The organism is Actinoplanes sp. CA-252034 (assembly GCF_050956125.1).
Classification (GTDB): domain Bacteria; phylum Actinomycetota; class Actinomycetes; order Mycobacteriales; family Micromonosporaceae; genus Actinoplanes.
The window spans coordinates 4,801,940-4,917,282 of the sequence record NZ_CP191846.1; the positions used below are offsets into that span (position 1 = coordinate 4,801,940).

General features: G+C 72.2%; 99 protein-coding genes and 2 pseudogenes (2 of these 101 running past the window's edge). 67 read left to right on the forward strand and 34 right to left on the reverse strand.

Annotated elements, in window-relative coordinates:
- From ACQPZW_RS21755 to ACQPZW_RS21785, 7 genes and pseudogenes are all read left to right on the forward strand, one after another.
- On the forward strand, positions 1-622 hold the 3' end of the coding sequence (locus tag ACQPZW_RS21755) for a beta-L-arabinofuranosidase domain-containing protein (RefSeq protein ID WP_433796757.1). 1,709 nt of this gene lie to the left of the window's left edge; the window shows 622 of its 2,331 coding nt (coding positions 1,710-2,331); its start codon lies beyond the left edge, outside the window; the stop codon is at positions 620-622.
- Positions 623-656: 34 nt separating this feature from the next.
- Positions 657-2,083 (forward strand): annotated as a pseudogene (locus ACQPZW_RS21760) (endo-1,4-beta-xylanase).
- A 37-nt stretch (positions 2,084-2,120) separates the two neighbouring features.
- A complete protein-coding gene (locus tag ACQPZW_RS21765) occupies positions 2,121-4,493 on the forward strand; it encodes a ricin-type beta-trefoil lectin domain protein (RefSeq protein ID WP_433796758.1) in 2,373 nt (790 codons plus the stop codon).
- A 633-nt stretch (positions 4,494-5,126) separates the two neighbouring features.
- Positions 5,127-6,014 carry an ABC transporter substrate-binding protein gene (locus ACQPZW_RS21770; protein ID WP_433796759.1) on the forward strand — a complete coding sequence of 296 codons (888 nt, stop codon included), beginning with the start codon at positions 5,127-5,129 and terminating at the stop codon, positions 6,012-6,014.
- A 5-nt stretch (positions 6,015-6,019) separates the two neighbouring features.
- The gene (locus tag ACQPZW_RS21775) at positions 6,020-6,901 is read left to right on the forward strand and encodes a carbohydrate ABC transporter permease (RefSeq protein WP_433796760.1); all 882 of its coding nucleotides are present in this window, start codon (positions 6,020-6,022) and stop codon (positions 6,899-6,901) included.
- 3 nt (positions 6,902-6,904) lie between these two features.
- On the forward strand, positions 6,905-7,786 hold the full coding sequence (locus ACQPZW_RS21780) for a carbohydrate ABC transporter permease (protein ID WP_433796761.1): 882 nt from the start codon (positions 6,905-6,907) through the stop codon (positions 7,784-7,786).
- A gap of 28 nt (positions 7,787-7,814) precedes the next feature.
- Positions 7,815-8,978, forward strand: coding sequence for a mandelate racemase/muconate lactonizing enzyme family protein (locus ACQPZW_RS21785; RefSeq protein WP_433796762.1), 1,164 nt, complete (start codon positions 7,815-7,817; stop codon positions 8,976-8,978).
- A 24-nt stretch (positions 8,979-9,002) separates the two neighbouring features.
- Here the strand turns inward: ACQPZW_RS21785 and ACQPZW_RS21790 are convergent, their stop codons facing one another.
- From ACQPZW_RS21790 to ACQPZW_RS21805, 4 genes are all read right to left on the reverse strand, one after another.
- Complete coding sequence (locus ACQPZW_RS21790) at positions 9,003-9,755, reverse strand: FadR/GntR family transcriptional regulator (RefSeq protein WP_433796763.1); 753 nt, start codon at positions 9,753-9,755, stop codon at positions 9,003-9,005.
- A 105-nt stretch (positions 9,756-9,860) separates the two neighbouring features.
- A complete protein-coding gene (locus ACQPZW_RS21795) occupies positions 9,861-10,661 on the reverse strand; it encodes a nitroreductase family protein (protein ID WP_433796764.1) in 801 nt (266 codons plus the stop codon).
- Entirely contained in the window at positions 10,661-11,014 is a 354-nt protein-coding gene (locus tag ACQPZW_RS21800) for a hypothetical protein (RefSeq protein WP_433796765.1), read from the reverse strand. The genes ACQPZW_RS21795 and ACQPZW_RS21800 overlap by 1 nt, the downstream gene beginning before the upstream one ends.
- On the reverse strand, positions 11,011-11,712 hold the full coding sequence (locus ACQPZW_RS21805) for a class I SAM-dependent methyltransferase (protein ID WP_433796766.1): 702 nt from the start codon (positions 11,710-11,712) through the stop codon (positions 11,011-11,013). The genes ACQPZW_RS21800 and ACQPZW_RS21805 overlap by 4 nt, the downstream gene beginning before the upstream one ends.
- A gap of 374 nt (positions 11,713-12,086) precedes the next feature.
- Here ACQPZW_RS21805 and ACQPZW_RS21810 point away from each other — a divergent pair, with 374 nt between their 5' ends.
- Entirely contained in the window at positions 12,087-12,272 is a 186-nt protein-coding gene (locus tag ACQPZW_RS21810) for a hypothetical protein (protein WP_433796767.1), read from the forward strand.
- A gap of 68 nt (positions 12,273-12,340) precedes the next feature.
- A complete protein-coding gene (locus tag ACQPZW_RS21815; protein ID WP_433796768.1) occupies positions 12,341-13,168 on the forward strand; it encodes a metallophosphoesterase family protein in 828 nt (275 codons plus the stop codon).
- Between the two features lie 171 nt (positions 13,169-13,339).
- On the opposite strand, the gene ACQPZW_RS21820 is transcribed toward ACQPZW_RS21815, so the two are convergent.
- Positions 13,340-13,690, reverse strand: a complete 351-nt coding sequence (locus ACQPZW_RS21820) for a hypothetical protein (RefSeq protein ID WP_433796769.1) — start codon at positions 13,688-13,690, stop codon at positions 13,340-13,342.
- Between the two features lie 49 nt (positions 13,691-13,739).
- Between ACQPZW_RS21820 and ACQPZW_RS21825 the strand changes: the two genes are divergently transcribed.
- The 3 genes from ACQPZW_RS21825 (at position 13,740) to ACQPZW_RS21835 (ending at position 15,707) form a co-directional block, all read left to right on the forward strand.
- Positions 13,740-14,309: a hypothetical protein gene (locus ACQPZW_RS21825; RefSeq protein WP_433796770.1), complete on the forward strand. Its 570-nt coding sequence runs from the start codon at positions 13,740-13,742 to the stop codon at positions 14,307-14,309.
- Positions 14,310-14,433: 124 nt separating this feature from the next.
- Complete coding sequence (locus tag ACQPZW_RS21830; protein WP_433796771.1) at positions 14,434-15,042, forward strand: response regulator transcription factor; 609 nt, start codon at positions 14,434-14,436, stop codon at positions 15,040-15,042.
- A 104-nt stretch (positions 15,043-15,146) separates the two neighbouring features.
- A complete protein-coding gene (locus ACQPZW_RS21835) occupies positions 15,147-15,707 on the forward strand; it encodes a hypothetical protein (protein WP_433796772.1) in 561 nt (186 codons plus the stop codon).
- 155 nt (positions 15,708-15,862) lie between these two features.
- On the opposite strand, the gene ACQPZW_RS21840 is transcribed toward ACQPZW_RS21835, so the two are convergent.
- Positions 15,863-16,276: an ester cyclase gene (locus tag ACQPZW_RS21840; RefSeq protein ID WP_433796773.1), complete on the reverse strand. Its 414-nt coding sequence runs from the start codon at positions 16,274-16,276 to the stop codon at positions 15,863-15,865.
- A 208-nt stretch (positions 16,277-16,484) separates the two neighbouring features.
- Between ACQPZW_RS21840 and ACQPZW_RS21845 the strand changes: the two genes are divergently transcribed.
- The 5 genes from ACQPZW_RS21845 (at position 16,485) to ACQPZW_RS21865 (ending at position 23,082) form a co-directional block, all read left to right on the forward strand.
- On the forward strand, positions 16,485-19,199 hold the full coding sequence (locus ACQPZW_RS21845) for a hypothetical protein (RefSeq protein ID WP_433796774.1): 2,715 nt from the start codon (positions 16,485-16,487) through the stop codon (positions 19,197-19,199).
- 517 nt (positions 19,200-19,716) lie between these two features.
- Entirely contained in the window at positions 19,717-21,054 is a 1,338-nt protein-coding gene (locus ACQPZW_RS21850; RefSeq protein WP_433796775.1) for a hypothetical protein, read from the forward strand.
- An 18-nt stretch (positions 21,055-21,072) separates the two neighbouring features.
- The gene (locus ACQPZW_RS21855) at positions 21,073-21,762 is read left to right on the forward strand and encodes a vWA domain-containing protein (RefSeq protein WP_433796776.1); all 690 of its coding nucleotides are present in this window, start codon (positions 21,073-21,075) and stop codon (positions 21,760-21,762) included.
- Entirely contained in the window at positions 21,762-22,535 is a 774-nt protein-coding gene (locus ACQPZW_RS21860) for a PP2C family serine/threonine-protein phosphatase (RefSeq protein ID WP_433796777.1), read from the forward strand. Before ACQPZW_RS21855 ends, ACQPZW_RS21860 begins: the two co-directional genes overlap by 1 nt.
- Positions 22,528-23,082 carry a DUF2510 domain-containing protein gene (locus tag ACQPZW_RS21865; RefSeq protein WP_433796778.1) on the forward strand — a complete coding sequence of 185 codons (555 nt, stop codon included), beginning with the start codon at positions 22,528-22,530 and terminating at the stop codon, positions 23,080-23,082. The genes ACQPZW_RS21860 and ACQPZW_RS21865 overlap by 8 nt, the downstream gene beginning before the upstream one ends.
- Positions 23,083-23,089: 7 nt before the next feature.
- On the opposite strand, the gene ACQPZW_RS21870 is transcribed toward ACQPZW_RS21865, so the two are convergent.
- From ACQPZW_RS21870 to ACQPZW_RS21880, 3 genes are read right to left on the reverse strand one after another with little or no spacing between them, the layout of a single operon-like run.
- Positions 23,090-23,536, reverse strand: coding sequence for a hypothetical protein (locus ACQPZW_RS21870; RefSeq protein WP_433796779.1), 447 nt, complete (start codon positions 23,534-23,536; stop codon positions 23,090-23,092).
- Positions 23,537-23,556: 20 nt separating this feature from the next.
- Positions 23,557-25,230, reverse strand: coding sequence for a CHAT domain-containing protein (locus ACQPZW_RS21875; RefSeq protein ID WP_433796780.1), 1,674 nt, complete (start codon positions 25,228-25,230; stop codon positions 23,557-23,559).
- Entirely contained in the window at positions 25,230-26,516 is a 1,287-nt protein-coding gene (locus ACQPZW_RS21880) for a hypothetical protein (RefSeq protein ID WP_433796781.1), read from the reverse strand. Before ACQPZW_RS21880 ends, ACQPZW_RS21875 begins: the two co-directional genes overlap by 1 nt.
- A gap of 289 nt (positions 26,517-26,805) precedes the next feature.
- Here ACQPZW_RS21880 and ACQPZW_RS21885 point away from each other — a divergent pair, with 289 nt between their 5' ends.
- Positions 26,806-27,783, forward strand: coding sequence for a glycoside hydrolase family 26 protein (locus ACQPZW_RS21885; RefSeq protein WP_433796782.1), 978 nt, complete (start codon positions 26,806-26,808; stop codon positions 27,781-27,783).
- Between the two features lie 37 nt (positions 27,784-27,820).
- Here ACQPZW_RS21885 and ACQPZW_RS21890 read toward each other — a convergent pair whose 3' ends face one another.
- Positions 27,821-28,765, reverse strand: a complete 945-nt coding sequence (locus tag ACQPZW_RS21890; RefSeq protein WP_433796783.1) for an NADP-dependent oxidoreductase — start codon at positions 28,763-28,765, stop codon at positions 27,821-27,823.
- A gap of 96 nt (positions 28,766-28,861) precedes the next feature.
- Between ACQPZW_RS21890 and ACQPZW_RS21895 the strand changes: the two genes are divergently transcribed.
- Positions 28,862-29,428, forward strand: a complete 567-nt coding sequence (locus ACQPZW_RS21895; protein WP_433796784.1) for a TetR/AcrR family transcriptional regulator — start codon at positions 28,862-28,864, stop codon at positions 29,426-29,428.
- Between the two features lie 31 nt (positions 29,429-29,459).
- Here ACQPZW_RS21895 and ACQPZW_RS21900 read toward each other — a convergent pair whose 3' ends face one another.
- On the reverse strand, positions 29,460-30,797 hold the full coding sequence (locus ACQPZW_RS21900) for a sensor histidine kinase (RefSeq protein ID WP_433796785.1): 1,338 nt from the start codon (positions 30,795-30,797) through the stop codon (positions 29,460-29,462).
- 62 nt (positions 30,798-30,859) lie between these two features.
- Here ACQPZW_RS21900 and ACQPZW_RS21905 point away from each other — a divergent pair, with 62 nt between their 5' ends.
- The 3 genes from ACQPZW_RS21905 to ACQPZW_RS21915 all read left to right on the forward strand — a co-directional run bounded on the left by ACQPZW_RS21905 (position 30,860) and on the right by ACQPZW_RS21915 (position 34,176).
- On the forward strand, positions 30,860-31,537 hold the full coding sequence (locus tag ACQPZW_RS21905; RefSeq protein ID WP_433796786.1) for a response regulator transcription factor: 678 nt from the start codon (positions 30,860-30,862) through the stop codon (positions 31,535-31,537).
- 125 nt (positions 31,538-31,662) lie between these two features.
- Positions 31,663-32,019, forward strand: coding sequence for a PepSY domain-containing protein (locus tag ACQPZW_RS21910; RefSeq protein WP_433796787.1), 357 nt, complete (start codon positions 31,663-31,665; stop codon positions 32,017-32,019).
- A gap of 201 nt (positions 32,020-32,220) precedes the next feature.
- The gene (locus ACQPZW_RS21915; protein ID WP_433796788.1) at positions 32,221-34,176 is read left to right on the forward strand and encodes a sensor histidine kinase; all 1,956 of its coding nucleotides are present in this window, start codon (positions 32,221-32,223) and stop codon (positions 34,174-34,176) included.
- A 15-nt stretch (positions 34,177-34,191) separates the two neighbouring features.
- On the opposite strand, the gene ACQPZW_RS21920 is transcribed toward ACQPZW_RS21915, so the two are convergent.
- Positions 34,192-35,016: a TIGR03619 family F420-dependent LLM class oxidoreductase gene (locus tag ACQPZW_RS21920; RefSeq protein WP_433796789.1), complete on the reverse strand. Its 825-nt coding sequence runs from the start codon at positions 35,014-35,016 to the stop codon at positions 34,192-34,194.
- Positions 35,017-35,199: 183 nt separating this feature from the next.
- On the opposite strand from ACQPZW_RS21920, the gene ACQPZW_RS21925 reads away from it, so the two are divergent.
- The 7 genes from ACQPZW_RS21925 to ACQPZW_RS21955 all read left to right on the forward strand — a co-directional run bounded on the left by ACQPZW_RS21925 (position 35,200) and on the right by ACQPZW_RS21955 (position 46,681).
- Complete coding sequence (locus ACQPZW_RS21925) at positions 35,200-38,298, forward strand: FtsX-like permease family protein (RefSeq protein ID WP_433796790.1); 3,099 nt, start codon at positions 35,200-35,202, stop codon at positions 38,296-38,298.
- On the forward strand, positions 38,295-41,348 hold the full coding sequence (locus tag ACQPZW_RS21930) for an FtsX-like permease family protein (protein WP_433796791.1): 3,054 nt from the start codon (positions 38,295-38,297) through the stop codon (positions 41,346-41,348). Before ACQPZW_RS21925 ends, ACQPZW_RS21930 begins: the two co-directional genes overlap by 4 nt.
- A 279-nt stretch (positions 41,349-41,627) precedes the next feature.
- The gene (locus tag ACQPZW_RS21935; protein ID WP_433796792.1) at positions 41,628-42,080 is read left to right on the forward strand and encodes a hypothetical protein; all 453 of its coding nucleotides are present in this window, start codon (positions 41,628-41,630) and stop codon (positions 42,078-42,080) included.
- Positions 42,077-42,253 carry a hypothetical protein gene (locus ACQPZW_RS21940; protein WP_433796793.1) on the forward strand — a complete coding sequence of 59 codons (177 nt, stop codon included), beginning with the start codon at positions 42,077-42,079 and terminating at the stop codon, positions 42,251-42,253. Before ACQPZW_RS21935 ends, ACQPZW_RS21940 begins: the two co-directional genes overlap by 4 nt.
- Entirely contained in the window at positions 42,247-45,813 is a 3,567-nt protein-coding gene (locus tag ACQPZW_RS21945) for a tetratricopeptide repeat protein (RefSeq protein ID WP_433796794.1), read from the forward strand. Before ACQPZW_RS21940 ends, ACQPZW_RS21945 begins: the two co-directional genes overlap by 7 nt.
- Before the next feature lie 48 nt (positions 45,814-45,861).
- Positions 45,862-46,353: an N-acetyltransferase family protein gene (locus ACQPZW_RS21950; RefSeq protein WP_433796795.1), complete on the forward strand. Its 492-nt coding sequence runs from the start codon at positions 45,862-45,864 to the stop codon at positions 46,351-46,353.
- 28 nt (positions 46,354-46,381) lie between these two features.
- Complete coding sequence (locus ACQPZW_RS21955; RefSeq protein WP_433796796.1) at positions 46,382-46,681, forward strand: hypothetical protein; 300 nt, start codon at positions 46,382-46,384, stop codon at positions 46,679-46,681.
- A gap of 70 nt (positions 46,682-46,751) precedes the next feature.
- Here the strand turns inward: ACQPZW_RS21955 and ACQPZW_RS21960 are convergent, their stop codons facing one another.
- Together ACQPZW_RS21960 and ACQPZW_RS21965 are read right to left on the reverse strand one after the other, a co-directional pair.
- Complete coding sequence (locus ACQPZW_RS21960; protein ID WP_433797908.1) at positions 46,752-47,294, reverse strand: FG-GAP repeat domain-containing protein; 543 nt, start codon at positions 47,292-47,294, stop codon at positions 46,752-46,754.
- 35 nt (positions 47,295-47,329) lie between these two features.
- Positions 47,330-47,725: pseudogene (locus ACQPZW_RS21965) on the reverse strand (3-keto-disaccharide hydrolase); the annotation flags it as partial.
- Between ACQPZW_RS21965 and ACQPZW_RS21970 the strand changes: the two are divergent.
- Positions 47,666-47,791 (forward strand): hypothetical protein, encoded by a 126-nt coding sequence (locus ACQPZW_RS21970; protein WP_433797909.1) that lies wholly within the window; start codon positions 47,666-47,668, stop codon positions 47,789-47,791. The pseudogene ACQPZW_RS21965 and the gene ACQPZW_RS21970 overlap by 60 nt on opposite strands.
- A gap of 131 nt (positions 47,792-47,922) precedes the next feature.
- Here the strand turns inward: ACQPZW_RS21970 and ACQPZW_RS21975 are convergent, their stop codons facing one another.
- The 3 genes from ACQPZW_RS21975 to ACQPZW_RS21985 form a co-directional block, all read right to left on the reverse strand.
- Positions 47,923-48,069, reverse strand: coding sequence for a hypothetical protein (locus ACQPZW_RS21975; RefSeq protein ID WP_433796797.1), 147 nt, complete (start codon positions 48,067-48,069; stop codon positions 47,923-47,925).
- 186 nt (positions 48,070-48,255) lie between these two features.
- A complete protein-coding gene (locus ACQPZW_RS21980; protein ID WP_433796798.1) occupies positions 48,256-48,468 on the reverse strand; it encodes a helix-turn-helix transcriptional regulator in 213 nt (70 codons plus the stop codon).
- Positions 48,469-48,666: 198 nt separating this feature from the next.
- Entirely contained in the window at positions 48,667-49,851 is a 1,185-nt protein-coding gene (locus ACQPZW_RS21985; RefSeq protein WP_433796799.1) for a hypothetical protein, read from the reverse strand.
- Between the two features lie 216 nt (positions 49,852-50,067).
- Between ACQPZW_RS21985 and ACQPZW_RS21990 the strand changes: the two genes are divergently transcribed.
- The 3 genes from ACQPZW_RS21990 (at position 50,068) to ACQPZW_RS22000 (ending at position 53,601) form a co-directional block, all read left to right on the forward strand.
- Complete coding sequence (locus ACQPZW_RS21990) at positions 50,068-52,062, forward strand: beta-1,3-glucanase family protein (RefSeq protein ID WP_433796800.1); 1,995 nt, start codon at positions 50,068-50,070, stop codon at positions 52,060-52,062.
- Between the two features lie 285 nt (positions 52,063-52,347).
- A complete protein-coding gene (locus ACQPZW_RS21995; protein ID WP_433796801.1) occupies positions 52,348-52,809 on the forward strand; it encodes a phage tail protein in 462 nt (153 codons plus the stop codon).
- Positions 52,810-53,040: 231 nt separating this feature from the next.
- Positions 53,041-53,601: an NADPH-dependent FMN reductase gene (locus tag ACQPZW_RS22000; RefSeq protein WP_433796802.1), complete on the forward strand. Its 561-nt coding sequence runs from the start codon at positions 53,041-53,043 to the stop codon at positions 53,599-53,601.
- Position 53,602: 1 nt separating this feature from the next.
- Here ACQPZW_RS22000 and ACQPZW_RS22005 read toward each other — a convergent pair whose 3' ends face one another.
- Positions 53,603-54,391, reverse strand: coding sequence for an SAM-dependent methyltransferase (locus ACQPZW_RS22005; protein WP_433796803.1), 789 nt, complete (start codon positions 54,389-54,391; stop codon positions 53,603-53,605).
- Positions 54,392-54,490: 99 nt separating this feature from the next.
- Between ACQPZW_RS22005 and ACQPZW_RS22010 the strand changes: the two genes are divergently transcribed.
- The 4 genes from ACQPZW_RS22010 to ACQPZW_RS22025 are packed head-to-tail and all read left to right on the forward strand — an operon-like array spanning position 54,491 to position 59,112.
- Positions 54,491-55,492, forward strand: a complete 1,002-nt coding sequence (locus ACQPZW_RS22010) for an AraC family transcriptional regulator (RefSeq protein WP_433796804.1) — start codon at positions 54,491-54,493, stop codon at positions 55,490-55,492.
- The gene (locus tag ACQPZW_RS22015; protein WP_433796805.1) at positions 55,476-57,230 is read left to right on the forward strand and encodes an FAD-dependent oxidoreductase; all 1,755 of its coding nucleotides are present in this window, start codon (positions 55,476-55,478) and stop codon (positions 57,228-57,230) included. Before ACQPZW_RS22010 ends, ACQPZW_RS22015 begins: the two co-directional genes overlap by 17 nt.
- Entirely contained in the window at positions 57,227-58,243 is a 1,017-nt protein-coding gene (locus ACQPZW_RS22020) for a maleylacetate reductase (protein WP_433796806.1), read from the forward strand. Before ACQPZW_RS22015 ends, ACQPZW_RS22020 begins: the two co-directional genes overlap by 4 nt.
- The gene (locus ACQPZW_RS22025; RefSeq protein WP_433796807.1) at positions 58,240-59,112 is read left to right on the forward strand and encodes a dioxygenase; all 873 of its coding nucleotides are present in this window, start codon (positions 58,240-58,242) and stop codon (positions 59,110-59,112) included. Before ACQPZW_RS22020 ends, ACQPZW_RS22025 begins: the two co-directional genes overlap by 4 nt.
- Before the next feature lie 70 nt (positions 59,113-59,182).
- Here the strand turns inward: ACQPZW_RS22025 and mmuM are convergent, their stop codons facing one another.
- From mmuM to ACQPZW_RS22040, 3 genes are read right to left on the reverse strand one after another with little or no spacing between them, the layout of a single operon-like run.
- Complete coding sequence (gene mmuM / locus ACQPZW_RS22030; protein WP_433796808.1) at positions 59,183-60,121, reverse strand: homocysteine S-methyltransferase; 939 nt, start codon at positions 60,119-60,121, stop codon at positions 59,183-59,185.
- 22 nt (positions 60,122-60,143) lie between these two features.
- Positions 60,144-60,536: a hypothetical protein gene (locus ACQPZW_RS22035; protein ID WP_433796809.1), complete on the reverse strand. Its 393-nt coding sequence runs from the start codon at positions 60,534-60,536 to the stop codon at positions 60,144-60,146.
- Between the two features lie 13 nt (positions 60,537-60,549).
- A complete protein-coding gene (locus ACQPZW_RS22040; RefSeq protein WP_433796810.1) occupies positions 60,550-62,457 on the reverse strand; it encodes a DUF6745 domain-containing protein in 1,908 nt (635 codons plus the stop codon).
- A 211-nt stretch (positions 62,458-62,668) separates the two neighbouring features.
- Between ACQPZW_RS22040 and ACQPZW_RS22045 the strand changes: the two genes are divergently transcribed.
- Positions 62,669-63,076: a hypothetical protein gene (locus ACQPZW_RS22045; RefSeq protein WP_433796811.1), complete on the forward strand. Its 408-nt coding sequence runs from the start codon at positions 62,669-62,671 to the stop codon at positions 63,074-63,076.
- 186 nt (positions 63,077-63,262) lie between these two features.
- On the opposite strand, the gene ACQPZW_RS22050 is transcribed toward ACQPZW_RS22045, so the two are convergent.
- Positions 63,263-63,919: a hypothetical protein gene (locus tag ACQPZW_RS22050; protein ID WP_433796812.1), complete on the reverse strand. Its 657-nt coding sequence runs from the start codon at positions 63,917-63,919 to the stop codon at positions 63,263-63,265.
- A 263-nt stretch (positions 63,920-64,182) separates the two neighbouring features.
- On the opposite strand from ACQPZW_RS22050, the gene ACQPZW_RS22055 reads away from it, so the two are divergent.
- Both ACQPZW_RS22055 and ACQPZW_RS22060 read left to right on the forward strand, forming a co-directional pair.
- Positions 64,183-65,634: a Y4yA family PLP-dependent enzyme gene (locus ACQPZW_RS22055; protein ID WP_433796813.1), complete on the forward strand. Its 1,452-nt coding sequence runs from the start codon at positions 64,183-64,185 to the stop codon at positions 65,632-65,634.
- Positions 65,631-66,950, forward strand: coding sequence for a pyridoxal-phosphate dependent enzyme (locus ACQPZW_RS22060; protein WP_433796814.1), 1,320 nt, complete (start codon positions 65,631-65,633; stop codon positions 66,948-66,950). Before ACQPZW_RS22055 ends, ACQPZW_RS22060 begins: the two co-directional genes overlap by 4 nt.
- A gap of 34 nt (positions 66,951-66,984) precedes the next feature.
- Here the strand turns inward: ACQPZW_RS22060 and ACQPZW_RS22065 are convergent, their stop codons facing one another.
- Positions 66,985-68,259 carry a CobW family GTP-binding protein gene (locus ACQPZW_RS22065; RefSeq protein WP_433796815.1) on the reverse strand — a complete coding sequence of 425 codons (1,275 nt, stop codon included), beginning with the start codon at positions 68,257-68,259 and terminating at the stop codon, positions 66,985-66,987.
- A 44-nt stretch (positions 68,260-68,303) separates the two neighbouring features.
- On the opposite strand from ACQPZW_RS22065, the gene rpmB reads away from it, so the two are divergent.
- Positions 68,304-68,537: a 50S ribosomal protein L28 gene (gene rpmB, locus ACQPZW_RS22070; protein WP_433796816.1), complete on the forward strand. Its 234-nt coding sequence runs from the start codon at positions 68,304-68,306 to the stop codon at positions 68,535-68,537.
- A gap of 81 nt (positions 68,538-68,618) precedes the next feature.
- On the forward strand, positions 68,619-69,506 hold the full coding sequence (locus ACQPZW_RS22075; protein WP_433796817.1) for a helix-turn-helix domain-containing protein: 888 nt from the start codon (positions 68,619-68,621) through the stop codon (positions 69,504-69,506).
- Here the strand turns inward: ACQPZW_RS22075 and ACQPZW_RS22080 are convergent.
- Positions 69,464-72,019, reverse strand: coding sequence for an NACHT domain-containing protein (locus tag ACQPZW_RS22080; RefSeq protein ID WP_433796818.1), 2,556 nt, complete (start codon positions 72,017-72,019; stop codon positions 69,464-69,466). The genes ACQPZW_RS22075 and ACQPZW_RS22080 overlap by 43 nt on opposite strands.
- Positions 72,020-72,153: 134 nt before the next feature.
- On the opposite strand from ACQPZW_RS22080, the gene ACQPZW_RS22085 reads away from it, so the two are divergent.
- The 8 genes from ACQPZW_RS22085 (at position 72,154) to ACQPZW_RS22120 (ending at position 79,819) form a co-directional block, all read left to right on the forward strand.
- Complete coding sequence (locus ACQPZW_RS22085) at positions 72,154-73,068, forward strand: ABC transporter ATP-binding protein (protein WP_433796819.1); 915 nt, start codon at positions 72,154-72,156, stop codon at positions 73,066-73,068.
- Positions 73,065-73,835: an ABC transporter permease subunit gene (locus ACQPZW_RS22090; protein ID WP_433796820.1), complete on the forward strand. Its 771-nt coding sequence runs from the start codon at positions 73,065-73,067 to the stop codon at positions 73,833-73,835. The genes ACQPZW_RS22085 and ACQPZW_RS22090 overlap by 4 nt, the downstream gene beginning before the upstream one ends.
- Positions 73,836-73,899: 64 nt before the next feature.
- Positions 73,900-75,180 carry a sensor histidine kinase gene (locus ACQPZW_RS22095; RefSeq protein ID WP_433796821.1) on the forward strand — a complete coding sequence of 427 codons (1,281 nt, stop codon included), beginning with the start codon at positions 73,900-73,902 and terminating at the stop codon, positions 75,178-75,180.
- A complete protein-coding gene (locus tag ACQPZW_RS22100; protein WP_433796822.1) occupies positions 75,177-75,833 on the forward strand; it encodes a response regulator in 657 nt (218 codons plus the stop codon). The genes ACQPZW_RS22095 and ACQPZW_RS22100 overlap by 4 nt, the downstream gene beginning before the upstream one ends.
- 45 nt (positions 75,834-75,878) lie before the next feature.
- Positions 75,879-76,775 carry a hypothetical protein gene (locus tag ACQPZW_RS22105; RefSeq protein ID WP_433796823.1) on the forward strand — a complete coding sequence of 299 codons (897 nt, stop codon included), beginning with the start codon at positions 75,879-75,881 and terminating at the stop codon, positions 76,773-76,775.
- Positions 76,776-76,923: 148 nt separating this feature from the next.
- Positions 76,924-77,070: a hypothetical protein gene (locus tag ACQPZW_RS22110; protein WP_433796824.1), complete on the forward strand. Its 147-nt coding sequence runs from the start codon at positions 76,924-76,926 to the stop codon at positions 77,068-77,070.
- 237 nt (positions 77,071-77,307) lie between these two features.
- Positions 77,308-78,582 (forward strand): DUF1800 domain-containing protein, encoded by a 1,275-nt coding sequence (locus ACQPZW_RS22115; protein WP_433796825.1) that lies wholly within the window; start codon positions 77,308-77,310, stop codon positions 78,580-78,582.
- Between the two features lie 13 nt (positions 78,583-78,595).
- On the forward strand, positions 78,596-79,819 hold the full coding sequence (locus tag ACQPZW_RS22120) for a DUF1501 domain-containing protein (RefSeq protein WP_433796826.1): 1,224 nt from the start codon (positions 78,596-78,598) through the stop codon (positions 79,817-79,819).
- Positions 79,820-79,876: 57 nt separating this feature from the next.
- On the opposite strand, the gene ACQPZW_RS22125 is transcribed toward ACQPZW_RS22120, so the two are convergent.
- The gene (locus ACQPZW_RS22125) at positions 79,877-80,470 is read right to left on the reverse strand and encodes a DM13 domain-containing protein (RefSeq protein ID WP_433796827.1); all 594 of its coding nucleotides are present in this window, start codon (positions 80,468-80,470) and stop codon (positions 79,877-79,879) included.
- Positions 80,471-80,732: 262 nt separating this feature from the next.
- On the opposite strand from ACQPZW_RS22125, the gene ACQPZW_RS22130 reads away from it, so the two are divergent.
- From ACQPZW_RS22130 to ACQPZW_RS22140, 3 genes are all read left to right on the forward strand, one after another.
- Positions 80,733-81,539: an MBL fold metallo-hydrolase gene (locus ACQPZW_RS22130; RefSeq protein WP_433796828.1), complete on the forward strand. Its 807-nt coding sequence runs from the start codon at positions 80,733-80,735 to the stop codon at positions 81,537-81,539.
- A gap of 2 nt (positions 81,540-81,541) precedes the next feature.
- Positions 81,542-81,949 (forward strand): nuclear transport factor 2 family protein, encoded by a 408-nt coding sequence (locus ACQPZW_RS22135; RefSeq protein WP_433796829.1) that lies wholly within the window; start codon positions 81,542-81,544, stop codon positions 81,947-81,949.
- Between the two features lie 149 nt (positions 81,950-82,098).
- Entirely contained in the window at positions 82,099-83,022 is a 924-nt protein-coding gene (locus ACQPZW_RS22140; protein ID WP_433796830.1) for a hypothetical protein, read from the forward strand.
- Here ACQPZW_RS22140 and ACQPZW_RS22145 read toward each other — a convergent pair.
- The 4 genes from ACQPZW_RS22145 to ACQPZW_RS22160 form a co-directional block, all read right to left on the reverse strand.
- Positions 83,015-83,425, reverse strand: a complete 411-nt coding sequence (locus tag ACQPZW_RS22145; protein WP_433796831.1) for a hypothetical protein — start codon at positions 83,423-83,425, stop codon at positions 83,015-83,017. The genes ACQPZW_RS22140 and ACQPZW_RS22145 overlap by 8 nt on opposite strands.
- A gap of 351 nt (positions 83,426-83,776) precedes the next feature.
- Positions 83,777-84,265, reverse strand: coding sequence for a DUF1062 domain-containing protein (locus tag ACQPZW_RS22150; protein ID WP_433796832.1), 489 nt, complete (start codon positions 84,263-84,265; stop codon positions 83,777-83,779).
- A gap of 41 nt (positions 84,266-84,306) precedes the next feature.
- Positions 84,307-84,801 carry a hypothetical protein gene (locus ACQPZW_RS22155; protein WP_433796833.1) on the reverse strand — a complete coding sequence of 165 codons (495 nt, stop codon included), beginning with the start codon at positions 84,799-84,801 and terminating at the stop codon, positions 84,307-84,309.
- 126 nt (positions 84,802-84,927) lie between these two features.
- The gene (locus ACQPZW_RS22160; RefSeq protein ID WP_433796834.1) at positions 84,928-85,611 is read right to left on the reverse strand and encodes a response regulator transcription factor; all 684 of its coding nucleotides are present in this window, start codon (positions 85,609-85,611) and stop codon (positions 84,928-84,930) included.
- Between the two features lie 109 nt (positions 85,612-85,720).
- Between ACQPZW_RS22160 and ACQPZW_RS22165 the strand changes: the two genes are divergently transcribed.
- Entirely contained in the window at positions 85,721-87,109 is a 1,389-nt protein-coding gene (locus ACQPZW_RS22165) for a sensor histidine kinase (protein WP_433796835.1), read from the forward strand.
- Between the two features lie 106 nt (positions 87,110-87,215).
- Complete coding sequence (locus ACQPZW_RS22170) at positions 87,216-90,797, forward strand: NB-ARC domain-containing protein (protein ID WP_433796836.1); 3,582 nt, start codon at positions 87,216-87,218, stop codon at positions 90,795-90,797.
- Between the two features lie 46 nt (positions 90,798-90,843).
- On the opposite strand, the gene ACQPZW_RS22175 is transcribed toward ACQPZW_RS22170, so the two are convergent.
- Entirely contained in the window at positions 90,844-92,355 is a 1,512-nt protein-coding gene (locus tag ACQPZW_RS22175; RefSeq protein ID WP_433796837.1) for a S8 family serine peptidase, read from the reverse strand.
- A gap of 1,117 nt (positions 92,356-93,472) precedes the next feature.
- Between ACQPZW_RS22175 and ACQPZW_RS22180 the strand changes: the two genes are divergently transcribed.
- The 6 genes from ACQPZW_RS22180 to ACQPZW_RS22205 all read left to right on the forward strand — a co-directional run bounded on the left by ACQPZW_RS22180 (position 93,473) and on the right by ACQPZW_RS22205 (position 101,318).
- Complete coding sequence (locus ACQPZW_RS22180) at positions 93,473-94,363, forward strand: 3,4-dioxygenase subunit beta (protein WP_433796838.1); 891 nt, start codon at positions 93,473-93,475, stop codon at positions 94,361-94,363.
- 131 nt (positions 94,364-94,494) lie between these two features.
- On the forward strand, positions 94,495-95,073 hold the full coding sequence (locus ACQPZW_RS22185) for a TetR-like C-terminal domain-containing protein (protein WP_433796839.1): 579 nt from the start codon (positions 94,495-94,497) through the stop codon (positions 95,071-95,073).
- Positions 95,073-96,221, forward strand: a complete 1,149-nt coding sequence (locus ACQPZW_RS22190) for a GDSL-type esterase/lipase family protein (RefSeq protein ID WP_433796840.1) — start codon at positions 95,073-95,075, stop codon at positions 96,219-96,221. Before ACQPZW_RS22185 ends, ACQPZW_RS22190 begins: the two co-directional genes overlap by 1 nt.
- 174 nt (positions 96,222-96,395) lie before the next feature.
- The gene (locus ACQPZW_RS22195; RefSeq protein WP_433796841.1) at positions 96,396-98,678 is read left to right on the forward strand and encodes an ATP-binding protein; all 2,283 of its coding nucleotides are present in this window, start codon (positions 96,396-96,398) and stop codon (positions 98,676-98,678) included.
- 67 nt (positions 98,679-98,745) lie between these two features.
- Positions 98,746-100,209 carry an aldehyde dehydrogenase family protein gene (locus ACQPZW_RS22200; protein ID WP_433796842.1) on the forward strand — a complete coding sequence of 488 codons (1,464 nt, stop codon included), beginning with the start codon at positions 98,746-98,748 and terminating at the stop codon, positions 100,207-100,209.
- Positions 100,206-101,318 carry an NAD(P)-dependent alcohol dehydrogenase gene (locus ACQPZW_RS22205; protein ID WP_433796843.1) on the forward strand — a complete coding sequence of 371 codons (1,113 nt, stop codon included), beginning with the start codon at positions 100,206-100,208 and terminating at the stop codon, positions 101,316-101,318. The genes ACQPZW_RS22200 and ACQPZW_RS22205 overlap by 4 nt, the downstream gene beginning before the upstream one ends.
- Positions 101,319-101,352: 34 nt before the next feature.
- Here ACQPZW_RS22205 and ACQPZW_RS22210 read toward each other — a convergent pair whose 3' ends face one another.
- Positions 101,353-102,402: a magnesium and cobalt transport protein CorA gene (locus ACQPZW_RS22210; protein WP_433796844.1), complete on the reverse strand. Its 1,050-nt coding sequence runs from the start codon at positions 102,400-102,402 to the stop codon at positions 101,353-101,355.
- Between the two features lie 107 nt (positions 102,403-102,509).
- Positions 102,510-104,054 carry a cellulase family glycosylhydrolase gene (locus tag ACQPZW_RS22215; RefSeq protein WP_433796845.1) on the reverse strand — a complete coding sequence of 515 codons (1,545 nt, stop codon included), beginning with the start codon at positions 104,052-104,054 and terminating at the stop codon, positions 102,510-102,512.
- A gap of 315 nt (positions 104,055-104,369) precedes the next feature.
- Between ACQPZW_RS22215 and ACQPZW_RS22220 the strand changes: the two genes are divergently transcribed.
- Positions 104,370-106,604, forward strand: a complete 2,235-nt coding sequence (locus ACQPZW_RS22220) for a putative bifunctional diguanylate cyclase/phosphodiesterase (protein ID WP_433796846.1) — start codon at positions 104,370-104,372, stop codon at positions 106,602-106,604.
- A 44-nt stretch (positions 106,605-106,648) separates the two neighbouring features.
- Here ACQPZW_RS22220 and ACQPZW_RS22225 read toward each other — a convergent pair whose 3' ends face one another.
- Complete coding sequence (locus ACQPZW_RS22225) at positions 106,649-107,215, reverse strand: TetR/AcrR family transcriptional regulator (protein WP_433796847.1); 567 nt, start codon at positions 107,213-107,215, stop codon at positions 106,649-106,651.
- Between the two features lie 77 nt (positions 107,216-107,292).
- Between ACQPZW_RS22225 and ACQPZW_RS22230 the strand changes: the two genes are divergently transcribed.
- From ACQPZW_RS22230 to ACQPZW_RS22240, 3 genes are all read left to right on the forward strand, one after another.
- Positions 107,293-108,246 carry a ketopantoate reductase family protein gene (locus ACQPZW_RS22230; RefSeq protein WP_433797593.1) on the forward strand — a complete coding sequence of 318 codons (954 nt, stop codon included), beginning with the start codon at positions 107,293-107,295 and terminating at the stop codon, positions 108,244-108,246.
- Positions 108,247-108,250: 4 nt separating this feature from the next.
- Entirely contained in the window at positions 108,251-109,531 is a 1,281-nt protein-coding gene (locus ACQPZW_RS22235; RefSeq protein ID WP_433796848.1) for an ArgE/DapE family deacylase, read from the forward strand.
- 120 nt (positions 109,532-109,651) lie between these two features.
- Positions 109,652-112,144 (forward strand): MGH1-like glycoside hydrolase domain-containing protein, encoded by a 2,493-nt coding sequence (locus ACQPZW_RS22240; RefSeq protein WP_433796849.1) that lies wholly within the window; start codon positions 109,652-109,654, stop codon positions 112,142-112,144.
- Positions 112,145-112,226: 82 nt separating this feature from the next.
- Here the strand turns inward: ACQPZW_RS22240 and ACQPZW_RS22245 are convergent, their stop codons facing one another.
- Positions 112,227-114,344: a diguanylate cyclase domain-containing protein gene (locus ACQPZW_RS22245; protein ID WP_433796850.1), complete on the reverse strand. Its 2,118-nt coding sequence runs from the start codon at positions 114,342-114,344 to the stop codon at positions 112,227-112,229.
- 313 nt (positions 114,345-114,657) lie between these two features.
- Here ACQPZW_RS22245 and ACQPZW_RS22250 point away from each other — a divergent pair, with 313 nt between their 5' ends.
- Both ACQPZW_RS22250 and ACQPZW_RS22255 read left to right on the forward strand, forming a co-directional pair.
- Positions 114,658-114,951: a hypothetical protein gene (locus ACQPZW_RS22250; protein ID WP_433796851.1), complete on the forward strand. Its 294-nt coding sequence runs from the start codon at positions 114,658-114,660 to the stop codon at positions 114,949-114,951.
- Positions 114,948-115,343 carry the 5' portion of an RNA polymerase sigma factor gene (locus ACQPZW_RS22255; RefSeq protein ID WP_433796852.1) on the forward strand. Its footprint extends 228 nt past the window's final position, so only the first 396 of its 624 coding nucleotides appear in the window; its start codon is at positions 114,948-114,950; its stop codon lies beyond the right edge, outside the window. Before ACQPZW_RS22250 ends, ACQPZW_RS22255 begins: the two co-directional genes overlap by 4 nt.

Consider the following 115,343-nt stretch of genomic DNA (forward strand, 5'->3'; position numbering starts at 1 on the left):
GCTCTGCGGCAACTACGGCAACACGGCCCTGTCCGCGGCGCCGTCGCTGACGGTCTCGTCGATCACCCGTACCGGTACCGGCAGCCTTGCGTTCTCGGCGACCGCGAACGGCACCGCGGTGAACATCGGTCCCTTCCACGACGCCCAGGGATTCAACTACGTCGTCTACTGGAACGCCACCGGAACCGGCGCCGGCACCGATCCCACGTTCAAACTCATGAATGTCGGCACCGGCCTGGTGCTCGGTGTGCAGAACATGTCCACCGCCGACGGTGGCCTCGCCGTGGTCTGGGGTGACACCGGCACCGCCGACCACCGCTGGGTCCGGATCACCGACGGCTCCGCGGTCCGGTTCCGCAACGTCAACAGCGGCAAGGTCCTCGGCGTCGAGAACATGTCGACCGCCGACAACGCCAAGGTCCTGCAGTGGGGCGACACCGGCACCGCCGACCACCGGTGGACCCTGGTGGCCAACAGCGACGGCTCCCACCGCATCCGCAACGTCAACAGCGGCAAGGTCCTGGCGGTGCTCAACGCTTCGAGCACCTGGGGCACCCAGGTCGTCCAGGAATCCGACAACGGCAGCGCCGACAACAACTGGCGGCTCGTTCAGGTCGGCTGACGGCCGATCCCTCCGGGATGAAGGAAGCACAGACATGAGAGACGATTCCGTACGCGTGAGGCGCCGTACCGGTCTGCTCGCCGGAGCCCTCGCCGTGGCGACCGTGATCACCTCGGTGGCCGTGGCGACCCTGGCGCACGCCGAGCCCACCGGTCCACCCGGGACCACACTGAAGGCGGCCGCCGAGCGCAGCGGGCGGTACTTCGGCGCCGCCATGGGCCGCGACCGTCTCAGCGACTCCGGTTTCCTCACGATCGCGAACCGCGAGTTCGACATGATGACCGCCGTCAACGAGATGAAACCCGACGCGACCGAGCCCAACCGCGGCCAGTTCGACTTCCGGGCCGGTGACGCGATCTACGACTGGGCGGTCCAGCGCGGCATGCGGGTCCGCGGGCACACCCTGGCCTGGCACGCCCAGCAACCGCGGTTCTGGTCGAGCCTCAGCGGCAGCGGCCTGCGGCAGGCGATGATCGACCACATCAACGGTGTGATGGCCCACTACCGGGGCAAACTCGCCGCCTGGGACGTCGTCAACGAGGCCTTCGCCGAGAACGGCAGCCGCCGCTCCTCGAACCTGCAGTCCACCGGCAACGACTGGATCGAGGTCGCGTTCCGCACCGCGCGGGCCGCCGACCCGTCGGTCAAGCTCTGCTACAACGACTACAACATCGAGAACTGGACCTACGCCAAGACACAGGGCGTCTACAACATGATCCGGGACTTCAAGTCCCGCGGCGTGCCGATCGACTGCGTGGGCCTGCAGACCCACTTCACCGGAGGCAGCTCACTACCGGGCAACTTCCAGACCACACTGTCCAGCTTCGCCGCGCTCGGCGTCGACGTGGCCCTGACCGAGGCGGACGTGACCAACGCGTCGGCCAGTCAGTACGCCGGTCTCACTCAGGCCTGCATGAACGTCCCGCGGTGCATCGGCATCACGACGTGGGGCATCCGCGACAGCGACTCCTGGCGCGGCAACGAGAACCCGCTGCTGTTCGATCGCAACAGCAACCCAAGGCCGCGTACGGCTCCGTGCTCAACGCCCTCAACGCCGCCTCCACCAACGTGCCCGGGACCCAGCCGAGCTCTCCCGGTCCTCAGCCGAGCTCTCCGAGCGTGCCGCCGTCGAGCTCGCCCCCGGTCACCGACCCGTCGACCCCGTGCACCGCGACATACCGCACGACCAGCACCTGGGGCGGCGGCTTCCAGGGCGAGGTCGCCGTCGCCAACAACCGATCGACCACCCTCGACGGCTGGACCGTGAGGCTGACGCTGGCCAGTGGTCAGAGCCTGGTCAACGTCTGGAACGGCGTCAACACCGGCACCGGTGGCACGGTCAGCGTCCGCAATGCCGCCTACAACGGCTCGATCGGTGCCAACGCCTCGACCGCCTTCGGGTTCGTGGCGAACGGGAGCAGCGGCACCGCGCCCGTCGTCGTCTCCTGCACGAGTCCCTGACCCCCATTTCGTCCTTCTCGCCAGACAGGGGACCCCGGTGTTCGTACCGTCATCTCCGATTCCCAGAAGAAGATGGGTCGTCGCCGCGGCAGCGGCCCTGACCACCGTCTCCGCCGGCGTCGTGATCGGCGCCTCGCCCGCGCTGGCCGCCGGCGTCACCGTCTACGCCGCGCCGTCCGGAACCGGGACCGCGTGCACCGCCGCCCAGCCCTGCTCGCTGAGCGCCGCGCAGACGGCGGTGCGATCGCTGATCCCGTCGATGTCCGGCGACATCGTCGTCCAGTTGGCCGACGGGGTCTACCGGCAGTCCGCACCGTTACGGCTGACGGCCGCGGACTCCGGCGTCAACGGCTACCGCGTGGTGTGGCAGGCGGCGCCGTCGGCCCGGCCCGTGATCAGCGGCGCCCGGGCGGTGACCGGATGGTCGCTGGTCGACGCCGGCCGCAACATCTGGCGGGCCGATGCCGGCGCCGGCATCGACAGCCGGCAGCTCTACGTCAACGGTGCGGTCGCCACCCGGGCCCGCACCCAGGTCAACCGGGCGGACTTCACCGCGGACAGCACCGGCCTGCGGTTCACCAACGGCGCGTTGTCCTATCTCAACAACCTGGGCGGCCAGAGCCGGATCCAGTTGGAGAGCGTGGGATCGTTCACCGACCGGTACGTGTCGGTGCAGCGGATCAGCGGCAACCAGATCACCATGCAGCAGCCGGGATGGGGCAACAACAACTTCGGGTTCGACACGTTCGCCCGGCCGCATCGGGCCGGCCCGCTCTTCCTCACCAACGCGTACGAGTTCCTCGACGCCCCGGGAGAGTGGTATCTCGACCCGTCGACCGGCGCGTTGTCGTACATCCCGCTCGCCGGGCAGAACATGGCCGCCACCGCGGTGGAGTTGCCCAGGCTGCAGTCGCTGGTCCAGGTCGGTGGCACCTACGACGCGCCGGCGCACCACATGACCTTCAGCGGCATCACCTTCACCGGCACGAGCTGGCTCGGACCGAGCAGCAACCAGGGGTACGCCGACCAGCAGACCGGCGCCTACATCACCGGCGACTGGAGCCGGCCCGGTTTCGACTCCTGTCACCAGGGCTGCCCCCAGTTCGAGGCGACCCGGCCTCACTGGCTGCAGTCGCCCGCCGCCGTGCAGGTCTCCGCGGCCACCGACGTCGTCTTCAGCGACTCGCAGTTCGTCAACCTGGGACAGACCGCGATCGGTATCGGCAACGACGCCAACGCCCACGGCAGCGGTGTCGGGCTGGGCGCGAACAACGTCACGGTGACCCGGTCGGAGATCGCCCGTGACGTGGCCGGCGGCATCGTCGTCGGTGGGGTTCGAGCCGACGCCCACCACCCGGGTGATGCGCGCATGGTCAACCGGAACATCACGATCAGCAACAACCGCCTGCACGACCTGGGCCTGGAGCACCGCGGCATCGTGTCGGTGCTGACCACCTACGTCACCAACTCCTCCGTGTCGCACAACGAGGTCTACAACCTGCCGTACACCGGGATGTCGATCGGCTACGGCTGGGGTTCCAACGACGCCGGGGGCAGCAACCACTACGCCGACCGGGGGCTGTACAACTACCAGCCGCGCTACTCCACGGCCACCACCGCGTCCGGCAACCAGCTCACCGGCAACTACGTGCACGACGTCATGCAGCAGATGACCGACGGCGGATGCATCTACACCCTGTCGGCCAACCCGGGCGCGCTCATCAGCGACAACTACTGCCTGCGCAGCAACGGGTTCGGGCTCTACTTCGACGAGGGGTCGCGCTACTACACCGCCCGCAACAACGTCTTCTCGTCCACCGGCACCTGGGCCACGGCCAACTACTGGTACGCCGAGAACATGGGCAACTTCACCGTCACCGGCAACTGGTCGACCAACGGCAGCACCAACGTCACCAACGGCGACCGGGGCAACGTCGTGTCGGGCAACGTGACGGTGGGCAACGGCAACTGGCCGTCCGGCGCCCAGGCCGTGATGGCGGCGGCCGGACCGCAGCCCACCGGGAGCGACCAGGCCGTGCGGCTGGTGGGTGTCCAGTCCGGCCGCTGCGTCGAGGTCGCCTCCGCCACCAACGGAGCCCAGGCACAACTGGGTGACTGCGGCAGCGGAGCCGGCCAGCGATGGACCTACACCTCCGGCAGGCAACTGCGGCTGAGCGGCGACAAGTGCCTCGACGCGTCCGGCCAGGGCACCGTGAACGGCACCGCGGTGATCGTCTGGGACTGCGGCGGACAGGCCAACCAGCAGTGGACCCTCAACTCCAACGGCACCATCACGGGCGTCCAGTCGGGCCTGTGCCTGGATGCCGTCGGCAACGGGACCGCGGCCGGGACCAGGATCAATCTCTGGGCGTGCCACGGCGGCACCAACCAGCAGTGGACGAGGTCCTGACGCCGTGACGACGACCGCCTCCGGGCGGTGCGGTGGGGTGGGGCCGGACGTTCAGACGGGGAGCGTCCGGTCCCTTCCCCGATCCAGGCTCACCTGCTTGCAAACATGATACGTATCCTCTTAGATGTGAATCGATGAATGGCCCGTCCGCACAGGCGCCTCGGCAAAGGACCTCGACATGGGTGCAATCACGCGAGCTTCCCGCATCATCGGCGCGCTGGGCGTCGTCCTGGCTCTGACCGCCTGCGGCGGGGGAGAGGGAGGCGCCTCGACCGGCTCCTACGGCTTCCCGCAGGTCGCACAGGACGAGAAGGCCGAGATCACCGTCTGGGTGGACGCCGACCGTACGGGTGCGGCCGACGCCTTCAAGAAGGCCAACCCCGACGTGCCGGTCAAGGTCGTCACCTACGACGGCTCAGCGAACGGCTCCAACTCCTTCCGCACGAAGATGCAACTGTTCGACCGGGCCGGCGAGGGGTGGCCCGACGTGGTCTTCTCGACCCAGAACAACGACGCGGCCTGGGCCGGCCAGAAGTCCGCGGGCAAACAGGCGTTCGCGGCCGTGCTCAGCGACGGGCTGGTGCCCCGCGCCACCCTCGACGGATTCACACCCGGCTCGCTGACCCCTGCACCGTGGACGGAAAGGTCCACTGCCTGCGCAACGACCTCGCCCAGGTGGTGCTCTGGCACGACAAGAGCCTGCTCGACGAGTTCGGCTACACGGTGCCGACGACGTGGGAGCAATACCAGGAGCTCGGCGAGCGGGTGGCCCGCGAGCACCCGGGCTACATCGTCGGCACGGTCGGCGACGCCTGGACCCCGGAGACGTACTTCTGGGGCAGCAGGTGCCGGGCCAACGACATCACCGGCCCCCGATCCGTCACGGTCCGGACCGGCACACCCGAGTGCCGGCGCGCCGCCGCCATGCTCGACACCCTCATCAAGAACGGCACCACCCCCGCCATCAGCGTCTTCACACCCGAGTTCGTCAAGCAGTACTCCGGCAAGGTCCTCGTCATGCCGGGACCGGCCTGGTACGCCGGCGCCATCTTCAACAACCCGCAGTCGCTGGACGTGCCCAAGGGCCGGCTCGGCGTCGCGGCTCCGCCCGCGTGGCAGGGCGAGTCCGCGGTGACCGGCAACGTCGGCGGCGGGACCTGGTTCATCAGCAGCCACTCGAAGAACCTCAAGGCCGCGTCCCGGTTCGCCGAGTTCGTCACCACCGCCGACGACTACCAGGTGAACGTGGCACCCGGTTACCCCGCCTTCGCCGCGGCCGCCGACAAGTGGATCAAGAAGCAGGAGTCGAGCGGCTACTACGCCACCGGGCTGCAGCCGATCATCACCGCCGGCACGCAGATCTGGGACGGGTGGGGCTCCGGGCTGTTCAGCCAGGAGGCCATCTGGGCCAAGACCATGACCCCGGCCATCGCCGAGGGCAAGAGCCTGGTCGACCTGCTTCCCACCTGGGAGACGGCGATCAGGAACCAGGCCCGGGTCGACGGCTACACGGTCGACTGACCGCGGTGACACCGACCACCCGGCCACGCGCCCGCAACGCCACCAGCTACGCCTTCGTCGCCCTCTACACCGCCCTGACCATCGCGTTCGGTGTGCTGCCCGCCCTGTACGCGGTCTACCTCGCCTTCACCGACGAGTACGGCGGCTTCGCCGGGACGGCCAACTTCACCAAGGTCGTCGACGACTTCCGGTTCCTGCCCGCGGTCGGCCACGTCGCGTCCTTCCTGGTGATCTGGCTCGTGGCGCTGGTCGTCCTCGTCACGGTCCTCGCGATCGTCGTGCACGCCGTCCGGCTGCGCTGGCTGAGCAGCACCCTGCGACTGGTCTTCTACCTGCCCGGAGCACTGGCCGGGGCGTCGAGCGTGCTGCTCTGGCTCTTCCTGCTCGACCCGACCGCCAGTCCCGTCGGCGGCCTGCTGCGACTGCTCGGCCTGTCGAGCTTCCTCCAGGTCGTCGTTCCCGGCCACCTGCCCCTGATCTTCGCCGTCATCGCCTTCTGGACCGGCGCCGGCGGCTGGATCGTCATCATGTACGGCGCCCTCAACAACATCAGCGCCGAGATCATCGAGGCGGCGAGCATCGACGGCGCCGGCGCGACGCAGATCGCGTGGCGCATCCAGCTGCCGATGCTGCGCAAGTGGATCTCCTACATGGGCGTCATGTCGCTCGCCGCCGGCACCCAGCTCTTCGTCGAGCCGCAACTGCTCTCCCAGGCCAGCAACGCGGTCGTGCCCAACGACTACTCGCTGAACCAGCTCGCCTACCAGTACGCGTTCCAGCAGAACGACTTCAACGGCGCGGCGGCCGTCTCGCTGTTGCTGCTGCTCGTCGCCGTCACGCTGTCAGCGGTGTTCGTCCTGCGCGGCGACCTGTTCGAGACGGACTGACACGTGACGACAGCGACAACCGGTGGCCGCACGGGTCGCGTGATGGCCAGTGCCGTCCTCGGCGTCTTCGTGCTGTTCTTCCTGGTCCCGATTCTCTGGCTGCTGCTCGCGACGACGAAGACGGCACGCGGCCTGATCGTGAGCGACCCGTTCGCCCCGGGCCGGCTGAGCGACCTGGCGGCCAACTGGGAGCAGCTGTTCGCCTTCCAGGACGGCGCGGTCACGACCTGGGTCGCCAACTCCGCCCTGTACGCCGTCGGCGCGCTGCTGATCACCCTGGTCACCGGTATCCCGGCCGGCTACGCGGTGGCCCTGACACGCTTCCGGTTCCGCCGCGCCCTGCTGATCCTGACGCTGATCGTCATGCTCATCCCGAACACCGCCCTGGTGCTGCCCATCTTCCTGGAGCTGAACGCGGTGGGCCTGATCGGCAACCCGCTCGCGGTGATCCTGCCGATGTCGTCCTTCCCCTTCGGGATGTACCTGACCTACATCTACTTCTCCACCAGCATCCCGCGGGACCTGCTCGCCGCGGCCCGCATCGACGGATGCTCGGAGCTCCAGGTCTTCACCCGCGTGGCCCTGCCACTGGCCGCCCCGATCGTCGCCCTGGTCGCCTTCTTCAGCTTCGTGCAGAGCTGGAACAACTTCTTCCTGCCCTTCGTGATGTTGCCGTCCAGTGAGGGCTACCCGATCCAGGTGGGGCTCACCTCCCTGCTCGCCTCCACCCCGGCGTTCAATCCCAGCTCCGCCGCGACGCAGTCGGTGCAACTGCCCACGCTCGCGCTCGCCACGGTGATCTCGGTGCTGCCGGTGTTGATCGTCTTCCTCTTCGCACAGCGGTTCCTGGTCGCCGGGCTGACGGCGGGCGGCACGAAGGAATGACCCGACCACCGGCAGCGAAGGAGCGAGGGTGAAAGTCACCGGATACCGCAGCGTGACGACCGAGCACGAGTGGGGACGGCTGATCGGCGACGCCAACGGGGTCATGGCGCGTCCCCGTACCCCGGTCGATGTCCTGATCCTGGAGACCGACGCGGGTGTGGAGGGAATCGGGCTCGGTCCGCACGCACACGTCGAACAGGTCTTCGGCGCCGTCGAGGGACAGGACCCGCGCAGCGTGACGGCGCTGTACGACCGGATGCTCGCGTGGGTCTTCAAGACCGGGCACGCCGGCGCGACCTTCGGCGCGATCGGCGCCATCGACACGGCCCTCTGGGACCTCAAGGCCAAAGCCGCCGGCGAGCCCCTCTGGCGTACGCTCGGCGCCCTCGACCGATTCGTACCCGGCTACGCCTCCGGCCTCGACATCGCCCTCGACGACGACCGGCTCGCCGGGCTCTACACCGAGTTCGCCGATCGGGGCTTCAGCTCCGGAAAGCTCAAGGGCGGCCGGCGTCTCGAGGACGACATCCGCCGCCTGCGAATCCTTCGTGACGTGCTGGGACGCAACTCGGCCCGCCCGGCCCTCATGTTCGATGCCAACGAGTCCTGGAACCGGTCGCAGGCGGTACGTTACGTCACCGCCCTGGAACGCACGATCGACCTCACCTGGATCGAGGAACCGGTGCGCCGCTGGGACGCCGCCGGGCTGGTCTCGGTGCGCCGCGGAATCCGGGCCGCCGTCGCGACCGGCGAGAACCTCACCGGTCTCGAGCAGTACCGGCCGCTGCTGGACGCCGACGCGGTCGACGTCGTGCAGGTCGGCAACGTCTGGGGCATCACCCACTTCCTCCGGGTGGCCGCCGTGGCACACAGCCGTGACCTGCCGGTGAGCCCGGTGGCCTACCACACCAACCCGGTCGCGCACGCCGCCGCGGCCGTACCCAATCATCTGGCTTTCGAGGTGCAGGGCCTCACCGCGCCGATCGGCCTGCGAGTCGATCAGGAGTACGACGACGGCGGCATCGTGTTGGGCGACGAGCCGGGAATCGGCATCCAGGTCGACGAGGACCGCATCGTCGCCGCCCAGCTCGCCGACACGGCGGGCCGGATCGCCGGGCCGCACGTCCGCCCGCACCGCGCCGGCCTGCGCCTGGTCCCCGACGCCGCCCGGGAGCGCGTCGAACTGTCCTGACGTCCGCACCGGGGCGTCCGCCGGCTAACTCTGCGCGTCGTGCCCCGACGGCTCGAAGCGGCGCTGCTGCCAGGAACCGATGATGTGCTCGCGCATGGCCTGCTCCGCGGCGGGCACGTCCTGGCGGGCGATGGCGTCGACGACCACGGCGTGCTGGTCGAGGGTGGAGCCGAACGCTCCCTCGTACATCATCCCGTGATACCTGTTGCTCTCCAGCGCCCGGCGATAGAGGCGCTTGGTGATGTTCTCGGCCAGGCGGACCCGTGCCAGCTCCATGATCGTGAGGTGGAAGACCACGTCCGCCTGGCGGAACGAGTCGCTCTCGTTCTGCATCTCGCGCATGACCTGCAACGCGTGCTCGATGCGGGTCAGCTCCTCCGCGGTACGGTGCGCCGCGACCGCACCGGCCATCGCCGCCTCGAGGCTGCCCCGCACCACCGTCAACTCGTCCAGCACACCCAGCGACTCGTCGTTGTCGATGAGTGCCGACAGCACGACCGGGTCCAGCATGTTCCACGACCCGGACTGCGCCACCTGCGTGCCCCGGCCCTGGCTGATGACCACCAGGCCCTTCTCCTCGAGTCGCTTGGCCGACTCGCGGATGACGGTGCGGCTGACCCCGAAGTGCTCGCTGAGCGGTCCCTCGGGCGGCAGCAGCGTCCCCTCGGCCAGCTGCCCGGTGACGATCAGCTCGACCAGTTCGGTCACGACGGCCACACTCAACCGCTCGGCACGGCGGCGGGGAGGCAGCTTGAACGCGTCGGGATAGGCCGTCATGGCTGGTACCTTACTCAGCCGCCCCCGGCCGCCCCCGGTCGTCCGCTGCTGCCGGTCACTCGCTGAACGCGGTGACGGACGACGCCCGGCCCAGGCGGCCGGCGGTCATGCTCCCGGCTGGTCCCAACCCTGCTGCGGGGTGTCGCACGTGCCGCGGAAGACGTACTGCGAGGGCAGCCTGCGCTGCTCGCTGGTCCAGTCGATGGGCGGCCGCCGCTGATCCACCGGCAGGTAGCCGAGGCGGTAGACGGCCATCAGCTCCAGCTCGTCAGGCACCCGCAGCAGCCGGGTGATCTCCTCCCAGCGCCCCGGAACCTCCATCGGGAAGGAGATGAACTGGATGCCCATCCCGAGCTCGACCGTGGTGAGCCAGACGTTCTCCATCGCCGCGCCCATGCTGAACACCGAGTAGAACGACGACAGCTCTCCCGGCCGGTACTCGGACCGGTCGAGCATCACGCCCAGCAGCAGCGGGGAGCCGGCGACCAGCTTGCGGTTCTCCTGCCCGAGGCTCTGCGGCACGCGCATGGCGTTCATCAGCTTCTGACCGCGGGCGGTGAACACCTGACCGGTGAACGGGCGCAGCGGCGCGGGCAGACGGTCGAACAGCATCCCGTCGCGACGGCGTTCCATCTCCTCCCTGCTGAAACGGAAGTACGGCTTGTACCGCTCGAAGAAGGTGCCGTTGGACATCGCCTCGGTCATGCTCTCCCCGCTGATCCGGGCGATGGCCTCGATCGTCGGGCGCTCCTCCACGATCACGAACCGCCACGGCTGGCTGTTCAGCTGCGACGGGGCGCGTCCCGCGACCTCCATCAGGAGCCGCTGGTGCTCTTCGGAGACCGGATCGGGCAGGAACGCGCCGTTGGTGGTCTTACGGCGGCGCACCACATCGAGAAACTCCATCAGCGACTCCTCCAAGCCAGAACCAGGGCGATGACGTACGCCGGCGCGGCCGAACCGGCGACGGTGGCATGCCGGGGAAGCCGTCCGCCGGCGTAGGGCAGCGCCGCGAGAGGGACGGCCGCCGGCAGCAGTGCGAGACCGGCGGTGCGGCGCTCGACCGCGCAGGCCCCGAGCGCCAGCGTGGTCAGTGATGAGGTCATCACGTACAGGGCGTGATGAACCCAGCGGATGCGCGCGTTGTCGATGACGCCCGCGGCGACGGCCGCGCCGAAGGCGGCGTTGCCCGCATAGCTCACCGCTGCGGCGGTCACGAGAGGGACGGCCCATCGCGCTTTCCGGCGACCGGCGCTCATCGGTGCTCCCCTTCGTGGGTGAGCAGCAGGCGATGCGGGAACATCGGCCTGACCCGCCATCCCGCGGGCACGGCCGCCCGCAGCTCCGGACTCCGGTAACTGCGGCGGATCGAGAGCAGCCCGTCCTGGTGGATGAAGGACCGGCGGGCGAACGGCAGCGTGGCCACCGCATAGAGGCCGTAGCCCAGACGTCCCCGGGACAGGTCGTTGTGGACGACGAGCCCCCGCGACAGCGCCCGACTGTCCGCCAGCAGGGCGGCGAGCGCATCGGTGTCGAGGTGGTGAAGCAGATGGTTGGAGACCACCACGTCGTACCGCTCACCACGCGCGACCAGGTCGGCGCTCGTCGCCCGCTCGAAGCGGACCCCGGCGGCCGGCAGCCCACGCACATGGCGCAGCGCGCGCTCGTCCGGGTCGATCGCCGTCACGTCCAGCAGCAGCCCGTCGCGAGTGGCCCATCCGGCGAGGGCCCGGGAGATGTCGCCGCCGCCGAACCCGATGTCCAGCAACGTGGTGGGCCGGTGGGCGTCCAGGCGTGGCCGGATCCACCGCCGGTAGACACGGCGCCAGCCCGAGACGAGCCCGTTGACGACCCGGAACTGCCGGTAGGTGCGTTCCAGCCGGTCCGGGTCACAGTCGGCGGCGTCCATGAGCTCCTGCGACTCGGTGTCGCGCCGGGCGAACCCCGCGTGGCTCATACCGCCGCCCGCCCGTGACCGGCGCCGCTGGTGACCGTGACCATGTCGGTGGTTCCTTCGTTCCGGCAATCCGACGGTGAACCGTTGGCGACGGCATACCCGCATTGATCAATGCCCTAACCGGTCGATCGACGAAGGCCGCCCAGTGTTCGGGTGACCGACATCTCCACGTCACTTCCGGCGGCGCGTTCTCCGAGGCAGGAAGCGGATGTGGAAGCGGTTTCGGACCCTCAGGCCCGCCCGCGCGGCCGCTGACCGGCGGGTTGTTCACCCGGCTGCCCTAGGCTCTCGACGGTCGCGACCGGTCCGCGAACGCATGCGATGCGTGACGCCCCGCGACGGCGAACAACAAGAAGAAGCACGAGGTACGCCCCATGCACGCCGATGTCCTGCAGCTGATCGACACCCACCTCTCGGAGGTCCAGGCCCTGCGCCGCGATCTCACCTCGTCGCGCCCGATCCGGCCGGGGGAACGCCACGACGCCGCCGCTGCCACCCTGGACTCCCTGCAGAGTTTCGCCGCCGAGCTGCAGGTGATCCTCCGCGGGCCGGGACGATGACGCCCGACCGGCACCGTCCGGGTCGACGCCGTCTCGGTACGCCCCGCGGCAGTGGCTAGCCTGATCGGATGCCCGCACCGACGCTGTTCGCGATCAGTGACCTGCACGTCGCCTACCAGGAGAATCGTGAGATCGTCGAGAGCCTTCGCCCGGACGCCGACGGTGACTGGCTGATCGTCGCCGGTGACGTGGGGGAGATGTTCGCCGACGTGGTGTGGGCGCTGCGCCTGCTCGCGGGCCGATTCGCCAAGGTGATCTGGTCGCCGGGCAACCACGAGCTGTGGACGCCCCGGGAGGATCCGGTGACCGAGCGCGGCGAGGAACGCTACCGGCGGCTCGTCGAGGCGTGCCGGGACCTGGGCGTGGCGACGCCGGAGGACGAGTATCCGGTGTGGAACGGCGCCGACGGGCCGGCCGTGGTGGCGCCGCTGTTCCTGCTCTACGACTACTCGTTCCGGATGCCGGAGCACTCCACGAAAGAACAGTCGCTGGCGTACGCCTACCAGACCGGCGTGGTCTGCTCCGACGAGTTCCTGCTGCACCCGGACCCGTATCCGAACCGGGAACAGTGGTGCTGGGCGCGGGTGGCGCAGACCGGGAAGCGGCTCGACGAGATTCCGGCCGACCTGCCGACCGTGCTGATCAACCACTGGCCGATGGTGCGCGAGCCGACCCGGGTCCTGTGGTATCCCGAGTTCGCCCAGTGGTGCGGCACCGAGCTGACCGCCGACTGGCACGTCCGGTACCGGGCGGCCGTGTCGGTCTACGGGCACCTGCACATCCCACGGACCACCCACTACGACGGGGTGCGCTTCGAGGAGGTGTCGGTCGGCTACCCCCGGGAGTGGCGGCGGCGCGACACCCCGCCGGGGCGCCTGCGCCGGATCCTCGGCTGAAACGGGGGTACGGCCACGCGTTCGGTGTCGGCCGCCCGTCGATGGGTATGAGCATCGATGGACTGCTTTGGCGGACGGGAGGTGGATCGTGCGTGCACACCGGCGCGTCGGTCACCTCCTGCTCATCCTCGGGTTCGCCGTGGTGGCGTACCTCGCCCTGATCGCCTTCGATCACGCCGCCCGAGCCGACGGCGTCCTGCCGGACCCGCTCCGCCCGGCCGCGAAGTCCACCACCGGGACCGTCCCCGCCCGCCCCGTTCCGAAGCAGCTCACCGAGCGCAAGGCCGTTCCCGCGAAGCCTTCGGCCGCAAAGCCCTCGGCCGCGAAGCCCACACCTTCCGTCGCCAGGCCGAAGCCCTCGGTCGTTAGGTCGAAGCCCTCGGTCGCCAAGCCGAAGCAGCGGGGTTCGGTGAGCGCGAAGTCGGTGAAGCCGACGGTCGGGCTTCCGGACCGGGCCGGGCGAATGCCTGCTGCTGCCCTGCCGGAGCGGCGAGAAGCGCCGGTCCCCACGGCGGCGGTCATGAGGGCCGACGTGCGGGGAAGCCTGCCTCGGGCGGCCGAGACGGCATCGGTGTCCGCCCTCACGGGCCGGCTTCTGCCCGCTCCGCTGCCGGACGCGGTCGAGGCGCTGACGCGTCACCTGGCCGGGCGGGCGGCGCCGGTGGTCCTGCCCGCGCTGCCGAGCGGCTTCACCAGTGGACCCGGTGCCGTCGTCGCGACGATGCCGGACGACGGCGGTCTGCCCGGCCTTCGTGTCCCGGGCGGCGTGAACGCTCCGTCCGCACAGCACGTCGTGGCACCGGAGGCGACGCCCGTCCCGCCGTCGTGGGCGAGCGCTCGTCCGGGCGTACCCCCGAGGGACCGGACGCACCTTGCGCCGCTGGACGGCGCGCAACCGACGGCTGCGCCGGCGCGGAAAGACCGGGCCGTCACGCTCCCCGGGCGGCCGGCGGCACCTCCCGGCCCCGGCGGGCAGTCCGCGGGCGCCGGGCAACCACGCGACACCGGCGGCGGCAACGCGCCGACGACGAGCACCGTTCCCGCCTCCTGGTGGCCGGTGCCGCCGACCGCCATCGTCATCTCGCTCACGGACGTGAGCGTCACCGGGCGTTCCGTCCGGTACAGCGGCCCTCCCAGCTGATCACGCGGTCCGGAATCGGGCCGGCGCCGGTGAATCCCACCCCGCGCCGTGCCGTCCGCCGGCCCGGCTGAGACCCGTCGCCGGCATTCCCACCGCTGAGATCGATCCTGGCTGGGAGGCCTCCGTGATCCGCATCCTGCTCGTCGAGCCCATGAACCTGCTACGCGGCGCCCTGGCCGCGACGTTGTCCCTGGAAGAGGACCTCGACGTGGTCGCCGACCTCGGCCGTCTCGCCGAGGCGCCCGCCATGGCCCGCGCGGTGCGCCCGGACGTGGCGATCATCGACATCGGACTGCTGGCGGGAGAGGGCCAGGCCGTGTTCGCCCGGTTCAGCCTGGAGCAGCCGCACTGCGCCACGCTGGTGCTGGCCGGTCCGGACGCCCCGGCGAGGCTCCACGGGACACTGGACGTCCACCTGCGCGGCGTGATCGGCACCGAGGCCGCGCCGTACGAGCTGGTGAGCGCCGTGCGCAGGATCGCGCGGGGCGAGCGTGTCATCGACGCCCGCCTGGCCGTGGCCATGGTCGCCGCCCGGCCGAGCCCGCTGTCGGCCCGGGAGGCCGACGTGCTGCGGGTCGCCGGTTCCGGGATGCCGTCGACGGAGGTGGCCGCCAGGCTGCACCTGACCGCGGGAACCGTCCGCAACTACATGTCGGTGATCCTGCGCAAGACCGGCGCCCGCAACCGGCTGGAGGCCGTCCGCGTCGCCGAGAGCGCGGGCTGGCTGACATGACTCGTGTCACCTCCAGCCGATGACACAACTCACTGGGACCGGGCCCGCCCGGCATCGAGGCTTGTCGAGGTAACCACATCGCAGAAGCGGAACGAGGAGAGACCATGACACACCGGCAACGGCTCTCGATGATCGTCACCATGCTGCTCGTGGCGTTGGGACTGGCCACCACGGGCGCCGGCGCGGCCGCGGCCGCCCCGCAACGTCAGGCGGCCGCCCCGGCCGTCGCCGTCCCCGGCGTCCCGATGACCGGCGGTTTCACCGACGCGGCCGGCGGTGCCGGCACCTTCGCCGGAACCTTCACCCCCACGAGCTTCGCCGACCAGAACGGCGCCCTGGTGGCCACCGGCACCCTGACCGGCACACTCACCGACGCGGCGGGCGGCACGGTCGGCACCGTCGACCAGTCCGTCACCGCACCCGCGGCGATCGCCGCGGCGACCTGCCGCATCCTGGATCTCACGCTCGGCCCGCTGCATCTGGACCTGCTGGGCCTGGTCGTCGACCTGAACCAGGTCCACCTGACGATCAACGCGGTCTCGACCCCGGGCAACCTGCTCGGCAACCTGCTGTGCGCGATCGCCGGCCTGCTCGACCCGCTGCCGAGCGCGGGCGCCCTGGCGGCGCTGCTGAACTTCCTGCTGGCGCTGCTGAACCAGTCCTGACCGGCCCCCCGATCCAGGTGGCCGCACCCCTGCCCGGGTGCGGCCACCTGCCGTTGTACGGTCCCCCGGATGGACACCACCGCCTGCTGTCTGGTGGACCCTCCCGAGGGCCGCGTCGTGGCCGGCGCCGGCGGCGGGGCCGCCGTCATTACCGGTCACGGCTCGGTGATCTGCCGCATCAGGGTGGCCATGTCGGGGGAGACCCACTCCTCGGCGATCCGGTCGCCCTCGACGCGGTAGATGTCGATGCTGGTGAAGGTGACCTGCCGGTGGGTGGCGGGCACGTCCTGGAACGTCGCGGTGTGGGTGCCGCTGAAGCTCAGGCGGACCGCGACCCGGTCGCCGGCGCCGAAGATGTCCTCGACGACGATGCGCAGGTCGGGAAAGCCGTCGCGCATGGCCTGCACGCCATACCTCCAGATCTCCCGCCCGTGCAGCGGCTCCGGCAGCCCGGGCAGGTTGACGATGAAGTCCTCGGTGAGCCGTTCGGCGCAGGCGTCCAGGTCACCGGCCTGCAGCTTCTCGAAAGCCGTGCGTACGACCGCCACGTTCTCGTCGACAGAGATCATGACCGCTTCCCTCCGTAGGTTCGTTCACAATACGACTGCATTGCAAAAAGTTCTACTGGCGAGGGTGGTCACCTACTCGTAACGAATTCGTAACGCGGTCTTCCGGCGGTTCATGTGACCGGTCACACTCAACTTCGCTGGTGACCGGTCACATGGATCGCTGCCTCTGCGCCTCCCCGGTCCCGCACCGACTCCCAGGGAGAGCCAGTTGAACAGACTTGCCAGGCTGACGGCGGGCGTCACGCTCGCGGCCGGCGTCCTGTCCGCCCCGGCGGCCGTCGCGGCCGCGGATCCGGCGGCCGACGTGTTGAGCGTCGACTTCAGCCGCGGCACCGGCGAGTTCCGCGGCGGCGCCACCGGCACGCTGTACGGCTTCGGCGACGACGGCGCGCCCACCCAGGCTCTGATCGACGGCGCCCACATCACCAACACCTCGCAGAAGGCGCCGTACGGCACCCAGCACCCCAGCGGCGACGCGATCAAGGTGGAGGACGGCTTCTTCCGCAAGCACGGCAGGGACATGTACATCTACGTCCAGGACTACTACCCGGACTGGTCCTACCACGGTGGCGTGCGCCCCGGGGACACCCGTACCTACAACCAGGCCGACGGCACCTACACCAGCACGCCGAACGGGATCTGGGACTACCTCGAGGTCGTCGAGTTCGTGACCGAGGCCGTCGCCACCACGTCGTCGCGCCCGACCGACTACGTCTTCATCCCGTTCAACGAGCCCGACGGCGGCAACTGGTACGCCGACTGGGGCCGGCTGAAGGACACGTTCCTGGCCGACTGGAAGGCCACCCACGACAAGATCCAGCAGGTGTACGCCCGGCACGGCCTCGGCCACGCCCGGATCGGCGGCCCCGGCGACACCCGCTGGCAGCCCGAGCGCTCCGCCGACTTCCTGACCTACGCCGACGCGAACGGTGTCCTGCCGGACGTGTTCATCTGGCACGAGCTCGGCATCGACAACCTGCGTACCTTCCGCTCGCACTACACCGACTACCGGGCTCTGGAGAAGCGGCTGGGGCTGTCTCCGATCCACGTCAACATCACCGAGTGGGGCATGCTGCGTGACATGGGCACCCCGGGCCAGCTGGTCCAGTGGCTGTCCATCATGGAAGACCTGAAGATCGACGGGCAGACCGCGTACTGGGCGTACGCCGGCAACCTCAGCGACAACAGCGCTCGTGCCAACGCCGCCAACGCCGGCTGGTGGATGTTCAAGTGGTATGGCGACCTCGCCGGCAGCCGCACCGTGGCCGTCACCCCGCCGGCCCTGAACACCGTCGACACGCTCCAGGGCATCGCCTCCGTCGACAGGCTCAACAGGCGGGCCACCGTCCTGTACGGCGGCGGCGCCAAGCCGGTCTCGCTGCGGCTGTCCGGCCTCGACCGGAACGTCTTCGGCAAGCGCGTCGACGTCGAGGTCCGCGAGATCACCCTGGCCGGCGCCGAGGGTGTCGCCGGCACCCCGCGGGTCGTGAAGGTCCTCGACGGCGTACGCCTCGACCGCGGCACGATCGACCTGGACGTGCCCACCTACGACCGGTACGCCGCCTACCAGGTCCTCATCACCCCCGAGCAGGACCGCACCCCGGTGGCGGGCGCCGTCTGGAGCACCTCCGTCGAGGCCGAGGACACCAGCCTCACCGCGGCGACCGTCTACGACCAGGACCCGCTGTCCGGCGGCGGCTGGAAGTTCCTCGCCTCCGGCAGCCGCGACGTCGGCTCGTTCAACCGGCCCACCTCCAGGGCCGACTGGACGGTCACCGTGCCCCGCACCGGCAGCTACCGGTTCCAGGTGATCGGCGGCGCACCCGGCGTACCCGGCCGGCACGCGCTCTTCGTCGACGGCGCGAACCCGGTGATCGTGCAGTACACCGCCGACCTGGCTCTCACCGCGGTCCAACGGTGGCAGTACCGCGGCAGCTCCGAGGTGACGATCCCGCTGACCGCCGGCACCCACTCCCTGTCGCTGCGCGCCGGCCTCGACGGCTCCACCGTGCTCCCGAACTCCGACATCACCCTGGACAAGTTCCTGCTCACCGACGTCACCGACGGCGAGCCCACCGCCTACCCGGCCCCGGCCCTGCGCTACTTCGGTGGCGCCCACGTCACCTACGACATCGCCGGGGCGCGCGGCCACGCCACGATCCGCGGCGAACGGCAGCGCGCCGACGCGTACGTCCACGCGTGGGAGACCGGCTATCACGACCTCGGCCTCGACTACCGCTCCGCCGGCCGCACCGATGTCGACGTCACCGTCAACGGGCGCTCGGTCGCCGCCGTGTCGGCGTCACGTGCGGGTGGGTGGCGTTCGACCGTACGCCTGCACCTGAGCCAGGGCATCAACGAGATCGAGATCCGCTCCAGGAAGGGCATCCTGCTCCAGCAGCTGACCACCACCCGGGTCGCGCACGCCGACACGGCCGCCGTCACGATCGAGGCCGAGGACACCGTCCGGCACGGCGCCGTCGCGATCACCTCGCATCCGGACACGTCCGGCAGCAACGCCTCCGGCGGCAGGTCGATCGGGTACGTCGGCCTCGGCGCCGGCAACACCTTCGAGATCGCCCGGCGGCCCGGCTTCGACCGGCCCGGGGCGTACGACATCGCCATCGGCTACGCCAACGCCGAGCTCGGTGGCCGGCACGACTACAACCCGCAGGTGATCGACCGCCGCCTGGAGGTGACCGAGACCGGAGGCGGCAGCGCGTACGGCTACTTCCGCTACACCTACGCCTGGAACAGCTTCCTGGAGAAGACCATCCCGATCACGCTGACGACCTCCGGCGGCTCGCTGGTCTTCGGCAACCCGCTGGCGTACGCCCCGGACGTCGACCGGATCACCATCGCCCCCGCCGTCCTGGGGCGGCCGGTGACCGTACCCCTGTCTCCTCGAAGGAGTGGGGCCTAAAGTCCCGACTTCCGCGGAGTGACGTGACGGTGAACGGCCGGCGTGATCAGCTGTGCAGGTCGCGGCAGCGGCGGTTCCGGTTGGTTGCTTGATCCGTCCGCGGTAAGACGCCCACAGGGGTGTCCGCCGTGACTACCGCGGCCCCGGCAGGCCCGGCTGCGGCCGAACCTGCCGGGGCGCGAAGCGATGACGGCGCCGGCCGGGGCGGGAGGGAAGATCCACCCGGTCGGCGCCGTCACCGCCGGGGCCCGCCCGGCGCCGGGAGCCACGGCCATCAGCGATCATGAATCGCCAGCGGAATGATCGAATGGCCGCCGTCATTTCCTAGATCAATTCATCCCAGTGTCCGAAACGGACGGGACTTTCGTTTGCCGCGTCGACTTCTTTTGGGGACCGGGAACGGCCCGGAAGCGACGTATTCGTGACCAACCGATGGGTTGCCGGGCATCACCGTGGATGGCAACCTCAATCGCCGTGAGCTCCTTTACGGGATCCGCTTTCACGCTGATCGAATACCATGACCCTGGCGACTGACTCGGGGCGGCCGATCCGAATCGGTCATGAGTTGGCCAAGGGCGGGCAGGGCGAGGTCCTCCTCCTCGCCGACCCTCCCGGATTCGTTCTCAAACGCTATTTCCCGGAGGAGATCCGTAAGGACCCGACGCTGGAGCGGCGCCTCATGGCCATGACCCGGCACCGGCCGGCGCACAGCGGCAAGGACGCCTCCGGGCACCTGACCCTGTCCTGGCCGATCGAGGTGGCCCGGGACCGCCGGGTGTTCACCGGGTTCCTGATGCCGCTCATCGACGTGTCGGCGACCGTCGAGCTGCACCGGCTCGCGAACCCGTCGGAGCGCCCGCGCACCGCCGCCGAGGGCTGGATCACCGCGTTCACCTGGGGACACCGCGTCGCGTCGGCCGCGAACCTGGCCCGCGCCACCGCCACCCTGCACGACGCCGGCACGGTGATCGGCGACTTCAACGAGCGCAACATCCGGATCTCCCGGACCACGCTCGTCACCCTGCTCGACTGCGACTCGATGCAGGTGGCCGACCCGGCCACCGGAGAGCTCTTCCTCTGCCGGGTCGGCCGGCCCGAGTACACCGCCCCCGAGCTGCTCGGCGCCGACTGGTCGCGGACCGTCCGGCAGCCCTCCAGCGACCTGTTCGCGCTCGCCATCCACATCTACCAGCTGCTCATGGGCGGGGAGCACCCGTTCCGCGGCATCTGGAGCGGACCCGGCGACAAACCGGCGAGCACGGCCCTCGCGAGCCGCGGAGTGTGGGCGCACGGTGGCGGCCCGCTGCAGCCCCGGCCGCACGCGGTCGCCGAGTGGCTGCTCCCGCGCGAGATCATGGACCTGTTCCGCCGGGCGTTCGAGCACGGCGCCCGGCAGCCCGACGCCCGGCCCACCGCCGCCGAATGGGAGCAGGCGCTGCGCCGCCTCGCCGCCGACACCCGCGGCTGCCCGGCCACACCACAGCACGTCTTCGCCGCGGGGCTGAGGGCCTGCCCGTGGTGCGACCGTGCCGCCCGCTCGCAGGCCGCCCGCAACGCGCCCCCGGCACAGGCGGGCGCCGGGATCTGGGCGCCCGCACCGGCTCCCTCGGCGACCGGTCACCGTGATCCCGGGCCGGTGGGCCGTCCCTCCGCGTACCCCTCCTCCTTCTCCGCGCCGCAGAGCCAGGGCCTGGTGCCGGGCTCCGAGCAGAGCAAGCGCCTCGCCTGGATCGTGGCGCTCTCCGCGGTCGGCCTGCTGCTGATGCTGTGCCTCTGCGGAAACCTTCTGAGCTCGGGTGACACCGCCAGATCCGCGCCTCGTTCCCTCGTTCCGGCGATGACCGCAAACAATTGACCATGAACGGAGACATCAGTGGACTTCCGTCCCCGCCTCAAGGAAGACAATCCTGATCCGCGTATCGCCTGCGCCCTGTTGCTGGACACTTCGGCATCGATGGCCGGCGGACCGATCAACGCGCTCAATCAGGGGCTGGAACTCTTCTGTGACGAGATCAAGAAAGACGAGCTGGCCCAGAAACGCGCCGAGATAACGGTGATCTCCTTCGGCGGCGGCGCCCGCGTGGAGATCCCCTTCACCGAGGGCCGCGACCTGCAACCACGCACGCTGATGGCGGCCGGCGACACGCCGATGGGCGCCGCGCTCAACCTCGGCCTCGAACAGTTGCAACACCAGAAGCAGGCCTACCGGCAGGCCGGTCTGGAGTACTACCGGCCGTGGCTGTTCCTGCTGACCGACGGCGAGCCCACCGACGAGCCGGTCTTCGCCTCCGCCGCCGAGCACGTACGCCAGGTCGAGGCGGCCAAGGGGGTGGCGGTCTTCCCGATCGGCGTCGGGCCGTACGTCAACGTCGACCGGCTCCGGCGGGTGTCCGGCGAGCGGACGCCGGTGATGCTGGAGGGTCTGAGCTTCCGCGAGTTCTTCCAGTGGCTCTCGGCCTCCCTGTCGGCCGCCTCCGCGTCGAACGCGTTCGGGTCGAGCGACTCGGCCGGCTCGACCGAGCAGATCCCGCTGCCGTCACCACAGGGCTGGGCACAGGTCTGATGCCCGCCGCGGAATGGAAGGTGCTCGCCGCCTCGGTCACCGGCGGCTCCCACCGCCTCACCGGGGCGCCCTGCCAGGACGCCTCCGGCTGGCGGGCCGGACCGGGGATGATCTGCCTGGCGATCGCCGACGGCGCCGGCTCGCGCCCCCGGTCGGAGATCGGCTCGCGAGCCGCAGTCGACGCCGTCCTCGACCTGCTCGACGCCACCACCGACCCCGAGCTCGCCACCGGCGACGACCCGGCCCCGGTGACCGCGTGGCTGCGCGAGGCCCTCGCCGGCGCCCGGGAGCGGCTCGAACACACGGCCGAGGAGTCCGGCGCGACGCTCGACGACTACGCCACGACCCTGGCCGTGGCGCTGCTGACCGGCCGATTCATGGGACTGGCACAGATCGGCGACGCGCTGGCGGTCGCCGGTGACGCCGACGGCTACCGCACGGTGCAGCCGCCGCCGCGGCACGAGTACGCCAACGCGACGACGTTCCTCACCGCCTCCGGATACACCGACGCGGTGCGGCTGCACGTCGAACCGATCGACGGGCTCACCGACCTGGTGCTGTCCACCGACGGGTTGCGGCTGCAGATCCTCGAAGATCTCGCCGCCAGTACGCCGTACGCCGACTTCTTCACCGACACGTGCAAGTACGCGCGCGACCCGGCCGCCGACGAGGCCGCGATCGAGCGTTTCCTCACCGACATGCCCGACCAGAGCGGCGACGACAAGAGCCTGCTGATCGCGGTACGCGTACCGGAAGGACCCGGCCATGCGTAAGTTCCTGCTGTGGGTCGCCACCATGTGGGTCGGCTCGGTCAGCCTGATATTCGGCTTCTCACTGTTCTCCGGAGACGGCGGCGCCTTCCTGGCCGGACTGCTCGTGTGGATCGTCGGGCTGGCGTTCGGTGTCGCCCTGAGCGCTCCGGCGTTCATGGACCCGCCCGACGACGGCGCCGTCTGGTGGTTCCGGCTGCCGCTGGTCCTCTGGCTGTTCCTGATGGTGATGAAGGCGATCTCCTGGGTCGGCTTCTACGTCCTGCTCGGCACGTGGACCGGCATCTTCCACTTCTGGAACAGCCGCAACACCGGCCGGCGGCCGACCTTCAGCGGCGGGCCGCAGACCACCCAGGTCCCCCGTCAGCAGTACGCCGCACACGTGCCCGCGTCCGGCCCGGCGCCGGGGCAGGTCCCGCAGCAGCGCGGCATGCCGCCCGCGTCGTGGCAGCACGACCCCACCGGCCGCTACATGAGCCGGTACTGGGACGGGACCCGCTGGACCGACCAGGTCGCCAACGGCAACGTCCAGGCCGTCGACCCGTTCTGACCGGCGCTCACTCCCGGCCGCGCCACCGGCGTGCGGCCGGGTCCCACACCAGCACCGTCCCGGGTTGCAGCGCGGCCGTGTCGACGTGCCGCATGGCGGTCATCGCGGCCTCGTCGGCGAGGGCCGCGTCGGACACCACGAACGCGACCTGATCGTCGCGCACGCTCACCACCCGCCCCTGCTCACCCCGGGCGTTCCGGCGCCGCGGCAGCCGGCGCAACAGCTCGGTCAGCTTGACCGCCGCCGCGCCGCCCGCGGTGGCCAGCATCGCGTCCCAGAGCACGCCGAGGCTGTCGGTGCTGAACACCAGCAGCTGGCCCAGCTCGTCGGGGATGCCGAGGTGCGGAGACAGCTCCTCACCCTCGACCCCGAGCGCGTCGAGCAGCTCCGACACGACGGCGAACTGCTCGTCGGTGAGGCTGCTGGTGTCCAGATGCACGATCGGGCGGGTCATGGTGCTCCTGTCGTGGAGGGTCAGGCTCCGTAGTAGGTGAACGCCGCCCAGTGCACGGGCTCGGCGTACGGGATCACGGTCGGGTCCGAGGCGAACCGGTTGCGATACAGGTCCGGATACCGGGCCTTGATCTCGCCGCGGGTCGCCGAGCGCAGCCACCGCTGGGCCTCGGCCATCGCCTGCACCGGCAGCCATCCGGCGGCCACACCCTCGTGGAACCGTTGCAGGACCAGCGCCGCCGCCACCTCGTCGACCCGCCACAGCGCGGCCACCACCGCCTCCACGCCGGCCTGCATCAGCGCGCCGGAGAAACTGACCGTCTCGTCCGGCAGCCGCGGGTCGGGCACCCCCGACTCGCAGGCGCCCAGCACCACCAGTCGCTGCCGCAGCGGCTCACGGGCGAGGATCTCCGCCAGGGTCAGATGGCGGTCGGCGAGCAGCAGGCGGTTGTCCAGGCCGTGATGCTGGTCGGCCTCGCCGTGGCAGATGAAATGGCAGACGTCGGCGGTGCCCAGACCCCCGACCACCTGATCGGCCCGCGCCTGTTCCAGGCGCCTGAGCCGATGGCCGTACAACCGGGTCAGCCGGGCCGTCTGTGCCGCGGCCAGGCGCATGGCCGGCGGCGGCTGTCGCCCGTCGGGAGTCCAGGGGTCCTCGGCGGAGACGGTCAGGACGGTCGCCCCCGGCCGCACCGGGTCGGCGTGCGGGGGCAGCGCCCGTGCGCTCGGGGCGTAGCGCACGCCCTGGGCGAAGACCGCGTGCAGCGGCAACAGCCCGAGGACGCCGACCGGCACGAGGGTGACGGCCGGTTCGTCCCGCAGGGCGCTGCGCAGCCCGCCGAGGACCGCGGCGAGCCAGTCGACCGCGGACCGGACCGCCCGCTGCGGGACCTCGCCGACGGCGGCCGGGTCGCGCAGATCGGCCACGAGACCGGTGGCCCGCCCGGCCGTGAGCGCGGGCAGTGAGATCGGCTCCGGCGCCGCCCCCGGTCGCACCACCAGCGCGTACCCCTCGGTGGCGGCGGCCACGTAGACCAGCGGTCCGTCGACGGCGACCGCCCGGATGTCCGCGTACGCCGGCGGACCCTGGCCGGCGCCGAGAACCCGGGCGATCTCCGCCTCCCGGGCCTCCACCCGTTCCTGGGCGGCCACCATCGGATCCAGGCCGCGCAGCGCGTACGGCGTGCCGCCCACCGACAGCGCCGGAATCACGGCCGTCCGTCGGGCATGTTGATCGCGGAGCAGACCCGCCACCTCGTCGACCGCCCTCAGATACTCGTCGAGGAGATCACGCCGGCCACGACTGAGCAGCGCCGACCGCTGAGCCGGCGTGATCGCGCCGACCGCACGCCGCAGCAGGACGCCACGGCCGTGCTCCAGGACCCGCACGGCCCGCTCCACGTGCCCGGCAAGCAACTGGCGGTAACCGGCCTCGGCAACGACGTCCTGGCCGGTGGAGAGGGGTACCAGACGGCGCGCGAGCGGCACCTGGCGGGCCGACTCGACCGGCGCGACGATGACCCGCTCCCAGTACGCGTCCGCGGCCTGCGCCACGTCACCGGCCCGGACCGCCTCGGCACACCACGCGTCAGCCGCCGACACCCAGCCGGTGTTGCGGTATTCGCGGGCCAGCCGGTACCCGGCCCGGGCGGCGTCCAGCGGGGTCCGCGGTCCACGCTTCCAGAACGGCGTCATCAGCCCAGCTCGGCCCGGAGCGCGAGGATCTCCGTCAGCCGCTGCATGAGCGCCGGGCGCATGTCGGTCCGGCGGCGCAGCAGACGGCGGCACAACCGTTCCGCCTCGTCCAGCCGTGTGCCCGCCGCCCGCCGCTCGGCCGGCCCGCCCGCCATCTGCCACCGGGCGGTCGTCAGCTGACAGGCGATGAGGCCGGCGCCGGCGAAGATGCGGTTCTGGTCTCGGCCGGGGATCTCGCGCAGGGCCTCCCGGCATACTCGCTCGCACTCCTCGAAACGGGCGAGCGCCGCGGGGGCACGGCCGTGCAGCCCCTGATCGATGTCGGTCAGAAGCGCGTCCACCATGGCGGCCTTCGACCGTACGACCAGGCGGAAGACGGGTGCCGTCGACACCGACGCGGCGGCGTGCAGGCCCTGCGCCGACCGCTGCAGATGTGCCACCACACTCCGGCGATCGGCGTCGTCACGCGCGGTCGCCAGTGCCTCCTCGGCCTGGAAGAACGCGTAGTCGGCCTCGTACTCGTACAGCTTCGGCCGGGCGTCGGCGTTGCCCGCCGCCACGTCGCGGAACAGCCGCAGCACCGTCGGGTAGTCGGAGCCGTCCCCGGTCAGCTTGGCGTAGCTGTCCACCGTGCTCATCAGATCCATCGTGGCGCCGAGCAGCACGTGCGGTCTCGCGTGCGGCGTGGCCAGTACCCCGTCGACGATCCGGCGGGCCTCGGCCATGGTGCCCGCCGACCTGTCCAGCATCGACAGCCACATCAGCGCGCGGGCCAGGTTGAGCCGGGCCACCACGTTCCGGTCGCCGGTGGGGTCGGCCCGGGCGACGGTGCGGCGGGCCACCGCGACCATGGCGACCGCCTCCCTGGTCGACCACGGCTCGATCATCTGCTCGCCGAAGTGCAGGGCCTCCAGCTCCCGGGCCGTGGTACGGCGGTACACCAGCGCCCCACCGATGACCGCGACGGCGCCACAGAGCGCGAGCACCCACACCGGCGGCCCGAGCCAGACCCTGAGCATGGCGACGACGGCGAAGGCCAGCCCCACCGACCAGACGGCCACCAGCGAGGCCCGCCACAGCGCCGGCCGGCGGTAGGTCGTACGCCGCAGGATGATCAGCGACAGGGCGGCCCCGACCGCGATGAACGCCACGAACCCACCGGCGAACGAGGCGGCGCCCGCGACGTCACCGCCGTTGAGGCCCAGCATGCACACGGTGAGAACCAGGAACAACAGGACGAGCGCACCGGCGAGCGCCGTCACGCGCTTGGCCAGAACAGATCTCATCGATCCCAGAGTCACGGTCCGAGCCGCCGTACTCAAGTCCCGGAACGGGTAATCCCGGATCGTTAAAGCTCGCCCATCGGGGGTCGATCAACCGTGGCGAGTCGTTCGCCCGGGGGTTTGGGGGTCCGCTACCGGTCGGCACCGGTTCGGGCACGGGGCCTGCACCTGGTGACCTGGAATCTCTTTCTCATGCCCGGCCGATATCGAGGCCGGACAACCGGGGGAGAGATTTTTGCGACGCGCCAAGCTGCCGATGGTGTTGACAGCTCTGACCGCCGTGATCGCGGGTGTGACCGCTGTTGTGTCGCCGGCCGCCGCCGTGGCGGCGCCGGTGTGCGCTACCGATGCGCTGCTCGTCGCGTCGTGTGGGGTGATGTGGGGTGGTGCGGCTGGTGGGTTCACCAGCAAGCCTCGTGACCTGGAGCACAGGAACTGGGAGTCGTTGTCGGGTCGGACCGCGACGATCTTTCACACCTATCACAAGGGTGATGAGCCGTTCCCGACCAAGGCCGAGATCGCGATGACGGCGGATGCGGCCAAGCCGCGGGTGTTGTTGCTGAACTGGAAGATCGCCTACGGGTCGAACTGGGCCAAGGTCGCCCGGGGTGAGCAGAACGCGCGGATCGACGCGTTCGCCGCGCGGATCAAGGCGTACGGCAAGAAGACGTTCCTGGTGCTCAATCATGAGCCGGAGAACGATGTGAAGCCGGCGAAGGGCTCCGGCTGGGAGGCCGCCGATTTCGCGGCGATGTACCGGCACACGATCAAGCGGTTGCGGGCGCAGGGTGCCGGCAACGTGGTCAACGTGATGGCGTACATGGGTAACGAGAAGTGGATGGCGCAGTCGTGGTGGAAGGACCTGTACCCGGGCGACGACGTGGTCGACTGGATCGGTCTGGACTCGTACGTGTCGGTGGAGAAGGGCTACTACCACTACGGCACGTTCGCGGATCTGCTGGATCGTGAGCCCAAGGGCGGCGGTCTGGGGTTCTACGAGTGGGCGACCACGAAGCACCGGGGCAAGCCGATCATGGTCGCCGAGTGGGGTGGGTATCACCGGATCGGTAAGACCACGGACAAGTCGGCGGTGTACGACAGTGTGGTGCCGGAGTTGAAGAAGCGCCCGGCGATCAAGGCGATCGTGCACTTCGACACCAAGCGCGATGATCAGGGCAACCGTGACATCAGCATCGACAGCACCAGGAAGGGGCTGGCCGCGTTCAAGAAGCTGGCCGCCGACCCGATCTTCAACGTCAAGCTGAGCTGACCTGTACTGAGCCGCCACCCCACCCCGGGATGGCGGCTCAGTTCGTGGGGGACACCTCGATCACGTGCTTGCCGCGCACCCCGCCCGCTTCGAGGCTGCGGTGCGCGTCGGCGGCACGCTCCATCGGGAAGACGGTGTCGACGACCGGCCGCAGGGCACCGGCCTCGACGAGACGGGTCAGATCGGCGAGGCGCTGCGCGGACGGATTGTTGCTGAACGTGACGACGTTGCGGTGCCGGGCGATGAACACGAACGTCCTGAGCAGCGCATCCGGGTCGAGTGCGAGGGCAACCATGCGACCGTCCGGCGCCAGCAGCCGGCGATGGACGGGCAGGTCGGAGCCGACGACGTCGAGGATGACGTCGAACGCGCCGAGCGCCTCGGGGACGGCGGTGCGGTAGTCGACGACGGTGTCGGCGCCCAGCTCCCGGACCCGGTCGAGGTGGCGCGCGCCGGCCAGGGCGGTGACGTGCGCGCCGATCGACCGGCCGAGCTGAACGGCGAGACTGCCGACGCCACCGGCAGCTCCGCGTACCAGAAGGCGTTGCCCCTGCCGAAGGCGAACGGTCTCGGTGAGAGCGGTCAGGACGGTGGTCCCGGCCGACGGAAGGGCGGCGGCCTCCAGCAGGTCCACACCGGCGGGGGCAAGGGCGAGGAGCCTCTCGGGTACGGCCACCAGCTCCGCCGTACTGCCGAAGGTCAGATGGGGCATGAGCCCCCAGACGGCGTCTCCGGCGCGGAAGTGGTGCACGCCGTCACCGACGGCCTCGACGTGCCCGGAGAACTCGTTGCCGACTCCGGCGGGCGGCCGGTGTCGCATGACCCGCCGCAGCCGTCCCGCGCGGATCGCGGTCTCGCCGCCGCCGACTCCCGCGGCCCTGACCCGGACCAGGACCTGACCTCGTGTGGGCCGGGGATCCGGCAGGTCGGCGACGTGGAGCACGTCGGCGGGCCCGAAGGTGTCGTAGCGGACTGCGCGCATGGCCTTCTCCATTCTGCGTAAGTGGGGTACCACCCCACTTCGTGCTCGCTACACTAACCGGAGGGACACCCCATTTAGCGGTGAAAGGTGGTGCCGGTGACGAGAGCCACTCCCGGACGGCCGCTGCGCGCCGACGCCCGGCGCAACTACGAGCGGATCGTCGCCGCCGCCGAGACGGTCTTCGCCGCACAGGGCGCCGACGGCTCGCTGGAGGAGATCGCCCGGCTCGCCGAGGTCGGTTCGGCGACCCTGCACCGGCACTTCCCGTCCCGCAGGGCCCTGCTGCTCGCGGTCTTCGAGGACGGCATCACCGCCCTGTGCGATCAGGCCCGATCCCTGGGCGACGCCGATCCCGGCCCGGCGCTCACGACGTGGCTGCGGGCGCTGACCGTCTACTCCGTCACCCACCGGGGTCTGTCGCTGTCACTGCTGCCGACCGGCCCGGCCACCGAGGGTGACGACCGCTGCCACGTGATGCTCGACGAAGCCGGCCGGTCGCTGCTGACCCGCGCGCAACAGGCCGGCGCGGTGCGGCCCGATGTCGCGTTCACCGACCTGCTCACCCTCGTCACGGCCATCGCGCTGGCCGCCGAGACGACCGGCGACCCGGCCGGCGCCGAGCGGCTGCTGACCCTGGCCCTGACCGGCATCCACCCTCGATGACCCGGTGACCCCACCGCCCCGCGACCGGTGATCAGACCGGCAGCGCGACCACGGCGTCGATGCCGGTGGGCTCGGCCGCGTCCAGCCGGGTCCGGCCACCGCCGGCCTCGGCGAGTTTGCGGACCAGCGCCAGGCCGAGCCCGGTGCCGCCGCGGGGTGCGCCGGGCGCCCGCCAGAACGGCTGCAGCGCCAGGTCCCGGTCGGTGCGGGTGAGCCCCGGCCCGGCGTCGATGACGTGGAGCTCGACGGTCGTGCCGTCGCTGTCCCAGCAGATCGTGACGGTCGAGCCGGGCGGGGCGACGTCGAGGGCGTTGGCGAGCAGGTTGTCGAGGATCTGCTCGAGCGCGCCCGGGATCACCCTCGCGGTCAGGTCGTCCGGACCGCTGACCGACAGGGAGACGCCGCGATCCTGCGCGACCGGCGCCCACACGGCGGCCCGCTCGGCGACCGTGTCCCCGATCGCGGCCGGCTCGGCGGGCACCGTCGAGTGGCCGCTCCGGGTCATCGCCAGCAGGGTGTCCACCAGCGTGGCCAGCCGGTCGGCCTCGTGCAGGGCCGCCCGCAGGTTGGCCTCACCGCCGCCGGTGACATCCGGCTCCAGGTTCTCGAGCCGCAGCCGCAGCGCGGTCAGTGGAGTCTTGAGCTGGTGGGAGGCGTGCCCGACGAAGGACTGTTGCGCGTCGATGAGCTGCTGGAGGCGTACCGCCGTGGTGTTGAAGGTGACCGCCAGCCGCCGCAGCTCCGGCGGCCCGGTCGTCGTCGACGCCGCGGTGGTGGCGCCGTCGGCGAGGCTGCGGGTGGCGCGCTCGAGCTCGCGGACGGGCCGGCCGATCCAGCGGGCGAGCGCGACGGCGAGCAGCGCCGCACAGATCAGCACGACGACGCTGACGCCGCCGAGCACGAGGTGGAACTGGTGGATCCGGGCGGTCAGCGCCGCGCTCGGCACGCTGACCTGCAGGGCGCCCTGCCCCGGCCGGCCGGGATGGACCGGTACGGCCACGGTCATCCGCCCGCCCTCGATGCCGCTGATCACCGGGGTGTGGTCGGCCAGCACCCGGCTCAGATCCGGGGCCGGAATGCCGTCGGGCCGGGTGGTGGCCACCGTGCGGCCGTCGGCGTCGGCCAGGTCGATGCTCGCGTTCCACCGCCGGGCGGCGTCGTGGACCAGGGAGACGGTCTGGCTCCCGTGGTCGGTGCGCAGGGCGGTGTCGATGAACGCCGCCAGCGTCTCGGCGTCGTGTTCGAGCTGGGCGAGGGCGTGTTGCTGTTCGCCGCGCTGGTAGACGTAGCCGAACGGCCACGCCAGGCCGGCCAGGACCACCAGGGTCAGCGACAGGTACGTCAGCAGCAGGCGGCGGATCACAGGCATCGGTACGCACGCCGGGGTCGGCCGGGTTCAACCGTGCGGCGCCCCGCTCCGTATGGTCCGGCATGCGGGTATTGCTGGTGGAGGACGACGAGTCGATAGCCGAGCCCCTGGTCGACGGGCTGAGCCGGTACGGTTTCACCACGGTTCGGGTGGGCACCGGCGCGCAGGCGCTCGCCGCGCCGTTGCATGACTTCGTGCTGCTGGACCTGGGCCTGCCGGACATCGACGGCATCGACGTGTGCCGCAGGCTGCGGCAGGTCAGCGACGTCCCGATCATCATGCTGACCGCCCGCGGCGACGAGTCCGACCGGGTCCTGGGGCTGGAGATCGGGGCCGACGACTATCTGCCGAAACCGTTCAGCACCCGCGAGCTGGTCGCCCGGATGCGGGCCGTCGGCCGCCGCACCCGCACGGTCACGGCGCAGGTCAGCGCCCCGGCGAACCCGCTCGGGCCGTTGACGATCGACGACCGTACCCGGCAGGCGTCGCTGTCCGGTGTGCCGCTGGCGCTGACCCCGAAGGAATACCACCTGCTGGCCCTGCTGGCGGCCGATCCGGGCGCGGTCGTGGAGCGGCGCCGGATCCTGGAGCAGGTGTGGGAGCCGAACTTCTTCGGGCGCGGCAAGACCCTCGACTTCCACGTCGCGACGCTGCGCCGCAAACTCGGCGGCCCCGAATGGATCGAGAACCGGCGGGGGATCGGGTTCCGGCTGGTCGTGCCGGGCGGCGGGGGATCGTAGATCCAGGAATCGTCCAGGGAACGACCAGGCTTGTGGCAGGCCCGCATCCGTGGCCCGGCGATCGCGCGTACCGCCTGACGTGATCGGCCGCCGACAGTGGCGGCCCACATCGTCTGGAGGAACCGATGCGCAGAAGTCTGCTGATCGCGATCACCGTCGCCGGCGTCGTCGTGCCGCTGAGCGCGGGCACCGCGCTGGCGGTGGCCGACGACTCCGGCCGGCAGCGGAACACGGCCGCCGGTTTCGAGATCGAGATCGATCCGGAGCTCGACGCCAGATTCGGGCCGCGGCCGGTCAACGCCGTTCAGGCCGCCGCCGTCGTGACCCGCCGCTTCCCGGGCGCCCGCGTCCTGGAGGCCGAGCTCGACGAACGATCCGGGGGCCCGATCTGGGAGGTCGAGTTCGCGCTGGACGGCGACGAGCGCAAGGTCGACGTCGACGCGGTGACCGGGGCGATCCTCGGCGGCGGTGGCGACGACTGAGCACGCCGCTCCACCACGGACCCCTCCATGAGGCGGCCGCGGCGGCGGCGCGGTCTGAGCTGATCAGCGGCCGGGACCTGAGTAGTAGTACTCATGCCCGCGGCCCCTCGTCTCCACGATCCTCGACGGGTGAGTCACCTCTCCTCCCCACCGGCCGCGCCGGGGCGCCGCGGCTCCGGCCCATCCGTCATGATCACCGGCATGAATGAACGGTTCCTGCGATGGTGGTCGGCTCTCGGCGGGCTGGGCGGCAGCCTCCTGATCATGCTGACCTCCTCCTCCGCGTTCGGCGGCACGTTCTCGCCGATGCTCGGTGTGCAGGGCCCGGACGGTTACTACGACTCGCGCGGCCTGGTCTTCCCGCTCATCCCGACCATGGCGACCGTGGTGGCCCTGTGCCTGCTGCGCTGGTGGCCGTACCTGCTGGTGGCGGGTGGCCTGATCAGCACCACGATCGTCTGGCCGGACCTGCTGCCCGACTCCTCGGCCCTGCCGTATTACCACCTGTCCACCGCCGCCTTCCCCCTGCTGGTCGTGGGGGTGCTCGCCGCGGCGCAGAGCCTGCTCGCCAGCCGGGCGACGGCCCTGGGCGTGGCGGTGGCCGGGCTCGGCACCGGTGCCGTGCCGGCCGGGGACGCGCTGGCACGCATCCTCGACGAGGGTGGCGTCCGGTACGGCCCGGAGCTCACTCTCGGGCGTGCCGCCCTGCTGATCGTCGCGCTGGCCGCCGTCGGCCCGGTGCTCCGGGCGCTGCGGCACGGCGATCGGGCCGCAGCGGGTCCCGCCGGCGCCGGCTTCTGGTCCTGGCGGCGCCTGCGTTTCGTGATCGCGGCGGGGGCGGCGGCCTTCATCGTCCTGCCGCTGGCGCTGTTCCCCACCGAGCGCCTGGCCCGGCTCCTGGGCATCAGCTGGTTCAGCCTGGCGTGGGGCACCGAGAAGGCCGCCATCGTCGGCGTGGTGACGCTCGTGGTGGTCACCGTCTGCGCCACCCTGACCGGCCTGTGGGGGCTGACCGGCGCCCTCACCGCCGCCACCGTGCAGGTCGCCGCGTGGTACCCGCTGATCATCGGCTATGCCGCGCTGACCGCCGCGGGGCCGGCGGGCCTGATCGGTGTCGTGGCCGGCGTGGCGATCGGCATCGCGGCGGCGGTGACCCGGTGGCGGATCGCCGCCGCGGGCAGCCTCGCGGTCGGCGCCGCCCTGGTCATGTTCATCGCCGACAAGGGCACCGGCGGCGCGCCGCAGCGGCTGGTGCACGACCCGGGAACCGTGCCCGCCCTGGTGATGCTCGTGCTGGCGGCCGCGGCGGTGACCGCGTCCTTCGCGGCGATCGCCCACGTGCTGGCGCCGCGCGGCGCGGTCCCGGCCGTACTCGGCCCGATCGCCGCGGTGCTCACCATGGCCGGTGTGCCGGCCCTCCAGGTGATCGACATGCGGAGCGGCCGGCCCCCGTCGGGGCTCCCGTACCTGACCGGCTCGCTCTCCCACTCCGCCGTGCTCATGCTGGTGGCGGCAGCCGCGATCACCGGGCTCGGCGTCGCCCACTACCTGACCGAGCGTTGGGCCGAACGCAAACGCGCCGAACAGATCCGGCAGGAGGCCGCCGCCGCCGAACGAGACCGCCTGGCCCGCCCCATCCACGACGGTGTGCTGCAGGTCCTGGCCCTGGTGCAGCGTGAGGGCGGCACCGAGCTGGCGGCGCTGGCCGGGGAGCAGGAGGTGGCGCTGCGCAACCTTCTCAGCGGCGCGACCGCCCCGGCGGGCCCGCGCGCCGACACCGATCTGCGGGCGGTGCTGAACGCGCTGGCCACCCCGCGGATCCAGGTCTCCACGCCGGCCGGGACGGTGCCCATGCCGGCCGCCACGGCGGCCGAACTGCTGGCGGCGGTGCGGGCCGCCCTGGACAACGTCGCCCGGCATGCCGGCCCGGACGCCCGGACCTGGATCCTGCTGGAGGACGAGCAGGACGGGGTACGGGTGACCGTGCGCGACGATGGAGCCGGCTTCGAGCCGCAGCGCCTGACCGAGGCGGCAGCCGCCGGACGGCTCGGGGTGGCCCAGTCGATACGCGGCCGGATCACCGACCTGGGCGGCACCACCACGATCCACAGCGGTCCCGGCCAGGGCACCGAGGTCGAGTTCCACCTGCCCCGGTGACCGCGGCGAGGCCGGTCAGACCCGATCGACGAGGGTCTCGCCGATCGAGGTGATCACGCCGTCGACCGCGTCGTCGTCGATGCCCTCCAGATCGACGATGAGCCGGTCCACGCCCACCTCGGCGTAGCGGCGGACGGTGTCGAGGTCGGGCACACCGGGTGGGGTCATCGTGATCTCCAGCTCGCCGAGGTCCACCGGCCGTTGCTCGCGGCGGACCGCCTCGGCCAGCGTGCGCAGCGCCTCCGCGGTGCCGTCGGGGTCCAGGCCCCAGCCGTACCACCCGTGTGCGTGCCGGGCGGCCCGCCGGTACGCGGCGGGGGAGTGGCCGCCGACCACGATCGGCGGGTGCGGGCGCTGGACCGGCGACGGATGCTGCACCACGCCGGAGAACGACACGAACCGGCCGTCGAACTCGGGCGCGGCGTCCCACAGCGCCCGCATCACGGTCAGATACTCCTCGGTCCGGGCGCCCCGCTCGGCGAGCGTCACACCCATCGCGTGCAGCTCCGGCTCGACGTAGCCCGCGCCCACCGCGACGGTCAGCCGGCCGCCGGAGAGCACGTCGAGGGAGGTGATCTGCTTCGCCAGCAGCACCGGCTGGCGCTGGGGGAGCACGATCAGGCCGACGCCGAGCCGGACCCGGCTGGTCATCGCCGCGAGGTAGGTCAACGTGATCAGGGCCTCCAGCCGGGGCGGGTTGCCCTCCCCGGCCGGCAGAGCGATGTGGTCGCCGACCCACAACGACTCGAACCCCGCCTCCTCGGCCATGCCGGCCCGGCGCGCCATCAGGCCGGGGTCGACGTTGCGGTCGCGGTGCAGCCCGTACAGCCCGAACTTCATCTGATCGACCACCTCTACGTCACATGGGCGTTTGATCAGTACAGTACGGAATCCCGGCGGCCGGCGGTCCATGATGGAGGCACGCCGACGTCACAGGACTCTCGAGGGCCGGCGCTTCACCGCAGTGCCCCCCACGCGCTGTGGCCATCGCGTAGCCTGCCCGTGATCGGGGGAGGGTAGAGCTTGTTCGCGCTCGTTTTCGACGCGGTCCGGGCGCGAACCGCGCAGGTACTGGCGATCTTCGTACTGACCGCGCTGGCCGCCGCCGTCGCGGCCGCCGGTCCCTGGTATGCCTACGCATCCACGACCCGCGCCGCCGAGGCGCAGCTGAACGCCGCCTCGGCGGCCCAGCGCAACGTCTCGATCCAGACCGAGGCCAGTACCCAGAACGGCGCGGCCGACGCGCTCCGCCGGTTCGCCGACCTCGCCGCCGGTGAGCTCTCCAGTTCACTGGACCAGCCGGTGCGCGGGATCCAGCAGCGGCTGAGTGTCACCCGGGCCGGCGAAGACGCGAACATGGCGGTCGCCTACCGGGACGACCTCTGCCGGCACGTCCGCCTCGACGGGCCCTGTCCGTCCGGCCCCCTCCAGATCGCGGTCAGCAACACCACCGCCCAGAACCTGGGGCTGGAGACCGGCGACAAACTGACCCTGCGAGACCGGTTGAGCACCCCGTTCCCGTTCACGGTCGTCGCCCGTTACTCGATGCGCGATCCCACGGACCCGTATTGGAGCAATCCGCTGTTCCGGGCCGAGGACCCCGGACTGGACCCGGTCTTCACACCGATCGAGACGTTCGATTCCACCCAGTTCCCGGAGCCGACCCTCACCTACGACGTCCAGGTCCCGCCGGACCTGATCCGCGGCGGCGACGGCGCGCAACTCCTCGGTGCCGCGCTGGCCCGTGCCGAGGCCCGGCTGAGCCTGAACCGCCTGCGGATGATCACCGGCATCGACACGGTCCTGGAGCGCATCGCCAAGGACCGGGACACGGTGCGCCGCGGCGTTCTGACCGCCGGCCTGCAGACGCTGATCCTCACCTGGTTCGCGATCGGGATCGCCGGGCGCTGCACCGGCCGGGACCGGCGTAACGACCTGGCGCTGCTCAAACTGCGCGGCGTGAGCCGGGGCGACTTCATGCGGCTGGCCTGGGGACAACACCTGGTGCCGCTGCTGCTCGGTGTGCTGGTCGGTGCGCCCGCCGGGCTTCTGCTCGCCGGTGGCCTCGCCGGGTCGGTGCCCCCGGGCAACCGGGGCCCCGCGCTGCTGCTCGTCGCAGCCGCCGTCGCCGCCGTACTGCTCGGCAGCCTGCTCGTGCTGATCCTCGGTGAGGCGCTGGTGCTGCGGCAGCCGGTCGTGGTGCTGCTGCAGCGCTCGGCGAGGGGACGCGCCGACTGGCGCTCCACCCTGGTCGACCAGGTGCTCGCCGCCCTCGCTGCCGCCGCGGTCTACCAGGCCCGGTCCGGCGGGCCGGAGGACGGCCTCAAGGCCGCCGCGCCCGCGCTCGCCGCGCTGGCAGTGGCACTGCTGGCCGCGCGGCTGCTGGTACGCGTCGCCGACCGGGCCGGCGGCGGGGCGTTGCGTGGCGGGCGGCTCCGGCTCGGCCTCACCGCCGTCCAGGTCTCCCGGCAACGCGGCGCCGACCGGGTGTTCGCCCTGATCGTGGTGGCGGTCGCCGGCTTCGCCACGGCGGCCGGCGGGCTGGCCGCCGACCGTACCGTCCGGGCCGATCGCAGCGCCGCGGAGCTGGGCGCCGACCGGGTGCTCAAGGTTGACGCGCCGAACCGTACGGCACTGCTCGCGGCGGTCCGGCGGGCCGATCCGGGCGGCCGGGAGGCGATGGCGGTGGTCGCCGACACCACGACGATCCCGCGGGTGCTGGCCGTGGACACCACGCGGCTCGCCGCGGTCGCCGAGTGGCGCCCCGAGTTCGGGCCGGCCGGCCTGCTCCCGGACGCGACGGCGGCCGGCAGCGTGAAGCCGCTGCCGATGGTCACCGGCGACCGGTTGACCCTCCGGACGCGGCACGAGGGCACCACCCCGGTCACTGTCGAGCTGCTGCTCCAGCACGAGGGCACCGGCCTGCCGGTGCCTGTCGGCTTCGATGTCGCGGGCACGGGCGAGGGCACGGTCTCGGCTCCGGCGCCCGGATGCGCCGCCGCGCCCGGCTGCCGCCTGGTCCGCTGGGGGCTGACCGCACCGGGCGGGGGAAGCAAGTCGAGGCCGCTCCCGCCGGACACCGCGGTGACACTGCGGAGCCTGCGGCAGGACGGCCCGGCGGCGGAGGTCCTGAACCCCGCCCAGTTCGGCGATATCGGCTGGTGGCGGCCCGCCATCGGGGGCGTCGCCATCGACATCGCCACGACCGGCGACGGCCTGCGGCTGTCCGCCGACCGCAACGAGCTGGCAGTGCCGGAGAGCGGCACCGAGGTCTGGGCGTCCGACACCTCGATGCCTCTGCCGGTGGTGCTGGCCGGCGAGCCTCCGGCCGACTGGCGGCTCACCGACCCGCTGCTGAACTCGTTCGGCCAGGTCCCGGCGCGGGTCGCCGGCACCGCGCGGGCCCTGCCCGGGCTGGGAACGGCCGGGATCCTCGTCGACCTGGACGCCACCCGCCGTGTCGCGGGGGAGAGCGAGCCGCCCGGGGAGTTCCAGGTCTGGCTCTCCGCCGGCGCCCGCTCGGGCCTGGTGGCCGACCTGACCGCGGCCGGGCTCACCGTGATCACGGACGACAGCGTCGCGGAACGATCCGTCGACCTCGGCCGCCAGGGACCGGCGGCCGTCGCCCGGTTCGGGTTGCTGGCCGGTGTGGCCGCGCTGCTGCTCGCCGCGGCCACGACAGCCGTCGCTGTCGCCGTCGACCGGCCCATGCTGCGCGGGCGACTCGAGGCGCTGCGCCTGCAGGGACTACCCGCCCCGGTCGCGGTCACCATCGGTCATGCCGGGACGGCCGCCCTCGTACTGGCCGGTCTGTCGGTCGGTGTGTTCGCCGCCGCGCTGGTCGGGCCGCTGACCCGGATCGTCGTGCCACCGTTCACCGACGGCTGGGCGGTGCTGCCGCCGCCGGCCACGCTCAGCGGCGCCATGCTCGCGCTGTCCGCGCTGATCGCCCTCGTCGTGCTCGGCCTGACCGGATGGCTGTCGGTGCTGCCGCTCCTTCGCAGCCTGCGAGCGCCCGGCTCGGCGCCGCCCGCGGCACCGCCGCCCGACCGGCAAGCCGGGGGCGTGCCGGCCGGCACCGCGGCCGGTCGCGGTGCCGATCCGAAAGAGGACGCTCGATGATCTCGCTGGTCTTCGTCATGCTCTGGCACCGCCGCGGGCAGGCCGTCACCCTGGCACTGCTCGGCCTGCTGGCGGTCACCTCCGCGGTCGCCGCGCCGGCCTATCTGATCGCGGTGGACCGTGCCGTCGCCGTCGGGCAGATCGCCACCGCCGAGCCGAACGAGCTCGGCCTGGTGGCGAGGGCGGTGCAGGACGAGCGCGTCGCCACCGAGGACGACACCCAGGTCCCGAGCCCGGCGGAGCAGGGTGGGTTGCAGTTCGGCGACGTGGCCACGGCGCTGATCGCCCTGCCCGGCTTCACCTACGTCTACTCGGCGGAGTACTGGGTCATCGGCATCGACGCGAACCCGGCGAACGCCGGGCTCTTCGTCTACCGCCAGGACGTCTGCGCCCACCTGCAGATCCTGACCGGCCGCTGCCTGGCCGCCGAGGGCGATGTACTGCTCGGCGAGCACACGGCGCAGCGGCTGAACCTCAAGGCAGGCGACTCGATCGAGCTGCGGTCGGCCCTGCCGAGCCCGGATCCGAAGAAGAGGGTCTGGCTACCGGACGGCAAGCCGCGGCGCCTGCTGATCGCCGGCACCTACCGGCCGATCGAGCCGGGTGCCGGCTTCTGGGGTGCCCGCGGCTACTTCACCGCGACACCGGAGACCGGCCCGGGCGAACCGATCTTCACCGCCGCGGTGACCCAGCAGACGATGGACCACGGCAAGATCACGCTGGCGATGGACGGCCGGGCCGGCCCCGCCGCGTTGCACCCCGACCGTCTCGGCCGGCTCCGGGCCGACCTGCAGAACCTGGAGCAGACCACCGACGACGTCGGCACGGCGGTGCAGATCGACACCGGCATGACAGCACTGCTGGACCGCATCGACATCGGACAGTCGTCGACGCGGCTGCTCGTGCCGGTGCTGGCCGTGCCACTGATCCTGCTCGCCTGCTTCACCATCTTCCTCACCGTCGGCTACGGCCTCGAAGGCCGGCAGAGCGAGTTGGCCGTCGTCGCGCTGCGGGGCTCGCGATGGTGGACGCGGTGGTGGCTGGCGGCCGGCGAGAGCCTCATCGCGGTCCTGGCAGGCGCCCTGTGCGGCTGCCTGATCGGGCAGTTGCTGGTCGACGCGATCGCGGCGATCGTCTTCCCGGACGGCGGCGTCCCCTCCGACTGGAGCTCACTGCGCTACGCACCACTGGCTGCGGGGGCAGCGCTGCTGTCCGTGATGGTGGCCCAGCGCCGCCAGTTCGTCGGCTCGGTCGCCGGGCTGCTGCGCCGCAACCCCTCCACCGCCAACGGCCGGTGGGCGATCGCGGCGGAGGCGCTCGCCGTACTCCTCGCCATCGTCGCCTCGGTCCAGCTCGTGCTCTCCCAGGGCTCGCTGACCGGGGTGGGCCTGTTCGCACCCGCCATCCTGATGCTCGCCCTCGGCCTGCTCGCCGCCCGCGCCCTGCTGCCCCTGATCAGCCGGTACGCCGTCCGCGCCCTGCACCGCGGCCGTCTCGGTGTCGCCCTGGCCGGTCTGCAGCTAGCCCGCCGACCCGGCGCCGGCCGGCTCTTCGCACTGCTGGTGGCCACCGTGGCCGTAGCCGGGTACGCCACCTGCGCGGTGGACACCGCCGCCGCCGGCCGCGGGGTCGAGACAACCCTCGGCATCGGTGCGGACCGGGTCCTCACCGTGCAGACGGCACAACCCCAGCAGTTGCTGACCGCGGTGCGCCGGATCGACCCGGACGGTGACTTCGCCATGGCGGTCACCAGGCTGCCCCCGAGCGGCTCCGCCACCGACGCGCCCGGCCTGGCCGTGGACTCCACCCGGCTGGCGGCCGTCGCGGCGTGGCCGGGCGACGGACCCGGCCCGGCCGAGGTCGCCGGCCGGCTGCACCCCGAGTTGCCGGCTCCACCGGAGTTCCCCGGCCCGGACATCGCCGTCGACGTGTCGGCGTCCGGCCTGGTACCGGGCACGAAAGGCCTGCGGCTCCAGGTGTCGGTCTCGTCGCTGACCGGGATCGGCGACGCGGTGATCGAGCTCGGCGAACTGCAGAACCGGCCGGCCACGTACCAGCAGAGGATCGCGGTCTGCCAGGAAGGCTGCCGGATCGACGGCATCGGGCTCGCCCGGACCGGCACGTCCCCCATCACCGCCGAGGTGGTGCTCCGGGGCTTGCGCGCCACCGGCCCGGACCGGGAAGTGCTGCCCGCCGCCCGGCTGGCCGACCCGAACAACTGGCGGGTGGGCCCGGAGGTGCGGCTGGCACGGGCGCCGGACGGCCTGCGGCTCGGCTTCACCGAATCGGTCAGCGTCTCGCCGCTCGTCTGGATCAAGCCGGCCAGCACCCCGGACCCGATCCCGATCGCCGTGGCCGGTGGCCGCCTCACCGCCGACGTCATCGGTGGCCTGGACGCCAAGCCCATGCTGATCGCCGACGCCGGGACCCTGCCGGTCGTGCCCCGACTGGGCCGCCGGGCCGTCCTGGTCGACCTCGAGTACGCGGACCGGATGACCATGAACGCCGGCCTCGGCACCACGCCACAGATCTGGCTCAACGCGGCGGCACCGCCGGACATCCTGGACCGGGTCTCGGCGCAGGGTCTCACCGTCATCGCCGACGTCCGCTCCGATCAGGTACGCCGCCGCCTCGAACAGCAGGGGCCGGCGCTGGCGCTCTGGTTCCACGTGCTGGCCGGCGCGCTGGCCGTACTACTGGGAGCGGGCGCACTGGTGCTGGCCGCAGCGGTGGACCGGCGCCGCCGGGTCGAGGACCTCTCCGCGCTGCGGACCCAGGGACTGCGTCCCGGCCCGGCCGGACAGGCGATGCTGTGGACGTACCCGGCACTGGTCGCTGTCGCCGTGGTGATCGGACTGCCGGTAGCGGCGATCGCGTGGCTGGTCACCGGCTGGGCCCTGCCGCTCGCCGGACCGTACCCGCCTGACCTCCCACTGCCCGGCTGGCCGCGGGTCACCGTGCTGCTCGCGGTGGGTGCGGCGGTCCTGCTGGTGCTCACAGCCGTGGCCGTCGCAACGGGACGCGACCTGCGCCGGCGTGTGACGCTGTGACACAGGCAGCGCGACGCTGACGCTGACGGTGCACGCGGCGGACATCGGCGGCCCGCCGGCCGGCTCGGGCCGGGGGCGGCTGGCGGATCCGGGTTCGTTCATCGCCGTTGGAGGGGCGGCGATGGTGCCCACACCCGGTACCGGGTGTGCCCGCGTGGCGTACGTGGTGCTGACGTCGAGAACGACGACGTGGACGCCCTTCCTCCATGGTGGAGGCCCGCCGGGCCGGGTATTGACCACGGCGATACCGTGAGGTTCCGCGCAACGGGGAGGAACGTCATGGACGCCGCCTGGCTCGCCCAACTCGCCGCCACCGGCGCCGCCGCCCTGGTGGGGGCGGCCGCCACCGACGCGTGGGGGACGGCACGTGACGGCTTCGGCCGGCTGCTGCGCCGCCGGTCCGCCGATGCGGATCCGCTCACCGAGCGTCGTCTGGACGCGCTCGCCGAGGAGGTGGAGCAGACGTCGCCGGTGGACCGGGACGAGGTCCGTCAGCGGCTGATCCCGGTCTGGCAGACCCGGCTCGCCGACCTGATCGAGGAGGATCCGGCGATCGCCGACGACGTGGCCGGTGTCAGCGGGCAGGTGCAGGCGCGGCTGCCGGTCAGCGCCCGGCAGTGGGTGCAGCACATCACCGCCCACCAGGGCGGGATCGCGCTCGGCGCGCAGGGCGACGGCAGCAGCGTCCACGTTCACTACCACTCCGACGAGGCACCTCCGCGACCGGCATGACCGAGGCGGCCGCGCGGCAGGTGGTGCGGGCCGAGGGCGGTTTCGCGTACGGCGCGGTCGGCGCGGACATCCACGTCTTCGGCGACGGCCGGCCGCTCTACCTGCTGGAGAGCTGGCGCCCCCTCCGGCCGCGGACCCGGCGTTCCTGCGCGAGCTGCCCAGCCGGATGCTGAACGCCCGGTTCGCGGTGGTCGACTTCACCGGCCGCGACCGGGAGCGGGCCGAGCTGCGCGCCTGGTGCGACCTGGACACCCGATCGGCAGCCCGCTGGCTGCACGGGCCCGGCGGGCAGGGCAAGACCCGGCTCGCCGCGCGGCTCGCGGCCGACTGCCGGGCCGCCGGATGGTCGGTGGTCACCGCTACTCCCGGTGTGGGTACGGTCCTCCCGCCGCCCGGCAGCCAGGACCTGCGCACCGACGGGGCCGCCGGGCTGCTGCTGATCGTCGACTACGCCGAGCTGTGGCCGTTGAGCCATCTGGCCTGGCTGTTCAGCAACGCGCTGCTGCACCGCGACGCGCTGCCCACCCGGGTGCTGTTGCAGGCCCGGACAGCGGACGCGTGGCCGGCCGTGCGGGGCATCCTCGCCAACGACCGGACCCACACGTCGGCACAGCACCTGACCGGGTTGCCGGACACCGGTGACGCCCGAGCCCGGATGTTCGCCGCCGCCCGGGACGGGTTCGCCGCCCGCTACGGCATCGACGACCCGGACGTGATCGGGCCACCGGACGCGCAGGGTGACGGGCTGACCCTGGCGGTGCACGTGGCAGCGCTGGTCGCCGTCGACGCGCACGCCCGTGGGGTCCGCCCGCCCACCGATCAGGGCGACCTCACCGCCTATCTGCTCGACCGGGAGCACGCGTACTGGGCCCGGACCGGCGGCGAGAACCTGGAACGGGTGGTGTTCACCGCGGCGCTGACCGGCGCGCTGCCGCGTGCGGAGGGCCGGTCGGTCCTCGACGCGCTGGCCCTCGCGCCGGAGCTGCTCGACGCGCACGCGGCGTCGTACCCTCCGCCGGATCCCGCCCGGGACACCGTTCTGGAGCCGCTCTTCCCGGACCGTCTCGCTGAGGACTTCGTGGCGCTCAGCCTGCCCGGCCATCGGGGCGCCCACCCGGCCAAGCCCTGGGCGCCGTCGGTGTTGCGGACCGTTCTCGGTCACGGCGGGCGCGGGCTCGGCCGTCTCGTCGCGGCGGCCGAGCGCTGGCCGCACGTCGCGGCCGGGCACCTCTACCCGCTGCTGCACGACACGCCCCAGCTCGCCGCGGACGCCGGCAGCCCGGTGCTCACCGCCCTGGCCAACCTGCCCGACCTGCCCACGGAGCTGATCGCCGACGTGTCCGGCGCGCTGCCGCCGAGCACACCGGCCGACCTGGACACCGGCGTCGCCGCGCTCGGCGCACGCCGATCCCGGGAGCACCTGGCCCGGCCGGACGAACCGGCGGCCCACGCGCGTACCCGGGTCAATCTCGCCGGGTTCCTCGGCCGGCTGGGCCGCTCGGAGGAGGCGCTGGCCGCCTTGGAGGAGGCGGCCGGGGCCTGGCGCGGCCTCGGCCCGGAGCACACCGCGGACCTCGCCGCCACGCTGACCAACCTCGGTAACGCCCGGGCACGGGCCGGCCGGTCCGCGGAGGCCCTCGGCGCGCTGCTGGAGGCGGTCGAGATCAACCGGGCCGGCGGGCAGGAGCGGGATCTGGCGCTGACCCTGTCCAACCTCGGTGGCCTCTACATGCGAACCGGCCGGGAGGCGGACGCGGTCGCCGTCCTGTCCGAGTCGGTGACCGTCTACCAGCGCCTCACCGACGAGGCCGGACTCGCCGTCGCGCTGGGCAATCTGGGCGGCGCGCTGGCCGGCGCCGGGCGCGCTGACGAGGCCGTCGAGCCGACCCGTCGTGCGGTGCGGATCTGGCGCCGTCTCGCCGATCAGGACCCGGACGCGTACGAAGCCGCCCTCGCCCTCGCGCTGGGCAACCTCACCGCGTTCCTGCGAGATGCGGGCGGGCCGGGTGACCGGCTTCCGGTGGTCGAGGAGGCGGTCACCATCCTGCGCCGGCTGGCCACCGCGAACCCGTCCGCCTACCGGGAGAACCACGCAGTGGCCCTGGGCCTGTACGCCGAGGCTCTGTCACGGCCGGGACGTGTCACGGAGGCGCTGGACGCCGCCCGCGAAGGGGCCGCGGCCCGCCGTGACCTGGCCCGGGAGTCGCCGACCACCGGCCGGGTCCTCGCTCTCGCCGAGGCTCTGCGACGGCTCGGCCGGATCGCCACCCTGGCCGGCCGGCACGGCGAGGCCGCCGCCGCGAACGCCGAGGCGGACACGACCGAGCAGCGTTTCCACGCGTGGCTCGACGGCATCGGGGTCCCGCACCACATGGCGCCGCCCGAGGTCGTGAACCGGGCGGCCCCCGACGGGCCACCGCCACCGCCGGGCGAGCCGGAGCAGGAGCCGCTGCCCTGGCGGCCGGCCGCGGAGATCCTCCGGGCCGGCCGGGACCTCGCCCGGGAGAAGAGCTGGCCGCGACTGTGGGAGCTGATCCGCTCGGTTCCGATCACCGAGGCCTGTGAACTGGCCCGGCACCTGCCGCCGGGCCACTCCGTGCTCGCCGCCCGGCTGGCCGGGACACGACCGCCACGGGTACGCCCCGACCCGGGCCGTGAGATGCCGTTCGTGTTCGGCCATCCCGATCAGGTCGCCTTCGCGGCGGACGGCGGCGCGCTCGTCGTCAAGGAACTGGTCATGGCGCCGGACCGTGGGTACACCCTGCACGTCCACGAGCCGGCCGGGTCCCGGGTCACCGAGCTCTACCGGGGGCCTGCCGATCACCTGTCGTTCGCCGGTCCGGCACGCGATCAGGTGGTCGCCTTGCGGTCCGGCCTGCGGGACCCGCTGGTGCTCTACCGCAACGGCCTGACCGACCCGCTGCTGCCCGGGGTGCCGCTGGACGTCGACTGCACGGTGATCGCCACCGCGTCGGGTGTGGTGCTCGGGCTGGGCTCCGCGCCGGCGGCGTACGTGGGCGGCGATCCCCGGGCGATGCGCTACGTGAACCTCTCCGGGCTCGGTCTCTGGCGCGCCTCCGTCCTCGCGGCCGACGGCACCGGCACGATGGTGGCGGTCAGCGACGGATCGGTGCTGGCCGTCACCGACGAGCGGCTACGGCGGCATCTCGGCGCCGCGGCCGTCCCGGAGTCACTCGGCACCGTCGCCGAGGCCGCCTTCGCGGGCCCGGCCACCCTGTTCACCGCCGGGACGCGCGGCGGCCTGGTGCGGTGGCGGCTGGACGTGTCCGGCCTGCGTCCCGAAGCCGCCGTCGACACTCCCGGGCTGACCGGCCTGTTCGTCGTCCCGGCCTGGCGGGCGGTGGGCGGCTGGGCGTTCAGCGAGGGCCGGGCGTACCTCCTCGACTCCGGCACCCTGCGCCGGATCCACCGGCCCCCGGCCGTACCCTCCCGCGGTCTGATGGCGCTGAAGGCGTCCCCCGACGGCCGTTACGTCGTGATGGGTGGTCATCTGCCCCCGCCGGGTGGGCACCGGTGGAGCGCCCCGAAGTCGCGTACCGTCCTGCACGATCTGCACCAGCCGGCGGCCTGGCTGGCGCGTCCGCTCGCCTCGATCCTCGCGGCCGAGCTGCCGTCGCTGGAGCGCGTGCTCGCCGAAGCGCCGGCGGCCCTGCGGCCCGTCCTGGCGCTGATCCGGGACATGGCCGCGCGGGAGCACGGGCTCACCGCTTGACGCGCCACCGCGGGCCCGCCAACGGCGATTCAGGGGTACGGTCGGCGGATGACCGTGCACCTACGTCCGGCCCGTGACGAGGACGCCCCCGCGGTGGCCGCGGTCTGGGTGTCGGCGTGGCGGGACGGGCATCTCGGTCACGTGCCGGACGAGCTGGTGGCCGTGCGTACTCCGGAGAGCTTCCGCATCCGTGCGGCCGCGATGATCGCGCGTACCACCGTGGCCCTGTCGGATGCCGGGATCACCGGTTTCGTGACCGTCTCCGGTGATGAGGTGGAGCAGGTCTTCGTCGCCGCGCCGGGCCGCGGCAGCGGCGTCGCGGGCGCCCTGCTCGGCGAGGCCGAGCGTCAGGTCGCGGCGGCCGGGCACGAGACGGCCTGGCTGGCGGTGGTCGCCGGCAACGCCCGGGCCCGCCGCTTCTACGAGCGCAGTGGCTGGTCCGACAGCGGTCCGTTCGACTATGCCGCCCCGGCCGCGGGCGGCGCCGTGAGCGTGCCCTGCCACCGCTATGTCAAGTCCGTCGTGGCCGCTCGTGGCTGATGCCGGGCCGCCGTTCACGATGACGGCGATGCTCCGGCCGCTGGGCGCCCTCCCGACGGTCCTCGTCGAGGAGGCGTCCGCGGAACGCTCCGGCATCGCCGCGGCCCTCCACAACAATGCCGCGGTGGTCGGCGGCGCCTTGGCCGGAGGCGGGTTCGCGGCCCTCACCGCCCGGCTGACCCCGTCCGGCACGGCTGTGCCGGCGGAGGAGAGCCTCGTCCTGGTGTGGCCGGCGGCGGCAGGGTGCGCCGCCTTCGCTGCGGGCGCCGCGCTGCGGAGCCGATCCGGCCGGGCCATGCCGCGGGCTCTGTCGCCGGCCGGCTGCTGACACTGCTCCAGCGGCCGGGCGCCGGTGACGACGGCGGGGCACCCCGGCGGATCGGGGGCCCCGCCGGTCATCACGTCACGGTGATCGTCCGGTTCCAGTCCCAGCCGCCCCGGGTGGAGTCCCACACCTGGCGGGCTCCCGCGGCGCCGCCGATGCCGTCGAAGACGAACAGGCGGATCAGCGAGTTGTCGTAGTTGTAGAACGTGCCGATCTCGGTGCGCCCGTCGCCGTCGAAGTCCCCGGCGACGTACTTCGCGCGCGTACCGCCCCAGTTGCCGGCACCGGAGTCCCACGTCTGGCGGGGAGTCGCGGCGGTGGCGACGTCGTCGAAGACGAACAGCCGCGTCGTGGCCCCGTCGTAGTTGTAGAACGCGCCGATCTCCGCCCGCCCGTCACCGTTGAAGTCGCCGCTGACCGGCTTGCTGCGGGCCGCGTCCCCGTTGCCGGCCCCCGAGTCCCAGGCGATCCGCCCGGGTGACCGGCGGCTGCCGGCCCCCGACGCCCTGCAGCTGCCACAGCCGGGGTCAGGCTGTTGCCGTAGTCGTAGAGCACCGGCACGACACCGGCCGAGAACGGCGCCGCGTCGGCCCGCAGCCGGATGTTGCGGGACCACACCGGTGGCTCGGCCGGGTCCGACTGCAGCGCGATCGCCCCGGACGCCGGCACCAGTGCGGGATCGGTCACCTGGTAATCGTTGACCACGGTGCCGTTGAGCCGTACCGTCACGTGCCGCTCGGCCACGGTGATCTCGAAGGCGTTCCACGAGCCGGCCGGGCGCTGCGCGTCGGCCGACGGCGCGTTGCGGCCGGTGATCGCGCCGGTCGCCGAGGCGCCGGAGCCGTCCGGCCTGATCTGGACCTCCACGCCGCGCGCCGCGTCGGAGCCTCCGGTGGGGACGCCGACGACGACTCCGGCGTCCGATCGGGCCGAGGTCGCCTTCCCATCGGCCCGCAGGGTGTACGACGAAGGCGTGCGCCCACCGGTGTGACGCAGCAGGGTCGCCCCGCCGTCGGCACGAAGCGGGTCCGGGTGGTGGCCGGCCACTGTGCCGCGACCAGCGCCGCGCTGCAGGCCCGGCCGCCGGTCTCGATCCGGGCGAGGTACGGCTGAGCGGCGGCCGGGCCGGCCGGCGACGGCTCGCTGCCGGCCACCCGCAACTCGACGAGCGTGTGGGTGGCGTTGCCGCCGCCGATCGCCTCGAAGCCGTTCGGTGGCACGGTGACCGTCTCGGTCGCGCCGTCCTAGGTGGCCTTGGCGACGACGGCCCGGTCCGCGCCCTGCACCAGGAAGACGTTCGGCAGGTCCATGGTCACGAACCCGCGCGGCCCGAGAACTTCGAAGCAGATCGTCTCGAGTGCGGACCCGACCAGGCTCTCGACCCGGAACACGTCGTCACGGCCGGATCAGTCGGCGACGAACCGGAAGATCGAAGGCAAGCACCTTTATCGCGAATGAGTTGATTCGCAGAATTCGCTCGGCTTGCCATTGGCGGCCGAGCCTTTGATCGTGCCCGAAAATGGTCGCGCCGCTTTTCGCGGTCGACAATGCCCGGCGCGACGGGTCGTAATCGTGCCCTACATCCCGCGTGGCTCGGCCTGGCCGCGGCGGTGCTCCCGCACCCACGCCTCGACGTCCTCGCCGGCCCAGACCTTCCCTTGGCCGAGGGCGGCGACGGGTTTGGGGAAGTCGGCGCGGGCGGTGATCTGATACGCCCGCTGACGACTCACGCCGCCGAGGCGCTCACGGATCTCGTGCGCGCCCATGAACCGCATCACCTTGGCTGCCATGCTTGTGACTATAGTTGAATGACTAGCTGGTGTCACGGTGCCAGTTGTCACCCATCATGTTGACGCCACGCTCGCGGTGTTCTCGATGGGACGCCGCCGGGGCGATGGGTGTGCCCGGTCCGGGTTCGGTTGCCGCCTGTAGAGGGGCGGCAAGGGCGCCCGGACCCGGTGTCGGGCGCGACCCGCTCGACGACTGTGTCAGGGCTCGGAGGAGCGGATCGAGGCACGGGCCTCGGCCACCCGTGCGGCGGCCTCGGGATCACCGGAGCTGTGGTAGATCATCTCCTGCCAATCCATGATCGACAGGACGTCGCGCCGTACGTCGGCGTCGAAGAGGGTGAAGGGGATCAGCTGCCCGACGATGCCGGTGAGCCAGGCCGCGGCGTCGGTCGCAGCCGGCCACAGCCCCTCCTCGGCGTAGCGCTGACCGAAGTTGACGACGGCGGCGAGCCACTTGAGGCCGAACGTCCGGAACTGGTAGCGCATGGTGACGTCGCCCTGCTGCGACGCCCAGGCGAACAGCGCGTGCGACTCCAGGCCCACCAGCAGCTCCGCCGGGCCGCTCGTCTCCAGCTGCAGGTCGCCGAGGACCGTGCCGTATCCGGCGGCGGCGCCGGTGCCCACCCGCATGGCGGGCACGAGCAGCCGGACGTCGGTCGGTCGCGCGGTGAGCACGCCGAGATACCGCTCGTTGCCGGTCTCGGTGAGCACTGCGGCGAGTGTCGGCTGGTCGCGAACCCGCTGCACGTCGGTGGGGGAGGGCCCGACCGGGTCGTCGGACACCATGCCGGCCAGCCATTGCGCGGCGGCGGCGAGCTGGGGCCGGCCGCCGGCGGTGTGCACGATCGCGGCGATCTTCCCGGCGAGGGCGACCGTGCCGGCGTCGACCGGCGACAGCGGGAGGCTCTCGCCCGGCCCGAGGCCGCCGATGATCTCGCGGAGCGCGAAGTCGGCCGCGCCGGCGACGAGGTCCGGGTCGCCGCCGACGGCGAGCTGCACGTGGGCGGCGTGCGCCAGGACCCGTGCCACGGCGAGCCGGGCGGGGGAGCGCGCCGGTCCGGCGGCGAGGTCGAGGCAGCCGAGCACGGCCTTCTGTGCGTCGGTGATCGCCGACAGGGGATGGATCGCCTCGGCGTGCACGCGGGCCCGGCGGATCACGACGTCGGCGACGAGTTGCGCCACGTCGGGGCCGGGGTCCAGCGATCCGTACGCCCCTTCGGCCTCGTCGAGGGTCGCGACGGCCCGGTCGAACCGTCCGTCGCCGCGTTCGATCTCGCCGAGCCCGTACAGGATCGAGCCGAGCTCCCGGATCTGCTCCGGGGTCGGCCGGGTCAGGTCACGCAGCCGTCCGGCGGCCATGCGCAGGTCTTCGGCGTCGGTCATCGGCCCTCCTCCGGGCCGCCGACTGTACAACCCCGTGGACAGGGTCCGTCACCGCGACGGGGCGGTGCCCCCGGCCCGCCGGTGGGTTCGCCATGTGATGACACGGGCCCGCATCGACAACTGTAAGCATTGACAACTGTTAACAGCTTGGACATGCTCTGAGAGCGCTCTCTCGCAGGTCGAGCGGGCCCCCTCCACCGCACCCCGGGAGTCCCCATGTCCACGCGTAACAGGTTGTTAACCGCCCTCGCGGCGATCCTGACGGCGATACCGATCGTCGCCGTCGCCACCACCGCACCCGCCGCCGCAGTCGGACCGGACCTGCTGCCGGTCACCGTCAACAACATCACCGGCCGTGGCGACGCCGTCTACCTGTACGTCATCGGCGTGAACCTGAACACCGGCCGGCTCGGCTACGTCACCGCCGGCGGCGCCTTCAACGCCTGGCCGGCCGGCAGCCTCCCCCCGTCGCCGGCGCCGGACGTCTCCATCGGCGGCCCGGGCAACGGCGGCAGCACCACCGTGCGGTTCCCGCGTAACTTCTCCGGCCGGATGTACATGTCCCTCGGCCAGAAGCTGAAGTTCTTCCTCACGCCCGACGGACTGGTCCAGCCCGCGCCCTGGGCGTCCGGTGATCCCAACCACGACATCCTGTTCGACTGGAGTGAGTTCACCTACAACGACGCCGGGCTGTGGCTCAACAGCTCGCAGGTGGACATGTTCGCCGTACCCCATGCGGTGAGCGTCACCGGGACCGACGGCAGCCGCAGCACCGGCACCGTGGTGGCCAACGGCCGCCAGAACGTCATCGACCAGATCCGCGGGCAGTCCGGCTGGGCCAACACCGTGGTCACCCGCTCCGACGGCACCGTCCTGCGGGTCCTCGCGCCCGGCAAGGCCGCCGACGCCGGCCTGTTCAGCAGCACCTACCTCGACTCGTACATCAACTCCGCCTGGAACGCCTACACCGGCAAGACCCTGACCGTCGTGCCGTTCGGCGACCAGCCCAACACCCGGTTCCTCGGCCGCACCTCGGGCAACACCATGGTCTTCACCAACACCTCCGGCGCCCAGGTCGCCTCGTTCAACAAGCCGACCAGCGCCCACGTCTGGGGCTGCGACGGCAACCTGCACGCCCCCAACGACCTGGTCGTCGGCCCGATCGCCCGCACCCTTTGCGCGGCTCTCAACCGCGGCACCCTCGGCACGATCGACACCCAACCGGGTGGTACGCCGTCCGACTTCTACAAGAGCAACCCCGCGAACCAGTACGCGCGGATCATCCACGCGAACATGGCCGACGGAAAGGCGTACGCGTTCGCCTTCGACGACGTCCAGGCCCAGGAATCGCTGGTCTACTCCAACAACCCGACCTCGGCCGGGGTCACCCTCTCCCCGTTCACCGGTGGCGGTGGCGGTGGCGGCGGTGGCGGTGGTTCGACGACGGGGTACGCCGTGACGGGCCCCGGCGGCAAGTGTGTGGACGTCGCGGGTGACGACGTCGGCGGCAACGGCGCGGCCGTACAACTGTGGGATTGTCAGGCCGCGGCCAAGGACCAGCACTGGACGCTGCGCAACGGCACCCTGCAGACGCTGGGCCGCTGCCTCGACGTCGCCGGCAACGCCACCGCCGGCGGCAGCAAGCTGCAGCTGTGGGACTGCAACGGCGTCGGCGGCCAGCAGTGGGTCACCCAGGCCGACGGCTCGGTCCGCAACCCGCAGTCCGGCCGGTGCATCGACTCGCCGAACGCCAGCACCGCCAACGGCGCCCGCCTGCAGATCTGGGACTGCAACAACTCCGCGGCCCAGAAGTACACCTACAACGGCGGCGCCACCAACCTCGCCGCGCCGGGCGGCAAATGCGTCGACGTGGCCGGCGACGACTCCGGGGGCGACGGCGCGGCCGTGCAGATCTGGGACTGCCAGCTGACCGCCCGCGACCAGCACTGGTCATGGACCGGCCAGTCGCTGACCACGCTCGGCCGCTGTCTGGACATCTCCGGCGGCGGCACCGCCAACGGCTCCGTCCTGCAGCTGCACGACTGCACCGGCAACCCGGCACAGGCCTGGGTCGTCAACAGCAACGGCAGCATCAGCAACCCGCAGTCCGGCCGCTGCATCGACGCGCCGAACGCGAGCACGGCCAACGGCGTGCGCCTGCAGATCTGGGACTGCAACAACTCCGCGGCCCAGAAGTTCGCGAAAGCCTGAACAGTCGGAGCGGCCGGGCGCCCGCCCGGCCGCTCCCGCCGTCGTCAGCCTGCTGCAATGACGACCCGGAACGACGTGCTCGCGTACTTCGGCACCCTGTCGACGAAGCTGGGGCTTCTCCTCCGGGCGGGTCGGCCTCACCGTCCACGGCAACTCGATCACCCACCTCGACTAGCCCTGTCACCTCTCGGCAGGGCCGCCTCTGGGGTGTTCCGTCACGCGTTCGGCCGTACTACCGGTCGACTTCGTGGGCGACCGCACCGTTGTGGCGTACCGTCGCACCTCATGGCCCACGTGGTGGATTTCGACAAGGTATCGACTGCCGGACTGGAGTCGTCGCCGGTCGCCGACGCGCTCGCCGGCCTGCGAGCGAACGAGGCCCGTTACTTCAAGAACAAGTACGGCCACGTCTTCACGGTCGAGCCCGCCGGTGACGCCCCGGAGACGGTCGAGTGGGTGCACCGCATCCTGCGCGAGGAACGTGGCCTGGTCTTCGGCTCCCCGGCACTGGAGACGACTGCGTTCCAGGTGGAGAACATCCGGATGGCGTACGTGTTCTACGAGAGCGGCCTGTCCGTCAACGTGATGTACACCGTCGACGACGGCGGCAAACGTGCCGTCGGCTTCAAGCTCTCCGACGGCATGGAGGTGCCCGCCGAACTGGGCGCGTTCAAGTTCGCCCGCCAGAAGTCGAAGCTGGCCGGCACCATCCGCGGCTCCTACTTCGTCATCAAGAACGAGTACTGACACCGCCCCGGACCTGGTGATCACGGAGGGCGCTCAGCCGTCCGAGGGCGGCCGGGTTCACCTGGCACCCGCCTGCCTGTCATCGCGTCCGGAAGGAAGGCCGTCGTCACGAAGGAGTGATCACGCCCGGTGTGGGAATCGCCAAGGAAGATCCGGGAACCGGACGTGCCCGCAACGGCACGTCCGTAATGTCCCGCTCAGCCGTGTCGTCTACCCGCATCGGAGCCAACCGTGACCCGCATCGGCATCATCCTCGGCAGCACCCGCCCCAACCGCAACGGCGAACAGGTCGCCGCCTGGGTGCTCGACCACGCCAAGCAGCGCAGCGACGCCACGTACGAGCTCGTCGACCTGTTGGACTTCCCGCTGCCGCACCTCGACGAGCCGATCCCGCCGTCGATGGGCCAGTACCAGAACGACCACACCAAGAAGTGGGCCGAGAAGATCGCCTCCTACGACGGGTTCGTCATCGTCACGCCCGAGTACAACCACAGCACCTCGGGGGTGCTCAAGAACGCCATCGACTACCTGTTCGCCGAGTGGAACAACAAGGCGGTCGGGTTCGTCTCCTACGGGTCGGTCGGCGGTGCCCGCGCGGTCGAGCACCTGCGGCTGGTCGCCGGAGAGCTCAAGATGGCAGACGTACGGCAGCAGGTCACGCTCGCTCTGAGCACCGAGTTCGAGAACTACAGCGTCTTCAAGCCCGGTGACTATCAGCTGCCGCAGCTCACCACCCTGCTCGACGAGGTCGTCGCCTGGAGCACCGCGCTGGCCTCCCTCCGCAAGTCCTGACTCAGGGCTTGCGGCCGACCGCGCAATACTGATCGATGTCCGGCACGTCGTCCACCGGCCGCCAGCGGGTCACCGGGACGACGCCGGGCTCGACCAGCTCCAGGCGATCGAAGAACCGCGCCAGCCGGGCCGGGCTGCGCAGGAAGTACGGCTGGGCGGCCGACTCGTTCCAGATCCGGGCCGCCTCGACGTTGGCCGGGGTGATGTCGGTCCCGTCGTAGACGGCCAGATAGCTGCCCGACGGGAGGGCGTCGAGCGCCCGGCGCACCATGCCCTGCGCGACGTCGTCGTCCTCGACGTGCCCGAGAACGCCCATGAACAGCACGGCCACCGGCTGCGTGAAGTCGAGCGTCCCGGCCGCCTTCCGCAACACCAGGTCCATGTCGTGCATGTCGGCGTCGACGTAGTCGGTCACGCCCTCCGGGTGCCCGGCCAGCAGCGCCCGCGCATGCGAGAGCACCAGCGGATCGTTGTCGACGTAGACCACCCGGCTCGCCGGCGCCACCGACTGCGCGACCTGGTGGGTGTTGTTCGCGGTCGGCAGTCCGGTCCCGATGTCCAGGAACTGCCGGATCCCCGCCTCGTCGGCAAGGAACCGCACGGCCCGGATCAGGTAGGCCCGGCTCAGGCGCGCGCTCTCGGCCAGCTCCGGCCGGCTGGCGAGGATCTGGTCCCCGACGGCCCGGTCGATGGCGAAGTTGTCCTTCCCACCCAACAGGTAGTTCCAGATACGCGCGGTCTGCGGAACCGTGGCGTCCAGGGTCGGCGGTAGGTCACGATCGTTCGGCACTGACACTCCTATGTGGATCAGTCGAGGTGCGGTAAGCGTAGTCCCCACCCGGCGACGGATCGGATGGCGTCGAGCACCCCGCTCGGGGAGACTGAGGGAGTGATCGAGGACACAGCGGCGGCCGGGCGGGTGCGGCGGTTCAGCACGGCGGCGGTTCCCGAGGGGCGGCGGATCGAGCTGTGGGAGGAACACAACCGGGCCGCGCTGATCGGGCTGCGGTGCCGGCTGCTCGGGGACACGCCGTTCGACGGCACCGAGGTGAACCTGCACCTCGACCGGGTGCAGCTGGCACGCGTCCGCGGGACGTCGCACGTCGTCGAGCGGCCCGCGGACGTCGTGCGCCGCAGCCCGGCCGAGGCGATCGCGGTGTATCTGACCCTGGTCGGGGAGGCGTTCTTCTACCACGACGGCGGTGTGCTGACCCTACGGCCGGGCCAGGCTCTGATCTGTGACGCGGACCGGCCGTTCATGCGCGGCTTCTCGCACGGCCTCGAAGAGCTCGCGATCAAGGTGCCGCGCGCGGTGTTCCAGGACGTCACCGGCATGGACTCGGTGCGGCAGCCGATGGTCCGGGCCACCTCCCGGGCGCTGGCCCGGTCGGCGGGGACCGCGCTGCGCGGCGGCGGTGCCGTGGACGAGCAGACCCTGCTGCACCTGATCGCCGACATGACCGGCCGTACCGTCGCCGACCCGGTGGCCGTGCACCTGGCCAACGCCCGCGCGTTCGTCGAGGACCACCTGACCGACCCCGGTCTCAATGCCACCCGGGTCGCCGCCGGCATCGGCATCAGCGAGCGGCACCTGTCCCGGGCGTTCGCCACCACCGGGACGAGCCTGCCGCGGTTCGTGCTGTCACGCCGCCTGGAACGGGCACACCGGCTGCTCACCGACGGGCCGCACACGGCGGTCGCCGAGGTCGCCGCCTCCTGCGGGTTCGCGACGGCCACCTACTTCTCGCAGGCGTTCCGGGCCAGGTTCGGGGTGCGGCCGCTGGACGTACGCGGATCCGCCATCCCTTCTGATTTCCGCCGTGTCCCCGGCCCGCACCTTGCCGGGCCGCCCGGCCCGCCCGCCAATGGACCGCATGACGGTGACCACTGACGTCCTGATCGTCGGATCCGGCCCGGCGGGCGCGGGCGCTGCCCTGCTGCTCTCCACCCTCGGCATCCCGAACATCATGATCACGAAGTACCGGTGGACGGCGAACACGCCGCGCGCCCACATCACCAACCAGCGGGCCATGGAGGTCTTCCGCGACGCCGGCATCGAGGAGCAGGTGCTCGCCGACGCGACACCGCACCACCTGATGGGCGACACCGTCTTCTGCACCTCGATCGCCGGCGAGGAGATCGGCCGGATCCTCACCTGGGGCACCCACCCCGGACGGCGCGGCGACTACGAGCTGGCGTCGCCCTGCCTGCCGGTCGACATCCCGCAGAACTACCTGGAGCCGATCCTGGTCCGCAACGCCACCGAACGCGGCACCCAGACCCGCTTCTCCACCGAGTACCTCGGTCACCGGCAGGACCCCGACGGCGTCGACGTCACCGTGCGCGACCGGCTCACCGGACGCGAATACACCATCCGGGCCAAGTACCTGATCGGTGCGGACGGCGCGCGCTCCCAGGTGGCCGAGGACCTCGACCTGCCGATGCGGGGGGAGATGGACATCGCGGGGTCGATGAACATCACCTTCAGGGCAGACCTCTCCCCGTACGTCGGAAATCGCCCCTCGGTCCTCTATTGGGTGATCCAACCGGGCTCCAACGTGGGCGGGATCGGCGCCGGCCTGGTCCGGATGGTCCGTCCCTGGAACGAGTGGCTGATCGTCTGGGGCTACGACATCAACGGGCCCGCACCGGTCGTCGACGAGGCCGCCGCGAAGGCGATCGTGCGCAGCCTGCTCGGCCTGCCCGGCATCGACGTCGAGATCACCGGGACGTCACTGTGGGGCAACAACGAGAGGTACGCGACCCGGCTGCACTCCGGACGGGTGTTCTGCGCGGGCGACGCCGTGCACCGGCACCCGCCGTCCAACGGGCTCGGCTCCAACACCTCCATCCAGGACTCGTACAACCTGGCGTGGAAGCTCGCCGCCGTGCTCCGCGGTCAGGCCGATCCGGTGCTGCTCGACACGTACACCACCGAACGTGCTCCGGTCGCCGAGCAGATCGTGCTGCGCGCCAACCGGTCCAGCCGCGAGTTCGTGCAGTTCTTCGAGGTGCTGGGCCTGCTCGACGCGAAGGACGAGGCCGAGATGGTCGCCCGCATCGAGGAGCGCAAGGCCAACACGCCGGAGGGCGCCGCCAAGCGGGCCGCGCTGGTGTCGGCGATGGAGCTCAAGCACTACGAGTTCAACGCGCACGGCGTCGAGCTGGGCCAGTTCTACGAGTCCGCGGCGATCGTCGGCGACGGCACGGCCCGGCCTGTCCCGGCTCGTGACCCGGAGCTCTACCACCAGCCGTCGACCGTGCCCGGCTCCCGCCTGCCGCACGTGTGGGTCGGAGACTCCACGAGCCGGGTCTCGACCCTCGACCTGGCGCCGATGACCCGGTTCACGCTGTTCACCGGCATCGCGGGGGAGGCGTGGGCGACGGCGGCCGAGAAGGTGTCGTCGGAACTCGGCGTGCCGGTGGAGACCGTGGTCATCGGACCCGGACGGGCGGTCACCGACCTGTACTACGACTGGGCGCGAGCCCGTGAGGTCGAGGAGGACGGGGTGATCCTGGTGCGGCCGGACAAGCACATCGGGTGGCGCTCGGCACGGCTGCCCGCCGACCCGGCCCGGGCGCTGCGGGACGCGCTGGCCACGATCCTCGGCCGGGGCGGTACGCCGTGAGCCTGCGCTTCACCCACGAGACGCTGCCGCAACGGGTGGTCTTCGGGCCGGCCGCGGAGCATCTCGCGGCCGAGGTCGCCCGGCTCGGCTCGCGGCCCCTCGTGATCGGAAGGGCCGCCGCCGACCTGCTGCCCGGCGTTCCGCGCTACCGGGACGTGGTGATGCACGTGCCGGTCGACGTCGCCGAACGGGCCCGCGCCTTCACCGCCGACAGCGACGCCGACGTGTTGGTCAGCATCGGCGGCGGCTCGGCGACCGGGCTGGCCAAGGCGATCGCGCTCACCACGGGCCTGCCGATCGTCGCGGTGCCGACCACGTACGCCGGATCCGAGGCGACCGACGTGTGGGGCCTGACCGAGGACGGCCGCAAGACCACCGGCGCGGACCGGCGCGTGCTGCCCCGCACGATCGTGTACGACGCGGGCCTCACCCTGTCACTGCCGGTGCGACTGAGCGTCGCCTCCGGGCTCAACGCCGTCGCCCACTGCGTCGACTCGATGTGGGCGCCCCGGGCCGACCCGATCAACCAGGCCCTCGCCCTCGCCGGGATCCGCGCGCTCAGCGGCGGGCTTCCGCGCATCGTCTCACGACCCTCAGATCCGGAGGGGCGAGAGCAGACGTTGTACGGGGCACACCTCGCCGCGGTCGCGTTCGCCTCGGCGGGTTCCGGGCTGCACCACAAGATCTGTCACGTTCTCGGCGGCATGTTCGACCTCCCGCATGCGCAGACTCACGCGGTCGTCCTGCCGTACGTCATGGAGTTGAACGGTGTCGCCGTCTCCGCCCTGCTCGCCGAGGCCTTCGGCCCGGACGGCCTGCACGGGCTGCGGGAGCGCATCGGCGCCCCGCGCGCCCTGCGCGACTTCGGCTTCCGGGAGAGCGACATCCCGGCCGCGGTGGCCGCGATCCTGGCGGTCGTGCCGCCCGGCAACCCGGTCGCCGTCACCGCCGGCGACCTCACCGACCTCCTGCGCCGCGCGTGGGCGGGAGAGCCCACAGGAGACCCCCGATGACCGACGAGCAGGAACGCCGCGAACGACAACTGGTCGAACGGGTGGTCGCCTCGTTCGACGGCACACCCGACCCCCGGCTGAGGCAGTTGACCCAGGCGCTCACCCGCCACCTGCACGCCTTCGCCCGCGAGGTGCGGCTGACCGAAGCCGAATGGCAGCAGGCGATCGGGTTCCTCACCGCCGTCGGGCACATCACCGACGACCGGCGGCAGGAGCTCATCCTGCTCTCCGACGTGTTCGGCCTGTCGATGCAGACCATCACCATCAACAACGCGGCCTACCGGAACGCCACCGAGGCGACCGTCGTCGGGCCGTTCTTCGTCGCCGACGCCCCACTGGTCCCGCTCGGCGGGGACATCTCCGGCGGCGCCCCCGGGCAGCCGTGCTGGGTCGAGGGGACCGTCACCGACACCGACGGCCGGCCGGTCCCGGAGGCGCGCATCGAGGTGTGGGAGGCCGACGACGACGGCTTCTACGACGTCCAGTACGGCGACGACCGGGTCGCCGCCCGCGGACGGCTCGTCGCCGGCCCGGACGGATCGTTCCGCTTCTGGGCGATCACGCCGACGCCCTATCCGATTCCGCACGACGGGCCGGTGGGGCTGCTCCTGGAACGGACCGGCCGATCCCCGATGCGGGCCTCCCACCTGCACTTCCTGGTCGAGGCGGCGGGGCTGCGGACCCTGGTGACCCACATTTTCGTACGCGGGGACGCGCTGCTCGACTCCGACAGCGTCTTCGGGGTACGGGACTCGCTGGTCCGTGACTTCGAGCCGCAGCCCGCCGGCACCCCGACTCCGGACGGCCGCGACCTCGGCGACCGGGCGTGGAGCCGGGTGCGGTTCGACATCGTCCTGGCCCCGCGCTAGTCACGCCCTCAGACATGCGGCCAGGTCGCTGCTGGTCACGCCTTCAGATGTGCGGCCAGGTCGCTGCTGGTCACGCCTTCAGATGTGCGGCCAGGTCGCTGATCTGGGCGGGCGTGACCCGGCAGCAGCCGCCGATCAGCCGGGCGCCCGCGCTGAGCCACGGGTCCACCGAGCCCCAGCCGGGGTCGCCGGTCCAGGCGCGGGCGGTCGCGTCCCAGACCTCGCCACTGTTCGGGTAGGCCACCGCCGGCCTGCCGGTCACCTCGGCCAGCGCGCCGGCCACGTCGGCCGGGGCGCTGCAGTTGACCCCGACCGCGATCACCTCGGGCACGTCGGCGGCCAGCGCGAACGCCTCGGCGACCGGCTGGCCGGCCCGGGTCCGGTCACCGTCGATCGTGTACGACAACCAGACCGGCACCCCCAACTCCGCCACCACGCGCAGCATCGCCTCGGCCTCGACCACGTCCGGCACGGTCTCCAGGGCCAGCACGTCGGCGCCCGCCCCGGCCAGCACCTCCATCCGGCGGCGATGGAAGCGGACCAGCTCGTCGACGGTCAGACCGTAGTCACCCCGGTATTCGGAGCCGTCGGCGAGCATCGCCCCGTACGGCCCGACCGACGCCGCCACCCACAGCGGCCCGTCGACTCCCTCGTCGGCCGCCCGCCGGCACGCATCCCGGGCGAGCGTGACACTGCGCCCGAGCAGCACGGTCGTCGTGTCGTCGTCGAATCCGGCCCGTGCCATGCCCTCGAACGTCGCCTGGTAGCTCGCCGTGATCACCACCTGTGCTCCGGCCCGCAGGAAGGCCAGATGCGCGTCGACGATCGCCTCCGGCTCGTCGTGCAGCAGCCGCGCCGACCAGAGGTGGTCCGACAGGTCGTGCCCGGCGGCGGCGAGCTCGGTCGCCAGCCCGCCATCGAGCACCACCGGACCCGCCGACAACGCTGTGGCCAGGGATTCCATCATGTGCTCCTCGTCGTCGGCCGCATCACCCTCGACGATCATCATCGCTGATCGCGGTGCTCCCGGTTCAGTCGGCGACCAGTCGCGACCCGTTGCCCGTCATCTCCTGCTGGCGCCGCACCAGGTACTCACCCGGTCCGCAGCCGAGCGCCGCATGCTCCGGGTGCAGGACATACGCCACCGCACCCGCGGCGACCGTGACCATCCCGACATCGCGGCCCCGCCACGGCGCAGCCGTCCAGGTCACCGGCCCGTCGGCGACGAGCAGGTGGGTGTGGCCGGTCTCGCCGCTGACCAGCGCGATGCCCTCGGCCGGCACCGGCGCCGGCGGTGCCTGGTCGATACGGAACGCCATCTCGACCGGGATGACTGCCACGTCGCCCTGACGTTGGAGGCCGGTCAGGACGGGAATGTCCACCTTGACGGCGGGCGGGGCAGGGACACGGTGGGTGTCGGTCACGTGGGCCTCCGGATCAGGTCGCGCGCTGCATGGTCAGGTAGTGCTCTCGGCTGAGTCCGAACAGGCCGGCGGCGGCGTCGACCGGGTCGTCTGCGGAGCGCCGGACCTCGATGCCGTACCGGCGGCGGGTGCCGTCGCGCTCCAGGCTGGCGTTCGTGCAGAGCAGGATCCGGCCGCCCCACGGCACGTCGTAGAGCGTCAGCATCTGGCCGGGGTTGCCGGGGTCCGGGGCCGGCCGGCCGACCTGGCGCAGCCCGGCCTCGTCGATGAACTCGGGCCAGCCACGGCGTTCGATCGCGCAGCGGCGCAACTCGAGGTTCGGCTCACTGAGGATCCGCGCGACCGACCAGCCTCCCTCGACGAGGTCCGCCGGGACCGGGGTGCCATGCCAGGCGTGGTACCGCGTGCCGTCGGCGAACTCGAGCACCGGCCCGTCCGCGCGGTGCAGGCGTCGGCCGCGTTCCCGGCCGGTCATCTCCTCCGTGGCCATCGCCACCGGACGCCGGGAGATGACGCACAGGTCGCGGTACGGCCACCACCAGCCGATGCCGGTCCGGCCGACCTCGATCGCCAAGTCGAGTGCGGCGTCGGCGCCGTAGTCGTAGCGGACGAGATCCAGGTCCCGGGCGAGGTCGTGATACGACAGCCAGAATGTCGTCAGCCAGGCTGCGTACGCCGGTGGGGTCCGCGTGGCCGGCCCGATCAGACGGTGCACCGAGTCCGCCAGGACCGACGCCACCCAGTAGCCGTGGGCGCCCTCGACCGGCGGGGCGTAGGCGTCGAACAGCAGCAGGTCGAGCGCGTCCGCAAGGTTCTGCAACGACGTCACGTCGGCTTGATCGGCGAGGTCCCAGTCAGGGTCCGAGGCCGGCCACACGGCCGGCGGGAGGGCCGGGGCGTCGGCGAAGGCCGTCACCGATGGAGCCGGGCGACCGTCGGAGACGGACAGTGACGGCCCGGCGTCGACCTCCGCCAGCAGCCGCTCGGCGGCAGCCGGCGAATCCACCCAGCGGATGGGCGGCAGCGGCAGGTCACGAAACTCATAGACCTCGGCCATGACCGCTTCGGCCGAGACCCGATCGATCGGTACGTCGAGACGAGTCATCGCCAGCCACGGGCCGGCCAGGCGGGGCAGTGCCGCCAGCTGTCCCGGATCGAGGGTCACCGGCAGCGTACGGGCCGCGACACTGACGGCGGCGGGCTCTTCGGCGGGGACGGCGGCAAGGAACTCGTCCAGATCGGTACGGATCCGGGCGACGCCGGCGATCACCGGCTCGCCGTCGAACGCGCGGCACAGCGCGTCCAGCGCGTCGCGGGCCGGCACGAACGCGCGCGCACACCGGGCCGCGAGCTCCCGGGAGAGGTCCGCGGCTCCGGCCGGCAAGCCAGGCTTCCGGAAAGCCGCCCGCTGCCGCCAGATCTCACCGTACGAGGGCACACCCCGCTGGTAGAACATCATGGCGGCCTCCACGCCGGGCCGGTCTCGCCGGGCCGTCGCCAACGCCTCGTCCAGACGGGCCTGCAAGGTGAGCAGCTGTCGGGCCGCGACGGCGAGCACCGCGGGCGCTGCGTCGAGATGCGGCCGCGCCGCACGCACGACACCCAGGACCGCCTTGAGCACGTTGATGGTGGTGGCATACCGGACGGTCTCGTCACGGAAGCGCTGCAGCGTGTCGAGCCACGGAGCCCACGCCGCGGGTGGCAGGCCGCAGGCGGCCAGGAAGCCGGACAGCTCCTCGGGCTTCGGCAGCGTGGTCTCGGCCCGGATCCCTTCGAGAGCTTTCGCCGTCATCGGAAGGCCGCTCGTGGTCGCGCGGCTCAGCAGGATGAAGTCGTCGTCACCGGGTCGTCGCAGCGCGGCCACCAGGGCGAGGAAGCCCCGTGCGTGCGCGGCGGTGCGCGGATCGGACGTCGCATCCACAAAGGCCTCCCGGGTGCCGGATCGCCGAGCGTATTACGGGCGCGCCAACCCGCCGGAGGAGAAGCGGCGGGCGCTGCTTCCGGGTGGTCATCTCCGACTTGAGCAGTCGCTCAAAACCTCGTATGCTCCCAACCTTGAGCGACTGCTCAATAGGTGGGGGATGGCAGTGACCGCGACGGCAGTAGGGCCTCGAAGGCCGAAGGCATGGCCGATGGCGGCGTTCAGGCGGTGGTTTCTCGTCTGGTTCTCCGTTTACGCGGCTGCCCAGTTCGGCGGACTGGTGCTCCTCATGGCCGTCGCCTTCGTCGAGGATGGCCTCCCCGCGTCGATTGGTGGGACCGACCTGGTTCACCTCGTCGCAGAGATTGCCCTCCTCCTGGCTTTCTGCCTTCTCCAGGGCGCACCAGCCGTGCTGCTCCTATGGATTCTCGGCAGAAAAGCGAGTAAGAGACTCTTCCGCGCGCTTGCTGTCGTGCTGTTCGTGCTGGTGTGGGCGCCGCTGATTCCCCTGTTCTGGTTCGGATGGTTGTGCGCCGCACTCGCTGTGGCCGTGACGATCAGGCAGCCCCTGCCGGCCTACTACGGGCCGACGAAGATCCGCCGTGGCAGGAGAGCCTGACCCGCCTCGGCCTCGGGCATGCGGGCCAACCGGTGCCCGGTCACCGAGACGAACTCGTCGGCGGGCGGGCGCAGACCGTGGGCGCCGACGCGGCGGTCACGCAGCTCGGGGACCGGCCATGCCGACCACCTCGCCGTCGGACTCGGCCACGAACGCTCAGCCCGGGTGCGCGACGTCGCGGGAGCGTCAGAACAGGCCGATCTGGCCCGGCATCGGCTCGTTCGGAGGGGTCACCGGCGGTGGGGGCGCCGTCGGGTATGACGGTCTCGCCGGGTTCAGAGCGTCCTCGGCCTCCTCCCGCCAGGAGAGCATCGGCCGGAGCCGGTCGCCCTCCTGGTTGATCGGCCGATAGGCGAAGTCCGCGGCGGCGCTCTGGAAGGAGCGCAGCAGTGCGTCGTCGACCGGCGGCAGCCCGAGAGCCTCGCGCACCCGATGGCGGTCGTGGTCGAGTTCCGGCCGGTCCTCGCGGATCTCGTCATCGGTACGGGCCAGGTAGTCGTGCAGGGTCCGGCCGCCGTCCTCCTCCAGCGGGTAGGTGGCGGCGTCGTGCAGGCTGGAGACACCGACGATCAGGGCCAGCGCGTCCCGAAGGCTCGTCGCGACCAGGCCCGCCTCACCCTCCGAGCCGACGTAGAGCACCGGCCGGACGTCACCGGCGCCGACCAGGAGGAAGGCCCCGCCCGAGCCGTCGCCGGCGATCGTCTCCAGTGGTTCCCCGCCGGGCAGGGTCACCGGTTCGACCGGTCCGTCCTCGGCCCGGGCGACCTCGAAGTCGAAGAGGGTGAGCAGTTCGTCGATCCACGGCGTGCCCTGAATCCTGTCGAGCAGTTCCCGGTCCGTCACGCGGTCCTTGATACCAGGCTGCGACCGCCGGATGGGAGACCGGCCCGCGACCGCCGGGAGGGAGACCGGGCCGCGACCGCCGGATGGGAGACCGGGCCGCGACCGTGAGAAACGGGACCAGGCCGGGATGGGGGAGAGATCTCTGACGATATGCGCAATGTCGCATACCGTAGCCGTTTGATCACTTCTGGCTATCCATGCTCTTGGCTCGGTCTCCGACATCGATTACGTTCGGGCTGAGCCGGTGACGACACGGGGGTGTGATGGCGTCTTCTCTGCAGCCACGGGTGGATGGTGACCTGCGATCGCTGCTGGACGACGTCGGCCTGCTCCACCAGGCCGTCGACGCGCTCGGCTCACCCGTCAACGTGGTTCTCCCCGGCCGGCTGGCCCACAACGTGCGGCAGTTCCGGGACGTCTACCGCGACCACCACCTCAGCGGCGAGATCTACTTCGCACACAAGGCGAACCGGTCGCACGCCCTGGTCCGCGAGCTGGCCGCCACCGGCGCCGGGATCGATGTGGCCTCCCTGGGCGAGCTGCAGCACGCCCTCGGCGCCGGGTTCGGGCCGGAGCGCGTCATGGCCACCGGGCCGAAGAGCCGCGAGTATCTGTGGCTGGCGGCCCGGAGCGCGGCGATCGTCAACGTCGACTCCCTCGCCGAGCTGGACGCCCTCGCGGCGATCGTCACGGCCCACGACCTGCCCCGGGTCCGCGTGATGGCCCGGCTGTCCGGCTTCACGAGCACCGGTACGAACGTGATGTCTCGCGTCAGCCGGTTCGGGATACCGGCGGGCGGAACGGCCGCGCTCTGGGACGCCCTCGACCGTCACCGGTCCCGTCTCGATTTCCTCGGTGTCGCCTACCACCTCGACACGGTGGGGCTGCCGGAGAAGGCGGCCGCGCTCGAAGGCTGCCTGCAGGTCCTGGACGAGGCCGTCCGGCGCGGTCTGCGGCCACGGGCCGTCGACATCGGCGGCGGCTTCGGGGTGAGCTACCTGGCCGAGGAGCGGCAGTGGGAGGCGTGGTCGACCGAGCTGACCGGGGCGGTGCTCGGCAGGCGGCCGCCGGTCACCTGGAACGGTCACGGCTACGGGCTGCGCAACGAGGCCGGCACGATCCGGGGCGCGCTCAGTGTCTACCCGGCACACCGGGCGCTCGCCGGAGCCGCCTACCTGGACCGGCTGCTGCGCACCGAGTCCACGGCGCATCGGCGGGCGCTGGGGACGCTCGTGCTCGACCACCTCTACGACCTGTACACCGAGCCCGGCCGGGCACTGCTCGACCAGTGCGGCGCCACGCTGTTGCGGGTCGAGCAGGTGCACGACGAAGGGCGGGGCGACACCCTTGTCCGGGTGGCCGGCAACAGCTCCGACATCGGTGTGGACCAGCACGGCGTACAGATGGATCCGCTGTTGATCTCGCATGGCGAACCGGGGCCGGAGGGACCGGCCGGGGTCTATCTGACCGGCAACCTGTGCCTGGAAGCCGACCTGATCACCCGCCGCAAGGTCCTACTGCCGCGGCTTCCGCGCCCCGGCGACCTGCTGGTGTTCGCCAACACCGCCGGCTATCTCATGGATTTCAGCGCGGGTCACGCGCTGATGCAGCCCTCCGCCCGCACGATCGCGGCCTTCCGGTCCGGCGGCGGCTGGCGGTGGTGCCTGGACGAGCGGTACTGGCCCGTCACCGGCCGGGAGGAGAGCAACGGGTGAGGTACGACAGCGTCACCGACGTCATCGGCGACACGCCACTGGTGCGCATCGACGCGGCGGTGCACGGCCTGCGCAACATCGACCTGTACGCCAAGATGGAGCTGTTCAACCCGTTCGGCTCGGTGAAGGACCGCGCCGCGTGGAACATGGTCCGGCACCGTCTCGCCGGGGCCGCCGAGCGTTCCGAGACCGTGGTCGAGCTGTCCAGCGGCAACACCGCCAAGGCGCTCGCGGTGATCGCCGGAATGCACGGCCTGCCGTTTCGCAGCGTCACCAACCGGATGAGGGTCCCCGAGATCAAGGACCTGTTGTTGCTGCTCGGGGCGCAGATCGACGAGCTGCCCGGCCGGTCGGAGTGCCTGGATCCGGCCGACACCGACGACCCGCTCACCCGCATGTACCACACCGTGTCCGCCGACGGCGCCGGCTATCTGCACACCGACCAGTACTTCAACGACCTCAACGTGCAGGCGCACGCGACCGGCACCGGCCCGGAGATCATCGCCGACCTGGGCGGCCGGGCGCCGGACTACTTCATCGCCTGCGTCGGCACCGCCGGCTCGTCCAGCGGCGTGGCGCGGGCGCTGCGCGAGCACGATCCCGGCGTCACCGTGGTCGGGCTGGTGGCCGAGAAGGCCGACTTCATCCCCGGCATCCGCGACATCGACGAGGCGCACGAAGTCGGCCTCTTCGACCCCGGCGTCTACGACACCATCGAGGCGGTCAGCTCCGGCGAGGCGATCGACGGCCTTCTCACTCTGGTGCGCCGTTGCGGCACCCTGGCCGGCCCGACCGGAGGGGGCGCCTATCAGGGGGCCGTGCGCTACCTGCGGCGCGTCGACGCGGATCTGACCGAGCGGCGTACCGCCGTGTTCATCGTCTGCGACCGGGTCGAGAGCTACATGAGCTACCTGCGCGACCGCCGCCCCGAGCTGTTCCAGCAGCCGGCCCGCCCCCACTCGCTGCACGACCTCACCGGCGACGACCTCGCCGCGGCGCCGACGGTCGACGTGGCGGCCGCGCGGGACTGGATCGAGAAGGAGCGCCCGCTGGTCGTGGACCTGCGCAGCCCGTTCGCCTACCGGGCGCTGCACATCGACCGGTCGGTCAACATCGTCGACGACCGGTTCGGCGAGATGCTGCACGACGGGTTGCCGTTCAGCCGCCGGCAGCCGGTGCTGCTGGTCTGCCCGGTGGGGGAGAAGTCCGCCCGGTACGCTGCCCTGCTCACCCGGATGGGCCACCCGGACGTACGGTCGCTGTCCGGCGGGGTGATCGCCTGGCGCGACGCCGGAGGTGAGCTCGTCCGCGACTGACTCCACGCTTATCGAAAACGACTGCGCCGATGATTCACGGCCGGCTCTCCCCGGTGCTCCTCTCGTCGGTCAGCGGGAAGCACCCGGCGAACGGGTCGGGCAGGCTCGGCCACGTGTCGAAGCCGTCGGCGAGCTCGGCGTCGGTGAGCAGGCACGCGTCGAGCAGCGCGGTCAGGGCGGCGTGGTCCAGGTGCAGGCCGATCAGGGCGAGCACGATGCGCCGGTCGCCGTAGTAGGGATCCCAGGCCAGGTCGGCGGCGATCCGGCGCTCGGCGCTGGTCTCGGTCCAGCGCTCGGTGGGCAGGGCCGCGAGCCAGGGGCCGAGGGCGCCCAGGCTGACGCCGCCACCGGCGAACTCGAACGCGAGCACGGCGTCCGGCTGGCTGGCGATCCAGAGCTGACCACGGCCGCGCAGCGTGTGCTCGGTGAGATCCTCCAGCGCGTCGTGCAGCCGCTGCGGGTGGAACGGGCGCCGTGTCTCGAACAGGATCGACGTCACTTCGGAGGAGTCGGTGTCGGCCACGGCGATGGGCCGGCCCGCCAGCGCGAGGCCGAGCATGCCGGGGCGCAGCGGGTTGTGCCGGCCGGTGCGGCGTACCAGAGCGCTGAGCCCGGTGCAGTCCAGCTGCGCGGTCGTGCCGACGGTCACCTGGATGGACCAGGGCGCGAGCCGGTGGACCAGGGTGCCGACCCGGCTCAGGGCGTCGGCGTCGGCGCCCGGGCGGCTCCACAGCACGACGGTGTCGCTGAACTCGACCTGATGCGCCACCACCTCGGCGACGGCCCGGTGATCGTCGTCGGCGGCGTGCAGATCGCGGTGCCTGAGGTCGTCGGTGCTGCCGAGGTCGTCGAGGAAGCGGTCGGTGTCGACGACCGTGACATACGAGTCGAAGCGAACCGCCTCGGTGACCGGAGCGCCGTCGACCGTGCAGTGCGCGGAGGCGGCGGCCAGCGCCTCCGGCTCGATCGACGGGGGCAGGACCAGGAGCAGATCATCACCGGGACGGGTACGGGCGAGGCGTACCAGAGTGGGCAGCACGTCCTCGCGCAGCGTGCAGGAGACGCATCCGTGCACCGTTTCGACGGTGTCGTCCTGGATCACCTCGGTGGCCGAGCGGACCGTACGCCGCAGAAGCCCCTCCCGGATGCGGCCGAGGTCATGCCTGATCGCCAGTAGCCGGTCCTCGGCAAGCAGCAGGGCCTGTGCGGTGGCGTGGACCGCGCCGGGCGAGAAGCCGGACAGCACGGTGACGGCGGGTCGGTTGTCCACCGGAACGCGCGGGGCGTCGGTGATCGGGTTCGCACTCACACCCCCATCTTGTTGGAAACGATTTTCATTGTAAAGTCGCCACCATGTCCAACGTCTGTGATGTCACCGGCGCCAAGCCCGGTTTCGGCAACGCCGTGTCCCACTCCCACCGCCGAACCCGCCGCCGCTGGAACCCCAACGTGCAGCGCCGCCGCTACCGCCTCGCCGACGGCACGACGATCCGTCTCGACGTCAGCACCACCGGCATCAAGATCATCGACAGGGACGGCATCGACTCCGTGGTCGCCCGTCTCCGCGCCAAGGGGGTGCGCCTCTGAAGGCCGGGAGGACCGCTGACCGTGGTCGTGCCCGCCCTCCGGGACTGGGGGACGGGCACGAGCCGGGCGTAGGGTCGGGGGGTGCCGGCCAGTGGCGAGATGAACCCGATCGCGGCCGGGCGTCTGCTTCGCGCCGACCTGCGCCGTGCCCGTGAGGCCGTCGGCCTGACGCAGATCCAGGTCGCCGACCTGCTCGAGTGGTCACTGTCGAAGGTCGCGCGGATCGAGTCCGGGGACGTGGGAATCTCCATTCCCGATCTGCGTGGCCTCTGCGCGCACCTGGAGATCGGCACCGCGGCGACGGAGGTGCTGGTCCAGCGTGCACAGGCCGCGCGGCGCCGCGGCTGGTGGCACGACGACCGCGCGGAGATCCCACCCGCGTTGCTCACGCTGATCGGTCTGGAGTCGGACGCCGACCAGGTGGGGGAGTATGTTTCGGCCTTCGTGCCGGGCCTGATGCAGACGCCCGGCTACGCGGCGGCGCTACTGCACGCCGCGAGCCTGGGCGCTGAGGAGCGCCAGCTCGACCGGCGCCTGGCGATCCGCCTGCGCCGTCAGGCGAACTTCCACGAGCAACGAGAACCTCCTGATACGAGCGTCGTGATCGAGGAGGCGGTGCTCTACCGGCGGGTCGGCGACCGCCAGGTGATGGCCGACCAGATGAAACGGCTCGCCGAGCTCTCCCGACGGCCCTACGTGACCATCCGTGTCCTGCCCTTCGAGGTGCCGCTGTATCGGGCCGACTCGTTCACCGTGATCCGGAGCGAGGTGACCGGGACGGTGGTCTACAGCGAGGCACGCCTTGCCGACGCGCTGTTCGAGGAGGGCCCGTTTCTCGCGCACTTCGAGTCACAGTTCGCCGAGTTGTGGGAGGCGGCCCTGGACGCCGACCGCACCGGTCAGCTGCTGCATCGCGTGGCCGAGGCCTATGCCGCCGACGACGATCCCCGGCCCTGGCTCTGGGACTGACCCCGCTCCCACAGCGGGCGCATGCCGTCCTGGGCCTCCTGGCTCAGCCCGGCCTGCCACAGGCGAATCGCGGCCGGCCACCACTCCTGCGGCTCGGCGCCCGCCGGGGCGAGACCGGACGGCTCCTCGCCCTCGGCCATGATCAGGGAGCCCAGGATGACCAGGTTCGCGGTCCAGGCGGCACACGCGGCGACCACGTCCGGGGGAGCGGGCTCGTAACGCTGGTAGCGGCCGAAGGCCCGGCTCCGGGCGTCGGTGACGAGGGCGCGCAGTCCGGCGAACAGCTCGGCCCGCTGCGCCGGGGTGCGTTGCGCGGCCAATCCGGCCGCGAACTCCAGGATCGGCCTGCGCTGGGTGAGCGGCTGATACGAGAGCAGCGCCCGCGGCAGGCTGTCGTCGGGCGCCTCGTGAAACGCCGGATCGGCGCGATGCTCGGCGAGCCGCCGCGCGTAGCCGTCGAGCAGGATCAGCGCCCGCTCGGCGATCAGGTACTCGCCGAACGTGGCGTGCAGGAACTCGTACGTGCGCCGCGGATTCTCGCTCTGCTCGTCCACCCGTGAGACGTGCACGAAGAAGAACCCGGCGACCGTCTGATGTGCCCGTCCCGTCGGTGACTCGAACTCGTGCGCCTGCTCGTCCCGACGGCCCAGGAAGACCTCCAGGTCACGCTCCAGATCGGTTTCGGAGACGTGCTGGCGCTGCCGGTTGAACATCCCGAGCGCCGCGATGCTCAGCCGCCAGCGCAGTTCGCTGAGCAGGCGTGGCAGATGCTCCGGAGCGGGCGGACGGTCCGGTTTGTCGGCGACCTGGCGGTGGATGAAGTTGTCCAGCAGCGCCTGATAGAGCAGGGCGGGGGAGACGCCGTCACCGTCGAGTCGCCGGGCGGCCGGATCCGCGTGGTAGATCGCCAGCAGCGTGAGCAGCAGCGGCTGCCGGGCCACCTCGCCGTGCCGCAGCACCGCCGCGGTGCGCAGCCGGCGGAAACCCGAGGTTGCGACATTGGCGTGATTCCACGCGGAGGTCCAGGCCGCGATCCGGCCGTCGTCGAAGTCCTCCAGTTTGAGCACCAGTGCACCGTCCGGAACCCGGGCCCGGTCCACCACGATCGTCCGCGAGGTGACCACCACCGTCACCGGGCGGCCCAGAGCCAGCTCCTCGTGCTGGAACCGGGTCACGTCGGTGAGATACGCCGACTGTGCCGTCCCGGTCGCCTGGATCAGCTCGTCCAGCCCGTCCAGGATCACCACCCGGGTCAGGCCGTCGCTCTCGTCGGCGACCTGCCCCCACGAGACCTGCTCCTTCAGGATGTCCCGCAGAGCGGACTCGATCTGCGGGAGCAGCCGGTCGTCGGCGTTGACCCGGCGCAGCTGAACCGGCACGACCGTGTACCTCTCGGTGGGCAGCCGGGCCGCGAGGATCTCGGCCAGCAGCGACTTCCCGGCGCCCGGGTGGCCCAGCACGACGAGTGGACGGCGTGCCGCATCGGGATGGGCGAGATAACCGGCGAGAAACCGGTCCAGGTCGTCGTGCACCGGACGCGACGCCCACCACTCCTCCTGCGACAGCGCGGTGCCGGCGGCCGACGACGCGACGGCGCTGCGGAACCGGGGAGTCACGAACCCCTCGGCGACGGTGGGAAACCGCAGGCCGGGCGGCAGCGCCGACGATCTGAGCAGCGGCTGGTCCAGCACGGCCGCCGCCGACCGGGCCAGCTTGCCGCGGATGGACACCCGCCCGGGCCGGTTCGGGACCTCACCGGCGGCCAGGATGTCGTGCAACTGGCCCAGGGCCTCCGACGTACGGTCCAGCACCTCCAGAAGCCTCGCGTTGGCGTTACGCAGCTCGTCACGGGTCGCCGCGTGCTCGCCGAGCGACGCCCACACGAAGAACTCCGTGACGTCGGAGGCGAGCCGCAGGTACGCGTCGCGGTACAGCTCGCGCCAGCGCCGGGTGGCCCTGACGACCAGGGCGGTCGAGTCGAACCCGACGGTCTTCCACACCCGTAGGCCCTCGAAGAACGCGACGGCGTTGCCGGCCAGCTCCGCGATCCGGGGCGCGAGCACCGTACCCAGATTCTCCTCGAAGCCGGCCGTCGGACCCGGTAGCGGCAGGTCGGTCGTGGCCAGCCGGCCGATCCAATCGGTCTGGGTGACGATCTCGCCGGGCGCCGACGCGAGCTGCAGCATCTCCCGGTCGGTGACCTCCAGCGCGGTGAACGACGGCCCGATCGCCTCGTGCAGAGCCTCGAAGAGCGACGCCAGGACGATCGTGGTGTGGGCCGCCGTGACCAGCTCGTGCCGGCCGTGCCCGTGCGTGCCGTGCAGCCTGGCCGTGGCGGCCCGGCCCAGGTCACGCAGCAGACGGCTCGCCTCCTGCTTACCGTCGACCAGCCCGAACGCGCCGGGGACCGCGATCGCACCGAGCAGGATCCCCGTCCCGGTGACCCGCTCCAGGACCTCGATCGCGGCCGGGGCGTGCCCGCCGAGCAGCTTGAGCGCACCCTCGTACGTCAATGGCGTTGCTCTGACCACAATCGAACCCTAGGCGATGCGGGCCCGCCGGACGCTACTCGAGTCGTAGTCGGCGGGCCTGTGGACGAGACCTGGGGCGCTCCCCGGCGTGAGCGGGCGCCCCTAGCGTCGACGGCATGATTGAAGTGCGGGAGCTCACCAAACGGTTCGGGGCGGCCACGGCTGTCGACGGGCTGTCGTTCACGGTTCGGCCGGGGCGGGTGACCGGGTTCCTCGGGCCCAACGGGGCCGGGAAGTCGACCACCATGCGGATGATCGTCGGACTCGATCGGCCCGACTCCGGTACGGCCACCGTCGACGGCCGGGCCTATCGGGCTCACCCGGCGCCGCTGTGTGCGGTCGGCGCGCTGCTCGAGGGACGGGCAGTGCATCGTGGCCGGACCGCCCGGCAGCATCTGCTCGGCCTCGCCCGTACCCATGGGATCCCCGCCCGCAGGGTGACCGAGGTGCTGGCCACGGCCGGACTGTCCGAGGTGGCCGACCGGCGGGCCGGCGGGTTCTCGCTCGGCATGAGCCAGCGGCTGGGGGTGGCGTCGGCGCTGCTCGGCGACCCGGCCGTGGTGATTCTCGACGAGCCGGTCAACGGCCTCGACCCGGACGGGGTGCTGTGGATCCGTACGCTGCTGAAGGATCTCGCCGCGCGGGGACGGACGGTCCTGGTGTCCAGCCACCTGATGAGCGAGACCGCGGTGACCGCCGACCACCTGCTGATCATCGGCGCGGGACGGCTGCTCGCCGACGTCGGTGTCGACGAGTTGATCGCGCGGGCCGGGACGAGCCGCTGCCTGGTCCGCTCACCGGACGCGGACCTCCTGCGGGCCGCGCTCACCGCTGCCGGGGCCGAGGTCACCGCCGAGGGGACCGGCGCACTCGTCGTGCACGGGACGGCCGCCGAGGAGATCGGCGCGATCGCGGCGTCGCACGGCGCGATCCTGTACGAGCTGACCCCGTACCGTGCCTCGCTGGAACAGGCGTACATGGACCTGACCCGGGGCTGGGTCAGGTTCGGTGAAGAGGCGGTCGCCGCATGAGCGCGTACCGGATCTCGTTTGCCCGGGTGGCCCGCGCCGAGTGGGGCAAGCTGATCGTCCTGCGTTCCACCTGGGCCGTCCTGGCCACCGCCGCGGTCATCACCGTGGGCCTGGCCGTGGCGATCAACGCGAACGTCTACCGTGACGCCGGTGCCGAGGTGTCGCCCGGCGCCCTGACCGCGCAGACGTTCCTCGGCGTCGACGTCGTCTCGCTGATCCTCGGCGTCTTCGGCATTCTCATGATCACCGGCGAGTTCGGGTCGGGCCTGATCCGGGCGACGTTCGCGGCCGTGCCCCGCCGGGTGCCGGTGCTGGCGGCCAAGGCGGTCACGCTCGTTCTCGTGGCCTTCCCGGCGACCCTCGTGGCCTGCGTCGTCGCCGTGATCGCCGCGGAGGCCCTGCTTCCCGCCGGGCGGCACGCCGACATCCCGGTCCGCGCCCTGCTCGGCGCGGCCGCCGCCCCCGTGGCGCTCGCGCTGATCGGCCTCGGAATCGGTGCGCTGGTCCGCCACACCGCCGCCGCGATCACCGTCTACGTCCTGACCATGCTGGTGCTCCCGGCCGTCCTGCAACCCGCGCTGCCCGACCGCATCGCCGACGACGTGGTGCGATACGTCCCGGTCGCCGCGGCACAGGCGATGTACGCCGTGGACACCGGCAACCCCTTCCGGATGCTCACGCCCGGCCCGGCCGTGCTGACCGTCGCCGCGTGGACGCTGCTCGTCCTGGCGGCCGGAAGTGTGACGATGTGGCGCCGTGATCCGTGACGGCCGCCCGTCGCGCCGTGACCGGGCCATCCCGTCGCGCCCGTACTCCGGCCACAATGGCCGGGTGAGCCCACGCGCCCTCCGGTCCGCCCTCCGCCGCCACCCGCGGTCGGCCGGCGCGGGGATCGCCGCGCTCGTGGCGTCCGCCGCCCGCCGTCATCCGCGGGCCGCCGACGCCGGGATCGCCGGGCTCGTGGCGCTGGCCTGCGGTCTGGTGCTCTCCGGCCGGACCGGCGCGACCGTCGAACCCGCCGACGCCCTCGACTGGGCCTCGGTGGCGCTGCTGCCGGTGCCGTTGATCTGGCGCCGCCGCGCGCCGGTGCCGGTCTTCGCCGCGGCGACCGGGCTGTTCGTCGTCTCGCAGGCGATGGGCGCCCAGTCCCCGGCCGCGCTGGCGGTCACGCTGACGGCCCTGCACGCGGTCGCCCGGTACCGGCCGGCCCGGTTCGCGTGGCCGGGAGCCGTCGTCACGGTGCTGCCCGGGTTCGGCAACCGGATCGAGGACGGGCCGGCGTGGGGCGCGTTCGCGGCGGTGTCGGCGGTCACGGTCGCGGTCGTCCTGGTCGGCGTCAACCAGCGCACGCGCAGCGCGTACCTCCAAGCCTTGGAAGACCGTGCCCAGCGACTGGAACAGGACCGCGATCAGCGAGCCCGGCTCGCCGTCGCCGATGAGCGGGCGCGCGTCGCGCGCGAGATGCACGACGTCGTCGCCCACCACCTGGCCGTCGTCGTCGCCCTCTCCGACGGGGCGGCCGCGACGGCGGCGGTGGCGCCGCAGCGTGCCGCCGAGGTGATGGGCCAGGTCTCGGCGACCGGCCGGCAGGCGCTCGGGGAGATGCGCCGGCTTGTCGGCCTGCTGCGCGGCGCCTCCGCGCCGGAGCCGGGCACCCGCGCGCCGCAACCCGGTCTCGGTGACATCGATGCGCTCGTCGAGAGGGTCCAAGCCGCGGGGGTACGGGTCAGCCTGCGCCGCGACGGCACGCCCGGCATTTGGGGTCCGGGCGCCGGGCTGGCCGTCTACCGGATCGTGCAGGAGGCGCTCACCAACACCCTCAAGCACGCCGGACCGCGGGCCGTCGCCGAGGTGACGCTGCGATACCGTGCCGACGCCGCCGACGTGACGATCGACGACGACGGCGCCGGACGGGTCGCCCGGCGGCCCGAGCCCACCGACCGGCACGGGCTCGCCGGCATGACCGAACGCGCCGCGGCGTACGGTGGCCGGCTCGACGCCGGACCCCGCGACGGCCCCGGCTGGCGCGTGCACGCGAGCCTCACCTTCCACGGGTCTCCCGGCACCGGAGACCGGCCCCTCGGATCCGGCCGGACGGAGACCGTGTCGTGAGTGTCTCGGTGCTGCTCGCCGACGACCAGCCGCTGCTGTCGCTCGGCCTGCGGCTGGTGCTGGAGGCGCAGCCGGACCTCACCGTCGTCGGCGAGGCGGGCAACGGCGCCCAGGCGGTCACCATGGCCCGGGCTCTGCGGCCGGACGTGGTGCTGATGGACGTACGGATGCCGGTCCTCGACGGCATCGAGGCGACCCGCGAGATCGTCGGCTCCGGGAGTCCGGCCCGCATCCTGATGCTGACGACGTTCGACCTCGACGAGTACGTGTACGCCGCCCTCCGCGCCGGAGCCAGCGGATTCCTGCTCAAGGACGTGCCGCCGGCCGACCTGATCAGCGCCGTGCACGCGATCGTCGGCGGGCACGCGGTCGTCGCCCCGGCCGTGACCCGGCGACTGCTCGACGTCGCCCTGCCACACCTGCCCGCACCGGTCGACGACCCGCGGTTGGGGCGGCTGACCGACCGGGAGCGCGAGGTCCTCACGCTGGTCGCCCGGGGCCTGTCGAACAGTGAGATCGCGGCCGGCCTGCACCTGTCCGAGGCGACCGTGAAGGCGCACGTCGGCCGCCTGCTCAGCAAACTGGAACTGCGCGACCGGGTGCAGATCGTGGTCTACGCCTACGAGAACGGCCTGGCACCGCGGGGGAGGTAGGCGTCGCTCCTGGGGAGTCGTCCCGCCCGGGTAGGCTGCAGCGCTGTGACCAGCGCCGACAGCACTCCGGAGTTCGACCGTTTCGGGCCCTGGATCGACGAGGTGCGCGACTTCGACGACGTTCCACGCCTCTACCGGCGCGCGGCCGTCGACCCGGCCGCCTACCGGCTGGTCCTGAAGGTGCCGCGGGACATCGAGCGGCGCAACGCCCACCCCGGCATGCATCTGTACGACCACCTGATCGCGGTCGACGAGGAGAACCTGACGGTTCTGGCCCGGCGCGACGACGACTACGACACCCATCGCATCCCGCACGACCGGATCGTGGCGATCAGCGACAGCGTCCGGCTGCTCAACGGCCTGTTGACTGTGCACACCGTCGACGGGCCGGTGGTGGCCGTCCGGTACAACGGCTCCGCCAACGGGCCCGTGCGCGAGCTGATCGCGCTGCTGCGCCGCTGGTATCTTCCGCCGGGCACGCCGGGCACGCCGGGCGGCGACGACCCGTACCGCGTCGAGCCGGTGCTGGGCCGTGCGGACACCGGTCTGCTGACCGACTACCACCGGATGATCGCCCGGGAACCGGGGATGCGCCTGGTCAACGTCGCCGACCGGCAGGTGGTGACACCGCTGTCCCCGGTCGGCCGGCTGCGGGACCGGGTGTGGCCGACGATCCTGCACGCCTCGATCGTGGTGGCCGACGAGCGGGAGATCCAGGTCATCCACCGGCGCGACTGGTTCACCGGGACCGGGGACGATCTGTCACTGGCCCGCACCGTGGTGGCCCGCAGCCGGATCACCGGCGTCCAGGTCCGCCCGCACGAGGCCTACCAGGGCGTACAGATCCTGACCGTGCAGGCCGGGGCCGCCCACCTGGAGTTCTTCCTGGCGAGCGGCTCCCTGGTCGAGGCGATCCTGTCCGGTGACGCCGCCGGCATCTGAACCCCGGTTGCCGCTTCGCCGCCGGATCCGCCGTCGAGATCACGGATCCGGTGGGCGGTCCAAGACGGGCGACAAATCCGGTTCCCAAACAGGGGCGTACGGGTAATACTGCCGCGCAACGGAAAAAATGATGGGCAGGAGAACCGACATGTCCGTACGCGTCGTGGAGTTTCGTGGTGAAGACCGCCCTGCCCAGAACGATGCGCCCGCGGCGGAGATCGACCGCAGCGCCGAGGCGATGCAGCGGCTCCGTCACCCCTTCGATCTCGACCTCGTTCGTCCCGCCGTGCGATAGGCGGCCGCTCGGCTGACCCGTGGACCCACCCGGGCCCGGGTCATGTCTCCCGTGGCCGCACCGTCCGGTGAGTGCCGCCCGGGCCGGCCGCCCACCGGCGCCGTGTGGCGAGGGCGGCGGCCGCGGCGGCGATGTCGACGGTGCTCGCCAGGGCATCGGTACCTGCCGGTGGCCCGCTGACCGGGGCCGGACCGGCTTCTTACGCCGCTCGTACATCGACCGCCTACGTTGGCCCGCATGACCGACCGTCGTGCGCTGTCCCACCTGCTGCGCCGCCTCACGTTCGGGCCCACCTCGGCCGAGGTCGACGCCGCCGTGCGGGCCGGCTACGAGACCACGGTGCGTGACCTGCTGCGGCCCGTACCTCAACCGTCGCCGCCCCGGCTCGGCGAAGACCCCGTCGCGCAACTCGGCCCGGGTGCGAGCCGCGAGCAGCGCCAGAATGCGCGACGGGAGCAGAACGAGCAGGTCACGGCTCTGACCCGATGGTGGCTGGCGCGGATGGCCGACGGCGGAGCCGCCGAGAAGCTCACGTTCTTCTGGCACGGGCACTGGGCCACCAGCGTCCGCAAGGTCCGCTCGGCGCAGCTCATGCTGACACAGCAACAGACCTTCCGGCGGTACGGGACAGGCGACACCGGTCCACTCGTCCGGGCGATGGTGCGCGACCCCGCATTGATCATCTGGCTGGACGGGCAGAGGAACACCCGCCGCGCACCGAACGAGAACCTGGCCCGGGAGCTGATGGAGCTGTTCACCCTCGGACTCGGCGCGTACACCGAGGACGACGTGAAGGCCGGCGCCCGGGTTCTCACCGGCTGGCGGATCGACCGGGCCACCGGCACCGCCACTCTGACGGCCGGGCGCCACGACGACCGGCCGGTCACCCTGCTCGGCCGGACCGGCGTGCAGGATGCCGACTCCTACGCCGATCAGCTCGTACGGCACGAGGCCCATCTGCCGTTCCTGACGCGCCGCCTGTGGACCCGTTATGCGGCGGCGACCGGGCCGTCCGCCGACGCCACGGCCCGGATCGCCGCCGCCGGCCCCGGTACGACCGCGATGCTGAGCGCCCTGTGCCGCGACCCGGAGTTCGCCGCCACCAGCGGACAGCAGGTCAAACAGCCCGTCGAATGGCTGGTCGGCGCACTGCGCCAACTCGGCGTGGACGTCGCCGGCCTGGACGGCAGGCAACAGCAGCGCCTGCTGACGATCCTGCGCGGCCTGGGTCAGGTTCCGCTGCGGCCACCGTCGGTGGGCGGCTGGCCGTCGGGGCCGGCCTGGCTCACCACGGCCACCACCCTGGCCCGGCTGCGGGCCGCGCAGACCCTGGCCGACCTGGCGCCGGGAACAGCCGACCGGCTCGCCGGCGCCGACCGGGTCGAGGCGCTGGCCGCCCTGCTGGTCGTGGACACCTGGACCGCGGGCACACGGGAGGCGCTCCGGGCGGCGAAGGATCCCCGCCGGCTGCTCGCGCTCGGCCTGGCCGCCCCCGAATACGCCGTGCATTGAGGAGACGCCCGCCATGGACACGATCACCCGCCGCCGATTCCTGATCGCCAGCGGTGTCACCGGCGCCGCCGCCCTGGCCGCCGGCGCCACCGCGTACACCGTGAACGACCTCCTCGCCACGTCCGCCGACCGTGACGACGACGCGAGGATCCTGGTCCTGGTCACCCTCTACGGCGGCAACGACGGCCTGAGCACCGTCATCCCGTACGCGGATCCGGCCTACCGGGCGGCCCGGCCCGGCATGACCTACGAGCCCGGCGCGATCCTGACGCTGGACGGCGAATACGGACTCAACCCCGGGCTGACCGGTCTGCACCGGCTCTACCGGGACCGGCGTCTGGCCGTGGTGCAGGGGGTCGGCTACCCGCGCCCGAACCGCAGCCACTTCCAGTCGATGGACATCTGGCAGACCGCCCAGCCCGACCGTCCCGGCACCACCGGCTGGCTGGGGCGCTGGCTGGACTCCGCCGGTGGCGACCCGCGGCTGGCCGTCTCCTTCGAGCCCGCCCTGCCGCCGTTGCTCGCCGGGGCCACCAGCGCGGGCGCGACCGTACCCGGTGGAGAGCTCGCGCTGCCCGCCGGCGTGACGTCCGCGACGCTCACGCGGCTCGCCGCACCGGAACCCGCCGCCTCGCCCGCTCTGGCCCGGGCCGCCGCCTGCTTCGCCGACCTGATGCGGGTCCAGGACATGCTGCTGGGGATCGAGGAGGGCGCCGCCGAGGACGAGACCGACGACGATGCTCCGGCGACGGCCACCGGGGGCGCGGCCCCGCCGCTCGACCGGCAGTTGGCGCTGGTGGCCCGCTGCATCGAAGCCGGCGCGGCGACCCGGGTGTACTCGGTCTCGCTCGGCGGCTTCGACCTGCACGCCGACGGCAGGGACTCCCAGCAGGCGTTGCTCGCCCGCCTCGACCAGCCGCTCACGGCGTTCACCGAGCGGATGACCGGCAAGGGCGTGGTGACGGCGGTCTACTCGGAGTTCGGAAGGCGGGTGCGCGCCAACGCCTCCGACGGCACCGACCACGGCACCGCCTCGAACGTGTTCCTGCTCGGCGACGGCGTCCGCGGCGGCCGGTACGGTGCGCCGCCGAGCCTGACCGACCTCGACGACGGCGACCTGAGACACACCGTGGACTTCCGCGACGTGTACGCCACGCTGCTGGCCGACGTGCTCGGCAGCGACCCGGCCCGGTCGCTCGACGGCTGGACCGGACGGCTGGACGGTGTGCTCGGCTAGGCGTGCCGAGGACCGGCCGGGGCGCGACGGGCCGGGGACGGTACGGGGTTCACCCGGTCACGACGTGACGCTGTCCAGGGAGGCGGCGCCGAACGAGACGGCGAACCGGGCGCACCAGATGCTGACGCTGCGGAACGACGCCGGATCGACGTCGGCGGCGAGACGGTACACCTGATCGCCGTGGTTGCCCTTGAGCCGGCCCAACTCGGCGTACGCACCGTCGTCGAACACCCGCCACCCGGCGACGCCGGAGCGCACCGGCTGGTCGGACAGCCAGACCCGCAGGTCGGGGCCGTCGCTGGTGTCGAGTCCGGCCAGTTCGAGCTGGTGGCTGCCGTCCGGGTTGCGCACCACCCGTGCCGTGCCGCTGGTGTCGTGCTCGTGGGTCACGAACGAGCCCTCGGCGATCACGACCGGGCCGGCGGGAGGAGCCGGGGCGGCCGCGGAGGACTGGGTGGAGGCGGAGGGCTGGGTGGAGGCGGCGGCGGACCCGGCGGGCGCCGGTGACGGCACCCGCGTCAGGGAGTCGGACACGACCGTGTCGGTGAACAGCCGCCAGGGCTGGAACCAGTAGAGCCCGCCGGCCGCACCGATGCCGAGCACCGCGACGACGATCCAGGTGACCGGTTTGCTGAGAAGTCGACGAATCACCCCTAGAGTCAATCGGCCCGGTCCGGCGACCGCCAGGCCGGTGTCCTTACGATCGGCTTACGCCCGTCGGTGGCCGCGCTCATCGGCAACTCCCGCAGCAGGTCGGCGATGTTGCGATCCCACCATTGCCTCAAACGGCCGGCATGCCCTCTCGAAAATCCCTGACTCGTCAGTTACTGTATTGTCAGGCAAGTAGGGTGGGGTGCTCGCGTCAGGTCGAGGCCCGCCCGTCCGCGTCGTCCCACGCCGAGGAGGCACCCCGATGAGCACACTCGACTTCCGCGTCTTCGACCTCGACTTCCCGGTCGGCAGCCGCAACAAGACCGCCACCCTGATCACCGGCGAGACCGAAGCGATCCTGGTCGACGCCGGATTCACCCGCGCCGACGGGCATCGCCTCGCCGCCGCGATCCTCGACTCCGGCAAACGCCTCACCACGATCGTGATCAGCCACGGCGACCCCGACTTCTACTTCGGCGCCGAGGTGGTCGCCGACGCGTTCCCCACCGCCGCGATCGTCGCGACACCGCAGACCATCGAGCACATTCAGCGGACGTACGAGAAGAAGCTGACCGCCTGGGCCACCGTCGGCGCGAACCTGCCCACCCGCCTCGTCGAGCTCACACCCCTGACGGGTGACCTCACCCTCGAGGGCCACCGGTTCGAGCTCAGGGGCGGCCCCGCCGCTCTGCCCGGCCGCCACTACCTGTGGCAGCCCGAGCACCGTGCCGTCCTCGGCGGTGTTCTGCTGTTCCAGCAGGAGCACGTCTGGACCGCCGACACCGCGAAGCCGGAGCAGCGTGCCGCCTGGATCGACGTCCTCGACGAGATCGCCGCCCTGCAGCCCGAGTTGGTCGTGCCCGGCCACCGGTTGCCCGGCACCGCCGCCGACCTGAGCGCCGTCACCGCCACCCGCGACTACCTGGTCGCCTTCGAGCAGGAGCTGGCCGCGGCCGTCGACGGCCCGGCCCTCACCGGCGCGCTGACCCGCCGCTACCCGCAGCACGGCATGCTGATCGCCGCCCAGATCGGCGCCAAGGTCGCCAAGGGCGAGATGAGCTGGGGCTGACCGTGACCGACTTCAGCACCTCGACCGCGCCGGCCGACGTCGTCCGCCGGCAGTACCTCGCCTCCGCGGCCCGCGACCTGCCGGCCCTGCGCGCCACCCTGGCCCCCGACGTCGAGTGGACCGAGATGGCCGGCTTCCCGCTGGCCGGCACCTATCGCACCCCCGACGGCGTGACCAGCGGTGTCATGGAGGCACTCGGCGCCGACTGGGACGACTGGACCGCCCACGACGACGCCTACGTCACCGAGGGTGAGAACGTCGTGGTGCTGGCCCGGTACACCGCCGTCAACCGGGCCACCGGCCGCCCCCTCGACGTCCGGGTCGCGCACCACTTCGTCGTGCGGGGCGGCCTGATCGTGCGGTTCGAGCAGTTCGTCGACACCGCGACGGTCCGCGACGCGATGCCCTGAGCCGCGCCCGACCCCACGGGCCGCGGACGGGCGAGGGTCGGCGTCGGCGTCGGTCACCGTGAAGCTCCTGGTGCCGTCCGGAGCGCCGGACCAGATCAGGTCGGGGCCGTCCGGTACCGTCCGCGATCCCCGCACGGCAGGATGCCGTCATGGCAGAGCGCGCCCAGTGCGTCATCACCGACGGCCGGCACAGCGAGATCTTCTACACCAGGTGGGGCGCTGCCGCGCTCGACATCGACCTGATCGCCGGTCCCGACGCCGCCGTCCGGCAGGTCCGCCGCCTCTACGGCACCGACGAGAGCCTCCGCGAACCGGTGTGGATCGAGGCCGCGGCACTGATCGACACCTCCCGGCGGCTGCTGGCGGTGTTCGGCTGGCATTTCGAGGGGTACGCCCATCGCGCCGCGCTGCATGCGCTTCTCGCGCAGACGTGGCCGGGCTGGGATCTGCGCTGGGCCTACGCCGGCGTCGAGGACATCGCCCGCTACAGCGGTGTGCCCGCCCAGCCCGCGGACCGGGCGGCGCTCCCGGCGGCCATCGCCATCGTGGACCCGGCCGAGCTGGACGAGGCCGACACCCTGGTGACCGTCATACAGAAGGACAGGACCATCCGGGGGTACGGCCTGTGGACGGACACCACCGATGCGTTCTGGGCCGGCCCCGCCCTGGTCGACAGGCTGTCCGTGGCCACCCCGGTCCCCGGACTGCCGGTGTTCCCGTCGACCGGCCTGCACCTGGACCCGGTCGCCCGGACCGCCGTCGGCTGGACCACCCTGGAGATCGCCGGGCTCGCCGCCGGATGGTCGCGGCACTGGCCCGGCTGGCGGCTCGACTTCCAGCAGGACCGGTTCGAGGAGCAGCTCGCGGCCGTCGCCGGCGGGCTCACCCTGCCGGCGCCCACCCTCGACGCCGGCCTCGATGTGCTGGCCCGCCGGCTGACCGACTTCCGGAGTTCGCCCGAGACGGCCTACCGGGCCCGTTCGCCCGCCGATCACCGGCTGATCGAGGCGGCGATCGAACGGGCCCGCCGGGCGGCGCCCGGGCCACCGCGGTGGCCCGGGCTGTCTACTTGACGTCGACGTCCGGGATGATCGTGGACGGTTTGAAGAACACCTTGTAGTGGTCGGTGCTGACGTCCGCGGCGTTGAGCTGCTCGGCGAACCAGGTCACGTTGTCCGACCGGCCGAGGAAGTGCTTCTTGTACTCGTTGCCCACCTTGCAGGTGACCGTGAGCTTGTTGCCCTCCTCGGTCTCCACCGAGCAGAACCCCTCGATCGAGAGGATGTAGCTGTCGGTGATGCCGTTGTAGAACACCACCCGACGGTTGATCTTGAAGTCTTCGGCCGCCTTGGACAGGTTCTCCGAGGCCACATCGGCGTCGGAGCTGCAGCCCGCGAGGGCCAGTCCGGCAGCGGTCACCACTGCCAGAAGCGCTGCGCCGAAACGGCGCCTGCCGGAGTTTCGTGCCAGCCTCATCGGGGACTCCTTCCGGGACCCACAGGTCCGTGCCGGTCGGCCGCAGTGCCGCCGGGTGACCTGTTCGTGAACCGGGTTTGTGTCGATGACCGTTCGGCCACGCCCCCGTATGGAAATACTGCCGGTGACACCTCCGATCACACAGAGTCCCGGCGTTTGCTTGAGTAAATCTTTAGGTCAGGCCGCCGACAGTCGCCGGTGGACACCCCGAGCCGGAGGCCTCTCCGGTGGACGGGCCCTGGCGGTGGAGGCCTGTCGGGTGGCCGGGCCCCGGTGGTGGAGGCCTGTCCGGTGGCCGGGCCCCGGCGGTGGAGGCCTGTCCGGTGGACGAGCCCCGGCGGCGGAGGCCGCTCAGCGTTTGAGCGTGAACGTGAAGTCGCCGGAGAGCTTGCCGCTCAACCGGACGGCCGACACGAGCCGGCCGTCGTCGATCGTGCGGGCCACGTCGGCCCGGGACGGTCCACAGCCCACGGCGATCAACCGCACCGGCCGGACCGTGATCAACGCCCGGAACCGGACCAGCACGTCGATCACCGCCTCGTCGCGGAAGCCCGGCCCGCCGGTGTCGAGACGCCAGGCGCCGTCCCCATCGAGGTCGATCCGGTTTGCGGTGCGGCACGACGATGCGGTGCGGCACGACGATGCGGTGCGGCACGACGATGCGGTGCGGCACGACGATGCGGTGCGGCACGACGATGCGGTGCGGCACGACGATGCGGTGCGGCACGACGATGCGGTGCGGCACGACGATGCGGTGCGGCACGACGATGCGGTGCGGCACGACGATGCGGTGCGGCACGACGATGCGGTGCGGCACGACGATGCGGTGCGGCCCGGCATCTCGCGGGGCCGCACCGCAACGCGACGGCGACGGCGGCGGATCAGGTGGAAGCGCTCGGCACCGGAGCCGGGGACGACGGGGCGGTGGACGACGGAGCGGTGCTGGTGGACGGCGCCGGTGCGGGGACGCCGGGCCGCTCGCGCCGGTGCTCGCCACGGCCGGGGCCACGGTCGCCGCGCCGGAAGTCGCCCCGATCGCCGCCCCGGCCCTCGGCACGGTCGCCGCCGGGCCGGTCGCCGTGAGCGCCGTGACGGCCGCGCTCGTCGCCGCGGTGACCGCCCGCGGCGAAGGCACCGATCGTCACTCCGGCGCCGAGCAGCACACCCAGCACCAGGGCCGCGACCGTGGCGAGCACCGGTACCCGGCGCCTGTACCAACGGTCCCGGGCCGGGGCGGGCGGCGCCGCTGCCGGGGTCGCCGGGGGCGGGGTCGTGGTGGGCGGGGGATCGGCCGGTGCGGAGCCGGCGACTGCGGACACCGGTGGCGTCTCGTCCGTGGGCTCGTCCTGCGGTGGGCGTGGCGTCAGGTCACTCATCGAATCCTCGGTCCTTCTCACGGGGCGGCGGTCGAGGGGGAAGCCGGGGCTCCGGTCCGCCCGCCGTCGCGCCAGACTGGCAGAGAGGACCTGAAGTATTGCTGAAGAAGCCGTCGACCAGGTCGTTCAGCCGTCAGCGGCGAGGCGGTAGCCGGTTCCACGGACCGTCTCGATGGCGTTACGACCGAACGGATGGTCGATCTTCTTGCGCAGGTAGCCGACGTACACCTCGACGATGTTGCGGTCTCCGGCGAAGTGCGCGTCCCACACGTTCTCGATGATCGCGGCCTTCGTGACGGCCCGGCCACGGTTGCGCATCAGGAACTCCAGCAGCGCGAACTCGCGGGGAGTGACCGGGATCGGGGTGTCGCCGCGGCAGACGCTGCGCTGCCCCGGGTCGAGGGTGAGATCGCCGGCGGTCAGGATCGCCGGGCGTTCCGGCGCGCCCCGGCGGATCAGGGCCCGCAGGTGCGCGATCAGCAGGACGAACGAGAACGGCTTCGTCATGTAGTCGTCGGCGCCGAGATCGAGGGCGTCGGCCTCGTCGTACTCGCCGTCCTTGGCGGTGAGCATGAGCACCGGGGTCCACACCTCCCGCGACCGCAACCGCCGGCAGATCTCGTAGCCGCTCAGGCCCGGCAGCATGATGTCCAGGACGACGGCGTCGTACGCCCCGTGCGGGCTCTCGGTGGCGATCCACAGGCCGTCGACGCCGTCATGGGCGAGATCGACGGTGAACCCCTCCCTGGTCAGGCCGTCACGGATCGTCTCGGCCAGCTCCCGCTCGTCCTCGACGACGAGAATGCGCATCGGGCGTACCTCCTGGTCTGTCGCCTCCAAGATTGCCCGCCGGGATCTGAGAATCCGCTGAACCCCGTTTTCAGCGTTCGTTCAGCAGCCGCTGGCTAGCGTTGCGGCCATGCGCATGCGTGCCGTGTTGCGGCTCCTGCCCCGCAGGCTCGGCATCCGCCTGCGATCCGCCATCGCCGCCGGGCTGGTCGTGGCGGTGGCCGCCGTGCTCGCCGGCGCCGTGCTGCTGGTCACCGCGCGCGGCATCCTGCTCGACGGCGTGACCACGACCGCGACCGACCGGGTCAACCAGGTCGTCGCCGCGCTGCGGGCCGGTAACGCGGCGGCGCTGACCGCCGCGATGACCCCGGCCGAGCCGGGCCGCACCCTGGTCCAGGTCCTCGACGAGACCGGCCGGGTGGTCCGGGCGTCACCGGCGTTCGCCGCGGACCGGCCGTTGTCCGGGCTGCGCCCGGCACCGGGCCGCACCGTGTGGGACGACAGGCGGCCGCGCGCCGGGCGGCACGCGCAGTTCCGGGTGCTCGCCGCCGGTGTGCAGACGCCGTCCGGTGTGCAGACGGTGCTGGTGGCGCAGTCGATGGAGACCGTCGACGAGGCCGGCCGGGCGATCGTGGGCGCGCTGCTGGCCGGGATGCCGCTGCTCGCCCTGGTGGTCGGGGTGGCGACGTTCTTCTTCGTCGGGCGGACGCTGCGGCCGGTCCAGGCGATGACCGGCCGGGCCGCCACGATCACCGCCACCAACCTGCACGCCCGGCTGCCGGTGCCCGACTCCGGCGACGAGATAGCCGCCCTGGCCGCGACGATGAACACGATGCTGGACCGCATCGAGGTCGCCTCGGCGGCCCAGCGGCGGTTCGTCGCCGACGCCAGCCACGAGCTGCGCAGCCCGCTGGCGACCATCCACGCCAACGCCGACCTGCTCCGGGCGGCCGGCCTGGAGGAGTCCGCCGCCCGGTCGGTGACCCGCATCCACCGGGAGAGCACCCGGCTGGCCCGGCTCGTCGAGGACCTGCTGTTGCTGGCCCGGGTCGACGACGCGGCACTGCGGCCGCGACGGGCCGAGGTCGACCTCGACGACCTGGTCTACGCCGCCCGGGAGCGCGTCGCGGTGGAACGGTCCGGCCTGCGCGTCGACGGCGAGGTCGTGCCGGTCCGGGTGATCGGGGACGCCGACCAGCTGCACCGTGCGCTGCGCAACCTGGTCGACAATGCGATGCGCCACGCCCGCGGCCGTGTCACGATCGCTCTCGGCCGGTCCGGCACGCAGGCCGAGATCGTGGTCGGCAACGACGGCTCCGCCATCGCCGAGCCGGACCGCGAGCGGATCTTCGACCGGTTCGTGCGGCTCGACGACAGCCGGTCCCGGCAGGACGGCGGCACCGGCCTGGGCCTGTCGATCGCCCGCGAGATCGCCACCCTGCACGACGGCGCCCTGACCGTCGACGACCGCCCCGACGGTGCCGCCTTCCGCCTGCGCCTGCCGACCGGACGGCCATGATCGACCCACCGGCCGCCGCGATCACGACCGGGGCCGCCCCCGCCGATCGACGAAGGGGTCGCTCCGCACGGCCGCCCACTGGCGGTGCTCCTCGCGAGGCGATTGGATGTCGATCGGGGAGGTGCGCGTGCGGCGGTGGCGGTGGGTGCTCGTTGTCGCGTCGACGCTCGCTGCGGCATGCGCCGCGACGCTCGTGGCCGTCGCGGTCAATGTGGCCACCGGCGGCGTCGCCCCGTGGTTTCCCGCGGTCGAGCGGCAGCCGCTCGGGTGGGCCGTCGCCGGCACCGCCCTCGTCGCGGTGGCCGGTCTGGCGGGCAATTGGACGCAGCGCCGCGTCGACGGCCCGCTCGCCGTGGTGCCGGCCGAGGAGCGGCCCGAGTCGTGGATCGTCGAGCGGCCGCTGGAGGTGGACCGGATCGTCGACGCGCTCTGCCGGCGAGGGTCCCGGACGGTCGGCGTCACGACCGCCCTGCAGGGTGCGGGCGGGTTCGGCAAGACGACCGTCGCGAAACTGGCCCGCTCCGACCGCCGGATCCTGCGCCGGTTCGGCGACCGTGTGTACTGGGTTACTCTCGGCCGGGACGCCCGCCGCGGAGTCCTCACCGACAAGATCAACGACCTGATCCACTCGATCGACCCCGACCGGCAGGTGACGTTCACCGACGAGCAGCAGGCCGGCCGGCATCTGGCGGCGCTGCTCCGGGACGGCCCGCCGCGCCTGATCATCCTGGACGACGTGTGGTTCCCCGAGCAGCTCGAAGCGTTCCCGCTCGCCGGCCGCAGCGCGCGCCTGATCACGACGAGGAACGTGTCGCTGGTCCAGGGCGACGCCGTCCCGGTCCGGGTGGACCAGCTGTCGCTCACCCAGGCGCGTGCGGTGCTGCTGGCCGACCTGCCGGAGCTGCCCCCGCACGTCGTCGGCGGCATCCTGGCCGAGACCAGCCGGTGGCCGCTGCTGCTGCGGCTGGTCAACCGGATCCTGGTCAACCAGGCCCGCCTGCACACCGACCTGTCGTCGGTGGCGGGCCAGCTGCTGGACCGGCTGCGCCGCGACGGTGTGTCCCACGTCGACACGCTGACCGGCGCGGCCGGGCGACACCTCGACGTCAACGACCCGAGGCAGCGGCAGCAGGCCGTCGCCGCGACCATCGACGCCGGCATCGGCCTGCTGCGCCCACCGGAACGGTTGCGCCTGGCCGAGCTGTCGGTGTTCGCCGAGGACGAGCCGGTCCCGGTGACGATGATCGCCGACCTGTGGAGCGCCACGGGAGAGCTGGACGGGGTGGAGACCCGCGCCCTCTGTGCCCGCCTGGAGGATCTGGCGCTGCTGACCCTGACACCGACCGCCGACGGCGGTGCCGTCGGCATCCACGACGTGATCCGCGACGTCCTGCGGCGCGATCTGGGCAGCGACCGGTTGCGAACCCTGAACGACCTGCTGCTGACCGCCGCCGCCGCCGGACCAGGAGACGGGGCCGCCCCGGCCGGCGGCACGGTCGGGCCGGGCCACCGTGGGACGCCCGCTGTGGAGCCCGCCGTCTCGTGGTGGGCCCTGCCGCACCTGCATCACTATCTGCAGGACCACCTGATCGAGCACCTGCAGGCGGCCGGGCGCGACGCCGAGGCGGCGGCACTGGCCGGCGACATCCGATGGGTCACCGCACGGCTGGAGCACTCCGGGCCGGTCGCGCCCCTGGCGGATCTCGCCCTGATCCCCGGCCCGGCCGCCGCCCATCTACGCCAGCTCTTCGGTCAGACCGCGCATCTGCTCGCGCCCACCGAGCCGCCGCACTCCCGCGTCGACATCCTGTACGCCCGGCTCGAACACGATCCCGTATGGGGTGCCCAGGTCAAGGAGCTCAACCAGGACCGGGTGGCGCCCGCCCTGATCAACGTCTGGCCGCTTCCCGACCTCCCGGAACCGGCCCTGCGACGAACCGTCACGGGTCACACCGCTCCGGTGCGCGCCATCGCGATCGCACCGGGCAGCGACTGGTTCGTGACCGCCGGCGCGGACCGGACCGTGCGCCTGTGGACCGCCGCGACCGGCGCCGAGCGGATGACCCTGACCGGCCACACCGACCGGGTCACGGCCGTCGCGATCGCCGCCGACGGCACGTGGCTGGCCAGCGGCGGTGCCGACCGGTCGGTCCGTGCCTGGGATGCCGCCACGGGCGCGCTGCGTGCCCGGTTCACCGGCCACACCGCCCAGGTCAACGCGGTGGCGATCGCCCCGGACGGGACGTGGCTGGCCAGCGGCGGCGCGGACGGCACGGTGCGCATCTGGGACCTGGCCGGCGGCACGCAGCGCGCGAGACTGACCGGTCACAGCGGCCCGGTCACGTCCGTCGCGATCGGCCCGGACGGCGACTGGCTGGCCACCAGCAGCGACGACCGCTCGGTGCGCATCTGGGACATCACCACCGAGCGGGAGCAGTCCCGCCTGGTCATCTCCACCGACTGGGCGCGGTCGGTCGCCATCGCGCCCAGCGGCGCCTGGCTCGCGGTCGCCGGCTGGTCGCTGCGCATCTGGAACCACCAGACCGGTGGGCAGCGCACCGACCTGGACAGCCGGTTCAACGATCTGCTGAACGCGGTCGCGGTCTCCCCGGACGGCACCTGGCTGGCCACCGCCGGCGACGACCGGATGACCCGGATCTGGAACGCCGCGACCGGTGAGCAGCAGGCGGCGCTGCGCGGGCACATCGACCCGGTCAACGCCGTCACCATCGCCCCGGACGGGACCTGGCTGGCCACCGCGAGCTCCGACTGGTCGGTGCGGATCTGGGAGAACCCCGCGGCGATCGCCCCCGACCGCTCCCGGACCGGGCGCGAGGGCGACCGTTGGGAGTGGTTCTTCGACGTGGCCTGGTCCCCGGACGGGCAATGGCTGGCCACCGGCAGCACGCACCGCTCGGTGCAGCTGTGGGATGCCGTCAACGGTGAGCAGCTCGACCTGCCGGCGTCGGACAACGGCCGGGTCAACGCGGTGGCGGTCTCCCCGGACGGCACCTGGCTGGCCGCCGCCGGATGGTGCGTGCGCATCTGGGAGCCGGCCGGCCGGGAGCCGCGCAGCGAGATGTTCGGGCACCTCGGCCGGGTCTTCTCGGTGGCGATCTCGCCGGACGGTGCCTACCTGGCGACCGGCGGCGACGATCGGACGGTACGGATCTGGGACGCCGCGACGGGGCAGGAGCGGCGGGTCCTCGCCGGCCACACCGACCGGGTGGACGCCGTCGCCGTCTCGCCCGACGGCACCTGGCTCGTCTCCGCGGGCTCCGACCGCACCGTGCGGATCTGGGACGTGGCCACCGGCGCGGAACGGCGCACGCTCACCGGCCACACCGAGCGGATCAACTCGGTCACCGTCGCTCCGGACGGGACCTGGCTGGCCACCGCGTCCTCCGACCGGACGGTGAAGATCTGGGACGCCGTCACCGGCGAGGTGCGGCGCACGCTCACCGGCCACACCGACCGGGTCAACTCCGTCGACGTCTCCGCCGACGGCGCTCGGCTCGCCACCGCGTCGTCGGACCGGACGGTGCGCGTCTGGACGGCCGGTACGGGTGTCGTGGACGCCATGACGAGGCTCGAGCAGGCTGCGCACACCTGCCGATGGAGCCCGGCAGACGGCTCGCTGGCCGTGGCCGGAGCGGGAGGCCTCTACCGGTTCGTGCTCCGGGCCTGACCCGTCCGGGTGCGCGGCGGGCGCACCCGGACGTCGTCGTGCGCGGTCAGCCCCAGCGGGCCGACGACCAGTCGTCGGTGGACCAGAAACGGCCGCTCCAGGTGGCGCCGCTCCACGCCCGGCCGCTCCAGGCCCGGCCGCTCCAGCCGGGGTCGGTCCAGTTCTTCGTGCCGCCCCACGAGCCTCCGGTCCAGGTGGCCGGGGCCCACGTCTTGGCGGCGTAGGAGCTTCCGGTCCAGCCGTCACCGGCCATCCGGTAGCCCATCCAGACGCCGCCGGACCAGGTCGTCTGTGCCTTGGCGCGGGTGGACCAGGCGGTCGTGTCGAACGGGCCGAAGATGGTGTTCTGGCCGCTCAGCGTCACACCGTCGGCGGAGACGCGGCTGCTGCCCCGGGTGGTGTCGAGCATGCCGGTGCCGTACGACTCGCCGATCGCGCCGTCGCCGGTGGCCGCGGCGCCGGCCAGGGCCATCGACACGTTGAGCTCCTTGGCGCCCAGGGTGGCGGCCACCCCCTTGCTCAGGTAGGTCCCGTTGATCAGCAGGTATTTCAGCTGCAACGGGGTCAGTGCCGGGCGGGCCTGGAGGACCAGCGCAGCGGCCGCGGCGGTGACGGCGGTGGCCTGCGAGGTGCCGGAGCCACGGAACAGGGTGTCGCCGCTACGGGCCTTCGGGAACGACTGGTCGATGTTGGAGCCCGGCACCCGCAGTGACGGGATGGAGGTGCCGGGGGCCAGCACGTCCAGGGGCCGGCCGTTGGAGGCGAGGTTGGTGTAGGCGGACAGCTCGTCGTCGGCCGTGGTCGTCGTGCCGTAGGTGTTGGTCGCGCCGACCGCGATCACCGACGTGCCCTGGGCGGGGTGGGTCAGCTTGCCGTAGCCGTTGCCCTGGTTGCCGGCGGCCGCGACGACGGTGATGCCCGCCTTCCAGGCCTGCTGGACGGCGAGGGTCATCGGGTCGTCCCAGACGGCCGGGTTGCCGCCCGTCCCGTACGACAGGCTGATGATCCTGATGGGGTTGGCCGGGTCGTGGTTGCGGTTCTTCACCACCCAGTCGATCGCGGCGATCATCTGGGTCACGTCGACGGCGCCGTTGGAGGTGCCGACCTTGATCGAGGTGAGTCTGGCGCCCGGAGCGATGCCCCTGGTGCCGGTCGCGGCGTCGTTGCCGATGATGATGCCGGCCATGTGGGTGCCGTGGCCGTACGTGTCGAGGTAGCGCAGGCTCGGGCTCTGCGACTCGAAGGACAGGTCGGGCCCGTTGACCACCTGGGCCGCCGGGATGCCCGGCACCGGGGCGACGCCGGTGTCGATCAGGGCGATGCCGACGCCTTTGCCGGTCAGGCCGGCGGCCGTTCCGGTGTCCGCGCCGATCGCGGTCCGCACCTGCTTGAGGGTCGTCACCACCGACGTGGTGTCGGTGGCGGTCGTCCCGGACAGCCACATGCCGGACCAGCCGGCGTCGCTGAGACCGGTGTGCACGGCCGCCGGTGCCGGCGGGGCGACCCCACCGACCAGGGCCAGCGCGGCCAGGATTTTCAGGGGCGTGGGAGCACGCACGTAACGCGCCTCCTTCGGGTCGTTCCAGGCGCATGGGAAACGCGCCCGGCTCGCGACCAAGAATGCATAGCTCGCACGGGATTGTCCCGTTCCAGAGTGGTTGTTGGCGATTCGGAGGCGAACGCTGCCGCACCCGTCAGCGGAATGTGCCGAGGCGTTCGTTCAAGATCCGTCACGGGCTGCCGATGGGCATCGTCACCTCGCCCGTCCTCTGCGGCGACCGGTCGTCCTCCTCGCCGGTGACCAGCCGCCAGGGCGAGGGCCTCGCCCCGGCGGCGGGTGGGACCTGACCGCCGTTCTGCCGGTCACGCGGGCCGGCGGCTAGAGAGCTTTCGGAATCAGGGTCTGCGCCGGCGTCGGCTTGCCATGGCTCAGTCAGGTCATGACGTCGCCGGAAGCCTGTTCACGCCGCGGTTCACGGACTGGTCACTGAGACGTCCGCTGCCCTCGGCCCGGGGACTGGCCACGTCTCCGGCCCCTTGCCCCGAGGGACTGGTCGCGAGACGTCCGCTGCCCTCCTCCTCCCCCCCGGGGGGACTCGTCACCAGGACGGTCCCTGCCTTCGCTGAGGACGAGGACGAGGACGAGGACGAGGACAGGGACGAGGACGGGGACGGGCGCACACGAACACCGATCGTGCGACCCCAGCCACGCCCCCACGACCACCAGCGCACACGAAACCCCGATCGTGGGCTTTCACCAACGCCAGGGCGACGACCAGCGCACACGCAACCGTTACGTGTGCGTCCATCACCGACAGCGACCACGGACACGGACTACTGGCACGCGCGGGCCGGGTCGTCGACGCCGGTGCCGCGCCGCGGTCGCACCCGAGCAGCGGTTCGGGTGGGCACAAGGCCCATCGCCGGGGCGTCCGGTGCACCCGGTAGGGGGACCGGGCTCGGTCACCGACCGTAGACGGCGGCGAGGACACCCGAACCCGGCAGGTGGGCCGGCCGGGGCGGCGGTGACCTGGCACAGACCCTGACCTCGGAAGCTCCCTCGTCACAGCGATCTGTCAGCGATCTCCCTGGCGGTTCGGCAGGAACTCTGGGGATTCTTTGAGGATGTCCGCGCAGCCGCCGGCGGGCGCGGCACCGAGATCGGAGTCCACCACATGCCACAGCCGTCGTATCCCACCTATCAGGGGCGCCGACTGCCCCGGCCGCACGAGGAGCTGACCGATCAGGGCCTGGGGTTCGATCTGGCCACGTTGATGGGCCGCCGTCAGGTGCTGCGCGCGTTCGGCGTCGGCGCGGCCGCCCTCGGGGTCGCCGGGTGCACCAGTGAGCCGGCCGCCCGTGCCCCCGGCGCTCCGGCCGTACCCGCCACCGGCGAGCCCGCCGCGAGTGTCACCGGCGCTCCGTCCGGCACCGGGTCGGCGGTGTCCCGGATTCCGGAGGAGACGCAGGGCCCGTTCCCCGGCGACGGCTCCAACGGTCCCGACATCCTCGACCGCAGTGGCGTCGTCCGCAGCGACGTCCGGGCGAGTCTGGACGGCTCCGGTCCCGTCGACGGCGTCCCGCTCGCCCTGGAGCTCACCGTCAACGACCTGGCCGGCGGTCCGCTCACCGGCGCGGCCGTCTACATCTGGCAGTGCGACCGGGAGGGCCGGTATTCGATGTACGGCGACGGCGTGACCGGGCAGACGTTCCTGCGCGGCGTCCAGATCGTCGACGGATCGGGCCGGGTCGCGTTCACCAGCGTGTTCCCCGGCTGCTATCCCGGCCGCTGGCCGCATGTCCACTTCGAGGTCTACCCCGACCGGGCCGGCATCACCGACCACACCACCGTGATCGCGACGTCGCAGCTGGCGTTCCCGGAGTCCGTCTGCGACCAGGTGTACGCGCTGGCCGGGTACCGGCGGTCGGCCGACCACCTGGCCGACATCAGCCTGGACACCGACATGGTCTTCCGGGACGACCGGGCGGCCACCCAGACGGCGTCGATGACGGGTGACCCGGTCAAGGGCCTGCGGGCCGCTCTCACCGTCAACGTCCGGCGGTAGTCCCGTCCGGCGTCGCCCGGGCCGCACCTCGTGCATTCGGTTGAAGATTGAACCTTTTGCGCGAGGCGGCTCGCGTGGCGCGTACTTCCTAAGGGGTTTAGGCTTTTAGCTTTTGGTTGTAGGTTTGTGGGGTGGCACGCGCGAACCTCACCCCAGCCGCCGTCGTCGTCGCGGCGGCCGACCTCGCCGACCGCGACGGCTTCGACGCGATCAGCCTGTCCGCCCTGGCCAGGGGCTTCGGTGTGCAGACCGCAAGCCTCTACTCGCACGTGCGTGACCGGTCGGCGCTGCTCGAGGGCGTGCATCAGCTCGCCCTCGGCGAGCTTGCCGACCGGATCGCCATGGCCATCGGAGGGCGATCCGGCCACGACGCGCTGACCGCCTTCGCCGACGCCAACCGTGACTACGCTCAGCAACATCCCGGCCGCTGGACGGCCCTGCAACGGCCCGCCACCGAGGCGACCGTCCGGTCCGGGCCGGCCGGCCGGATGGCCGGACTCACGCTCGCGATGCTGCGCGGCTACCCGCTGCCCGAGGCCGAGCTCGTCCATGCGACCCGGCTGCTCGCCGCGACCGTCAACGGCTTCCTCGCGCTGCAGGCCAACGGCAGTCTGGCTCATCGCGAGCCGGCCGTCGACCTCTCCTGGCGGCGGGCGCTCGACGCGCTCGACGCCGTCTTCCGCTCCTGGCCCACCGAAGGGAAACCCTGATGCCCGTCCCGTCCGAGCTGCTACGCGGCGCCGCAGAGACCGAGGTCACCGCCCGTGGCCTGCGCCCACACCGGCTGCCGGCCTGGGCTCGCGAGCAGTTCCCGGACGGGCAGCTGCTGTCGATGCAGAGCCAGCCGTCCGGTGTGCGCCTGGCCTTCACCACCACCGCCACCCGGATCGACCTGGTCACCCATCCGACCCGCATCGCCTACCTCGGCGCCGAGCGGCCACGCGGGCGCATCGACGTCCACCTCGACGGCGAACCGGCACTGCGTGACGTGCTCGACGGCGGCGACCGCATCGAGGTCGACCTCGCCACCGGCGCCACCACCGTCCACGCCGGGCCGCCACACACCACCACCGTCACCGGTCTGCCCGCCGGCCGTCACCGGGTCGAGATCTGGCTCCCGCACAACGAGAGCATCGAGCTGATCGACCTGCGTGCCGACGCCCCGATCGAGCCCGACGACACCGTCCGGCCGCTCTGGGTGCACCACGGCAGCTCGATCAGCCACGGCTCGAACGCGCTGGCGCCCAGCGAGATCTGGCCCGCCGTCGCCGCCCGCCGCGCTCGCGTCGAGCTGCGCAACCTCGGCCTGGGCGGCAGCGCGATGGTCGACCAGTTCCTGGCCCGGGTGATCCGGGACGCCCCGGCCGACCTCATCAGCGTCAAGCTCGGCATCAACGTGGTCAACCTCGACGGCATGCGGGTGCGGACCCTCGTCCCGGCCGTCCACGGCTTCCTCGACACGATCCGTGACGGTCATCCCGACGTGCCGCTGGTGCTGATCTCGCCACTGTTCTGCGGTATCCACGAGGACACGCCCGGCCCGGGCGCCATCGACCCGGCCTCGATCGGCAGCGGCCAGGTGCAGTTCACCGCCACCGGGACACCGGGCGACACCGCGCTGGGCCGCCTCACCCTCCAAGTCGTCCGGCGCGAGCTGCGCTCCCTGACCGACCGCCGGGCGGCCGACAAGAACCTGCACTTCCTCGACGGCCTCTCGCTCTACGGTCCGGACGACGCCGTCGAGCTCCCCCTGCCCGACGGCCTGCACCCCGGCGCCGAGGCCCACCAGCTGATCGGCAACCGGTTCGCCGACTACGCCTTCACCGGCGCCGGCCCCTTCGCCGGACCCGGCATGTGAGCGGCACCGCGGGGCTGTGCCCCGACCGCCCTACGGCATGAGGCCGACCACTCGACCGCGCGCGCCTGTCGGTCCGCAACCCGGGCCGCGGGACGGCCGCATCGCAACCCGGGCCGCGGGACGGACGCGCCGCGGCCCGGCCAGGCACTACATTCTCGCCCTATGGTGCCAACGGTGACCAACCTCGCCGCCGCCGTGACCAGTTTCGTCGGCCGGCGGCACGAGATCGGGCAGGTCCGCGCGCGGCTCGCGACGTCGCGCCTGGTCACCCTGACCGGCGCCGGGGGAGTCGGCAAGACCCGCCTGGCCGTCGAAGCCGCCGCCGGAGCACGCCGCGCCTTCCCCGACGGGGTCTGGTTCGTCGACCTGGCGGCGCTCACCGAGGACGGCCGGGTCGCCTCGGCCGTGGCCGGCGCGCTGGCGATCCGCGACCAGTCGGCGCGTCCGGCCCTCGACCGGGTGACCGAGTTCCTCGCCCATCGCGAGGCCCTGATCGTCCTGGACAACTGCGAGCACGTCCTCGACGCCTGCGCGGTGCTCGCCGACGCGGTCCTCCGGCGGGCGGCCGGCACCCGCGTGCTGGCCACCAGCCGGCAGAGCCTCGGCATCGACGGTGAACACGTGCTGCCGGTCGCGCCGCTGCCGGTGCCGCCCGGCCACGCCATCCCGCTCACACAGCTCTGCCGGGTCGAGTCGGTGGCGCTGCTCGCCGACCGGGCCGCCGCGGTGGCACCCGACTTCGCCGTCACCGCCGACAACAGCGAGGCCGTCGCCCGCCTGTGTGCCCGTCTCGAAGGCATCCCGCTCGCCATCGAGCTGGCCGCGACCCGGCTGCGGACCCTCTCGATCGACCAGCTGCTGCAGCGCCTGGAGGACCGGTTCGCGCTGCTCAGCGTCGGCAGCCGGATCGCCGCCCCACGACAGCGCACCCTGCGCGCCATGGTGGACTGGAGCTACGGCCTGTGCGCCCCGGCCGAGCAGCGCCTGTGGGCCCGGCTGTCGGTCTTCACCGGCGGATTCGACCTGGACGCCGCCGAGGCCGTCTGCTCCGGTGACGGCCTCGACCGCGCCGCGATCCTCGACCTGGTCGACCAGCTCGCGACCCAGTCGCTGGTCACCCGCCGCGGCGCGCGTTTCGGCATGCTGGAGACGATCCGGGAGTACGGGCTGAGCCGGCTCGCGGAGTTCGGCGAGCACGACAGCCTGCGCCACCGGCACCGGGCGTACTACCTGGACCTGGCCGTCCGCGGCGAGCGCCACTGGTGCGGCCCCGGCCAGGAGGACACGCTGGCCCGGGTCCGCGCCGAGCACGGCAATCTCCGCGCCGCCTTCGAGGACTTCCTCACCGATCCGGCCGGCGCCGATCCGGCGTTGACCCTGGCCGCGGCGCTGCGCTGGCACTGGTCCGCGGACGGGCTGATCAGCGAGGGCCGCGAGTGGCTGGAACGCGCGCTGGCACTGCCCGCGCCGGACGGCCGGGCCCGCGCCGACGCGCTGTGGGTCGGCGCCTGGGTGCCGCTGCTGCAGGGCGAGCAGGAGACGTCGCGGCAGCGGCTGGCCGAGTGCCGGCGGGTCGCCGCGGCGATCGGCGACCCGGTCCCGGCCGCGCACGCCGCCAGCCAGTCCGGGACGGCGAACCTGTTCCGCGGCGACATGCCGGCCGCGATCGCCGACTTCCGCGCCGCGGTCGACGCCCTGGAGGCCGCCGGTGAGACGGCCGGTGTCCTGCACGCCCAGTTCCAGCTGGCCATCACCCTGACCCACTGCGGCGAGCACGAGCGGGCCGCCGCGATCGCCCGCCGGGCCATCGACGTCGGCGAGGCCCGCGGCGAGCACCTCTCCCAGTCGTACGCCCGTTGGGTGCTGGCCTTCGACACGTGGCGGCGCGGTGACCCGGACCGGGCCGGCCGGCTCGTGCTCTCCGCGCTGCAGTTGCAGGCCGGATTCCGGGACGCGGTCGGCGCCGGACTGATGATCGAGACGTCGGCGTGGATCGCCGGGTCCGCCGGCCGGCCGCAACGGGCCGCCCAGTTGCTCGGCACCGCCCATTCCATCTGGCGCAGCATCGGGACCCACGTCGGCGTCTTCGGCCCACCGCTGGGTGTGCACCACGACCGCTGCGTCGCGGCCGCCACCCGCGCCCTTCGCCCGGCCGGCTACCGGACCGCCTTCGACGAGGGCGTGCGGCCCACCGTCGAGGACGCCATCCGCTACGCCCTGCACCAGCCGCCCGCGGCCACACCGGAGCCCACCGCGGGCGAACCCGGTCTGACCCGCCGCGAACAGCAGATCGCCGGCCTGGTCGCCGACGGGCTCAGCAACCGGGCGATCGCCCAGCGGCTGGTCCTGTCCACCCGCACGGTCGACGGCCACGTGCAGAACCTGCTGGCCAAGCTGGGTTTCTCGTCGCGTTCGCAGGTCGCCGCGTGGGTGGCCCGGTTACCCGAATCCGGCTAGGACCAGGTAACACCCCCGTAACCTCACCGGTACCGAACGGCCCGCGGATCCCTACCGTCTGGCCACTATGAGCAGCCTCTCCCGGCCCGAGCCGGACCCCGGACAGTTGTACATCGACGGCCGGTGGCGCGATGCCGCCGACGGCGGGCGTCTCGACGTGGTCGACCCGTCCACCGGGCAGGTCGTCACCACGGTCGCCGCCGGCACCGGCAAAGACGTCGACGACGCGGTGACCGCCGCCCGAGCCGCACTTCCCGCCTGGCGCGACACCCCGGCCCGGGCCCGCGGCCGGATCCTGAACCGTGCCGCAGCGCTGATCCGCGAGCACGCCGACGAGCTCGCCGCCCTGGAGAGCCTCGACGTCGGCAAGCCGATCGGACTGTGCCGGCCGGTCGACGTGCTCACCGCCGCCGACGTCTACGAGTACTACGCGGCCCTGGTCCAGACCGTCGGCGGCGAGCACCGGACCGTCGCGCTGCCGGCACACGCCTACACCCGCCGTGAACCGGTGGGTGTGGTCGCGGCGATCACCCCGTTCAACTTCCCCCTGGTCCTGAGCAGCTCCAAACTCGCGCCCGCCCTGGCCGCCGGGAACACGGTCGTGCACAAACCCGCCGACGACACCCCACTGTCCGCGCTGTTCATGGCCGACCTGCTCACCGACGCCGGTGTCCCGGCCGGTGTCGTCAACGTGGTCACCGGTCGCGGCCCGGACGCCGGCGAGCCCCTGCTCCGGCATCCCGGCGTCGACAAGGTCGCCTTCACCGGCTCCACCGCCGTCGGCCGGCATGCCGCCGCCACCGCGGGCGCCGCCCTGAAACCGGTGACGATGGAGCTCGGCGGCAACGCCGCGAACATCGTCTTCGACGACGCCGACGTTGAGCGGGCCGTCGGCACGGTGATCAAGGCGTTCGTCTTCAACACCGGACAGTTCTGCATGGGTGGGCCGCGCCTGCTGGTGGCCCGGTCGCTGTACGACACCTTCCTCGGCATCCTCGCCGAGGCGGTGCCGGGCGTCCCCGTCGGCGACCCGTTCGACCCGCAGACGGTGATCGGCCCGATGGCCGGCGAGAGACACCTGGCCAAGGTGCAGGAGTACGTCCGGCGGGCCCGTGCCGAGGGCGCCCACGTCGTCACCGGCGGCGACCGTCTCGACCGTCCCGGCTTCTACCACCAGCCCACCGTCCTGTCCGGCCTGCCCGGCGACTCCACGGTGATCCAGGAGGAGATCTTCGGACCGGTGCTGACCGTCCAGCCGTTCGACACCGAGGACGAGGCGATCGCCCTGGCCAACGGCACCCCGTACGGCCTGGCCGCCGGCCTGCAGACCCGTGACGTCGCCCGCGCCCACCGCGTCGCCGCGCGTCTCGACGCCGGCATCGTCTGGGTCAACGACTGGGCCATGCTCGACCCCGCCATGCCGTTCGGTGGGGTCAAGTCCTCCGGGTTCGGCCGCGAGTACGGCCCGGAGGGGCTCGAGCCCTACACCCGTACCAAATCCGTCCTCGTCTCGCTGGAGGTCACCGCATGACCGTCACCACCGCGGCGGTCGTCGAGTCCGCCGGCGCTCCGTTCACCCTCACCGACGTCGTCCTGGACGCCCCGCGCCCCGACGAGGTCCTGGTCCGTGTGGTGGCGGCCGGCCTGTGTCACACCGACCTCGGTGTCGCCGCCGGCGCCCTGCCGTTCCCGCTGCCCGGGATCCTCGGCCACGAGGGCGCCGGCGTCGTCGAGGCGGTCGGTGACGCCGTCACCTCGGTCACCCCCGGCGACCGGGTGCTGCTCTCCTTCACCTCCTGCGGCGCCTGCGGAAACTGCCGCGACGGGCACCCCGCCTACTGCGCGACGTGGCTGCCGGCGAACCTGCTCGGCGGCCGCCGAGCCGACGGCACCGCCACCGTCACCCGCGACGGCCGGCCGGTGGGCGGCCACTTCTTCGGCCAGTCGTCGTTCGCCCGGCACGCCGTCGTCGACGAGCGCAGCGTCGTCAAGGTCGCCCCGGACGCGCCGCTGGACCTGCTCGCCCCGCTCGGCTGTGGCGTGCAGACCGGCGCCGGAGCGATCTGGAACGTGCTGCGGCCACGCCCCGGGGCCACCCTGCTGGTCACCGGCGCCGGCGCGGTCGGACTGTCCGCGGTGATGGCCGCCCGGCTCAGCCCGGCCGGGCGCATCATCGTCGTCGACCGTGTCGCCGCCCGCCTCGAGCTCGCCGTGCAGCTCGGCGCCACCGACATCGTCGACACCGGCGCCACCGACCTGGCCGGGGCCGTCGCCGACCTGACCGGCGGCCACGGCGTCGACGGCGTCGTCGAGACCACCGGCTCCGTCGGCGTGCTGCAGGCCGGCATCGGGGCTCTCGCGGTCCGCGGCACCGCCGTCGTCGTCGGCGCGCCCGCCTTCGGCACCACCGTCCCGGTCGACGTCAACCACCTGCTCCCCGGCCGTACGGTCACCGGCCTGACCCTCGGCGACAGCGAGACGCGTGCTCTTCTCCCGGTCCTGGCCGACCTGGTCGTCTCCGGCCGGATGCCGCTGGACCGGCTGGTTCGCCACTACGCCTTCGAGGACATCCGGCAGGCCGTCACCGACGTCGTGGCCGGCGACACCGTCAAGCCCGTCCTGCTGATGTCCCCGCCCTGACCGCTGCTCCCACGGCCCGCACCGTCGCCTCGCGTCACAGCCAGCCCGCCCGGCGCAGGGACCGGTACAGGACGGCGACGCTGACCACCATGAACAGGGCGACGCTCGGGTATCCGTAGCGCCAGCTCAGCTCGGGCATGTGGGTGAAGTTCATGCCGTAGACCCCGGCGATCGTCGTCACCAGCGCGGCGATCGCCGCCCACGAGGCGATGCGGCGCATGTCGTTGTTCTGGTCGACGGTCAGTTGGGTGAGGCGGGCCTGGAGCAGGGCGTTGAGCACGTCGTCGAGGGCGAGGATCTCCTCCATCGCCGCGGTGTGGTGGTCGGCGACGTCGCGGAAGTAGCGGTGGATCTCCTTCGGCAGGTCGGCGAACTGCTTACCGGCCAGCGCCACCAGGGGGCGGTGCAGGGGGAGCACCGCCGCCTTGAACCTCATCAGTTGACGTTTGAGCTGGTAGATCTGCTCGATCGCGACATCCGAGCCGGGCGTGAAGACGGCGGCCTCGGCCAGGTCCACGTCGGTCTGCAGCGCGCCGGCGATGTCGACGTAGACGTCGACCAGGCGGTCCAGGATCTCGTGAGCCACCGACCACGGGCCGCCGGCCAGCTTCTCCGGGATGCCGCTCAGCTCCAGACGTAGCGAACTGAGCTCCGTGACGGTGCCCTGCCGGACCGCGATCACGAAATGCGGGCCGACGAAGAGGCGCACGAAACCGGTGCTGACGATCTCGCTGGTGGCGGTGAGCCGCTCGTGCTCGGCGTAGTGGGCGGCCCGGACCACCAGGAACACCACGTCGTCGTACCGCTCGACCTTGACCCGCTGCTCGCGGTGCAGGACGTCCTCGACGGCGAGCGGATGCAGGCCGAACACCGCGGCCACGCTGGTGAGCGCGGCCTCGGTGGGCTCGTGCAGATCGAGCCACACGAACCCGCCGGCCCGCTCCCGTGCCAGCTCGTGCAACCGTGCCAGGTCGGCGGAGGCGCCGGGGCTCTCCACGGCGATCCCGTCGACGAACAGGTCGCAGCCCACGATCGCGGTGTGGTCGGCACGCCGGGGTGGCTGCCAGGAGCCTCGGATGTCCAACGTCGTGTCACCCCCGGAGGCAGCCTACTCAGCGGCCCGGACGGGGGACTCCCGCGATGGCGTGGATGGAGGGTGCCCGTGGTGACGGGCACCCTGCACCGCCGGGATCAGCCCGCCATGATGGCGTCGATGATGCCCTGCTGCGTCACGGTCGCGGAGTTGCGGTCGAACAGCGCGAACCCGTGCTGCCCGTTGTAGCCGTTGTCCCAGTACGCGGTGGCCGCGCCGTACTTCTTGGCGGTGGCGACCAGGGTGCGCGCGTAGTCCGCCCGGTACCGGTTGTTCGTCGAGTCGTAGGAGGTCTTGTCGATCGAGCCGTACTCACCGACGAAGACCGGGTATCCCTTCACGACGAACGCGTCGTACGTCTTCTTGAGCTGCGCGTCCATGAAGTCCTGCTGGCCCCACGTCGACTTCTTCGACGGGTTGGTCGCGTTCGGGCCCCACTGGGTGATGGTGCCGTCCTCGGTGCCGGTGAAGTCCCAGGGGTCGTAGTAGTGCACCGAGATCATGATCCGCTTCTCGGCCGCGGGGATGGCGGACGAGCGGTACTGGTCGGTGGGCAGGACGAAGCCGCTGCCCACGGTGTGGTCGATGTTGGTGTTCCAGCCCGGCACCAGCAGCCACCGCGACGTGTTGTTGCCGCCGGTCTGCCGCACGGTGTCGACGAAGACCTGGTTGTACGCGTTGATGTTGGAGTAGCACGGCTGGGTCGGGTTGCCGTACTGCCCGTCGAAGTTCTCGTTCATCGACTCGAAGATCAGGCGCCCGCTGTAGGTCTGGAACTTCGACGCCACCTGCTGCCAGACCTTTTGGTATTTGGCCTTGATCGTCGCCTGGTCGGCCGCGTCGCAGATCAGCCACGCGCCGCCGACCGACTTGTAACCGTCGCCGTGCATGTTGATCAGCACGTACAGGCCCCGGTCGTGGGCCAGGTTGACGACCTCCTGGATCCGGGTGAGCCAGGCGGCGTCGACGGTGTAGTTGGGCGCGGCCCCGATCTTGCCCAGGTAGGAGACCGGGATCCGGATCGTCTTGAAGCCCGCCGCCTTGACGCGGTCGATGAGGGCGCCGGTGACGACCGGGTTGCCCCAGGCCGTCTCGCCGGGGATCCCGTTGACGTTGGCCTCCAGCTGGTTGCCGAGGTTCCAGCCCTTGCCCATGTCGGCGACGAGCTGGCCGGCGGTGCCGGTGACCGGCCCGGTGCTCGGGCTCGTGCTGGGGCTGGGCGAGGCCGACGTGCTGGGGGTGACCGGCGGTGAGCTGCTCGGGACGGTCACGCCGCCGGTGCAGGCCGTGCCGTTGAGGGTGAAGGCGCTGGGCACCGGGTTGCTCGTGGTGAACGCGCCGTTGAAGCCGAACGACGCGTTGCCGTTGGTGCCGATCGCCCCGTTGTAGGAGGCGTTGCGCACCGTGACCGCGGCTCCGGACTGGGTGTACGAGCCGTTCCACAGCTGGGTGACGGTCTGACCGGCGCCGAACGAGAAGCCCAGGCTCCACTGGGTGATCGGGTCACCCAGGTTCGTGATCTTCACGGCGGCACCGAAGCCGCCCTGCCACTGGCTGGACACGGTGTAGTCGACCTGGCAGCCGGCGGCCGCGCTCGCCTGCAGCGCGACCGCGACCGAACCGCCGACGGCGACCACGGCCATCGCGGCCCGGACAGCACTTTTCGGGTTCGAGACATGGGGATGAGTTCCTCGAGGGGTCGGGAGCGCTCCCATTTGGGGATGGTGGCGACTCCGATAGCGAAAGGGGTTGATGAATACTATGCCGGATCCGACCGAGACGGGACTTCCCGGCCACGGGCTGATCGGTGGGACCGGGAGGAACGGCGACGCTTCCCTCAGGGGCCGGATAGCCTCATTCGAGCGGTCCGATCAGCCGATTGGGTGTCTGTGGCTTCGTTGACGATGGTGCCGGCTCGCGGCCGATGGTGGCTCAGAGCCGCCTTCGGGCTGGGCGCGATGCTGTTGATCGCCCAGGTCGCCGGGGCGGTTCCGGTGGTGCGCTCGTGGCTGGAGGGTCACTCCGGGGCCCGCGACCTCCTGCAGGACGCGGTGTACCTGCTGGCCGCCGCGCTCGTGCTGGCCCGCGCGCTGCTCGTCCGCCAGGACCGCGGCGCCTGGCTGTTGATGGCCGCCGGGCTGAGCCTCTACGCCGCCGGCACCGTCTACTGGATCGCCGTCGTCGTCGACCTCGACCCCACGCCGTACCCGTCGGTGTCCGACTTCATGTGGCTGGCGTACTACCCGTTCGCCTACGCCGCGGTGTTCCGGCTGCTGAGCGCCCGGCAGTCACGGATCAGGGCGTCCTCGTGGCTGGACGGCCTGATCGCGGCGGCCTGCGCGGCGGCGTTCGCCTCGGTGGTGTTCCTCAACGGGGTCACCGCCGACTCGTTCGGATCCGGTCTGACGATGCTGGTCAGCGTGGCCTACCCGGTGGCCGACATCGTGCTGGCCGGCGTGCTGGTCGGCTCGTGGGCGCTGAGCAACTGGCGCCTCGACCGGGTCTGGACGCTGCTGCTGACCGGCATGGGCATCAACACCGCGGCCAACGCGCTGCGGATGCTGGAGACCACGAGCGGGGTCTACATCCCGGGCGGCTGGACCGACGTGCTGTGGACGGTCGCGCTGGCCCTGATCGTCGCGGCCGCCTGGCAGCGCCCCCGGCCCAGCGCGGAGCGGCGTCCGGCGCGGGCGCTGGTCGGCATGCTGTTGCCCGCGGTGCTGGCCTACGCGTCGATGCTGCTGCTCTTCAGTGACAGTTGGCGCCACCGCGAGCTTCCCCTGGCCAGCAGCGTGCTCGCGGCGACCGCCATCACCGGGGCGATCGTCCGGATGCTGCTGACCGTGCGCGCCGTGGAGAAGCTCTCCGACGCCCGCCGGCAGGCCCGTACCGACGACCTGACCGGGCTGCCCAACCGGCGACGGTTCCTGGAGATCCTGCGCCGTGACCTGCCCGACGGCGACGGCAAGCCCTCGATGGCCGTCGCCATCATCGACCTCGACCGGTTCAAGGAGATCAACGACAGCTTCGGTCACCACCTCGGCGACCGGCTGCTGCAGATGGTCGCCGCACGGTTGTCCGAGGCGGTCGGCGACGACGGCGAGCTGGCGCGGCTCGGTGGCGACGAGTTCGGTGTGATCATGCACGACGCCGACACGGCGTGTGCGCAGAAGATCGCCCTCGGGTTGCTCACGGCGCTACGGCGGCCGTTCGACCTGGACCAGATCGCGCTGCACGTCGACGCCAGCATCGGCGTGGCCGTGCACCCCGACCACGGCGCCGACCACAGCATGCTGCTGCGCCAGGCCGGCAACGCCATGTACGCCGCCAAGAACGACCACCGCGGGGTGGCCGTGGCGACCGGCGTGGCCGACGACGTCGCCGGACGGCAGCGCCTGACCACCCTGGAGGAGCTTCGGGTCGGCCTGGACCGCGGCGAGCTGACCCTGCATTACCAGCCGCAGATGCACCTCGCGACGGGCGCCGTGACCGGGGTGGAGGCTCTCGTGCGCTGGGAGCACCCCCGCCGCGGCCTGGTCTTCCCGGACGTGTTCCTGCCGCTGGCCGAGCACGCCGGGCTGATGGGCCGGCTCACCCTCCAGGTCCTCGACATCGCCCTGGCCCAGAGCCGGGACTGGCGTGCCTCCGGCCTGAACCTAATCGTGGCCGTCAACCTGTCCGCGTCGAACCTGCAGGACACCACGCTGCCCGGGCACGTCGCCGACGCCCTGGCCCGGTACGACGTGCCACCGGCCGCCCTGCATCTGGAGGTCACCGAGGAGATCCTGATGCGCGACGCTGCCCGGGCCACCGCCGTGCTGGCCGAGCTGCGCGCCATGGGCGTCCGGCTGGCCGTCGACGACTACGGCACCGGCTACTCCAGCCTGGCCTACCTGCACGCTCTGCCGGTGGACGACCTCAAGCTGGACCGGGCGTTCGTCACGCACTGCGACAGCGATCCGCGCAGCGCCGCCATCGTCAAGAGCACCGTCGAGCTCGCCCACAACCTGGGGATGCGGATGATCGCCGAGGGCGTCGAGTGCGAGGCCGCACTGGACCGTCTGCGCGAGTGGGGCTGCGATCTGGTCCAGGGCTACCACCTCAGCCGCCCGCAGCCGGCCGACCGGTTCACCGCCTGGCTCGACGAGCGGCAGCCCCGGCGCGGTGCCGAGGCCGAGATCGCCCTGCACTGACGGCTCACTCCCTGCACTGACGGCTCACTCCCTGCACTGATGGCTCACGGCGTGCGCCGGCGCAGCCCGTCGAGGATCAGGGTCACCACGCCGTCGGCGTCGGCGCGGGAGCCTGGCTCGCCGCAGGCCACGCAGATGCCCTGCAGCGCCATCAGCACGGCACCCGCCCCCACGTCGTCGCGGACGGCGCCCTGTTCGACGCCCGCGGTCAACAGGCCGGTCACCGCCTCGCCCAGCTCCCGGCCGCCGTCGGCGAGCGTGCCGGTCCGGGTGGCCATGAGGGTGGCGAGCGTCCGCGCCAGGCCCTCGTTGCGGTGCAGGTGATCCACGAAGCCGCGCAGGAAGGCGGCCAGGGCCTCGGTCGCGGGCAGGGTGTCCCGCAGCTCGCGGGCCTGCGCGCAGATCGCGGTCAGCTCCTCGCGATAGACCGCCTCGGCCAGCGCCTCGCGGGTGGGGAAGTGCCGGTAGAGCGTGCCGACGCCGACACCGGCCAGCTTGGCGAAGTCGTCGAAGCGCATGTCGAAGCAGCCGCCGGCGAACAGCTCGCGGGCTTTGGCGAGCAGCGCGTCCCGGTTGCGACGGGCGTCGGCGCGCAGCGGTCTGGCGGTCACTGGGCGGCTCCTTTGACAAACGGAAACTGTCTCCATATTTTGAAGTGGAGACGATCTCCAGATTCTAGAGGGTGGACATGCGGATCCTGATGTTCGGCCGGGGCGTCATCGCCGCGGCCTACGGGTGGGCGCTCGACCAGGCCGGGCACGACGTCGAGTTCTACGTGCGTCCCGGCCGGGCGGCGGTCTACGGCGACACGATCGACCTCGACCTGCTCGACGCACGCCGCCGGCTGCGCGGGCGGCGTGTCGCCGAGTCGTGGCCGGTGCGCTACCGGGAGTCGCTGGAGCCGGGCCACGACTTCGACCTGATCGTGGTGAGCGTCCAGCACTACCACTTCGCCGAGGCCGTGGCGTTCCTGGCGCCGCGCGTGGGCAACGCGACGGTGCTGGTCTTCAACAACCTCTGGGTCGAGCCCGCGGAGGCGGTCGCCGCCCTGCCCGCCGACCAGGTGACCTGGGGCTTCCCCGGTGCGGGCGGTGGTTTCGGCGACGACGGGGTGCTGCGTGCCGCGCTGCTGCCCATGCTGTTCCTCGGGACCCTGGGCGGGCCGCCCACCGAGCGCGGGCAGGCCGTGCGCACGGTGTTCCGGGAGGCCGGGTTCCGGCTCCAGGAGAGCGACGACTTCCGCGGTTGGCTCCTGATCCACTTCATCCAGAACGCGGGGCTGCACACCCAGAGCCTGAAACAGGGTTCCCTCGCCGCGCTGGCCGGAAAGCCCCGGACCGTACGCGAGGCGTCCCTCGCCATCCGTGAGCTGCTGCCCCTCGTCGAGGCCCGTGGCGTGGACCTGCGCCGGCACCGGGGCTCCCTGCTGCCGTTCACCGCGCCGCTGTGGCTGACCGCGCCCGCGCTGGCCTGGGCCTTCGGGCACTTCCCGCCGATGCGTACCGTCATGGAGGCGCACGCCAATCCCGAAGAGCTGCGCGCGGTCTGCCGCGACACCCTGGCCGAGGCCCGTCGCCTCGGGGTGCCGGTGCCGCGGCTGGAGGCGGCCGAGCCCCATTTCGCCGCCGAGATGATCGAATGAGGCGGTGACCGACACCTTCACCGCCGCCGAGGCGGCCGCCCTCCAGGCGATCGACGAGCCGGCCATCGCCCGGGACCTCATGGAGGTCCTCGCGGTCCCGAGCGTCACCGGCAGTCCCGCCGAGAGCGAGTTGCAGCATCTGCTGGCCGCCCGCCTCGACCGGCTCGGCCTCGACGTCGACCTGTGGTCCATGGACCTGCCCACCCTGCGCGCCCATCCCGGGTTCCCCGGCACCGAGGCCCCGCGCCGGGAGGCGTGGGGACTGGTCGCGACGACTCCGGGCGGCGAGGACGGGCCGACCGTGGTCCTGCAGGGGCACGTCGACGTCGTACCGCCGGGTGATCTCGGGCAGTGGGGGAGCGACCCGTTCGTCCCGCGCGCCGACGGTGACGACATCCACGCTCGCGGCGCCTGCGACATGAAGGCCGGCGTCGTCGCCAACCTCGCCGCGATCGCGGCGATCCGGGCCGCGGGCCTGCGGCTGCCCGGGCGCATCGCCGCCCACTGCGTGGTCAGCGAGGAGGACGGCGGGCTGGGGGCCTTCGGCACGCTGCAGCGCGGGCACACCGGCGACGCCTGCATCATCACCGAGCCCACCGGCGGCACGGTGATCACCGCCAACGGCGGGGCGCTCACCTTCCGCATCGCGGTGCCCGGCCGGGCCACCCATGCCAGCACGCGGTACGCCGGGGTCAGCGCCATCGACGCCTACCTGCCCCTGCACGCGGCGCTGGCCCGGCTCGAGACCGAGCGCAACGTCGACGTCGATCCGCTGATGGCCGACTACCCGATCCCGTACCCGCTGGCCGTCGGCGTCGTCCGCTCCGGTGACTGGGCCAGCACCGTACCGGATCTGCTCGTCGCCGAAGGCCGCCTCGGCGTGCGTCTCGGCGAGGACCCCGCCGCCGCCCGGGCCGACCTGGAACGATGCGTCGCCGAGACGGCCGCGGACGACCCCTGGCTGCGTGAGCACCCGCCGACCGTGGCCTGGACCGGCGGCCAGTTCGCCAGCGGGCGCCTGCCGGCCGGGCACGCCCTGCGCGACCTGATCCGCGACGCGCACCGTGACATCACCGGAGAACCCCACCTGCAGGACCGGGGCGCACCGTACGGAAGTGACCTGCGCCTGTATGCCGCGGCCGGCGTGCCGACCCTGCAGTACGGGCCGGGTGACGTACGCCTGGCGCACAGCCCGTTCGAGAAGGTGTCGGTGGCCGAGACCGTCCGGGTGACCCGCACCCTGGTCCTGGCCGCGCTGCGGGCTGTCGGAGGCGCCGGCCGGTAGCAACATTTTCGCTCAGATTCCACCAGACATTGACGTCTGACGTATTTATTAGGTTTGATTCCTAACGGATTCCGTGCGGCTGCCACCGGCCGCACGGCCCGTTCCCCGAGGAGTCCGCCCATGCGTCTACGACTACTGCTGGCCACCGCCACCGTCCTCGTGCTCACCGCCGGCCCGGCCGCAGCCGTCGATCCGCCCGACCCGCTCCCCGCGGTGGGCGCCGGCACGACGTTCCTCGACCGGGACTCCTTCCTCGGCGGCTTCGACGATCCCGCCTGGTACCGGGCCAACATCCCGTTCCTCGAGGTCCCCGACCGGCAGATCCAGGACGTCTACTACTACCGCTGGAAGACCTGGAAGGAGCACCTGGTCTACACCGGGCCGCAATACGGCTGGATCTCCAGCGAGTTCCTGAACCCGGTCTTCTACGGTGCCCCCTACGGCGGCATCTCGGCGGCGGCGGGGCACCACATCAACGAGGGCCGGTGGGTACGCGACAGCCGCTACCTCGACGACTACATCAACTACTGGCTGACCGGCCCCGGGGCGGGACCCAAGCCGGCCGAGGAGTCGGTCAACCCGAACACCACCGACTGGGGTCACGAGTACAGCTTCTGGGCCGCGTCGGCGGTGTGGAACCGGTACCTCGCCAACGGCGACCGAGCCTTCGTCACCGCGCAGCAGTCCGCCCTGCAACGGTTCTACGACCGGTGGAACGTGCAGTACAACCCCGCCCTCGGCCTCTACTGGCAGGTGCCGGTCTGGGACGCCAGCGAACTGTCCGCCGCGTCCTACCAGTCCAGCGACCCCTACCACGGCGGCGCCGGATACCGGCCCAGCATCAACGCCTACCAGTACGGTGACGCCCGCGCGATCGCGAGCATCGCCGGCCTGCGCGGGGACACCGCCACCGCCGCCCTCTACCACGGGCGGGCCGCGGCCCTGAAGACGAACATGGACGACCGGCTGTGGGACCCGCAGCGCAACTTCTACTACCACGTCATGCGCGATCAGAACCCGGCACTGGCCAGACTCGACACCCGCGAGCACATCGGCTTCGTGCCGTGGATGTTCGACATGCCGGACGCGAGCCGGTCGGTGGCGTGGGCGCAGGTCACCGACCCGCAGGGCTTCTACTCCGGGTACGGGCCGACCACCGCCGAACGCCGCAGCCCCCAGTTCATGCGGGACGCGCTCGCCGGCTGCTGCCGCTGGAACGGGCCGTCGTGGCCGTACGCCACCTCGCAGGTCCTCTCGGGTCTGGCGAACCTGTTGCAGGACTATCCGGCGCAGCAGTACGCCGACAGCGCCGACTACGTCGATCTGCTGCGCAAGTACGCGCTCACGCAGTACCGCAACGGCGTGCCCTACGTGGCCGAGGCGCACCACCCGGACGAGAACCGGTGGATCTACGACGGCGCCGGCCACAGCGAGGACTACAACCACTCCACCTATGTCGACAACGTCATCTCCGGCCTGATCGGTGTCGACGCGCGCGCCGACGACGCCGTCACCGTCAAGCCGCTGGCCCCGGCGAACTGGGACTACTTCCTGCTGGAGAACGCCCCGTACCACGGCCACAACCTCACGGTCCTCTGGGACAGGACCGGTTCGCGGTACGGCCGTGGCGCCGGCCTGCGGATCTTCGTCGACGGCGTACAGCGAGCGGCGCAGCCGGGTCTGACGCCGTTGACCGTCGCCGTCGGGAGCCCGCTGGCACCGCCGGCGGGGGAGCGGGTGAACATCGCCGCCAACCCCCAGCGCCACGGCAACGGCTCGACGACCCCGTTCGCGTCCTACACCTTCACCGTCGACAACGCGTGGCGCGCCGTCGACGGCAACATCTTCGACGACGACGTCCCGCAGAACACCCGATGGACCAGCTACAACTCACCGAACGCCACCGACCATCTCGGCATCGACCTCGGTCGCCCGGTGACCGTCGACGACGTGCGGCTCTACTTCTACGACGACGGCGGGGGAGTACGGGTACCGACCGGCTACGAGCTGCAGTACTGGACCGGCGCGCAGTGGCGGACCGTCGCGAGCGGGACGTCACCGGCCGCCAACGGGCTGACCCGGCACACGTTCGCCCCGATCGCCACGTCCCGGCTGCGGGTGCTGGCGCCCAACCGGGGCGGCGGCGTCGGCTGGGGCCTCAGCGAGCTGCAGGTGTGGACCCGCCCCACCTTCAAGGTCTTCAACCGGCACAGTGGGAAGCTGCTCGCCGTCGCCGGCGCGTCCACGGCCGACAGCGCCCCGGTCCAGCAGTACAGCGACACCGGCACTCTCGACCACCGCTGGGAGCTGGTCGACAACGGTGACGGCTGGTTCCGCATCAAGAACCTGAACAGCGGCAAGGTCCTCGGCGTCGCCGGCATGTCCACCGCCGACAGCGCCCAGGTCGTCCAGTACGCCGACAACGGCACCGCCGACCATCTGTGGCTGCCGGTGGACGCCGGTGACGGCAACTACAAGCTGCTCAACAAGCACAGCGGCAAACTCCTGGCCGTCGACTCGATGTCGACCGCCGACAGCGCGAACGTGCAGCAGTACCGCGACAGCAACACCGCCGACCAGCAGTGGCAGCTGCGCCCGAGCGTCGGCCGCTGACCCGGCGGACCCGTCGGCGGCCGGGCGTGCCGGCACCGACGGGTCCGCTCACGGTTCGCCGTCCGAGTGGAGTCAGGTCATCTCACGCCGCGATCCGCCCGGCGCCCTTCGCCCGGTACATCGAGCGGTCCGCCTCCTGCAGCAGCTGATCCACCGTCGTGGTGGGGCCGCACTCGGCAGTGCCGATGCTGACGCCCACGTGCACGGTGTGGTCGCCGAGCTTGAAGGGCGAGCCGATGGACGTGGTGATCCGCTCGACCACGTCGTCCAGCTCCGCGCCGGCCGAGAGGTCGTCGAGCAGCACCAGGAACTCGTCGCCGCCGAACCGGCCGACCACGTCCTCACGGCGCAGGCAGTGCCGCAGCCGGTCGGCGACACAGACCAGCAGACGGTCACCGGTGTGATGGCCCATCGAGTCGTTGACCTGCTTGAACCCGTCGAGATCGAGGAACAGCACGACCGCGGGCCGGGCCTCCGTGCGCCGGCGTGCGAGTGCCGCCTCCAGGGATGCCACGAACGACGACCGGTTGGGCAGCCCGGTCAGCCGGTCCGACTGCGCCTCCCGTTCCAGCCGTTGCTGCTGGTCCCGCAGGTCGAGCGCGATGGTCAGCAGCGCGGCGCACTGGTTGACCATCTCCCGCCCGTCCTCGACCCGGTTCTCCACCGCGTCGACCAGGGCGAGCCAGCCACGGTCGCTGTCGCCGACCTTCGCCTTCACCACGAACACCGTCTCGCCGGGCTCCGCGGCGTCCAGCAGCTCGGCCGGCGGGAACGCCGTGGCCGTCGTCGGCCCGGGCGGGATCACCGGGCCCGGCCGCCGACGCCAGCCGCGCGTCCGTGTCAGCCGTCCGTCGGTCCGGCGCAACGCGATCGAACCGGCCGTCGCCGGCGTCAGCCCGAGCCACGACGGATCCTGCGGCTCGACGTCGCGTCGGTGCAGCAGCGCCCGGTTCAGTGTGTAGTTGACGCTGATCAGCGACCGCAGGTGCAGCTTGTCGCCGAGATGGGCGTGGGCCCGGTCCCGGCCCAGCGACAGCACGATGGCCTGCACACCGCCGCCGACCCGGGTGGCGGCCGTGGCGTCGGTGACGGGCATCTCGGCGGCGTACTCCTGGATCGCCCGGCACGCCACCCGCAGCGCGTCCGGGTCGGTGCTGCCGGCCAGCAGTGTCTGCAACTCGGCCACCGCGGCGCCGATCGCGGAGGTGTCCCCGGCGGACGCGGCCGTCAGCGCGTCGGCGGTCAGCCCGGCGGCCCGTACGCCCGTGCCGTCGGGCACCACACCGGCCAGGCGCGTGGCCAGGAGCCGTACCCCGTCGTCGTCTGCGCCCGGCTCGGGCAGCCGTTCGGCGAAATCGACGCACCCGCACGAGCTGCGCGGCACGAAACCGGTCGGCAGCAGGTGCGGCGCCGACGGCACGTCCTGCCCGTCGAGCATGCGCATCAGCAGATCCACCGCCCGCCGGCCCATCGCGTCCAGCGGCTGGCTCACGCTGGCCAGCTCGGCCCGCAGCAGACGCGCCTCGTCGATGTCGTCGAACCCGGTCACCAGGATGTCGTCCGGGCAGTTCAGCCCGCCTGCCGCGAGCACCTGCAGCGCGGCGATCGCGTTGCGGTCGGTCGCCGCGATCAGGGCGTCCGGCGGGCCGTGCCGCAGCAGGTCGGCGGCGTCCCAGGTGACTCCGCTCTCGACGTTGTTGTGCGCCGGCAGGAACACCCCCGGCTCCAGGCCGTGGGAGGCCAGCACGTCCAGGTACGCGTCGTGGCGCTCCCGGATGTCGCTCGCACCGAGATGCCCGGTGAAGGCGAAGCGGCGGCACCCGTGCTCACGGATCAGGTGGGTGACCACGGCCCGGATCCCGGCGCCGTTGTCGGACAGCACGGCCGGAAGGTCGCGCCCCGCGATGGTGTGCCCGACCAGCACGACCGGCTTGCCGGCCTGCTCCAGCCGGGCCAGATAGGCGGGATGCACGGCGTCGGCCAGGGCGACGAACCCGCTGATGTGGTCCCACGCGACCGGGTCGTCGAACTCCGGGTCTCCGCCGGTCAACGTCACGTCGGCCGCCGCGTCCAGCGTCTGGATCGCGATCAGCCGTCGCCCGTAGAACTCGGCCGCGGCCGCGACACCGGCGACCAGACTGCCGTAGTACGTTCCACCGACGAACGGCGACAGCAGTCCCACAGCCCCGGCATCAACCATGCCCGGGCTATCGGTCACCCCCGGCCCCACCTGAGTATTCAGCCGACACGACATCGGCCGGAGATCTTCACGCCCCGTCACCGGGAGCCATCGCGGCGACGGCGGCCCGTGCTGTAGCGCAGGGTAGTCGACATGGTTCGTACAGTTGTGGGACCAAGGGGTTCGCTCTCTGTGTCCCAGCTATTACTTTGCGACAAAAGTCCCGCACGGGCCATTGATCAACGATCATCGAAAAGTTGGTGTCCGGCCCGCCATCGACATTCGCCAGTCCTCACACACAGTTATCGCGTAGGCAGAACTGACAGGGGACGCAATGAGCGAGATCATGGCCGGACCACCGGCCGACTACGGAGCGATGATCATCGTCCTGGCGGCGGCGGGGGCGCTGGCCGGACTGCTCCGGGCCTACATCGCCCACCGGACGCGGCTGCACGCCGAACGCGAGGCCTCGGCCCGGGCCGCCGCGCGCGCCACGGGGCTGATGGGGCTCGCCGAACGGCACCGCGGCGTCGTGCGCATCGTGGAGCGGGACCGGGACGGGCACCGCGAGGTCGAGTTCGGCGACCGTGCGCCGATGCCCGGCCACGACCGTGAGGAGGCGGCGTGAGCATCCTGGACGGCACCGCGGCCCGGACCCCGGATCCCGACGACCAGCAGGAGGCCGGGCGGATCGAGGCCGCCCGCCTCAAGACGACGCACGACGAGGAGTTCCGCGTTTTCACCGAGGACAGCTACCCCGGAGTGGAGAAGTCACTGCGCTCCTGGTGCTACGACCGCGGACTCGTCGAGGACGCCCTGCACGAGGCGTACCTGCACGGCCGGGCGCAGTGGCCGAAGATCCGCGAGTACATCCGGCCCGCCGGCTGGATCATCCTCGTGGCCCGGAACAAGATCCTGAAGGAGCAGGCCCGGCGTCAGCGCCACGCGGCTCTGACCCCCGAGCACCTGCCGCAGGTCGCACAGCCCGACCCCGGCGACGCCTGGGAGGCCCAGGAGCTG

What these genes read in the sequence shown, in the direction of transcription:
- ACQPZW_RS21805 (WP_433796766.1), bottom strand. Translation starts at nt 11,712, where the DNA reads ATGAGCCACGCGGGGTTCGCCCGGCGCGACACCGAGTCGCAGGAGCTC.
- ACQPZW_RS22220 (WP_433796846.1), top strand. Translation starts at nt 104,370, where the DNA reads ATGCTGTTGATCGCCCAGGTCGCCGGGGCGGTTCCGGTGGTGCGCTCG.
- ACQPZW_RS21985 (WP_433796799.1), bottom strand. Translation starts at nt 49,851, where the DNA reads ATGACCGACGCCGAAGACCTGCGCATGGCCGCCGGACGGCTGCGTGAC.
- ACQPZW_RS22140 (WP_433796830.1), top strand. Translation starts at nt 82,099, where the DNA reads ATGGCAGAGCGCGCCCAGTGCGTCATCACCGACGGCCGGCACAGCGAG.
- ACQPZW_RS21995 (WP_433796801.1), top strand. Translation starts at nt 52,348, where the DNA reads ATGGCCCACGTGGTGGATTTCGACAAGGTATCGACTGCCGGACTGGAG.
- ACQPZW_RS21945 (WP_433796794.1), top strand. Translation starts at nt 42,247, where the DNA reads ATGCTGAACGCCCGGTTCGCGGTGGTCGACTTCACCGGCCGCGACCGG.
- ACQPZW_RS21835 (WP_433796772.1), top strand. Translation starts at nt 15,147, where the DNA reads ATGACACACCGGCAACGGCTCTCGATGATCGTCACCATGCTGCTCGTG.
- ACQPZW_RS22015 (WP_433796805.1), top strand. Translation starts at nt 55,476, where the DNA reads ATGACGGTGACCACTGACGTCCTGATCGTCGGATCCGGCCCGGCGGGC.
- ACQPZW_RS22110 (WP_433796824.1), top strand. Translation starts at nt 76,924, where the DNA reads ATGTCCGTACGCGTCGTGGAGTTTCGTGGTGAAGACCGCCCTGCCCAG.
- ACQPZW_RS22130 (WP_433796828.1), top strand. Translation starts at nt 80,733, where the DNA reads ATGAGCACACTCGACTTCCGCGTCTTCGACCTCGACTTCCCGGTCGGC.
- ACQPZW_RS21940 (WP_433796793.1), top strand. Translation starts at nt 42,077, where the DNA reads ATGACCGAGGCGGCCGCGCGGCAGGTGGTGCGGGCCGAGGGCGGTTTC.
- ACQPZW_RS22120 (WP_433796826.1), top strand. Translation starts at nt 78,596, where the DNA reads ATGGACACGATCACCCGCCGCCGATTCCTGATCGCCAGCGGTGTCACC.
- ACQPZW_RS21840 (WP_433796773.1), bottom strand. Translation starts at nt 16,276, where the DNA reads ATGATCTCTGTCGACGAGAACGTGGCGGTCGTACGCACGGCTTTCGAG.
- ACQPZW_RS21850 (WP_433796775.1), top strand. Translation starts at nt 19,717, where the DNA reads ATGACCCTGGCGACTGACTCGGGGCGGCCGATCCGAATCGGTCATGAG.
- ACQPZW_RS22025 (WP_433796807.1), top strand. Translation starts at nt 58,240, where the DNA reads ATGACCGACGAGCAGGAACGCCGCGAACGACAACTGGTCGAACGGGTG.
- ACQPZW_RS21890 (WP_433796783.1), bottom strand. Translation starts at nt 28,765, where the DNA reads ATGCGCGCAGTCCGCTACGACACCTTCGGGCCCGCCGACGTGCTCCAC.
- ACQPZW_RS22085 (WP_433796819.1), top strand. Translation starts at nt 72,154, where the DNA reads ATGATTGAAGTGCGGGAGCTCACCAAACGGTTCGGGGCGGCCACGGCT.
- ACQPZW_RS21905 (WP_433796786.1), top strand. Translation starts at nt 30,860, where the DNA reads ATGCGGGTATTGCTGGTGGAGGACGACGAGTCGATAGCCGAGCCCCTG.
- ACQPZW_RS21935 (WP_433796792.1), top strand. Translation starts at nt 41,628, where the DNA reads ATGGACGCCGCCTGGCTCGCCCAACTCGCCGCCACCGGCGCCGCCGCC.
- ACQPZW_RS21920 (WP_433796789.1), bottom strand. Translation starts at nt 35,016, where the DNA reads ATGAAGTTCGGGCTGTACGGGCTGCACCGCGACCGCAACGTCGACCCC.
- ACQPZW_RS22115 (WP_433796825.1), top strand. Translation starts at nt 77,308, where the DNA reads ATGACCGACCGTCGTGCGCTGTCCCACCTGCTGCGCCGCCTCACGTTC.
- ACQPZW_RS22180 (WP_433796838.1), top strand. Translation starts at nt 93,473, where the DNA reads ATGCCACAGCCGTCGTATCCCACCTATCAGGGGCGCCGACTGCCCCGG.
- ACQPZW_RS22055 (WP_433796813.1), top strand. Translation starts at nt 64,183, where the DNA reads ATGGCGTCTTCTCTGCAGCCACGGGTGGATGGTGACCTGCGATCGCTG.
- ACQPZW_RS21860 (WP_433796777.1), top strand. Translation starts at nt 21,762, where the DNA reads ATGCCCGCCGCGGAATGGAAGGTGCTCGCCGCCTCGGTCACCGGCGGC.
- ACQPZW_RS21930 (WP_433796791.1), top strand. Translation starts at nt 38,295, where the DNA reads ATGATCTCGCTGGTCTTCGTCATGCTCTGGCACCGCCGCGGGCAGGCC.
- ACQPZW_RS22155 (WP_433796833.1), bottom strand. Translation starts at nt 84,801, where the DNA reads ATGAGTGACCTGACGCCACGCCCACCGCAGGACGAGCCCACGGACGAG.
- ACQPZW_RS22250 (WP_433796851.1), top strand. Translation starts at nt 114,658, where the DNA reads ATGAGCGAGATCATGGCCGGACCACCGGCCGACTACGGAGCGATGATC.
- ACQPZW_RS21795 (WP_433796764.1), bottom strand. Translation starts at nt 10,661, where the DNA reads ATGGAGTTTCTCGATGTGGTGCGCCGCCGTAAGACCACCAACGGCGCG.
- ACQPZW_RS22205 (WP_433796843.1), top strand. Translation starts at nt 100,206, where the DNA reads ATGACCGTCACCACCGCGGCGGTCGTCGAGTCCGCCGGCGCTCCGTTC.
- ACQPZW_RS21820 (WP_433796769.1), bottom strand. Translation starts at nt 13,690, where the DNA reads ATGACCGCCGCCGTGGGGACCGGCGCTTCTCGCCGCTCCGGCAGGGCA.
- ACQPZW_RS22165 (WP_433796835.1), top strand. Translation starts at nt 85,721, where the DNA reads ATGCGCATGCGTGCCGTGTTGCGGCTCCTGCCCCGCAGGCTCGGCATC.
- ACQPZW_RS21815 (WP_433796768.1), top strand. Translation starts at nt 12,341, where the DNA reads ATGCCCGCACCGACGCTGTTCGCGATCAGTGACCTGCACGTCGCCTAC.
- ACQPZW_RS21955 (WP_433796796.1), top strand. Translation starts at nt 46,382, where the DNA reads ATGCTCCGGCCGCTGGGCGCCCTCCCGACGGTCCTCGTCGAGGAGGCG.
- ACQPZW_RS21910 (WP_433796787.1), top strand. Translation starts at nt 31,663, where the DNA reads ATGCGCAGAAGTCTGCTGATCGCGATCACCGTCGCCGGCGTCGTCGTG.
- rpmB (WP_433796816.1), top strand. Translation starts at nt 68,304, where the DNA reads ATGTCCAACGTCTGTGATGTCACCGGCGCCAAGCCCGGTTTCGGCAAC.
- ACQPZW_RS22090 (WP_433796820.1), top strand. Translation starts at nt 73,065, where the DNA reads ATGAGCGCGTACCGGATCTCGTTTGCCCGGGTGGCCCGCGCCGAGTGG.
- ACQPZW_RS21865 (WP_433796778.1), top strand. Translation starts at nt 22,528, where the DNA reads ATGCGTAAGTTCCTGCTGTGGGTCGCCACCATGTGGGTCGGCTCGGTC.
- ACQPZW_RS21880 (WP_433796781.1), bottom strand. Translation starts at nt 26,516, where the DNA reads ATGAGATCTGTTCTGGCCAAGCGCGTGACGGCGCTCGCCGGTGCGCTC.
- ACQPZW_RS21875 (WP_433796780.1), bottom strand. Translation starts at nt 25,230, where the DNA reads ATGACGCCGTTCTGGAAGCGTGGACCGCGGACCCCGCTGGACGCCGCC.
- ACQPZW_RS22200 (WP_433796842.1), top strand. Translation starts at nt 98,746, where the DNA reads ATGAGCAGCCTCTCCCGGCCCGAGCCGGACCCCGGACAGTTGTACATC.
- ACQPZW_RS21990 (WP_433796800.1), top strand. Translation starts at nt 50,068, where the DNA reads ATGTCCACGCGTAACAGGTTGTTAACCGCCCTCGCGGCGATCCTGACG.
- ACQPZW_RS21915 (WP_433796788.1), top strand. Translation starts at nt 32,221, where the DNA reads ATGAATGAACGGTTCCTGCGATGGTGGTCGGCTCTCGGCGGGCTGGGC.
- ACQPZW_RS22150 (WP_433796832.1), bottom strand. Translation starts at nt 84,265, where the DNA reads ATGCCGGGCCGCACCGCATCGTCGTGCCGCACCGCATCGTCGTGCCGC.
- ACQPZW_RS21980 (WP_433796798.1), bottom strand. Translation starts at nt 48,468, where the DNA reads ATGGCAGCCAAGGTGATGCGGTTCATGGGCGCGCACGAGATCCGTGAG.
- ACQPZW_RS21900 (WP_433796785.1), bottom strand. Translation starts at nt 30,797, where the DNA reads ATGCCTGTGATCCGCCGCCTGCTGCTGACGTACCTGTCGCTGACCCTG.
- ACQPZW_RS22160 (WP_433796834.1), bottom strand. Translation starts at nt 85,611, where the DNA reads ATGCGCATTCTCGTCGTCGAGGACGAGCGGGAGCTGGCCGAGACGATC.
- ACQPZW_RS21870 (WP_433796779.1), bottom strand. Translation starts at nt 23,536, where the DNA reads ATGACCCGCCCGATCGTGCATCTGGACACCAGCAGCCTCACCGACGAG.
- ACQPZW_RS22245 (WP_433796850.1), bottom strand. Translation starts at nt 114,344, where the DNA reads ATGGTTGATGCCGGGGCTGTGGGACTGCTGTCGCCGTTCGTCGGTGGA.
- ACQPZW_RS21790 (WP_433796763.1), bottom strand. Translation starts at nt 9,755, where the DNA reads ATGACGGCCTATCCCGACGCGTTCAAGCTGCCTCCCCGCCGCCGTGCC.
- ACQPZW_RS22215 (WP_433796845.1), bottom strand. Translation starts at nt 104,054, where the DNA reads ATGGCCGTGGTCGCCGTCGGCGGTTCGGTCGCGGTCGCGCTGCAGGCG.
- mmuM (WP_433796808.1), bottom strand. Translation starts at nt 60,121, where the DNA reads ATGATGATCGTCGAGGGTGATGCGGCCGACGACGAGGAGCACATGATG.
- ACQPZW_RS22240 (WP_433796849.1), top strand. Translation starts at nt 109,652, where the DNA reads ATGCGTCTACGACTACTGCTGGCCACCGCCACCGTCCTCGTGCTCACC.
- ACQPZW_RS22170 (WP_433796836.1), top strand. Translation starts at nt 87,216, where the DNA reads ATGTCGATCGGGGAGGTGCGCGTGCGGCGGTGGCGGTGGGTGCTCGTT.
- ACQPZW_RS22230 (WP_433797593.1), top strand. Translation starts at nt 107,293, where the DNA reads ATGCGGATCCTGATGTTCGGCCGGGGCGTCATCGCCGCGGCCTACGGG.
- ACQPZW_RS21800 (WP_433796765.1), bottom strand. Translation starts at nt 11,014, where the DNA reads ATGAGCGCCGGTCGCCGGAAAGCGCGATGGGCCGTCCCTCTCGTGACC.
- ACQPZW_RS21950 (WP_433796795.1), top strand. Translation starts at nt 45,862, where the DNA reads ATGACCGTGCACCTACGTCCGGCCCGTGACGAGGACGCCCCCGCGGTG.
- ACQPZW_RS22145 (WP_433796831.1), bottom strand. Translation starts at nt 83,425, where the DNA reads ATGAGGCTGGCACGAAACTCCGGCAGGCGCCGTTTCGGCGCAGCGCTT.
- ACQPZW_RS22190 (WP_433796840.1), top strand. Translation starts at nt 95,073, where the DNA reads ATGCCCGTCCCGTCCGAGCTGCTACGCGGCGCCGCAGAGACCGAGGTC.
- ACQPZW_RS21810 (WP_433796767.1), top strand. Translation starts at nt 12,087, where the DNA reads ATGCACGCCGATGTCCTGCAGCTGATCGACACCCACCTCTCGGAGGTC.
- ACQPZW_RS22045 (WP_433796811.1), top strand. Translation starts at nt 62,669, where the DNA reads ATGGCGGCGTTCAGGCGGTGGTTTCTCGTCTGGTTCTCCGTTTACGCG.